Annotated in this window: 99 protein-coding genes and 8 pseudogenes (1 of these 107 running past the window's edge); 53 read left to right on the plus strand and 54 right to left on the minus strand. The window is 53.9% G+C overall.

Annotated elements, in window-relative coordinates; genetic code table 11:
• Positions 1–190 precede the first annotated feature (190 nt).
• Positions 191–991, plus strand: coding sequence for a ParA family protein (locus J1N60_RS19460; protein WP_312912746.1), 801 nt, complete (start codon positions 191–193; stop codon positions 989–991).
• Positions 988–1,401 (plus strand): DUF8160 family protein, encoded by a 414-nt coding sequence (locus tag J1N60_RS19465; RefSeq protein ID WP_312912747.1) that lies wholly within the window; start codon positions 988–990, stop codon positions 1,399–1,401. The genes J1N60_RS19460 and J1N60_RS19465 overlap by 4 nt, the downstream gene beginning before the upstream one ends.
• A gap of 247 nt (positions 1,402–1,648) precedes the next feature.
• Here the strand turns inward: J1N60_RS19465 and J1N60_RS19470 are convergent, their stop codons facing one another.
• From J1N60_RS19470 to J1N60_RS19480, 3 genes are all read right to left on the minus strand, one after another.
• On the minus strand, positions 1,649–1,828 hold the full coding sequence (locus J1N60_RS19470) for a hypothetical protein (RefSeq protein WP_312912748.1): 180 nt from the start codon (positions 1,826–1,828) through the stop codon (positions 1,649–1,651).
• Positions 1,829–2,047: 219 nt separating this feature from the next.
• Entirely contained in the window at positions 2,048–2,224 is a 177-nt protein-coding gene (locus J1N60_RS19475; RefSeq protein ID WP_312912749.1) for a hypothetical protein, read from the minus strand.
• A gap of 564 nt (positions 2,225–2,788) precedes the next feature.
• Positions 2,789–3,160 (minus strand): DUF7344 domain-containing protein, encoded by a 372-nt coding sequence (locus tag J1N60_RS19480; protein ID WP_312912750.1) that lies wholly within the window; start codon positions 3,158–3,160, stop codon positions 2,789–2,791.
• A gap of 129 nt (positions 3,161–3,289) precedes the next feature.
• Between J1N60_RS19480 and J1N60_RS19485 the strand changes: the two genes are divergently transcribed.
• Together J1N60_RS19485 and J1N60_RS19490 are read left to right on the plus strand one after the other, a co-directional pair.
• Entirely contained in the window at positions 3,290–4,504 is a 1,215-nt protein-coding gene (locus J1N60_RS19485) for a DUF7504 family protein (RefSeq protein ID WP_425499369.1), read from the plus strand.
• Entirely contained in the window at positions 4,501–6,573 is a 2,073-nt protein-coding gene (locus tag J1N60_RS19490) for a hypothetical protein (protein ID WP_312912752.1), read from the plus strand. The genes J1N60_RS19485 and J1N60_RS19490 overlap by 4 nt, the downstream gene beginning before the upstream one ends.
• On the opposite strand, the gene J1N60_RS20715 is transcribed toward J1N60_RS19490, so the two are convergent.
• Positions 6,570–6,701, minus strand: coding sequence for a DUF7503 family protein (locus tag J1N60_RS20715; protein ID WP_425499366.1), 132 nt, complete (start codon positions 6,699–6,701; stop codon positions 6,570–6,572). The genes J1N60_RS19490 and J1N60_RS20715 overlap by 4 nt on opposite strands.
• A gap of 172 nt (positions 6,702–6,873) precedes the next feature.
• On the opposite strand from J1N60_RS20715, the gene J1N60_RS19495 reads away from it, so the two are divergent.
• Entirely contained in the window at positions 6,874–7,998 is a 1,125-nt protein-coding gene (locus J1N60_RS19495) for a tyrosine-type recombinase/integrase (protein WP_312912753.1), read from the plus strand.
• Between the two features lie 353 nt (positions 7,999–8,351).
• Positions 8,352–8,663 carry a hypothetical protein gene (locus tag J1N60_RS19500; protein ID WP_254538597.1) on the plus strand — a complete coding sequence of 104 codons (312 nt, stop codon included), beginning with the start codon at positions 8,352–8,354 and terminating at the stop codon, positions 8,661–8,663.
• A gap of 459 nt (positions 8,664–9,122) precedes the next feature.
• Here J1N60_RS19500 and J1N60_RS19505 read toward each other — a convergent pair whose 3' ends face one another.
• Positions 9,123–9,599, minus strand: a complete 477-nt coding sequence (locus J1N60_RS19505; protein ID WP_312912754.1) for an ArsR family transcriptional regulator — start codon at positions 9,597–9,599, stop codon at positions 9,123–9,125.
• Between the two features lie 115 nt (positions 9,600–9,714).
• Here J1N60_RS19505 and J1N60_RS19510 point away from each other — a divergent pair, with 115 nt between their 5' ends.
• On the plus strand, positions 9,715–10,497 hold the full coding sequence (locus J1N60_RS19510) for a DUF8170 family protein (RefSeq protein WP_312912755.1): 783 nt from the start codon (positions 9,715–9,717) through the stop codon (positions 10,495–10,497).
• 276 nt (positions 10,498–10,773) lie between these two features.
• Here J1N60_RS19510 and J1N60_RS19515 read toward each other — a convergent pair whose 3' ends face one another.
• The 6 genes from J1N60_RS19515 to J1N60_RS19540 form a co-directional block, all read right to left on the minus strand.
• Positions 10,774–11,865, minus strand: coding sequence for an outer membrane protein assembly factor BamB family protein (locus J1N60_RS19515; protein WP_484551603.1), 1,092 nt, complete (start codon positions 11,863–11,865; stop codon positions 10,774–10,776).
• Positions 11,866–12,473: 608 nt separating this feature from the next.
• Positions 12,474–13,070, minus strand: a complete 597-nt coding sequence (locus J1N60_RS19520) for a hypothetical protein (RefSeq protein WP_312912757.1) — start codon at positions 13,068–13,070, stop codon at positions 12,474–12,476.
• Between the two features lie 251 nt (positions 13,071–13,321).
• Positions 13,322–13,957, minus strand: coding sequence for a hypothetical protein (locus tag J1N60_RS19525; protein ID WP_312912758.1), 636 nt, complete (start codon positions 13,955–13,957; stop codon positions 13,322–13,324).
• Between the two features lie 174 nt (positions 13,958–14,131).
• A complete protein-coding gene (locus tag J1N60_RS19530; protein ID WP_312912759.1) occupies positions 14,132–14,581 on the minus strand; it encodes a hypothetical protein in 450 nt (149 codons plus the stop codon).
• A gap of 240 nt (positions 14,582–14,821) precedes the next feature.
• A complete protein-coding gene (locus J1N60_RS19535; protein WP_312912760.1) occupies positions 14,822–15,259 on the minus strand; it encodes a hypothetical protein in 438 nt (145 codons plus the stop codon).
• Between the two features lie 175 nt (positions 15,260–15,434).
• Complete coding sequence (locus J1N60_RS19540; protein ID WP_312912761.1) at positions 15,435–16,208, minus strand: hypothetical protein; 774 nt, start codon at positions 16,206–16,208, stop codon at positions 15,435–15,437.
• A gap of 221 nt (positions 16,209–16,429) precedes the next feature.
• On the opposite strand from J1N60_RS19540, the gene J1N60_RS19545 reads away from it, so the two are divergent.
• The 4 genes from J1N60_RS19545 to J1N60_RS19560 all read left to right on the plus strand — a co-directional run bounded on the left by J1N60_RS19545 (position 16,430) and on the right by J1N60_RS19560 (position 19,640).
• Positions 16,430–16,852, plus strand: coding sequence for a hypothetical protein (locus tag J1N60_RS19545; RefSeq protein WP_312912762.1), 423 nt, complete (start codon positions 16,430–16,432; stop codon positions 16,850–16,852).
• Positions 16,853–17,074: 222 nt separating this feature from the next.
• Positions 17,075–17,551, plus strand: a complete 477-nt coding sequence (locus J1N60_RS19550; RefSeq protein WP_312912763.1) for a hypothetical protein — start codon at positions 17,075–17,077, stop codon at positions 17,549–17,551.
• 183 nt (positions 17,552–17,734) lie between these two features.
• Complete coding sequence (locus J1N60_RS19555) at positions 17,735–18,913, plus strand: PQQ-binding-like beta-propeller repeat protein (RefSeq protein WP_312912764.1); 1,179 nt, start codon at positions 17,735–17,737, stop codon at positions 18,911–18,913.
• 163 nt (positions 18,914–19,076) lie between these two features.
• The gene (locus tag J1N60_RS19560) at positions 19,077–19,640 is read left to right on the plus strand and encodes a hypothetical protein (protein ID WP_312912765.1); all 564 of its coding nucleotides are present in this window, start codon (positions 19,077–19,079) and stop codon (positions 19,638–19,640) included.
• 1,711 nt (positions 19,641–21,351) lie between these two features.
• On the opposite strand, the gene J1N60_RS19565 is transcribed toward J1N60_RS19560, so the two are convergent.
• Positions 21,352–21,867: a hypothetical protein gene (locus tag J1N60_RS19565; protein WP_312912766.1), complete on the minus strand. Its 516-nt coding sequence runs from the start codon at positions 21,865–21,867 to the stop codon at positions 21,352–21,354.
• A gap of 360 nt (positions 21,868–22,227) precedes the next feature.
• Here J1N60_RS19565 and J1N60_RS19570 point away from each other — a divergent pair, with 360 nt between their 5' ends.
• From J1N60_RS19570 to J1N60_RS19585, 4 genes are all read left to right on the plus strand, one after another.
• Positions 22,228–22,512, plus strand: coding sequence for a hypothetical protein (locus J1N60_RS19570; RefSeq protein ID WP_312912767.1), 285 nt, complete (start codon positions 22,228–22,230; stop codon positions 22,510–22,512).
• A 192-nt stretch (positions 22,513–22,704) separates the two neighbouring features.
• The gene (locus tag J1N60_RS19575) at positions 22,705–23,397 is read left to right on the plus strand and encodes a hypothetical protein (protein WP_312912768.1); all 693 of its coding nucleotides are present in this window, start codon (positions 22,705–22,707) and stop codon (positions 23,395–23,397) included.
• 308 nt (positions 23,398–23,705) lie between these two features.
• Entirely contained in the window at positions 23,706–24,932 is a 1,227-nt protein-coding gene (locus J1N60_RS19580; protein WP_312912769.1) for an outer membrane protein assembly factor BamB family protein, read from the plus strand.
• A gap of 155 nt (positions 24,933–25,087) precedes the next feature.
• On the plus strand, positions 25,088–25,876 hold the full coding sequence (locus J1N60_RS19585) for a hypothetical protein (RefSeq protein WP_312912770.1): 789 nt from the start codon (positions 25,088–25,090) through the stop codon (positions 25,874–25,876).
• A 406-nt stretch (positions 25,877–26,282) separates the two neighbouring features.
• Here J1N60_RS19585 and J1N60_RS19590 read toward each other — a convergent pair whose 3' ends face one another.
• Positions 26,283–29,165, minus strand: coding sequence for a UvrD-helicase domain-containing protein (locus J1N60_RS19590; RefSeq protein WP_312912771.1), 2,883 nt, complete (start codon positions 29,163–29,165; stop codon positions 26,283–26,285).
• Positions 29,158–31,740: a PD-(D/E)XK nuclease family protein gene (locus J1N60_RS19595; protein WP_312912772.1), complete on the minus strand. Its 2,583-nt coding sequence runs from the start codon at positions 31,738–31,740 to the stop codon at positions 29,158–29,160. Before J1N60_RS19595 ends, J1N60_RS19590 begins: the two co-directional genes overlap by 8 nt.
• A 216-nt stretch (positions 31,741–31,956) precedes the next feature.
• Here J1N60_RS19595 and J1N60_RS19600 point away from each other — a divergent pair, with 216 nt between their 5' ends.
• From J1N60_RS19600 to J1N60_RS19615, 4 genes are all read left to right on the plus strand, one after another.
• Positions 31,957–32,280 (plus strand): DUF6788 family protein, encoded by a 324-nt coding sequence (locus J1N60_RS19600; protein WP_312912773.1) that lies wholly within the window; start codon positions 31,957–31,959, stop codon positions 32,278–32,280.
• 228 nt (positions 32,281–32,508) lie between these two features.
• The gene (locus J1N60_RS19605; RefSeq protein WP_312912774.1) at positions 32,509–33,438 is read left to right on the plus strand and encodes a hypothetical protein; all 930 of its coding nucleotides are present in this window, start codon (positions 32,509–32,511) and stop codon (positions 33,436–33,438) included.
• A gap of 24 nt (positions 33,439–33,462) precedes the next feature.
• The gene (locus J1N60_RS19610) at positions 33,463–33,777 is read left to right on the plus strand and encodes a hypothetical protein (protein ID WP_312912775.1); all 315 of its coding nucleotides are present in this window, start codon (positions 33,463–33,465) and stop codon (positions 33,775–33,777) included.
• A 372-nt stretch (positions 33,778–34,149) separates the two neighbouring features.
• On the plus strand, positions 34,150–35,370 hold the full coding sequence (locus tag J1N60_RS19615) for an RNA-guided endonuclease InsQ/TnpB family protein (RefSeq protein WP_312912776.1): 1,221 nt from the start codon (positions 34,150–34,152) through the stop codon (positions 35,368–35,370).
• Positions 35,371–35,380: 10 nt separating this feature from the next.
• Here J1N60_RS19615 and J1N60_RS19620 read toward each other — a convergent pair whose 3' ends face one another.
• From J1N60_RS19620 to J1N60_RS19635, 4 genes are all read right to left on the minus strand, one after another.
• The gene (locus J1N60_RS19620; protein WP_312912777.1) at positions 35,381–36,652 is read right to left on the minus strand and encodes a Cdc6/Cdc18 family protein; all 1,272 of its coding nucleotides are present in this window, start codon (positions 36,650–36,652) and stop codon (positions 35,381–35,383) included.
• A gap of 503 nt (positions 36,653–37,155) precedes the next feature.
• Positions 37,156–39,321, minus strand: coding sequence for a type B DNA-directed DNA polymerase (locus J1N60_RS19625; protein WP_312912779.1), 2,166 nt, complete (start codon positions 39,319–39,321; stop codon positions 37,156–37,158).
• Positions 39,322–39,323: 2 nt separating this feature from the next.
• The gene (locus J1N60_RS19630) at positions 39,324–39,629 is read right to left on the minus strand and encodes a DUF8156 family protein (RefSeq protein WP_312912780.1); all 306 of its coding nucleotides are present in this window, start codon (positions 39,627–39,629) and stop codon (positions 39,324–39,326) included.
• Positions 39,630–39,631: 2 nt separating this feature from the next.
• Positions 39,632–40,600 (minus strand): hypothetical protein, encoded by a 969-nt coding sequence (locus tag J1N60_RS19635; protein WP_312912782.1) that lies wholly within the window; start codon positions 40,598–40,600, stop codon positions 39,632–39,634.
• Between the two features lie 302 nt (positions 40,601–40,902).
• Between J1N60_RS19635 and J1N60_RS19640 the strand changes: the two genes are divergently transcribed.
• Positions 40,903–41,592, plus strand: a complete 690-nt coding sequence (locus J1N60_RS19640) for an SOS response-associated peptidase (RefSeq protein ID WP_312912783.1) — start codon at positions 40,903–40,905, stop codon at positions 41,590–41,592.
• Here J1N60_RS19640 and J1N60_RS19645 read toward each other — a convergent pair.
• On the minus strand, positions 41,569–41,772 hold the full coding sequence (locus J1N60_RS19645) for a hypothetical protein (RefSeq protein ID WP_312912784.1): 204 nt from the start codon (positions 41,770–41,772) through the stop codon (positions 41,569–41,571). The two genes, J1N60_RS19640 and J1N60_RS19645, sit on opposite strands and share 24 nt — an antisense overlap.
• 36 nt (positions 41,773–41,808) lie before the next feature.
• The gene (locus J1N60_RS19650; RefSeq protein WP_312912785.1) at positions 41,809–42,837 is read right to left on the minus strand and encodes a Cdc6/Cdc18 family protein; all 1,029 of its coding nucleotides are present in this window, start codon (positions 42,835–42,837) and stop codon (positions 41,809–41,811) included.
• Between the two features lie 326 nt (positions 42,838–43,163).
• Between J1N60_RS19650 and J1N60_RS19655 the strand changes: the two genes are divergently transcribed.
• The 4 genes from J1N60_RS19655 to brxC are packed head-to-tail and all read left to right on the plus strand — an operon-like array spanning position 43,164 to position 48,732.
• On the plus strand, positions 43,164–43,769 hold the full coding sequence (locus J1N60_RS19655) for a BrxE family protein (RefSeq protein WP_312912786.1): 606 nt from the start codon (positions 43,164–43,166) through the stop codon (positions 43,767–43,769).
• Positions 43,766–44,560 (plus strand): BrxA family protein, encoded by a 795-nt coding sequence (locus J1N60_RS19660; RefSeq protein ID WP_312912787.1) that lies wholly within the window; start codon positions 43,766–43,768, stop codon positions 44,558–44,560. Before J1N60_RS19655 ends, J1N60_RS19660 begins: the two co-directional genes overlap by 4 nt.
• Positions 44,561–44,573: 13 nt before the next feature.
• Entirely contained in the window at positions 44,574–45,110 is a 537-nt protein-coding gene (locus J1N60_RS19665; protein WP_312912788.1) for a BREX protein BrxB domain-containing protein, read from the plus strand.
• Position 45,111: 1 nt separating this feature from the next.
• A complete protein-coding gene (brxC, locus tag J1N60_RS19670; protein ID WP_312912789.1) occupies positions 45,112–48,732 on the plus strand; it encodes a BREX system P-loop protein BrxC in 3,621 nt (1,206 codons plus the stop codon).
• A 4-nt stretch (positions 48,733–48,736) separates the two neighbouring features.
• On the opposite strand, the gene J1N60_RS19675 is transcribed toward brxC, so the two are convergent.
• Complete coding sequence (locus J1N60_RS19675; RefSeq protein ID WP_312912790.1) at positions 48,737–49,378, minus strand: hypothetical protein; 642 nt, start codon at positions 49,376–49,378, stop codon at positions 48,737–48,739.
• 161 nt (positions 49,379–49,539) lie between these two features.
• Between J1N60_RS19675 and pglX the strand changes: the two genes are divergently transcribed.
• Complete coding sequence (gene pglX / locus J1N60_RS19680; RefSeq protein WP_312912791.1) at positions 49,540–53,328, plus strand: BREX-1 system adenine-specific DNA-methyltransferase PglX; 3,789 nt, start codon at positions 49,540–49,542, stop codon at positions 53,326–53,328.
• Between the two features lie 40 nt (positions 53,329–53,368).
• On the opposite strand, the gene J1N60_RS19685 is transcribed toward pglX, so the two are convergent.
• Positions 53,369–55,264, minus strand: coding sequence for a hypothetical protein (locus J1N60_RS19685; protein WP_312912792.1), 1,896 nt, complete (start codon positions 55,262–55,264; stop codon positions 53,369–53,371).
• Positions 55,261–56,241, minus strand: coding sequence for a hypothetical protein (locus J1N60_RS19690; protein WP_312912793.1), 981 nt, complete (start codon positions 56,239–56,241; stop codon positions 55,261–55,263). The genes J1N60_RS19685 and J1N60_RS19690 overlap by 4 nt, the downstream gene beginning before the upstream one ends.
• Positions 56,242–56,824: 583 nt before the next feature.
• Between J1N60_RS19690 and J1N60_RS19695 the strand changes: the two genes are divergently transcribed.
• Both J1N60_RS19695 and brxL read left to right on the plus strand, forming a co-directional pair.
• On the plus strand, positions 56,825–59,263 hold the full coding sequence (locus J1N60_RS19695) for a PglZ domain-containing protein (RefSeq protein WP_312912795.1): 2,439 nt from the start codon (positions 56,825–56,827) through the stop codon (positions 59,261–59,263).
• Positions 59,260–61,287 carry a protease Lon-related BREX system protein BrxL gene (brxL, locus tag J1N60_RS19700; RefSeq protein ID WP_312912797.1) on the plus strand — a complete coding sequence of 676 codons (2,028 nt, stop codon included), beginning with the start codon at positions 59,260–59,262 and terminating at the stop codon, positions 61,285–61,287. Before J1N60_RS19695 ends, brxL begins: the two co-directional genes overlap by 4 nt.
• Positions 61,288–62,488: 1,201 nt before the next feature.
• Here brxL and J1N60_RS19705 read toward each other — a convergent pair.
• Positions 62,489–62,670: pseudogene (locus J1N60_RS19705) on the minus strand (orc1/cdc6 family replication initiation protein); the annotation flags it as partial.
• A 354-nt stretch (positions 62,671–63,024) separates the two neighbouring features.
• On the opposite strand from J1N60_RS19705, the gene J1N60_RS19710 reads away from it, so the two are divergent.
• Complete coding sequence (locus J1N60_RS19710) at positions 63,025–64,314, plus strand: orc1/cdc6 family replication initiation protein (RefSeq protein ID WP_312912868.1); 1,290 nt, start codon at positions 63,025–63,027, stop codon at positions 64,312–64,314.
• An 886-nt stretch (positions 64,315–65,200) separates the two neighbouring features.
• Here the strand turns inward: J1N60_RS19710 and J1N60_RS19715 are convergent.
• From J1N60_RS19715 to J1N60_RS19730, 4 genes and pseudogenes are all read right to left on the minus strand, one after another.
• Positions 65,201–65,392 (minus strand): annotated as a pseudogene (locus J1N60_RS19715) (DUF8172 family protein); the annotation flags it as partial.
• A gap of 975 nt (positions 65,393–66,367) precedes the next feature.
• Entirely contained in the window at positions 66,368–67,864 is a 1,497-nt protein-coding gene (locus tag J1N60_RS19720; RefSeq protein WP_312912798.1) for a TrkH family potassium uptake protein, read from the minus strand.
• Positions 67,861–69,198: a Trk system potassium transporter TrkA gene (gene trkA / locus J1N60_RS19725; protein ID WP_312912799.1), complete on the minus strand. Its 1,338-nt coding sequence runs from the start codon at positions 69,196–69,198 to the stop codon at positions 67,861–67,863. Before trkA ends, J1N60_RS19720 begins: the two co-directional genes overlap by 4 nt.
• Positions 69,199–69,685: 487 nt before the next feature.
• On the minus strand, positions 69,686–70,204 hold the full coding sequence (locus J1N60_RS19730; RefSeq protein WP_312912801.1) for a DUF21 domain-containing protein: 519 nt from the start codon (positions 70,202–70,204) through the stop codon (positions 69,686–69,688).
• Positions 70,205–70,408: 204 nt separating this feature from the next.
• On the opposite strand from J1N60_RS19730, the gene J1N60_RS19735 reads away from it, so the two are divergent.
• A complete protein-coding gene (locus J1N60_RS19735; RefSeq protein ID WP_312912803.1) occupies positions 70,409–70,969 on the plus strand; it encodes a hypothetical protein in 561 nt (186 codons plus the stop codon).
• Between the two features lie 23 nt (positions 70,970–70,992).
• Here J1N60_RS19735 and J1N60_RS19740 read toward each other — a convergent pair whose 3' ends face one another.
• Positions 70,993–72,144 carry a mechanosensitive ion channel family protein gene (locus J1N60_RS19740; protein WP_312912869.1) on the minus strand — a complete coding sequence of 384 codons (1,152 nt, stop codon included), beginning with the start codon at positions 72,142–72,144 and terminating at the stop codon, positions 70,993–70,995.
• 89 nt (positions 72,145–72,233) lie between these two features.
• Positions 72,234–73,118, minus strand: coding sequence for a universal stress protein (locus J1N60_RS19745; RefSeq protein WP_312912805.1), 885 nt, complete (start codon positions 73,116–73,118; stop codon positions 72,234–72,236).
• A 548-nt stretch (positions 73,119–73,666) separates the two neighbouring features.
• Between J1N60_RS19745 and J1N60_RS19750 the strand changes: the two genes are divergently transcribed.
• Positions 73,667–74,488: a TrmB family transcriptional regulator gene (locus J1N60_RS19750; RefSeq protein WP_312912807.1), complete on the plus strand. Its 822-nt coding sequence runs from the start codon at positions 73,667–73,669 to the stop codon at positions 74,486–74,488.
• A 73-nt stretch (positions 74,489–74,561) separates the two neighbouring features.
• On the opposite strand, the pseudogene J1N60_RS19755 reads toward J1N60_RS19750, so the two are convergent.
• The 3 genes and pseudogenes from J1N60_RS19755 to J1N60_RS19765 all read right to left on the minus strand — a co-directional run.
• Positions 74,562–74,792: pseudogene (locus J1N60_RS19755) on the minus strand (HalOD1 output domain-containing protein); the annotation flags it as partial.
• Between the two features lie 125 nt (positions 74,793–74,917).
• Positions 74,918–75,700, minus strand: a complete 783-nt coding sequence (locus tag J1N60_RS19760) for a TrmB family transcriptional regulator (RefSeq protein ID WP_312912808.1) — start codon at positions 75,698–75,700, stop codon at positions 74,918–74,920.
• Positions 75,701–75,783: 83 nt separating this feature from the next.
• Positions 75,784–76,116 (minus strand): DUF7344 domain-containing protein, encoded by a 333-nt coding sequence (locus J1N60_RS19765; protein ID WP_312912810.1) that lies wholly within the window; start codon positions 76,114–76,116, stop codon positions 75,784–75,786.
• Positions 76,117–76,571: 455 nt separating this feature from the next.
• Here J1N60_RS19765 and J1N60_RS19770 point away from each other — a divergent pair, with 455 nt between their 5' ends.
• Positions 76,572–76,982 (plus strand): response regulator, encoded by a 411-nt coding sequence (locus tag J1N60_RS19770; RefSeq protein ID WP_312912811.1) that lies wholly within the window; start codon positions 76,572–76,574, stop codon positions 76,980–76,982.
• 162 nt (positions 76,983–77,144) lie between these two features.
• Here the strand turns inward: J1N60_RS19770 and J1N60_RS19775 are convergent, their stop codons facing one another.
• Positions 77,145–77,243, minus strand: a complete 99-nt coding sequence (locus tag J1N60_RS19775; protein WP_312912812.1) for a YgjP-like metallopeptidase domain-containing protein — start codon at positions 77,241–77,243, stop codon at positions 77,145–77,147.
• A 491-nt stretch (positions 77,244–77,734) separates the two neighbouring features.
• Between J1N60_RS19775 and J1N60_RS19780 the strand changes: the two genes are divergently transcribed.
• The 5 genes from J1N60_RS19780 to J1N60_RS19800 all read left to right on the plus strand — a co-directional run bounded on the left by J1N60_RS19780 (position 77,735) and on the right by J1N60_RS19800 (position 81,037).
• On the plus strand, positions 77,735–78,145 hold the full coding sequence (locus tag J1N60_RS19780) for a hypothetical protein (protein ID WP_312912814.1): 411 nt from the start codon (positions 77,735–77,737) through the stop codon (positions 78,143–78,145).
• Between the two features lie 691 nt (positions 78,146–78,836).
• The gene (locus J1N60_RS19785) at positions 78,837–79,325 is read left to right on the plus strand and encodes an Lrp/AsnC family transcriptional regulator (RefSeq protein ID WP_312912816.1); all 489 of its coding nucleotides are present in this window, start codon (positions 78,837–78,839) and stop codon (positions 79,323–79,325) included.
• A 78-nt stretch (positions 79,326–79,403) separates the two neighbouring features.
• The gene (locus J1N60_RS19790) at positions 79,404–79,655 is read left to right on the plus strand and encodes a HalOD1 output domain-containing protein (RefSeq protein ID WP_312912818.1); all 252 of its coding nucleotides are present in this window, start codon (positions 79,404–79,406) and stop codon (positions 79,653–79,655) included.
• A 290-nt stretch (positions 79,656–79,945) separates the two neighbouring features.
• Complete coding sequence (locus J1N60_RS19795; protein WP_312912819.1) at positions 79,946–80,599, plus strand: right-handed parallel beta-helix repeat-containing protein; 654 nt, start codon at positions 79,946–79,948, stop codon at positions 80,597–80,599.
• Complete coding sequence (locus tag J1N60_RS19800; protein ID WP_312912821.1) at positions 80,600–81,037, plus strand: right-handed parallel beta-helix repeat-containing protein; 438 nt, start codon at positions 80,600–80,602, stop codon at positions 81,035–81,037.
• Between the two features lie 244 nt (positions 81,038–81,281).
• Here J1N60_RS19800 and J1N60_RS19805 read toward each other — a convergent pair whose 3' ends face one another.
• The 3 genes from J1N60_RS19805 to J1N60_RS19815 all read right to left on the minus strand — a co-directional run bounded on the left by J1N60_RS19805 (position 81,282) and on the right by J1N60_RS19815 (position 82,457).
• Positions 81,282–81,572 (minus strand): hypothetical protein, encoded by a 291-nt coding sequence (locus tag J1N60_RS19805; protein ID WP_312912822.1) that lies wholly within the window; start codon positions 81,570–81,572, stop codon positions 81,282–81,284.
• A gap of 446 nt (positions 81,573–82,018) precedes the next feature.
• On the minus strand, positions 82,019–82,186 hold the full coding sequence (locus J1N60_RS19810; RefSeq protein ID WP_312912823.1) for a hypothetical protein: 168 nt from the start codon (positions 82,184–82,186) through the stop codon (positions 82,019–82,021).
• 64 nt (positions 82,187–82,250) lie between these two features.
• Complete coding sequence (locus tag J1N60_RS19815) at positions 82,251–82,457, minus strand: hypothetical protein (RefSeq protein ID WP_312912824.1); 207 nt, start codon at positions 82,455–82,457, stop codon at positions 82,251–82,253.
• 385 nt (positions 82,458–82,842) lie between these two features.
• On the opposite strand from J1N60_RS19815, the gene J1N60_RS19820 reads away from it, so the two are divergent.
• Positions 82,843–83,289 (plus strand): DUF7522 family protein, encoded by a 447-nt coding sequence (locus J1N60_RS19820; protein ID WP_312912825.1) that lies wholly within the window; start codon positions 82,843–82,845, stop codon positions 83,287–83,289.
• A gap of 431 nt (positions 83,290–83,720) precedes the next feature.
• Here J1N60_RS19820 and J1N60_RS19825 read toward each other — a convergent pair whose 3' ends face one another.
• The 3 genes and pseudogenes from J1N60_RS19825 to J1N60_RS19835 all read right to left on the minus strand — a co-directional run bounded on the left by J1N60_RS19825 (position 83,721) and on the right by J1N60_RS19835 (position 87,129).
• The gene (locus J1N60_RS19825; protein ID WP_312912826.1) at positions 83,721–84,632 is read right to left on the minus strand and encodes a DUF7972 family membrane protein; all 912 of its coding nucleotides are present in this window, start codon (positions 84,630–84,632) and stop codon (positions 83,721–83,723) included.
• 548 nt (positions 84,633–85,180) lie between these two features.
• Positions 85,181–85,849 carry a helix-turn-helix domain-containing protein gene (locus tag J1N60_RS19830; protein WP_312912827.1) on the minus strand — a complete coding sequence of 223 codons (669 nt, stop codon included), beginning with the start codon at positions 85,847–85,849 and terminating at the stop codon, positions 85,181–85,183.
• A 702-nt stretch (positions 85,850–86,551) separates the two neighbouring features.
• Positions 86,552–87,129 (minus strand): annotated as a pseudogene (locus J1N60_RS19835) (DUF8170 family protein).
• Between the two features lie 120 nt (positions 87,130–87,249).
• On the opposite strand from J1N60_RS19835, the gene J1N60_RS19840 reads away from it, so the two are divergent.
• A complete protein-coding gene (locus J1N60_RS19840) occupies positions 87,250–87,660 on the plus strand; it encodes a helix-turn-helix domain-containing protein (RefSeq protein WP_312912829.1) in 411 nt (136 codons plus the stop codon).
• Between the two features lie 145 nt (positions 87,661–87,805).
• On the opposite strand, the pseudogene J1N60_RS19845 reads toward J1N60_RS19840, so the two are convergent.
• Positions 87,806–88,130: pseudogene (locus J1N60_RS19845) on the minus strand (DUF6788 family protein).
• A 695-nt stretch (positions 88,131–88,825) separates the two neighbouring features.
• Between J1N60_RS19845 and J1N60_RS19850 the strand changes: the two are divergent.
• Positions 88,826–89,011 (plus strand): annotated as a pseudogene (locus J1N60_RS19850) (hypothetical protein); the annotation flags it as partial.
• Between the two features lie 376 nt (positions 89,012–89,387).
• On the plus strand, positions 89,388–89,546 hold the full coding sequence (locus tag J1N60_RS19855; protein WP_312912833.1) for a hypothetical protein: 159 nt from the start codon (positions 89,388–89,390) through the stop codon (positions 89,544–89,546).
• Positions 89,547–89,581: 35 nt separating this feature from the next.
• Here the strand turns inward: J1N60_RS19855 and J1N60_RS19860 are convergent, their stop codons facing one another.
• A complete protein-coding gene (locus J1N60_RS19860) occupies positions 89,582–89,776 on the minus strand; it encodes a hypothetical protein (protein WP_312912834.1) in 195 nt (64 codons plus the stop codon).
• Positions 89,777–89,863: 87 nt separating this feature from the next.
• On the opposite strand from J1N60_RS19860, the gene J1N60_RS19865 reads away from it, so the two are divergent.
• Positions 89,864–90,022 carry a hypothetical protein gene (locus tag J1N60_RS19865; protein ID WP_312912836.1) on the plus strand — a complete coding sequence of 53 codons (159 nt, stop codon included), beginning with the start codon at positions 89,864–89,866 and terminating at the stop codon, positions 90,020–90,022.
• Positions 90,023–90,344: 322 nt separating this feature from the next.
• Here the strand turns inward: J1N60_RS19865 and J1N60_RS19870 are convergent, their stop codons facing one another.
• Together J1N60_RS19870 and J1N60_RS19875 are read right to left on the minus strand one after the other, a co-directional pair.
• A complete protein-coding gene (locus J1N60_RS19870; RefSeq protein WP_312912838.1) occupies positions 90,345–90,599 on the minus strand; it encodes a hypothetical protein in 255 nt (84 codons plus the stop codon).
• Positions 90,600–90,629: 30 nt separating this feature from the next.
• Positions 90,630–90,767: a hypothetical protein gene (locus J1N60_RS19875; RefSeq protein WP_312912839.1), complete on the minus strand. Its 138-nt coding sequence runs from the start codon at positions 90,765–90,767 to the stop codon at positions 90,630–90,632.
• A gap of 439 nt (positions 90,768–91,206) precedes the next feature.
• On the opposite strand from J1N60_RS19875, the gene J1N60_RS19880 reads away from it, so the two are divergent.
• The 4 genes and pseudogenes from J1N60_RS19880 to J1N60_RS19895 all read left to right on the plus strand — a co-directional run bounded on the left by J1N60_RS19880 (position 91,207) and on the right by J1N60_RS19895 (position 96,489).
• Positions 91,207–91,926: a DUF2270 domain-containing protein gene (locus J1N60_RS19880; protein WP_312912840.1), complete on the plus strand. Its 720-nt coding sequence runs from the start codon at positions 91,207–91,209 to the stop codon at positions 91,924–91,926.
• A 115-nt stretch (positions 91,927–92,041) separates the two neighbouring features.
• Positions 92,042–93,372 (plus strand): annotated as a pseudogene (locus tag J1N60_RS19885) (hemolysin family protein).
• Positions 93,373–94,547: 1,175 nt separating this feature from the next.
• Complete coding sequence (locus J1N60_RS19890; protein ID WP_312912841.1) at positions 94,548–94,991, plus strand: SPW repeat domain-containing protein; 444 nt, start codon at positions 94,548–94,550, stop codon at positions 94,989–94,991.
• 265 nt (positions 94,992–95,256) lie between these two features.
• Positions 95,257–96,489 carry a succinylglutamate desuccinylase/aspartoacylase family protein gene (locus J1N60_RS19895; RefSeq protein ID WP_312912842.1) on the plus strand — a complete coding sequence of 411 codons (1,233 nt, stop codon included), beginning with the start codon at positions 95,257–95,259 and terminating at the stop codon, positions 96,487–96,489.
• 277 nt (positions 96,490–96,766) lie between these two features.
• Here J1N60_RS19895 and J1N60_RS19900 read toward each other — a convergent pair whose 3' ends face one another.
• From J1N60_RS19900 to hisI, 4 genes are all read right to left on the minus strand, one after another.
• Entirely contained in the window at positions 96,767–97,123 is a 357-nt protein-coding gene (locus tag J1N60_RS19900) for a DUF7344 domain-containing protein (RefSeq protein WP_425499367.1), read from the minus strand.
• 190 nt (positions 97,124–97,313) lie between these two features.
• Positions 97,314–97,577, minus strand: coding sequence for a hypothetical protein (locus J1N60_RS19905; protein ID WP_312912844.1), 264 nt, complete (start codon positions 97,575–97,577; stop codon positions 97,314–97,316).
• A gap of 209 nt (positions 97,578–97,786) precedes the next feature.
• On the minus strand, positions 97,787–98,626 hold the full coding sequence (locus J1N60_RS19910) for an IS5 family transposase (protein WP_312912845.1): 840 nt from the start codon (positions 98,624–98,626) through the stop codon (positions 97,787–97,789).
• A 425-nt stretch (positions 98,627–99,051) separates the two neighbouring features.
• On the minus strand, positions 99,052–99,429 hold the full coding sequence (gene hisI, locus J1N60_RS19915) for a phosphoribosyl-AMP cyclohydrolase (RefSeq protein WP_312912846.1): 378 nt from the start codon (positions 99,427–99,429) through the stop codon (positions 99,052–99,054).
• 667 nt (positions 99,430–100,096) lie between these two features.
• Here hisI and J1N60_RS19920 point away from each other — a divergent pair.
• Entirely contained in the window at positions 100,097–102,430 is a 2,334-nt protein-coding gene (locus J1N60_RS19920) for a cation:proton antiporter domain-containing protein (RefSeq protein WP_312912848.1), read from the plus strand.
• 541 nt (positions 102,431–102,971) lie between these two features.
• Here the strand turns inward: J1N60_RS19920 and J1N60_RS19925 are convergent.
• Positions 102,972–104,282 (minus strand): RNA-guided endonuclease InsQ/TnpB family protein, encoded by a 1,311-nt coding sequence (locus tag J1N60_RS19925; protein ID WP_312912849.1) that lies wholly within the window; start codon positions 104,280–104,282, stop codon positions 102,972–102,974.
• A 758-nt stretch (positions 104,283–105,040) separates the two neighbouring features.
• Between J1N60_RS19925 and J1N60_RS20720 the strand changes: the two genes are divergently transcribed.
• Complete coding sequence (locus J1N60_RS20720; RefSeq protein ID WP_425499370.1) at positions 105,041–105,658, plus strand: DUF7504 family protein; 618 nt, start codon at positions 105,041–105,043, stop codon at positions 105,656–105,658.
• A gap of 201 nt (positions 105,659–105,859) precedes the next feature.
• Here the strand turns inward: J1N60_RS20720 and J1N60_RS19930 are convergent, their stop codons facing one another.
• From J1N60_RS19930 to J1N60_RS19945, 4 genes are all read right to left on the minus strand, one after another.
• A complete protein-coding gene (locus J1N60_RS19930) occupies positions 105,860–106,093 on the minus strand; it encodes a hypothetical protein (protein WP_312912851.1) in 234 nt (77 codons plus the stop codon).
• 50 nt (positions 106,094–106,143) lie between these two features.
• Positions 106,144–106,380 (minus strand): hypothetical protein, encoded by a 237-nt coding sequence (locus J1N60_RS19935; protein ID WP_312912853.1) that lies wholly within the window; start codon positions 106,378–106,380, stop codon positions 106,144–106,146.
• 127 nt (positions 106,381–106,507) lie between these two features.
• Entirely contained in the window at positions 106,508–106,873 is a 366-nt protein-coding gene (locus J1N60_RS19940) for a DUF421 domain-containing protein (RefSeq protein WP_312912855.1), read from the minus strand.
• A 122-nt stretch (positions 106,874–106,995) separates the two neighbouring features.
• Complete coding sequence (locus tag J1N60_RS19945; RefSeq protein ID WP_312912871.1) at positions 106,996–107,994, minus strand: ion channel; 999 nt, start codon at positions 107,992–107,994, stop codon at positions 106,996–106,998.
• A gap of 364 nt (positions 107,995–108,358) precedes the next feature.
• Between J1N60_RS19945 and J1N60_RS19950 the strand changes: the two genes are divergently transcribed.
• Together J1N60_RS19950 and J1N60_RS19955 are read left to right on the plus strand one after the other, a co-directional pair.
• On the plus strand, positions 108,359–108,643 hold the full coding sequence (locus tag J1N60_RS19950; RefSeq protein ID WP_312912857.1) for a hypothetical protein: 285 nt from the start codon (positions 108,359–108,361) through the stop codon (positions 108,641–108,643).
• Positions 108,644–108,677: 34 nt separating this feature from the next.
• On the plus strand, positions 108,678–109,910 hold the full coding sequence (locus J1N60_RS19955; protein ID WP_312912858.1) for a cation:proton antiporter: 1,233 nt from the start codon (positions 108,678–108,680) through the stop codon (positions 109,908–109,910).
• A 577-nt stretch (positions 109,911–110,487) separates the two neighbouring features.
• Here the strand turns inward: J1N60_RS19955 and J1N60_RS19960 are convergent.
• Complete coding sequence (locus tag J1N60_RS19960) at positions 110,488–110,718, minus strand: hypothetical protein (protein WP_312912860.1); 231 nt, start codon at positions 110,716–110,718, stop codon at positions 110,488–110,490.
• A gap of 200 nt (positions 110,719–110,918) precedes the next feature.
• On the opposite strand from J1N60_RS19960, the gene J1N60_RS19965 reads away from it, so the two are divergent.
• From J1N60_RS19965 to J1N60_RS19980, 4 genes and pseudogenes are all read left to right on the plus strand, one after another.
• Complete coding sequence (locus tag J1N60_RS19965; RefSeq protein WP_312912862.1) at positions 110,919–111,785, plus strand: hypothetical protein; 867 nt, start codon at positions 110,919–110,921, stop codon at positions 111,783–111,785.
• A gap of 831 nt (positions 111,786–112,616) precedes the next feature.
• Positions 112,617–113,042: a CBS domain-containing protein gene (locus J1N60_RS19970; RefSeq protein ID WP_312912864.1), complete on the plus strand. Its 426-nt coding sequence runs from the start codon at positions 112,617–112,619 to the stop codon at positions 113,040–113,042.
• A gap of 65 nt (positions 113,043–113,107) precedes the next feature.
• Positions 113,108–113,725 (plus strand): annotated as a pseudogene (locus tag J1N60_RS19975) (transposase domain-containing protein).
• A gap of 233 nt (positions 113,726–113,958) precedes the next feature.
• Positions 113,959–115,343 carry the 5' portion of a beta-CASP ribonuclease aCPSF1 gene (locus J1N60_RS19980; protein WP_312912866.1) on the plus strand. The gene runs 526 nt beyond the window's last position, so only the first 1,385 of its 1,911 coding nucleotides appear in the window; the start codon lies at positions 113,959–113,961; its stop codon lies off the right edge, out of view.

Genomic DNA, 115,343 nt, shown 5'->3' on the forward strand with positions numbered 1-115,343 from the left:
AACGAGAGGCACTCGTCGTGCAATTCTGGCTGAATATTGACTCAGAACGCGAGCGGGAATACTCGGCGTGCGCTTCGATCACGAGGAGGTCGTCCTGTGGATGTCTCGCTGCCGTTGGCCGCTCGATGGGATATAATCTACTGGAACTGTCTGACAAGCTTTTATATCTTGCCCGTACAAACCAGTTTGTATGACACAGACGGCAAAGATAGCAGTGACAAACCAAAAGGGTGGCGTCGGAAAGACGACCGTCGCGATCAACGTCGCCGGGGCACTCAACGCACGCGGGAGAAACGTACTGTTCGTCGACATCGATCCACAGGGTAACGCGACCGAGGATCTCGGAATGCCAGAGGCGTACGATAAGGAACCGCCGAGCCTGTTCGACTGTCTCACCGACGCGGAGAAGCGAGAATACGTCACCCAGATCATTCAAGAGCATCCCGAGATGGACGTCCTGCCGTCGAATATCGACATGACGGCTGCCGAACCCGAACTGACGCTCTCGAGGCGCGGTGGCGAACAACTCGATATCCTGCTCGAATACGTCGAGGACGACTACGATTACATCATTGTGGACTCGCCTCCAAACCTTGGGAATCTCACCGATAATGCGCTATACGCTACCCAGAATATTCTGATTCCGGCACTCGCCGAATCGACGAGTAAGCGCGCGTTCGAGCTCCTCTTCGATCACGTCGAGATGCTTGAGTTAGACTACGAGATCGAGATCAGCGAGGTCGGCGTCGTCGCGAACCGTATCGACGTGCGAAAGAACCAGGCACTAGAGATGGTCGAGTGGATCGATGCTGCGTTCGACGATGTTCCTGTGTGGCGCGTCCGTGAGCGAGCGGACGTCCAGTACGCGCTCGAGGAGGGCGTGTCCCTTCTCGAGTACAATCCAGAGAGCGATATGTGCGACGTCTTTTTGGATATCGCGGACGGTTTGGATAGCCAATTCGGTTTTGAAGAAACAGAGGTGCGAGCATGAGCGATCGAGCCAACCGGCTTCGAGAGCGCCGAAACAAATCCAAAGAGGCCGTCCAGTCCAAAGCGGACAAGACGGACGAACCGTCCGAAACGCCACGGCCGTCAAAACAATCAAAACCGTCCAAACCGTCACAGACAGACAAACCAGGCGAGATGGAAGAGACGGGCGAGACGGACAAACCGTCTATCAAAGACGAACAGGTTGGGACGTATCTGTACCTCCCGGAAGCGCAGAAAAAGGAGATGGGCCTCCAGTACAAGATTCTAAGCGCGGAGTACGAGCGCGAGTTCGGTAAAGAACTCGAGAAGAACCGTCACTTCTACCCGCTGGTCATCGAGCACGGTTTGGACGGTTTGGACGGTTTGGACGTACAAGAGGTACGTGACCTACTGGACGGTTTGGACTACTGATTTCGAGTTCGTTGTTTTGCGTCGATCTTTTCGAACTGGCCAGTAATATCCCAAGTTAACGCATTCGTGCTATTACGAACACAAGAACCGCTAAAAATACTATGATTAGCGCCATAGGGATGTAAGGAGTATAGCAACCGATTAGTGCCCAGATGTCCGTTCCAGCGGCTGTCCCACATTCATAGAATGACATTGATAATAGTATATTCGGATATCTAATGAAACTAGTCCGATAATTCCTGCCGAACTACCCCTCCTCTTCGTCCTGCTCTCGAGTCCGCGCTTTACTTCCCGCTTCGGTCGCAGGCCAGTCTTTCCGTCGGAACTCACCAGGATGTTCGGTGTTGACGTGCTCGGCCAGCTCGGCAGCGCCGCCAGTCGAGTGCGAGCAGTCCGTTGACGGGCAGACGAACGATCGTGGAGTCACGAATTAGCTACTGCTCGAGTAGTTCATCGACAAACTTCTCCGCGTCAATAAAGCCGTCTGCTTTCCCTTCGAAATAGTGCCATCTTTTCGAATCTGTCTCGAACTCGCTACTCGTTTTAGATGCCAATTCTCTCTCTCTTCCTGAAGCTTCTCCTTGAGTTGCTCGAGTTGTCGCTCATGCTTCGATCTACACATACTAACGTCAGAGAATAAGCTATCCTACCGCTTCGTCGACGACATAATCTCGAGCCACGGGTCTCGACTGGCCTCCTCGATCCGCTCGAGGGCGTGGCGCTCGCAGTAGTACTCGATGCCCTGGGTGACCCGACGTCGGTTTTTGACGTTGAACCGGTAGCCCGAGATCCGGTCGCAGTCACGCCACTCGCACGAGAGCATACGCGCTCGTTCACTGTACTGGATAGAAACAGTCCACCTCGGTGCGAAAGTGGAAGTAGCAGGCAACGGTGGGAAACCATACTGGCCCGAATTATGGCGGTGTGAAGGGTGTGATCAGATCTATGGCGGTAGGGTCGTTTCGGGCGGTTATGCACCTTCGGGTGTCGTCCCGTGCCGTCAGTCGTAGCCGGTGGTTGGCGCTGTTTGGCGATTCATCAGCTTGCGGCGAACTCATGGGTAAAACATCGCCCGATGAGAACTGCTTGGATCTGTTAATGGGACCAATAAGAAACAGCCGATCAAAACCGCCGAAAGGCAGATTGATTCGGATTAGTTGGATTCGAAATTGTCTCGAGCGAGGCTTGATCTCTCGGGAAGGCATTCAGATGCGACTTGAAACTCCTCTTTCCGAATGCGACCGTCCTCCTCAAGTTTATTCAATAGATACCGAGCCGAATTTCGATGAATATCGAGGTCCTCAGTGACCTCTCCGGTTTGAATTGCAAGCCAGCCATCTGGCATATTGGTAATAGTAGTGGGATGTTATTGTCTCGGCTCGGCCAATTAGCCATCTATTTCGATATTCTGACAAGTTTCCACGATCTGGTCGAGTAGTGGCGAAAAGTTTCGGCTGCGAATATCACCAGTCCGCCGATCAAACTCGATGGCGCCGATCTCAACTAGTTTCGGAAGATCAGTATGAACCAAGTTTATTTGCATCTGTTCTCGAATCTCGTTGGAGACTTCGGTGGTCGGGACGCTCTCAATTTCTGCTGACATTTCTATCGCAAGAGTCTCTACATCGGTAACTTCGACCGCGAGAAGATGATAAAGGAGATCTCGCCTACGTTGGTTGGAGAGAACGGCGAGGAGTTTGTCGAGCTGACGGCGGGTTTCATCACTCGCGGATGGTGAACCTCCTCTATCGTTATCCATTGGGGGTAAAACGCCGTCACCGACTATAAATCAGAGGACATCGGGCAGCCAATGAGCTTCGTGTGAACTGACCGAATGATACTCAACTCTTGATCGCGATTACTTTGCATGGATACCGAAAAGCGGGGGATGCGTTGGCCGTTTTTGACCGCTGGGCGGTCACTCCCGTCGCAGCCCTTTGACCCTGACGTAGAACGTGCAGCCACTGTGCTCGTCCCGCCAGCTGCGGCGGCAATGGGAGCTGATCCATTCACCATATCTACATTGAACGATCGGATCGACCCGGATAGTGTTGATCGTATTCTCGCAAACTTTCCAACCGATTCGCAGTCGGGTGTTCGAATAGCAATCGAGGTGTCGTGGGACGGTGCCTCCGTGTTAGTTCGTGATGATGGACACATAGAAGAATACCCGACCGATCAATCGTCGGACCACAGAGAAGCTGCGGTAACGCTCAAGCATGACTGGCAGGGGAGGAGTTCCCTCCTCTGGTCGGTTAGTCAGGCAATCGCGACCAAATCGGCTAAGTCCCCAGCTGAGATCAGTGAGCTGCTTCGGAAGTGGCTTGATCCGGACGCCCTCGATCGCCTTCTTCAACCACTTTTCGATGAAACAGAGCGTCACGACAGTCGTCTTTTCCTCTCGGTCGATGGACACGAGGCCGTGATCGGTCCTGATGGGAAGATCGTTGTCGAGCCATCACTCGCAGCCCTCAAGCGGGCAGGGGCGACACTCCTCGTTGTTGGTACCGTTCCTGAACAGGAGTTGGACCGAGCCGCTGCGACGTTGCTCGGCGACCCTGATGCTGCTCGCGCTCCCGTGTTCATCCACCATGGACAAGATCTCGAGACCGCCCGCCGTCGCCTGTCGATGACGGGTCTGGCTGCGTCAAATGCCACGGCCTTAGTTGATCAATCAACTGCGAGGGCAGGAACAGCAGCAGCCTCTGACGGGCCCAATACCGATGGCGGTCACGGGCTGACGATTGTCCCAGTTTCGGGCGGAATAAAAGCCTTTCCTGATATTGTTCACGAAACCATTTCGGCGATTAACCCAAGCGTGCCAGGAGAACTGAGAGTTAGCGTTGATTCCGTCCGCGCCATGCTCGGTTCAAGTGACCTCAAGCAAACCAGCGGGGTTCTCAAAGAGATCAGTCATATGGTTCATGATCACAACGGAGTAGGCCACTTCCTGCTCCCGATCGAGGCAGACAGCGACGAAGTTGAAGCGCTCGCACCGATATTCGATGCGGTCGTCGAACTTCGTATGGGTGACGTCGGCATTGAGCAGCAGTGGCGGCTCACAGCGACCGGGTATGAGACGCCCTGGTTCTCTCTTGGATGACAGTCGAGATTCGCGAGTGCGACGAGAAGTCTGGGATCAGCGTCATCGACCACATTGAAGGCCGACGGTTTTCGCTGTCGATTCAGCCGGCGGTCACGCTAGAAATGGGCTCGGAGAACCGGTTTCGGGCTCCAATTGACGATGCTGTTTCATGTCAGGTCGAGGAACTCGAGCTGCCGTATGTAGTAGCAGTCCTAGTTCGTGATGCGAGCGGGGAGATGGTGGCCGAGTGTCACGACTTCGCTTGGGAAGAACTGCCTGATGCCGAATATGAAATCGAGATCGCAGCCCCAATCAAGCTCTATCTGCGGGTGTCGGGGCAAGTGACCATACGCTCGTCGAGCGATACAATGTATCTCTCGTTCGGTGAAGTGACTTCGGTTGACCTGGCAGCCCGATCGTACCACGATCAGCCAGCGGCGACGGTCACAACAACAGCTGCTCCCGAAGATCTGATGGCGGCTATTTCGACGTTTGGATCGGCGCTCAAGACGACCAGTCCGGAGCGATCGTTTCCGTCCCTTCGGGGACATCCCCCCGCGATCGAGCTTGGTGAATCACTGTCAATTCCAGAGGCAGTCGCTCCACCCGAAACAGGCTTGCAAATCGAGGTACCCCCTACCCGCTCAGCCGTGTACTCCGTCGCGACATTGGCTCACTATCTCGGCGCTCGCGTCGTACCAGGTGAGACTGCCCGCCTGCTTGCCGATGACACTACCGTCCGATCTCTGGAGGGGCCAGACGGTCTCCAGGGAGCCGTCACTGAAACATTACAGCAGATGTTCTTGCTCGATTGTGTCGTCCGGACAGTAGGGCGGTATCCGTTAGACCTCCACGAACGTCGGGAACTCACAGAACGAGTGGATATCCCGCTTCGAGACCTCTATGACGCGCCGATCTCTGAGCGCGTCACTCGTTATCTGGACATCCCCTCTGAATCGGTACTGGATCTGGTTCCGACGTGGTACTTGTCGACGCATCTGTCGCCAGCACCGGCTTCGACGGAATTTCTCCCGTATGCGGCGAACGCATTGTCGACCATCAGCGTTGAGCAACGGGAACCGATCGACCCCCACCCAATCTCTCCACCAGGATATGAGGAATTCGTCAGGTCTACAATATCGCCGACTGACACAGCCAATTCGTCGCCGGAATTATCATATGTTCGGGTTTCAGCCACCGATACACTCGAACGCGCTTGGTTCGGCGAGGGGCGTTCTGTGAATGCGAACGATCTGCACTTAGGCGGTGTCCGGAACCGATTTGACTCTCAAGCAACCGGTGACCCCATCAATATCGGCGTTGTTTGTAATGATGATCAAATGGGTGCCGAGGTGGGCGATGGCGATCTCTACGGTGACCGCGAGGAACTTCCATTTACAGTGACCGTCCACAGGAGTCTCGCCCGCGATGATCTACGGGCCCTACTCGCAACAGATCTCGATTTCCTCCATTATATCGGCCACGTGGAGCATGGCGGATTCGTCTGTCGCGATGGGGTGCTCAACGCATCCGATCTTGCTACCGTGGGTGTCGATACGTTCTTCTTGAATGGGTGCCGGTCCTACAATCAGGGATTGGCTCTCATCGAAGGGGGAAGCATCGGTGGGATCGTAACCCACGGCGCAGTCGATAACACAAACGCGACTGCCATCGGCCAGCTCGTTGCGGGGCTACTCAATGCCGGCTATTCACTTAGATCGGCTCTTACAGTTGTGGGGCATCGCTATACCGTCGAAGGGCGCTATACCGTTATCGGTGATGGTGGCGTCCAGGTCGCGCAATCCGAGAACGGGACACCGAATCTCTTGCGGGTCGTCCGGCCACCGGACGACGAGGGATATGAGCTTCGGATAGCGACGTATCCAACGCTTGGGCCGGCAATGGGTGCCTGTTACACGCCCTATGTTCCCAGCGTTGACCAACATTTTCTCGTCGGTGGTGAACTTCCGCCAATCAGGCTATCGCTGCCAGAAATCGTCAATCTCCTCTCTCTTGAGAGAGTTCCAGCGATTGTGGACGACGAGTTTCACTGGTCAACTGATGTCACTTCTGCCGACCTTCCTTAGCCGATAGTGGACCCGTTGCCGGCGGCTACGGTGCCTGCCTGGGACAGGAGGAGGCATATCGTAAACAATACGCCCATTAGTCGTGGGTTATCGGCTAGAGTTGCGGTGAGAGAACTGTTTTCTGCCATTGCGTCCGTTCGTTGCGACCTGGATCTCATGGACTTTCGGGTGTACATTTGAACTCAAGTAATACCCCACTACTCCACCGGCTACCCGATCATAACAAATAATATACTATTTCTTAGACGAGTTTGACACAGTAACTTTACTAGGGTCGCCGCCGTCGGTCGAGCACGAACCATGGAACCCGACGAGGGCGACGCTACACCCGGGGAAACACCGGTCGAGACGGCGATCCAGCAGTACCTCGACAGCGTCGAGGCTGGCAACTCCCGGAAGAACTTCGCGTCGACCCTCGCGACGTGGCGCACCTGGCTGCGCGAGGAGCGCGGTGTGACGAACCTCGAGGATCTGAACGTCCTCGATTGCCGCCGATACGCACGGCACCTCAAGAAACGGGCCCGCGACGGCGATCTAAAAGCGAGTACCGCAACTACCTACTACGCGTACGTCCGCGCATTCCTCACGTTCTGTGTCGCCGACGAACTCCTCGATACGAATCCGGCGAAGGCCAAGCGCGCCACCGACGAGCTCCCCGAGGACCTCGGTGACGCCGACCGGCAGTTCTGGCGGGAAAAGGAGCGGCAGGCGATCATGCGCTACGTCGACGATCGTGTCGACCACGCTCTTGACGAAGAAGCGGACGTGAGTCGTGAGCGGGCCTTTCGCGACCGAGCAGTCGTCTATCTCCTGGGACTCTCTGGTGTTCGCGGCGCGGAGGTGTTCGCTGAACCCTCAGACGACAAGCGGAACGGCATCACCTGGGGAGACGTCCAACTCAACGCCGGCGCTGTCCGCGTCCTCGGGAAGTCACGAGAATACGAGTATGCCCAGCTTCCCGAGCGGGCCGCAACGACATTAGAGCGGTACAGGACTGTCCTAGATCCCCCAACCGATGAATGGCCGGTCTTTCCCAGTGGACACGCCCCGTCGAAATATCGCGCCGTTCGCGAGCAGCTGGCCCACGAGGGAATTTCGGACGGCGAGATCGAGACCATCCTCGAACGCAACGATATCGATACAGTGCTCCGAGAATATGAGGTCATTCCACCAGCGCTATCGACGAACAGTGCTCGCAACTTGATGAAGCGGCTGTGTGATAGTGCTGACCTCGATGTCGACGGTGACTACCTGAAGCCACACGGTGCCCGTCGAGGGCTTGGTCACGAGCTCTACGCGAGCGGCCACGCCGAACTCGCCCAATCAGCACTCCGACACGCGAGCATCGAGACGACCCACGAGTCGTACTCCGACATCCAAGCAGCTGAAACCGCGAAGCAAGTCGACGATCTCCTCAAGGACTGAATTAACCAACACTATTCCAATTGTATCGAGACTGTTGGTTAAAGCAGAAGGGGAGTCTCCTGACCATGTATTAATCCTAATATTAAGATTAATTCTAGAAACAACCGGTCAGCTGTAGTGACTCAGCTATCATTGGTTACGGATGGAAGCGTGAGAACTCCCAAGCTTTGTTGAACACTTGAGGTCTGAAAGGTTGCCGGAGTCGTGCTGAACGTAGAGCGCTATCGGGTACGAAGGCGGGACGATGTGCCTGGTGACTATATCGCTAAATACAGCGAAATATCTATTTCTCACACCAATGATACTCTGGCAAGATGCCAGGTATGGACCACGGTGTCAAACGAGGTTTCGGGATGATTGTCGAGACCGTCGTTGTTGCCCTCCTGATTAGTGAACTCGTTCCTTTGCTGGTTGAGCAAGGTATGCTCCCATCAGGTATCTTCTGGTGGGTGATTCCTGTTTCAATTGTGAGTGCGGTAATGACTGTAGATGCGTCCCGATACTGGTCGTTCGGCTACCTCGCAGGCGTCTGTATCGGAATCTATCTCGCTATCCCAATCTTCCTCGAAGCAGGGTTATTGAGTCCACTTGACATACTGATTTACGGAGGTCTCGCACTTGCGGCAGTTGGCCTCCGAGTCAAGATTCACAGTTCGGGATTCTGACCAGCTGCCTGTCCAGTAGTTACATAGAACCCGGTTAATTCTTCCCTCGTGATGAATCGGACTACGCTAATCGCTCTCCTTTCTCTTCTTGCGACAGCCTTGTATTTCGTGGAAAATTTGTGTTAGTCATTTATGGTATCAACAGAGCCAACCCCAGCACCATACTTGTTTCTATGAGCCCCTCAGAAATGTTTAATGTTAATATTAGAATTAAGGACAACACAGCCCATTCATAGTCTCACAGCAAGGCGTCGAGATAACGGTAGCTTAGAGCGACCATGGTAGCTCAGAGAGAACAGTCATCCGGGAAGACACCATGAATACCAACTTAGGTGAAAAGGCGCTCGCAGCCATTCACCATCGCTTCCAACAGTCGCAGTGACGGATGTGGCGCTCGAAGTGCCAGCCAACCTGAAGGCAGCGAAAAATCACTCTCTTCGAGACCCACCTAACAGACCGCTAGGGGACCTCAGCCTCTTCCATATCCGGTTCGTCGAATTCGAGTGCCTCTCTCACGGCTTTGGGAAGCGTGGGTCGCGGTGCGTCCTCGTGGCGCTGCACCCGCTCGGATTTTTTCGTTTCCTCGTAGACAGCGCGTGCAATAGGGACGCCCCGCAGGAAATTATGTTCGTAGAGGATCTCAACCCCGCGCTCGGTCGGTCCCCAGAACTTTGACGGGAGATCTCGCGTCGACACGTTGGGTTCGTGCACGAAGACGTCAAGGATTCCTGCCTCTTGGAGCGTCTCGAGTTGGTCGAGGATGGCCGCCTCGTTCTTCGGAATCATGTAGTCGAGTTCGGCCAACGACGCGAGGTGTGCTGGGTGACCGAGGATCAACTGCAAGATGAGGTGGCGCGTCTCCTGGGAGAGCAGCTCACGCATTCGCTGCTGCTCTGCGAAGGAATCCTCGAACCCTTCGGGGGCCGTATCGCTCATACTGTAGAGTAGTGGACTCGACTGCATAACGGTTTGGGTTGAACAAGTCAATTAAATCGCCAAAACACTGAGTCAGTTAGAAACGCCTTTTACCCAGCCAGTACTGTTCCCGCTTATGAGTGCTCCGTCAGTTCCCCCGAACTCGGGCGAGATTATGAGGGCTGTGCAGCAGGCCTTACGAGGGCTCGATGTCGGATCGGCGGAGGCTGTGCAAATCCTTTCGTGGGCAAACAAAGAGACGCCGGCAATCTACGACCGTGATCAAACCGCGTATCTCGTCCTCGGGAGCTACCGTGATCCGTATCTCCGACGCGTACGGGCAGTCAACGACCGGCTAAACCGCCGATACGGAACATATGCCTTCCTCATTGGAGACCTCTCAGACATCGACCTCCCTCGACTTCCGGAGTTCCGCGTGAAGTTCCATATCACGGCGACACTCTGTGATTACGTGGCTGCTGTGTTCGAGCAAGATGCGGGCGGTGAGATCAACGAACTCGGCAAACTGGGCGAAACCGAGTACTTCGAAAAGGCGTACGCCTTCCCACGCGCATACCAGTGGGAAACGGAAGATCACCTTACTGACGAACGTGATGTAGTCGCTGCTGCTGCGCAGATCAGAGCTGCCACCGACATCGATGGCGAGACAGAGACTGCAGAACTCGAGGCGCTCGTCGAACGAGCAAACCAAGCTGGAATCGACATCTCGGTCGATGCGGTGAGGACCAAGCTTGAGGAACACGATATCGAGGTTCCATCGTACAGCTGGGTGCATCTGAACGACTTCCGTCTCTTCGAACTCCACGGGCGATGTTGTCCCTGGACGACTGAGGAAGAGTTACTCGACGCTACAGATGATCTTCCAGGATCACCGAGACCAGGGTGGGAACAGCGGTGAGGTTGGTTTTAATATTAATTCTAATCTTAAGAGCAGGTTTCCGTTGTTGATCGGCAGTAGCGCCCCCAATCGAAAGTCATCCTGTCCGAGAGAGAATCCGGATTTCCCTCTGATAGATATTTTCGGTGCAAACCATAGTTTTGTGCGAAACCTCAACAGTGGTTGGTAGATGCAGCATGCTAAATACAGAACGCAAGTCTGTCACTAGCCGTTCGCTCTCAGGCAAGGAGCAAGCCTGATAGATCCTCAGTTCTGTTAATATCGATGAGAACCGCGCTATGTTGACTCTGCCGCGCTGAACGCTCGAAGCCGCCCATCGGAGGCACCGATGAAGACGTACCCATTAGCGACCGCTGGTGATGATTTCACGTAGGGGCCATCTCCACGATCGCTTTCAAACGTCACCCGCCACGCATTCTCGCCAGCAGTGGTAACAGCCGAGAGGCCATCCCGGCATCCCACATAGATGACTCCGTCCGCAACCGCTGGGGACGAACGGGTGTCGGTCTCGAGCTCAGCCGTCCACTGTCGCTCACCGCTTGCTGCGTCGAGCGCGTATAACTGTCCGCGGGTCACGCCAGAACACTCAGACTCACCACCTCCAACAGTAAGACAGGTCCGCACCGACGATGCTGCCACGTAGACCACCCCATCAGCAACGGCTGGCGACGTTCGAAGACTTACGTCGTCGATCCCAACGGACCACCGTGTCTCTCCAGTCGATCCATCAAGCGCCCAGACCTCTGCGGGCGGACCCGAATCACTGGTGGTGGGTGCGCCATAGTAGACGACGTCGTCGACGACGGCTGGCGAGGAGTCGGGGTGGGTCGGAATGTCTCGCGTCCAGACTTCCTCTCCCGTTTCACTATCCAACGCGTACACCCCGCTCTCCCCGCCAAAGTAGACCCGCCCATCGGCAACGGCGGGCGAAGAACTAATGTTCTCTTTCTCGCTGAATTCGCGGTACTGCCACTTTCGTTCGCCCGTCTCTGCATCCAACGCGAGAAACGCACAGGCTTCGAACGTCTCTTCGTCTTCGGGACCCCTCACGACCAACGGGCCGTCACCGATTGTCCCGACATAGATTGTGTCGTCAACGATAACTGGGGACGAAGAGCCGAACCGATGTCCTATCTCCTGGCTCCAGAGTTCATCACCGGATTCGGCGTCGAGTGCGTAGAACTGTTTGCCCCACGTGCCGACAAAGAGCATGCCGTCCCCAAGCGCAAGGGCGGATGACGCGTATCCAGCCGGCTCGAACTGCCAGACGTTGTCACCGGTTTCGATGTCGATCGCGTGAATCAACCCTGGGTTGCCGCTGCCGGGTACGTAGACCGTACCATCCCCGACGATTGGAGAGGTATTCATCGTGGGCGTCCCGGCAGTGTATCGCCACGCGAGTTCCGGCTCGTCTGTGCCTGGCCCGGCAACTGTCGAGACGTATCCGGTGTTCCGGGGATTGGCACCGAACTGAGGCCACGTATCATCGAGGGAGTTGGCGGCTTCAGGACTGTTCCCATCGGACTGTGGTGTGCCGGCACGAGACTGGGGGTCTTTCGACGGAGCGCTACCGAGACATCCAGCAATCGCAATCGCCGAGACTCCGGCAGTTGTTTTGAGGAACCCGCGTCGTGTGGAGGGAGGTTGTGAGGGGGACATCGCGTGCGAGTCAGTACACTGTTCACAAATAAATACATTTTCGAGAGACAAATAGCAGTTTCAGCTTTTAGATTGATAATTTGAGAAAGACAGCGTTGGTAGTGGTAGAACACTTAAGCGAGGATCGGTTCCGAGGGATATACTGGATGGAGGTCGCGACTGGTGCACGGGAGAGTCTATCATAGAAACACTCCCAGGATATTGCTTTCACCCTCAAGTCAGGATGAATCAGTCGCTCAGTGAATATGCTTAGTGAGCGACGAAGGGTCACGTGGGGATGGTTCTACAAGCGGAACACGGAGAGTTTGTTGAAATTTTTAATCGAGACTGGTGTGACGCTGTTCTATAATAACCTTCCGAGACCAATCGAACGAATCATCATCTGATTGGAGTATAATTGTGATTTTGCTCGGAAGGGAGGCCGCTACGTCTTCGTATTGATACTCAGTAGGGGGACACCTGACGAGAGTCCCACTTTGGTTTGTTTCGGATCGGATTATCAATGTTATACGTCCTTCAGACACACTGGATGAAAGCCAGTTCTTTTCGTCATTGACATCATCTAAATCCGTCTCTTCTTCCACTTGCGTGAATATAGTAACAAGAGCGATTTGCTCGCATTCCTGCTCTGCATCCTTAATTTCATCTACTTTAATAGTTTCCTCGATTGGATCGGCCTTTCCGTACCCTGATTTAGGCTCGAGCGAGCCGGCGCAATCATCATTCTCGTCTTGTGAATCGCTCTCTGACGCGTTCTCCTCAGTATTAGTCTGGTTATCTGTTTCCTCAGGGCCAGTCTGGTTATGAGAATCTTCTTCATCTGTGTTGGGAGTTTCGTTAGAGTCACTGAGACACCCAGCAAATGGGGCAACGAAACCACCACCGGACACCGCGAGAAGTCTACGTCGGTTCATATCAGATTATAAGTGGGAACGATATAAGTGCTTTCTCCAGACTCAAATACTGGTTTCAGTGGCTTTCTGAATATTTAGGCACGATCACTGCTTCCCCTGAACTAATCGATCATCGAGAACGGCAACGAGGGTTGTGAGCGTTTCTATGACACGCTGCGGGATGGAAACCGGTCATCGAGGGTAGGTGCTCCTCAGAGCAGGAAAGAGGGCCAGCTACCTGCTACGCCACATACACAAAGGTGAAAAGAGGGTCAGCGATAGGAGAGAAACAGAGAAAAACCCCAGTCGTTGCCTTGCTCGCCCATATCCTGAGTCTCAAACCGATATTCTCCTTCCTCAAGACACTCAGAATTGCCAAGCGAGGAATACACATCGTACTCTCTAGAGATTTCTTCGCACGGTTCTACCGTTACAACGTCTTCTACGTCTGAAATATCATATCCCCCCTCCACTTCCCAGCAGCCATTTTGTGGGTCGTCTGGAACGTCCATCCCGGAATACTCATCTGGATCAATAAACAGCATCGAGTCGATTTCGGTGTGGTGACCGGCTACTGGCGGAAACGGTTGCAGCATGAGGAAGGTCAGTGTCTGCTCTTCATCACTGTCGTTCATCACGGTGATCCGAAATCTCGCGGGCGCTTCGTCGCCGAAGTGTCGAAGGAGATCGACAGAGACCTTCACGTGATCTACACCCGACTCTTCGGCTTCGAGTGTCACGGTGGGGAAACTCTCTCCCGGCTCGTTTTCGACCTCAACATCATCCTCGATAGCGCCACATGGTTGATCAGAACGTCCATCGTCGTCTGTGGCACTACCCTCGCTTAGACACCCTGCGAAAGCCGAGAACGAGATACCCGCCCCGGCAAGCAACGCTCGTCGTTTCATACATAATTCAAATTTCAGAACAATATAAGTCTTCTAGAAGCTCAATCATGTCTTTCACCTTTGTGATCTACCCAATTCAAATCTACTCAATAGCTGGTTCACTGGCTTCCCATGTGGAAAACGAAACCGTTGAGCTGAACTCACCCTTTGAGTCGGTTACGCCAATAAAGAGAGTCAACTCAGAACCTGATCATACAGAATCAATTCATCTAGTTCAACGTAGCCGATGTTTGAGCTAATATATAGTCTTGAGTAGCGAGAGTCCGATCCATCGGAGTATGGATATCCACCAATATCTCTTAGATCGCGGAACATTTTACGGAAATGCTTCGTGTCTTCACAAGCGACTGCACTCCCTCTTGCATCATAAAAATCGAAAAGTGTTTTCGACAACTCATGAAGGGCAGAATAGTCAACCACTACTGAGTTAGGGCGAGTCTCAGTAACAGGCTCATGCAATTCCATAGATGCATCCGGATATTCGCACTCACCTTCTTCGCTTAGTGCTTCAGGTTCGGTTTCCAGGGTATGCCCGCTCGAATTGTCTTTGGCTCGTGAAAGGCAGCCAGAAATACTCCCAACAGAAGCAAGCCCGATCCCTCGTAACAACGAGCGTCGGTTCATACTGATGGTTTGCTAACCACTCACATATATCTTAGCTTAGCTAAAACATCTATTTGACTACTGTGTTCAATCGCCATGAATCTGGCACAAACTGAACGGTAACGGCTCCTGTGGACTCACTGGTCAACTAACCACTTCATCGGTCAGTTCAAAGGTAAGCAGAGAGATTGGTTTCATCAATTTTGTTCGTCGGAGGTACTGTCGATCTCGAACGATCAACTATCAGTACAGAGGGTGTCCTTAGCAGGCGTACCACGAATCGATCGAGTGATCTGATTGTAATGTAATTCCGATATCTTCGCCATCACAGTCAATGTCCAAATCAGGTGCATACTCCCACGTAGCGGAGTTACCTTCTGGAGTGAAAACCGCCACCGTTGACGGAGTCGTTTCGATAGCAGCAGTTGAATCAAGATGATCGGGGTCAAGTTCGTATACCCGACTAAACAACAGTTCTCCCTCATCATCTTCTACCCGAACACCTATCATTGCGAGTTCTCCCGTTTGATTCTCAACCATAATTTCAATTGAGTCGCCTTCTCCTCCCGTATCATTAGTTAAGACGAGATCGTTACATCCCGAAACTGAGGTCGAGGCTATGACTCCCGTCAAAGCAAGTATTTTTCGCCGAGAAACGCTTTCAGTATGAGTAGAGGGTGTTGCGGGCAGTTCGGCCATTAGTTATTTATTTATCAATACAGAGGTAAATAGTTTCGCTCACTATCTCTGCTCGTGTACTCAATAGACGGGTAAACTGAGAGATTGGTTTCATCGGATTCGTTCACCTGAGACCCTGTTGATCTCGAATGGTCAAATAATCAGCGCAGAATACGCACACATCACTCGCCGGGACCTACGCGTCTTGTAGTCGAAAATATTGAAAATCCACTTCGGATACATCACCGGGGTCGCATCGAAGATACGGGGAGTAGAAAGTATACGTCTCCATTGGCTCCAGTTCTCTCACAAAACCTTGGTCGGTGTGTACCAGTGTGTTATCGTCAATGTGTGATTTGACCCGCATGTAGATCTGTCTAACACTTTCAGCCTCCGTGTTTTGAATCGTCGCAGCGAAGCCATAGACCTCGTTATTACCGCTTGTGCCGAGAACTCCCCATCCCTTCTCGAGGAGTTCAAGCCCTTCTTTGGTCGAGGGGCCAGGGCCGCTATTAGCACCATCCGGTAAGGTCAATTGGTAGTTGTCTATCTCAGATGAGTCCCCCTCGGAGGTCACGATCATGAACTCGTAGGGCTCGCCAGAGAATCCATAGATGTTGTGCCGCGTCTCAGTGAGTACGCCTGTTCCAGAAAAGAACGTCGCATCTATCCACTGGAGATAGCCCCCTTCATACCGGCCACGAACACCGTATCGACCCGTGTCATCCTGGAAAAACTCGTGGTTCGTAATCGTTCCCAACTCGCTATCCCCTTCGATAGTCGAATCAATAGTTCCCCCCGAAGCGCAAATTGGTGTCTCGGACTCATCAAACGTAGCTGTCGCTACTTCGGTTCCAGTGAAGTTTTCAGGAGAACGAAGGTTGCCTTCACTAGTTGGAGCACTGAGACACCCAACGAGAGAGATAGAGAAGGTGGTTCCCGTTGTAGCAAGGAATTTCCGACGCTTCATGTCAATATCGATGCAGGCTATCGTTAAATGTGTTCTCTACGGTCAAACTAGCCTTTGACCTAACTCAATTGCACAGTCCGCAGGTAAGCGGAGATATTTGTATCATCGGATTCGTTCGGTCGAGACCCTGTCGATCTCGAACGGTCAAATGATCAGTAAAGGAACTGGACATAGTGCTTGTCCATAAAACATTTATCAATGCGATTACGATTGGATGGTATATGGATACACCTCATTTGTCTCGCCGGCATATCATCGGAACTGTGGCTCTTTCAGCTTTCGCGGGCTGTACAGCCTCCAGCTCCGAATCCGGAATCCAAATCGGGAACATTATGATCGGTAACTGGCGAGATGATCCGGTCACTATTACGCTCCGTCTTGATCGAGAGGGAAGTACAGTCTTTGAAGAGGCTATCGAGATCGATGATGATGGGGAAAACCTCATCGAGCAGTCATGGGATGCTGACCCCGGTGAGTATACTATTATGTATTCGACGGAGGCGGAAGGACGAATCTACAATTTGTCTCTTCCAGAAGATGTGGAAAGTGCAAATGGAGACTGTATCGACATTCAGATTCACTGCCGAGCAGACCTGACTGATATCGTTTTCAGAGACGATAGCCCACCGTGGGGCAAATGTTGAAGTGATCGTTCAATAAGCAGTTGTGTGTATCGGTTGATTCCACACTCGTGAGTGAAATGAACGACTTCGTTTTGCTGCGCCCAGGCGGAGTTACCAATTATAGCGCTCAGTTCGTTTTGGGTTTGATCAGTTCCCTTCGAAAATATTTTCATACACGTGCCGAAGGAGAAGGCTCGTACAGTCGAGCAGAAGATTTTTATTAACTTTCATACAGGTGGTTATATGGCTTCGCTGACGCGCCGGAAAATTCTCCAGTGGGGTGGTGTTCCCTTCGTTCTCGGGGCTAGTGGTTGTACATCGCTTGGGGTTGGATCGCCAAAGGAACCCCGCTTAACGAGGCTCACCGTTTCGAATCACGACTTCGAAGCACACACGGTTTACGCTTTAATAGTTGACGACGATGAGCCAGTGTTTTGGGGCGCAATGGACGTAGAAGCCGCCGATCCCGATTCAAATCATATCGGAGGAGGGGGTTTTGAAGGCTATTCGGCTGAATCGGGGGCCTATGTGCTCTATGCATGGCGAGACGACCAACCCCAATCGGACTGGAAACGGTCCGACTTCAGTGAGTATGATGGTTCCTGTTTTGCATTGAATATCCAAATTGGAACTGTCTCCGGTGACCGCACTGGAGAGGTTAGTCTGTGGTCGGGGAGTACCCTTTGTGGTGACGAACGTTCAGGTGAACACGGGAACTGATTATATAGAACTAGACGGGTTTGCCCATACCGAGAGGGTTTCGTGATAAGCTCACAGCGCGTATGTTGAGTGAGATTCTCCCCGATCTCCAAAGTAGCGATTGCTCAACACAGGGAGTCCAGTTACGATCCGATACTGGAAGCCTACCGAATATTTATTGGTCAAAAGATTAATCAGATATACATGTCGCCCTCTCCAGATGTTCGACCGACAGTCAGTAGGCGAGCGGTCCTCGTTGCAAGCGCACTCGGAACGTCGGCTCTCGCTGGCTGTCTCGGCCAACTTGAAGCGACTGAGGGTAATTCGACCGAGATGGCGGGCGAGTGGCCGACGTATCGGTTCGACTCGCGGAATAGTGGCTACAACCCCGACAGCAACGGGATTCGGGACGTAGAGCACGATTGGACGCACGATATACGCGGAACGCCGGGTCTTGCTGACGGAGAGATGTATCTCAACGGTAGCCGCCGCGACCCCGAAACAGGGACGGTCCAGTCGTCAGTCTCCCTGGAACTAGCTGTACAGGGACAGCCGACCGTCACCGACGACTACGTGTTCGTCACGGATATCAGATATCTATACTGCCTTACGGCTGACGCTGAAGAGGTCGTGTGGGAAAGCGAGAAGGTGGAGGGAATCTTCGGTGGGTCTCCGACCGTCGACGGAGAAACGGTGTTCGTAGTCCACGGTGGCGGGGCCAACGATTACGATGGAACTCGCGTTCGTGCGTTCGACGTCGCTTCGGGGGACGAACGCTGGCAGTACGATGCGGACGGTCGATCGACACCGGCAGTCGTCGACGGGACAGTGTACGTCAGCGGCCAGGACGGGTTGCATGCCATCGACGCCGAATCAGGGGACGAACGGTTCGTCGTCCCTGAGCCTATTTCGGACTGGTCGTCGCCAGCCGCCACGGCGGACCTCGTGTACGTAGTGACGGCGGATCACGACCACGAGGAGGAACTTATCGCAGTCGAGACGGCAGACGGAACGGTTCGCTGGCGGACGGCTGCCGCAGACGGAATGGCGCGTTCCGGAAGCGCACCAGTCGTGGCCGGAAAACTCGTTTACGCCACCACGGACGAGGAACTCGTGGCGCTTGATCACGCCGACGGCACGGTGGCGACGAGGTTCGGCAGCGGCGTCCCAGTCGCTCGCGCCGGAGACGTCCTCTACGCGACGAAAGATGGGCGAGTGTACGCCTACGACGCCGAGAGCGGAGACCGTCTCTGGACGTACACGACCGACGAGGTGCGGGGATCAGACACGGTCTCGCAGTTCGTTACCGGACTGACCCCGGGCGACGAAACCGTGTACGTACAAGCGGCTGACGGATTTCACAGACTGGTCTCCTCACCGTGACTGTTGGTTGTTGGTGAGCGCGTTATAGCACCGTCCTCACAGGATTGTTTTCGCCTTCCCTCTCAATGAACCAGCTGTTAGATAGGGGTGGCGATAGACCACATACAGATCATGCGTTTACTCGGGAGAACGTATATACACCAGTGCAGATGATCTCAGTGTAATGAACAGACGTTCCGTTCTCGCTGGCGTTGGACTGTCTGTCTCGAGTGCTCTCGTCGGGTGTCTCGTCCAATCTGACGAGGAAACTAACGCGGAGACCGATGGGGATATTCGCCGTCGAGCCTGCTCGCACGCACCCGACGAAACCGATCAGGTGAGTCACAACGTTACCAGAACCAGATTTCATTTCCTCCGAGAGCAATATGCACCGTTGACCCTCGTTACTGCACGTGACCAGCTAGAATCGAGGATTGATCCCGAACAGCGGGAAGACGGAGACGTTGACACCATTTTCGAGGACATTCGTTTCGACGAACATGTGGTTCTCATCTGGGAGACGAGCGAACGAATCACCACTGACCACGTCGAGTTTCTCGGCGTTGCCAGGCCCAACGACGAGGAATTTCGGGCGTATGGTTGCAACTACAGACTTGGAGGGGGTGGGCAGCAGGAAACCTATTATTCGTTCATCATCACAGTTAGTGTAGATGAGACTCTACAGCGAGCGGAGCTTCGCATTCAAAATGAGGATGGAAATACGAGGACACTAACCACAGAGCAATAAGGCGACTGACCAGCAACCGGGCTCCATTTGAATTCGTTCTGTTCTCAATTGTCGCTTTCTTCTAGCAAAGCTCGAACCCACTTAATAAGCATCTGTGGTGAGCACGCATGAGTCACGCTCGAACTCTTTGACGCTAGGGTTAGAATGGTAGCAAAAAGTCCGAAGGAATCCGGTGGAGGAGTCAGGGTTCTGCAACGGCTATCTCGAACCCCCAGTCAAACAACAAATCGGCGGCAGTTGAACTACTCTTTGTGTCGGGATCATTCCAGACGGAAACTTGTTGTTCCCATCGATAGGTGCCAGTCTCAAAGTAGCCCCCGACACGGTAATCATCCCACAGTTCGTACTGAGTTGTGAGTGATTCATCGGGCTCAAATGGCCGTGGTGGGCATCCCTGGTTGGAAAACCCACGGTACTCATCGGCGCTTCGATCTTCCGTCCATTTCCCTTCGTCCCGCTCAATTCGATCGGCGTGTCCAGGTGAATAGAGCCAGAGCCCTTCGGGGGTATCGCTTCCGCCTTTCGATCGATTAAAGAGACTACAACTACCGTCTCCAACGGAGAAGGCTCGCTCTGACCCTTCGTTCGTAATGTGAATTTGCAGCTGTACTGGTTGTGAATCTGTAGTTCTCTCCTCGAGAAGTTCAACATCGATCGAAACGTGAGAGTCAGCCGGAGTCGAATCCTGGTCGTGAATACTCACTTCCCGTTGAGAAGTTCCACTCCCGGAAGCAGCGGGTATCTGGCCAAGACACCCAGAAACGCTCACGACAGAGGCCGATCCAACTCCGTAAAGAAACGAACGTCGATTCATATTGATTATCAGTTGACCAGTCACATATAATTTGGGCTAACTGAAACGCTGATTTGGTCGATGTGCAGCAGAAATTGAGTAACTGACTAGCAGATATGGCGTATAGGACGTTGTCCGTAGGTTTCGGCGCCGATTTTAATCATGGTTCGTTCGGCCCACTTACTGTTACCGACTTCGCAGACGGGTCACCAGATTGATTGACAGTCACCGATTTTGGTAATCGCTCTCTCATTGTGACCACCAAACGATAAGCATCGACACTCTCGTCGAGTGAACAATTATTCTGAGAGCGAGCAGTGTCACTACTCCCAACGCTCACAGTAAGGCGCTCTGCGTCTACGTCGTAGGAGATATCTTTCAAACTGACTTGATTGCACTCACTTGACCCGACGTAGAGAGCCCCCCGGACAGTGATCTTCAATGAATCCAAGTCGAACGAAACAACTGGATGCTCAGTTGGACCGGGCATCCGCTCGAAGCCTTCACTTTCTGGTTCATAGATAGTAAACGTGTGATTTTTGATTCGTTGAGAACTGGTCTGTGGATCAATATTAAGGGCTAGACAGCCACCGGAGCACACGACGGAAGCTATCGAGAGGAGAGCACGGCGTTTCATAGTGCTAGTAAAGTGGTGGATATATAACTAGTTATTGGCGGTCTGGTATAGCGTAGCTGGGGGATGCGTTAACGGAGTTGAAAACAGAACTCTTGCCGTACCGATATCCGAACAGCCGTTGTAGAGTCACTGACAACCATTTAGCTTGAACCAACTTCTCCTTTTCATTAGTAGACAGCATAGAGCGACTCATAGACATCCGTACTGGCCATTAACATCATTATATTAATTTGCTTGAATAGGTGATGAATTTGGCTGATCAGACAATCATTACAGTGTATTCATGCATCGATCGGGTCTGAATCAATTGTTACGTTCAGTTCAGTAGGAACACCTTTTGGGTCAGTTACTCGAATCAAGAGTGAGTGAACGGTTGCATCATCGACATAGTCTTCATCTGGCGATTCGGTTACGACATCAACCTCAACGCTCTCTCCTCTCTGGTTAATCCGCTGGAGTTCTAACCACCGTGCACTCTGCATCATGTTCTGGACAACCAGAAGATACGATTGGTCAAAATCAGTTTTGTGAGTGAATTCCTCTACAGCATCATCATCTTCGACTATTTTCTTGCCGACCGCTTTCTTCTCAGTGATGATCGTATAGTAATTGGAGGGAGGTTCCTCACGTTCCCTATGCTGATACCATAGCCCCTTCTCAAGAATATCCTTTGGCCAATGTTCTGTTTCAACAGTCATACCCTCTGGAGCACTCGGCTCAGTTTCACTACTCAAACACCCACCTACTAGAGTGGACAGTACAACTGTGGACCGCCCGAGATATTCACGTCGATCCATAACAATAAGTATAGATGTTAAGTTATAGACCCTTCGTATGGTCAAAGAACTGTTTGACCTACTCCGTTCGCAGGTACGCTAAGAGATTGGTGTCATCGGTTTCGTTAATCCGAGACGCTGTCGATCTCGAACAGCCAAATGATCAGTACAGTCCCACAGATACCGTCAAGGAAGAATATATGTAACTCGGTAATGGTTATTTCTTGTATGAATTCGCTCTCAGTATCTCGGCGTCACGTGCTTGCCACGATTGGCGGAGTTTCTACGACGGGGTGTTTAGATTCGATCCCGTTCGCTTCAGAGACGGGGACTCGCATTGGGAGTCTCCTCGTTGATAACGTAACCGACGAATCCCAAACTGTGCTCCTCCAACTGCAACGCGAGAGCGAAATAGTCTATGATAGCGAGATACTGGTCGCTGAAGACGACCATGAGATCATCGACCCGTCCTGGTCAACGGAACCAGCCGAGTATACGCTTCTATATGCTGCTGATGGCGAATTGGGTATGATTTCAATTCCAGATGATGTTGAAGACACAATCGACAGACAGGGGTGTAACCATATCTGGGTTACTTTCGGTGGGCATTCTGACTTTCACATCCAGGTGTTCGATGGTGGAGGTCAGCCGGACTTGAAATGCTGAATGCCGTTCCACGCGTATCTCTTCAATTGTATCAATTGCTTCCACACGCATGAATGAAATGAACGACTCTGTTTTGCTGCATCCAGGGGGAGTCGTGAATCGCTCAGTATCGAGCAGGAAGGTTTTGAGAGGATAAGAATTCACAATTCTGCTGGGGGAAGATCTATAAATATGCTAATTAGAATCCAAATAATGAATCGCCGGAAAGTCCTGACCGGAATCAGCACAGGTGCTCTTCTCGGGGTTGGTGGCTGTCTCGAGACAGACACTTCGTTTCTTGATGAAACGTCTGATGACAGCGGAGACGGGAATAGCGTACCGGGCTGCACGCAAAAAGAGACGTGGAGTGACGGTGGAAATGCAACCCCAGAGGACCCTGACCCGGCATCGATCGCAGGCCGCCACGATTGTTCGAGTACCCGGCGTCCAGAGCCGACTGGAGAGGTATGTACGACCTTCACTCCCGTGATCAGCGGTGAAGAACGTACGATTCACAGTGCTGGCATCGAACCGTACCCGGAGCCGCCATCATCGTTTGACGAGGAAACGCTTGTATCGTACGTGTCCGAGTACGAGAACGCGTACTTCCACAATTCGATGGTGGAAAAGTACCGGGACGAGCTACGAGGTGCCGGAATCCGCGTCGAGGAGGACGAGACGCGAATCAAACAGACCGAGAACGCCATAACTCTCGTCTATATCCGGTTCTTTACCAGTACAAGCACTCTCAGCGATGGCACCACCCCTTCTGTTGGTGATGGTGCTGGCGCTGCCGGGTATGGCATCGACGAAACGGGCATCGTCCGTACAGAAGCCAGATACAGTGTTAGCGAAGAGGAGATGCCCGACCCCGTTGAAAGTGGTACGCTCCTCGAATGCTTTTGAACAATTCACATTCGTACGGATCAGTTGGTTCCGCACTGAGTGAGTAGAACGAGCGACTTTGTTGTGCTGCACACCGTTTCAGGATGTAGATTACGGTAAACCAATAGCCTACTAACAAGTCAAGAAGGAATAGTTCTTTCATTAGACTCCTCTCTTGTAGATACCCCCTCTGTGGAATTGCCGTTCACTACACGTGCGATTGATCGGTTTTGTCTGAACAGTGCTGGATCACAAACCATATCTCGGAGTTAAAGAAATCCGACATGTGCCACACAAGATATTCATATCTTAACTAGATAAACCCAATCATGGATCGACGGACGGCGCTCGGTGTGACGGGCGTGATCGGGAGTTCGGTGCTGGGTGGATGCCTCGGTGGGTTCACCGACAATGGTTCCGATACCGGGTACCAGTGGCGCTACGACACAGGCGGGGAACTCGATGCCGTATCGCAGGGCGTAGTATTCGCTCGGGAGCGTTCCAACGGGCAGATCGTCGCACTCGATGCCACGACTGGCGAGCGCCGGTGGGTCTACGGGGAAGCAGGAGGGATGGACGCCTACTCGGAACTCGCCGTTACGGAAACGGGCATCTACTTCGGCTACTGCACCGACGACGACTGTATCGGCCTGTATGGGCTCGATACGGATGGCGAAGAGCGGTGGCGTGCCGACACGGTGGGGACCGGGCGCACCAGCCCGTTCGTCGTCGACGGAACCGTCTACGTCGCCAGTGATGTCGGCGTCGTGCGAGCATTCGACGCGAAAACTGGTGAGGGCCTGTGGACCGACGGGATCGACGAATCGGACGAGACCACTAGTGGTTCCAGAATCGTCGACATCGCCGACGCCGTCTACGTCGAGAAAAACGCTGCTCTCGTCGTGATCGAGCGGGACGAGGGGAGTACGCGCTGGCGATACCAGCCCGATAATGGAGACGCGCAGATCATCGATGCGGCGGTTTCGAACGGCGTCGCGTACGTCGTGACCGGAGAGTATGTTGTCGCGGTCGTCGACGGCAACGAGGTGTGGCGTCAGCCTTTCGAAGCGGACGATGTGCAGACGGAAATTGCGGGAATCGCATCGAACCGGTTGTTCGTGCTCACTAACACCGATCGACACGAGTCGCGTCTGTATGCGTTCGACGTTGCGACCGGCGAGCGAGACCTGGTGTTGGAATCGCTCGAGCACCCGGACGAGGAGTCAGATCCGTTCGTGGACGTCCACGACGGAGTGGTGTACGTCGGCACGGACCGATTCCGTGCCCTCGAGGCGGCGACCGGCCACGAACACTGGAGTGTGACGGTCGATGGTGGCCCGATCCGAGCAATGACCATCGTCGAAGCGAAAGGTGCAGGAGATCACACTGTGTTCGTCCGTGCTGGGGCGAATCGACTAATCGGTGTTGATTCGGGCGGTGAGCGAACGTGGGAGGGGACCGTTGATGGGATGATTCGGAACTATCTAGTTGGCGAATCCGTGTTTGTGGCGACGGACGAAGGAATCTACGCACTCGAAGGGCAGGACGACTCCTGATAGACAACGGCGGTACTGCGCGCCGGTGGCTCTCCTCGAGCATTAGTATGAAAGTGCTTCGTTCAGTCAAGACTATGCATCTCACAGGTGTACCTACAACCCCTCTTTTAGTTCCCCAAATAACTATTTCCGACAGGGTTTCAATAACTTAACAAATGAGACGACGACGGTATCTACATGGATTGATCACGGTGCCAACTGCTGGCGTAGCGGGGTGTCTTTCACGTGATTCAATACCGGATGATGGATCTGATTTGACCCCCGAGGATGACCGGGACGTCAAGACGGTTGCCGCGGAGACGTTCGACGACGATTTCACCCCGATCTGTGCCGAAGGTGAATCGCTCGAATCGGATGTCGAGGGATTTTACGCGGAGCTTGTTACTGACCACGAATTTTTCAGAGATGTCGAGAGCGGTCGGTACGGTGTTCGGGGTCGAGTCTCGACTTGGGATAGTGGAAATATTCCGAAGGTTACAGCAGAGTTTTCCGACGGTTCGTTCGATTGGGATCGAGGTTACGGGCTCGACGAAGGAGAGACGTACCTGTTCACAGTGGTGAGTTCTGAGGGAGATCCTGACGCGATAGACGGGTACACGCTCACCGTCGAAGGAGGTGGGGTAGACGATATCGGGATCGCCTCCAAGGAGTACGTGACGATCGATGGGGAGTGGGGGCAGATTGGAACGTACGATGACGCTCCGGTGTATGGATACGCTGGGACAGTTACTAACGATCACACAGAGGACGTTAGACTGTTCCCCCGCATGAAGGCGTATCTCGACGAAACGACGGTGGCCTACGCTGGCCAAAGTACAGAAACAAGTGTCGATCTTGCTTTAGGAGACACACAAACAGTCTACTTCCCCTATCCACGATGCGATCCCGCGAAAATTGACCACGTTGAAGGATGGCTCGAGTGGGCGACGATGATTTACCCGTAGCTCGCTTCGCTGAAGAATCTCTCTCTCGAGGGCCGTCAACCCCCAATCAGTCTCCCGCAATAGTGTTGATCAACGGGCATAATTCACAACCCAGATTTGATTGGGTGACACAATCAGTAAGCATCTCTACTGAACGGCTGATTCATTAGACTAACCAGGCACCAAACTCGATCACCGCGCTGAACTCATCCTCTTTATGCAGCACGCCTATTTCAACATCTCAGTGACCAGCTACGTTGGAAAGTATGAGGATTTGCGCTAATACCAGGTCCCCATTGAAACGGCGCCGTCCGTTCAGAACAAAAGCGCGATTAATCTTAACTTTAAGATTAAACCAACACCGAACCCATTATCAATAGTCTTGAGTGACGATTTTCGTTCCACTATTCGACTTAACGGGTACTTCCTACTGAGAAGTGGCTTGGAGTGATTCCGCATCAGACACCGCCTTCACGACATCGACGAGGTCTCCCTGTGAGAGTGGATTGATCTCTTCGCGAACGCCATCGGCGGTGTAGAAGATCGACGCAGAAATCTCGTGCTCAGGATACAGCTCCCGGAGCACGTGATAGTAGATACTGAGTTGTTTCCGATACTCGGCTTCCGCGTGTCGACCACGATCAGTCTTGTAGTCGACTACTTCGACGCGGTCAGGCCGAACGTGGATGAGGTCGATGATCCCGGAGATCATCACGCGAGTCCCGTCGACATTGAGTGGAAGATAGGCGTCTTCCTCGACGAGCAGGTCACCCGATAGGCTATCGAGGAATGACATGACGTGCTGTTTGTCGTCCCAGCCAGGGTCGTCAGGTTCCAGTTCGACTTCCTCACCTCGCGCGTACGCTTCCGCGAAGTCGTGGACGTCGGTGCCGAACGCCTTCCCCATACCATCGTCGACGTCCTTGAAGACGTCTTCACGCATCAGTGAATGCGGTGAGTGTCCGACCGGTCCCTCCGGTGTCGGTACCGTAATCAGCAACTCTGTCTGCTCAGTTTCGTCGAGGGTGTCTGCATCGGGTTCAGTGTCCCACGCTTCGATGTCGACTGGGAGTTCTTCGAGGAACGTGTTCGGATCCTCCCCGGCCGAGAATATCACGTGGCTCTCAGCGCGCGTAATTGCCACGTATAGCAGTCGGCGTTCTTCGTCGTACTCTCGAGGCAGACACCGACGGAGGACGTCAGTCCGCCAGTCATCGTACACGTGGGGGAGGCCATCAGCCTCGGCGTAGCGTTTCCGCTGTCGGAGTCCGACCGGATCCTGAAACGTGATCGTTCCACTCCCTCCGCCCGATGGCGGGAATCGCCCGCTGTTCATGTTCGCGAGAACGACGATCGGATGTTCGAGCCCCTTCGCTGCGTGAATCGTCTGGACTGTGACCGAGTTCGCACCGGCGTTCGCGTGGACGTCGTGGGTGCTCCCGGCTTCGATGCCGCGCTCGATGAACCGGATAAGGTCTCCCCGGGTTAGCGTCGTCGCGGTGTGTACTGACTGAATCGTGTGGAGGACGACGTCGGCCGTGGCACCGTCGTACCCGTGCCGCGAGAAGACGCGTTCTGCCACCCCGCCGAGCGTTTCCAGTTCTGCCAGCTTCTTGCGGAACGAGCGCATGTTCTCGGGATATGCCTCGGTCTCCAGGACGTGTTTGATCTCGTCGAGTGTGTAGCCTGCTTCCTCGAGGACGACCGCCCAGCCACGGTCGGTGTCGGATTCGAGGATGCGGAGCCACGCCAGCAGTAGTTTCGCCTGAGGGGTTCGGAACAGCTCGATCCCACCCTCGTACGCCATCGGCAGTCCGTATTCCTCGGCGGTCTGCAGCAGGTCGCGGCCGAACTCTCGTGTTCGCGTAAGAACAGCGACGTCTCGAAACTCGGGTGTCCGGAGCGACCCGTCATCGGCCTCAACCTGGTAGGCGTCGTTGCTGACGATCTCCTGTATCTTTGCGACCACCGACTCGTGTTCCTCCGGGCTCGCGATCGCTTCGATCTGTGTGTTCTCGTGCTCGGCGTTCGTCGAGAGTGAGACGATTCGATCCTGGACGGCCTCGACATCGACGTCGTCCCGGTTCGCCGCCGGAACGAGTAGTCCGTGCTCCGAGAAGTCAAGGATCTCCTGGGTAGACCGATAATTCTCGATAAGCTCGATGGTGTGAATCGGCCGGGTGTCGAAGGTGACCCGTTCGTGGTCGGCGTTCAGTTCGTCGACGAACCGATTGAGCCGGTCCTCGAAGGCAGTGATGTTCTCAACTTCGGCGTACTGGAAGCCGTAGATACTTTGCTTCCAGTCGCCGACGACACAAAGGTTGTTCGTGCCCGCGAGCAGCAGTGTCAGTTTGAACTGGATCTCGCTGGAGTCCTGGAACTCGTCAACCATCGCGTAGTCGAACGCAATGGACTCACGAAGTGCGTGGTCCTCACAGAGCAGAACGAACGCGAACAGTTGGAGGAAGCCGAAGTTGAGGTAGTTCCGGCCGAGCGCGAATTCGAGGTACTCGTAGTAGACGTCGTGGACGAATGCCTTGAGACCCTCCCGGTCAGTATCGAACACCATCCGAGCAACAGGATCGGGGACGCTCTTCGTGCCCTGTCCGCGAATCTCGGTTTTCTCAGGGGCGTCTGGCAGGTAGCATTTGTTCTTCTCATAGCGGTTGAGCTTCGAGCGAAGCCGTGACTGCTTGCTCCCGCCATTCTGTGGCTCATTTACCTCGTCGAACAGCGATTTGAACGCCTCAAAGTCGCCGTCGAGATACCGTTCGCCGTTCCGATACCAGCCGTCGGCTGTCGGGAACACGCCCTTTGAGGCGAGTTGTGAGACGAGACCGAGGAGTTCAGTCGGATTCGAGACGATACGGAAGTAGTCATCGTACTCGGGATGGTCGTCGCTGAACCGGCCGATGAACTCCCCGAACAGGGCTTCCTCGACAAGGTCGTTCTCGACGATGCGCGTCGAGCCCGTGATGCGGTCGTCGAGCCCGAGGTGCGTCGGCGCGGCATAGCCGTGCTCCTGGAGGAGATCGTGGCAGAGCGCGTGGAACGTCTGGATCGGCGCGTCTGCGAGATCGCGCATCCCGTACTCGCAGTGGCCGACGATCCGGTCCTTCATCTCGGTTGCAGCGTTGTTCGTGAACGTCACCAGCAGCACGTCCTCAGGGGCGACGTCGTCCTCGTCGACGATGTTGGCATAGCGGCGCGTGATGGTGAACGTCTTGCCCGTTCCCGCGCCGGCGTCGACGAGGTATAAACCGTCGGTGCTGTCGATGAGGTCCTGCTGTTGTGGATTCGGTTCAGTCATGGTCAAGAAGGAGGTCGCGGTTGTCCACGCGACGGTAGTTCGGTTCACCGGCGAGCCCGTTCACAGGGAAGCGTTCTTCGCCAGCCCGTCGCTGATTCAGTTCCGTTATACGCTCGGTGACGAACGTCTCGAAGGCGTCGAGATCCTCTTCGAAGTAGTTTCGACTCCGAACTCGTGCCAGCTGGCGAAGTAGCTGTTTACAGCCCGACGAGACGTATTTGTACTCGCCGACACACTCCTGCAGTCGGGTTTGCATCGCCTGCCCGAACTCGGAGTCGATGAGTTCGTCACTGTCGCGTGTCGCCGGTAGCGGGGCCGTCTCGAACGCGGACTGGTAATCAGCGTACTCCATCTTCGAGAGCGTCTTCTGGCAGTTCTTCGCCCCATCATCGCGAAGCGCTTCGAACATGGCCCGCGACCGGGCGTGCTCCTCGAACGGGGTCGGGTGATATTCGATGGTGGTCAGCGTCTCATCTAAGTCCGCCTCGCCGGCGACGACGTCGTCGAGCGTCTCGAGAAAGTGGAAGAACGTGAACTGCAGGCGCTCTCCTGGGCGCTCGCTACGGCGGTGGGCGAGATAGAGAAGTGCCTGGAAGTTCGGCGTATCGCTTGGTGGATCGAGCGCGGAGTTCTTGACGACGCGGGACGCCCGTTTCCGACGCCCACTCTTGTAGTCGAGGAGGTGAGTCGGACCATGAACGAGGTCGATCTTGCCTTTCAGTCCGAGATTTTCGTTTTCGAACCAGCGCTCCGTGAACGGTGAATCGACTGCTCTGCCAAAATGGTCCGCGAAGAAATTCTGCCCCCACCCGCTATTCGGAGTGAGCAGGTCGTCGCCCTCCGGGGTGCGTTCGTCGAGTAGCTCGACGATGGTTTCGAGTCCGATCCGGTACCTGGTACGGCGCGTTGGACGGTCGACGCGCCGAACGAATGATCCCGCCTCCTCGAGAATCACGTCCACAAGGTCTTCGATGGTCTCCTCGTCGATCAAATCGGGATGGTTGACATAGAACTCGGCGAAGTCGTGGAAGAGATTCCCCTCCTTGAAGTAGTCTTTATCAGGGCCGTCGACAAGCCGGCTGAAGAGGTAATCACGGGGGCTGTTGACGTACGTACTCAGACTGGACTGGCTGACGGTATCGATCTGCGTCGTTGAGACGTCAAGCGATTCTTTCTCGAACCCGTTTCGTGCCGCACTGAAGGCCCGTCCGAGAGTCACTGAGGCGAGATCGCTGAAGCGTTCGAAGTCGTCCTCGATGAGATCCTCGAAGTAGAGACACGGCGTCGCGGGCGACCCACCGATGGTGTCCTGAACGAGATAATACTGTTCGGTGCCGTTCTGGAGGAGAAGCTGAAACTGCGTCAGGTTCCGAGTGAATTCGGCGTCACGGTCGACCCACGGGCGACGAGGTGGAGAGTGAGTCCACGTTTCGTCGAGGCCGAGATAGAATACGACGGGGCGGTCCACGTAGGCCGCGGATTTTGCGTCGGCCAGGAGAACCCCTTCGTGTTCGCGGTCGACAGGGACTTCGTAGCTCTGGAGGTAGAATTCAAGCCGATCGATGTCCTGTCTGGTGACCGCGTCAGTCGCGATCCCGAGCGCCTCGAGTTCATCTCGGAACGCATCGAGGCTGATTTCGGCCTGTCGTTCGTACACTGTAAGTGCTCCAGCGAACGTGGTCTCGCCGATCTTCGCGCTGAACTCCTGGAACCACCTGAGACTGTCGGCGTCGACATCCTGTAGCCGTTTGTCGTCGTGTTCGATGTCGACAGCGATCCCGAGCTGGGAGAGGACGGAACGAATTGTTCTCACGCGCGTCTCCGTCCCGCGAGTGACGGCGCGAAGGAACTGGACGAATCCGCGGTGGTGCTGTTCGTCGGCGAATCCAGGGCCACCGATAAACGGAATGTCGGCGGCTTCGAGCGCACTCTCGACGAGTGTTGGGTATTCACTGCCGCGATCCACGACGACGGCAACGTCTTCTGCGTTGTCAGAGGAAACGATGTCGAGTACAGCATCAACGATTGCTGTACTTGAGTCGAAAATGTGGAACGGCGGTCGGTCGAATGCGGCATCGGTGAACGGATCGAACGTATCGTACTGCGCGGGGAGAATCGATCGTTCGAGGGTCGTGAGTTGGTCGTGGCCGACGACAGCGACGTCTTTGCTGTCGTCGATCTGGTACTCGCCGAGTCGGCGGGAGGTCGTGTCGAGCGTTGAGAGCTGTTCGACGGTAGTCTCCGTCGCGGCGTCGGTGTAGGCGTCGTAGTCGAGAACAGCGTCAACGCTGCCCTGATGCTCCCAACATTGGAGCGTGTTGCCTATCGCGTATGCAGCCTGCTTCCACTCGAGGTCGGTAGTCGTTACGAGTTCGAGAAAGGCGCTCCGGTCCTCGGCGCGTTCGCGGCGGCCCGCTGCGAGTCGACGTGGCGTGATGGCAAATACACCGAGATGAGCCCGATCAAGACGTCGGTTCAACCCACTGGCAAGCGGTGCATCAGGAACGATGACGAGGTCATAGTCACGGACTTCGTCGTAGAGGGACTCAAATGATTTTGCCCGCGTAACTGGCACGGCAACAACAACTCAGCCAATAAGTCATATAACTATCGCCAAATGTGTAATTGTTGGTTATCACAGGGTTTCGAATAGGGACAGGTCGGTTGCTATACCACAATCTCCTATGTGTGGAAAGAAGAGCGTCGGGAAGTAGAAGTCAGTCTTAATCGAGAGTCTAGTTTAACCAACAAACCTAAGCCATTGAGCCCGTTTGTTGGTTAAGCCGATTCCATGTCGTACTCACAACCAACGATCCCACCCGAGATACCCGAAGAAGTAGCGTCCTCACTCGAGGAGTGTAATGCGGAAACGCTCCGGTCTATTGCCAAGTATGCTGATGCACTCGCAGAATATCGAGAGCGAGAGGCGCGATTGAACGAGGCTGATGATAAAGACGATTCTCAAGAACGTCCTGAGGGCCTGCCTGAAGACGTCCCTACGAAAGCCACACTGACGGAGAAGGAAATCAACGGGAATCGGTATTACTACTGGCAGTGGCGAGAGGGTGACAAAATCAAATCTCAGTACAAGGGTCCAGTGAACCCGAGTTCGTAAGGATTAACCACCAGTCAGGGGTTGCTGGCGTGACTGTTGGTTAACCACATCGTCTCCTTTCCACAGGTACCAGTATCCATTTCTTGCAGTATGATGGATGTCTTTCCCGTTTTCGAGCGAATCAGATCTCGAGAGATTCTCGATTTCGAGAGTGGCCGAACCACCGGATGTTAATCTTAAGATTAATATTCAAATTAGATTTAAGTTGGTTCAGTATGTGGAGCCACTATGAGCGACCAATTCACGGAGGCCCTCGATCAAACAGAGAAGACACAGGAAGACTATGCGAATCAACTCGGCATCAAGCCAGAGCGGATTCCATTCACGGCTGAAACACTTCCTGACGCGAGTATTGCGGTACGTGCGAATCAAGATCTACTCAATGAAGTCGCGAGCCACATCCTGAATCGAGCGGGTCATATCTCGATTATCGATGAACGGGGCGCTGGGAAATCTCACTTCCGTGACCTCGTGTACGATGCTCTTTCAGAGGGCCCGCGGAGTGAGGAGTTCCGAGTCGCTCGAATACGCGAGGTCGAGTCAATTACAACACGTCGCTTCTATACGCGTCTTCTCGACGAACTCAGTGAGTACGATGACCTCGAGATTCCAGAGTCATACCCCCACGCTACAGATGAAGTTCGACAGATCGTCGAGGAGGTTGCCGACCAGCTCGAGGCCCTCAATATCGCGTGTATTATTCAGGTCGACCAGCTCGAGGATGCAGCTCGGAATACGCGAACCTTCGAGCAGTTACTGGCTGCGTTGCAGAGCGTCGGTGACCTCGGAGAAAGTGAACCCGTATTCATTCTCTTCCTGTTCGGAACGGAACGTGCGGGTGGTCGAATCGACGAACTGCGTGAGACACTCAGTTCTCGGCTCGTCGCGAAGGATCGGACGCTGGAACGGTTTGGGTTTGCAGAAACTGAGGAACTCATCGCCAGGTGGCTTGCCTGGGCCCGTGAGGAAGAGTACGATTCTGGATACCCGTCCGACCCCTACACGGCGAGTGCCATCGACACGGTCGTCGAGGTCAGCGATGGAACCCCACGGGATACTCGACAGAAGTGCTATCACGCATTCCGGGCTGGTGCACAGCAGTTCGCAGCCGAACAAGGCGTCGAAATCACGAATGAGACGCTAGACGAATATCTTTAATATTAAGCTTAAGAATAAGGGCATATGAGCAACGATAATCCGTTCGGCGAGGCGATGGATGACGCAGCGGAGGAAAAGAATCGAGTGGACCAACAAGGTTCGTCGGATTTCGATACCGAACCCTACTATGACGCCCTCAACACTGGGGTAAAGGATCACACAATAGGTGTTTCCGTGAGCGAAGAGATGCATCAGTTCTGGCGTGAACTCCAGGATACGGATGATATCGACGTCGACCCGGCGCAGTCTATTCGGAATCATCTCGAGAATCTCGCGCATCGACATCCCGACGTGTTCGAACGAGCCATGCGGAAGCTCGAGATCGATCGGGAGATGTGACCACCTGAAGTAACCAACAGAGAATCAATACCAGCCGGTTGTTGGTTAACGAGTTCATCTGACCGATTACAGTACTGAGTTGAGAAAACGGCGATATTACCTGAATTGAGGCGCTAAGGCTCCTTCCTCAACGAGTGAGCGAAGCGAGCGAGTAGGGAGGGGATACAGCGCCGCACGGTTCTCAAACACGTTCAGCCCACAGACCCACACAATCGAAACAACTATACGCATAATGCACATAATGCGCATGTAGTGAGACGGAAGAACATCACCATCCGCGAAGACCAAGCCGAGTGGGTCGAGGAGAACCACCTCAACCTTTCGTCGTTCGTTCGCGGGGCACTCGACGAACTCATCGAAGAACGCTCGTAGATGAACTACAACTACAGGTATCGACTCCGACCGTCCGACGCTCTCGAAGAGCGGTTAGCGTGGACTGTCGATACCTGTAGACAGGTCTACAACCACTTCCTTCACCGACTCAACCGCACTGACGACACCTCGGCGTACTCCGAGCAGAAGCTCCTACCGAGTCTCAAGAAGTGGTGGGATGACCTGAAACAAGTTCACTCGAAAGTCCTACAGAAAGTTGTGCAGCGGTTGTATGACAACCTTTCGACGCTCCGAGGACGCAAGGAGAACGGCTACCGCGTCGGGACGCTCAAGTGGAAAGCACCAGGCGAGTACCGCAGTTTCACCTACAGTCAATCCGGCTTCAAGCTCAAGAACACGAGCGGTCGGACAAAACTGTGGCTCTCGAAACTCGGAGACATACCCACCACCTTCCACCGCGACCTACCCGACGCCGCCGACATCAAGACCGTCACCGTCAAACGCGAACCCACCGGTACGTGGTACGCCATCCTCGGCGTCGAAACCCCCGACGACCCGCCGGAGAAGCCCGAGAATCCTGAGCGATGCGTCGGTATTGACGTAGGGATTATCAAGTACGCTCACGACACTGACGGGACTACTGTTGAATCGCTCGACTTGAGCAATGAACGCGAGCGGTTGGAACGTGCACAGCGCAACCTCTCACGGAAGGAACACGGGTCTGCGAATTGGGAGCAACAACGTCACGTCGTGGCCGAACGCCACACCGAGTTGAAGAACAAGCGCCGCGACTTCTTGCACAAGTTGTCGAACTACTACGCCCACGAATACGACCTCGTGGCCGTAGAGGACTTGGACGCAAAGGGGTTGGTGGAACTACCGGGCAACTCGCGGAACCGCGCAGGTGCGGCGTGGGGGACGTTCCTACAGATGCTTGAATACAAGTGCGAGCGCGAAGGAACGTACTTCGTTGCCGTGAATCCACGCGGGACGACCAAGGAGTGCGCGTCCTGTGGCGTTTCGACTGAGAAACCGCTATGGGTCCGCGAACACTCCTGTCCCGCTTGCGGGTTCGAGGCAGATAGAGACGCGAACGCAGCGTGGAACATTCTTTCTCGCGGCATCAAGCAGTTAGGAGCGGGACGCTCCGAATCACCGCCTGTGGAGACTGCGCTCCCTGTGGATACGTCCGTATCTGCAAAGCGCGTCGTCGAAACAGGAAGCCCCACCCTCAAGCGCGAGCCGTCAGGTGAGCGGTAGGTGGGGTAGTTCACATCAGTCGCTTCGCAGACGCAATTTCAACTAGGTCCTCAACGACATCATCAATGCGGTCGTCTTCACCGAGGATATCGAGAGTAGCTTCGAGATCTGTTTTCAGCTCGAACCGGTAGTGAGACCCACCCTGAATACCCGTGTTTCGAGTTTCAGCGAGGAGGAATCCCTGCATTCCGAGACTTTGGAGATGGTCACGGACGCGACGCTCAACGAGTTGATTCCCATCTAGCCGGTCGACGATTGATTTGTACTTCTGGAATACTTGGCGCGTCCGGGCCGGCGTCTCTTCGTCAATCTCGAGTGCCACGACAGAGAGAAGGGCGAACTGATCCTGTGTCGTCAGACTTCGCATCCCTTCCTCAATTCGTTTCCGTTCGAGGATATCGCGAGCTTCGCGTACGTGTTGTTCAACTACGCCCTCATCATCACGGTTGAGCGCTAATTCGCCCGCTTTATACAAGAGACGAATTGCCTGTCGAGCGCTGCCTTCGTCTTGGGCAGCGAATGCTGAACACAACGGAATAACCTCGCCATCGAGAACACCATCAACGAAAGCACGTTCCGCACGCCGCTCCAGAATTGTCGTCAACTGATTGGCGTTGTACGGAGCAAATTCGATTTCAGAATCGTAGAGGGAGTCTTTGACCTTCGGCGAAAGATTATCACGGAATTGGAGATTGTTGCTAATCCCGATCACACTCACCCATTGATCCTCGATGTGGCCGTTTTTCCGCGCTCTCGGGAGCTCATACAGGAGTTCGTCGTTACTTCCGATTGCATCGATCTCGTCGATGACGATGATGACGGTGTCTTCGAGATTGCTGATTTCTTGATAGAGGAGGTCGAACATCGATTGTTGGTCGATACCACTCGGCTTCTTCGTCCCCCCACGGATCTCCTTGATGAGATGCGCACAGAGTTGATAGCTCGTTGTTTGATTGTTCGCGCTCGTCTTGATGACACTTAGATTGAGTTCATCACTACTGTCGGCGTACTCTTGGAGCAACTCGATTTCGTGGTCGATAGCAACGGTTTTTCCTTGGCCGGTTTTCCCGTAGAGAAATAGATTGTGTGCGTTCACCCCTCTTGTTGCGGGGGCGAGTGCGTTCCTAATCTCCTCGAGCTCAGGTTCTCTCTCGGGGAGCTTCTCAGGTTGCCAATCTTCTTTCAAGACACTTTCATCGGCGAAGATCTCAATCGACGTGCCGTAGGGATTGCTGTCAAGTGTCTTGTAGGGATTCTCTGAGTTCGTTTCATCACCGGCCATGTTATGCGACACCAATAGTATGGAAGTCTAATAAAACCCCCTTGTCCGGAGCGTCCAGTGTGTCCGCATAGCCGGATTGGTTTATACCCCCTCCCCCCACTGCGTCCGCATAATGGCGGACCAAGAAACCGCTCCCTCGCAGAGATCCGGCAAAAGACTTAGACTAAGGAAAGAACTAAATGCTCCGGGGGATACTTGGACCGTAGTAGTTAGTTTCTTGTGAATGGATGAGTCACATCTAGTGAGAAACCGACGCAAGACAGAGCGTCTGACGCTCTTGCGGCCTAATTATGCGGACGTGGTGGGGGGTGATGAAACGTCGTCTCAAACATCTCCGAGTGATTTATGCGGACATGGTGGGGGGCGAGGGCTCTTTTTCTTCTATATCTGTAACTGCTCTTCGGGGAATTATGCGGACATAGGGGGGTGTCCCCCTGTATCGATATGTCGGTACAAATCCTCCAGCTTGTTTGGAAGAGAGTGGAACCCCTTCCGATGACTGGTCATTTAGACTTAGCACCTGCGAACTCTGTCAGATCCAACTCCTGTGTCTCGGCGAGTTCCCGCCGAATATCTGTTCGATCCCACCCGAGCGGGGAGAGAATGCTTTCAACAGCACGGATGAGCTGGGTTTCGTAGTACGACGAGTCGTACGCATCGAACTCTTCGTGGGCGAGGGCGACACGCTCCCGCGAGGTTTTCTCGTCGTTGACGACTACATACTTGATATCTTGGCCAGGATAAACTGCGAGATCCTGGTCGCGAGCACGCTTCAGGGCCGCGACGTTCTGGGTGTTCTGTGTATAGCCCTCAAGGGGTTTGGAGACTCGGTTCCGCTCGACGAGCTGCTCCATCGGCACCCCACCCCCATGGAGTGTTTTGATTGCCCGTTTGAGGCAACCAAGGACGGCTCTTGGGGATCGAGTTGCGTCGAGCCGTTCGAGACACTCCCGCTGGACCTTCTCGATGAACGACGGTGTCGACCGCTGTCGGGATTCAATGCCACGGATTTTGAACTCGTCTTCGCCAGCGACCTTTCCGAAATACTTCGTCAACGCACCGGCGTCACTCTCGCGTTGGGGCACGAACGCCACCCAATCGTAGTGGGCTTCGTACTCGAGACGAATGTCGACTGCTTCGGTGATCTCGGTCGCAAGCGCGTCTATATTCTCTCGCTGATCGTCGTCGACGTCCGGATCCGGTGTCACCCAAATCGAATCGACAATGCCGTGGACGACACGCCAGCCACCAGCTTCGAGGCGTTGCTTCGCCGTCAACAGAATTTCGCGAGCGAATGCGTTGATCGCCTCATGACACTCAATTCTCCCATATTTCGCATTGTTAAATCCTTGGTACCCGAAGCAGGCGACGAGTATCCATTTCAGGGCTCCCGACCGCCCTTCGAGTTCTTCGAGGCGTTCCTCGCCAGGGTCGTCCCGTTCTTGTTCGCGACGGATCGCGGCCTTGATCTCCTCACGCGCATCGATAATCGGCTGGAGGACATCGACGAGGTAGCTGCGTTCGTCACAGATCGAATAGCCGAGGCCGGGAACATCGTCGCGGCCGCGATGGCACTCACACCGGATCACGTCGGGTGACACGTTCCGCGTGCAGATGATATTCGGGTACAAGGATGAGAAGTCGAGTTCATGGACATCCTCGTGGAGTCCGACCTCCGGCGCGAAGATGAACCCACCACGGTCAGCGTCGTGGAGCATCCCCATCGATTTGTACGCCTCGTGCCGCCAGGAGTTCCACGGAACGAGGACTTTTCGCTCGTGGGCTTCGCAGACCTGGATAGCTGTGAGAACGTTGCCAATTGACGCCCAGGCTGCCTCCTGAATCGGTTTGCGTGACCGCGAGACGAGGTCGAGGACGCCATCAATATTGGTCTCGCCGAAAAAGAAGGTGTTACTCTCGTCGATGATTGCTCGCCCAGGCACGTTGTATCGCGCCGGGGAGTGCCCGACCCGTCCGTAGCTTGCGTAGGTCGATCGACTCGCGAGTTGCTGGTAATCGACGCCACCCCATCGACTCAGCGAGAAGTCGTCGACGCCGGCGCTGGTAGCCATCCCGTACAGGGTCGGAATGATCTGGCTCGTCGAGCAGACGAGGACATCCGGGTCGTGTTGCTCGAGCGCCGCCTGGACTGCCGTCAGGATGTCTGCTGGCGGGCCTGTAACCGTATCGCCGCCGACGGACAGTTCAGTGTACACGTCGCCACTCGTCTCCGTTATCGGGACGCTGAGTCGGAGTGTGGAGAGGTCGCTCGCCGGCAACGGGTTTACCTCGTTCTCGAGACAGTACCTGAACTCTCGTGAAAGGTCGACGTTGAAGCAGGCGAGATCCCCAACCGGATAGTCGGACAACTGGCGTGCCTGCCGGGCGAGGGTCGTCACGCGGTCAATGTGACCGACGTCGACGGCGAGAACGTCCTCCTCGTCGCGACGGAAGCCGGTCCGCCGGGAGACTACCTCGGTCGCGACAACATCCGGGTGACGCTCGTAGACCGTTCGAAGGTTCGTGAGGTCGATATCTACATCGGGTGAGCGTGGGGCTACATAGAAACGCGGTGTGTAGTCGTCACGTTCGGTTACGACGGCACCGTTGGCTACTGATTCCCATTCAAGGATGCGGCCGTCATCGAGGTAGTCGATTGTGAACGGCATGGCTACTCGTTTCCATCGCGCGGGTCGACCTCCGGGTCGTATTCGGCTTCGCGCGCTTCCTCGAGATCGTCGAGGCGATCTTCGAGGCTGTCGAGTCGCGCTTCCTGTTCGAGATCGATGCTGAGGAGCGCCGGCATGAACGGGTTCTGGTGGTTCAAAAGCCCACTCGCGTCGGCGTGCTCGCGGGCGTAGGTGAACAGCTGATCGAACCGTGGTTGGTCGCGACGACGAAGCGCGCGACGGAAGTCCGACCAACGGTCCTCGATGACTCGTAGTGCGTCCCGGTACGTCGGATTGGTCCGCCCCATCGCTATCGCCCTCCAGCACCGACAGTACCAGTCCACGCATCGAGGAGTGGGTTTGCGGTGAGCGATGCGATCGATCCGTCGGCAATCACACCCAGCCCGATGTCATCAGTGGCATCAGTCGGGGACGGGGGTGCAGCTGGTTCCAGCCCGACCTGTTTCGCACGAGCACCGAGCAGCTGCCGCCAGTAGGCAAACGTCGTCTGGTAGTACGCACCGCCGTCGACGGGATAGATGAGCGTTTCGAACTCGTCACCGACGAACCGTGGCCCCATCTGCGTTTGCTCACACTCTAAGTGGTGCTCAGCTGCCGTTGCGACAGATGCCGTGAACTCATCGGGCTTGGTTCGGGTAACGAGAATAGGGACGTCGTATCCCTCGGCGTAGGTAGCGAGTCGTGCGAGCGTACGCGCTTGGAGTGTCGCTGCATGGGTTTCTCCAAGCGTATCGTCGGCACGGTACTGCGCGTCGACGGCTGGAGCGACGATGAGTGAAGGGGTGTACCGAGTTGGTTCATCGTCGCGTCCAGGTGACCGGGAATTCGTCGCGCCGGCGTCTGTGGTCGTGGTCTGTCGGACGTACTGATTTACTGCCTTTGGGAGATCGCAGACCGCTCCATAATGCTGATAGGCAGTGAAGCCCCGCGCAACGTGGATACGGTCGAGCAGTCGTTGGCTGGGCGATATCTGCGCGAGGGCGGTTGTCGTTGCGTGACCGTTAGCATCAACCCAGAATGCGGGTCCGTCGTGCATGAGCAAGTGATCGAGGACGAGGGACTGGAGTATCGGGACCCCACGGCCACCGTCGATATCCAGGAGTGTGATGCCGTCGTCGAGCGAGGGAAGCAGGATGTTCTCGTCCCCTGGATCAGCTTTGTCGACGAGATTCTGATTCCGATCTGCCCCCCGTGATGGCCGATTTACCGCCAACTGCTTCGACGACGTGTTCGACGTCGGCGTGGAATCTTCGAACATGCTCAACTATATGCTAACCAACCCGATAAGCCGCGGCGTGTCGCTTCCGCGTTTCAGGAAAGAGTGTGGGCTCGGGAACTACAGCGGCGCAGTCATACGGTTTTACCGATTTGAATCACCATTTCCAGGAACGCTTCCGGAATCGTCAGATCCTATCCACATGGTTAACCAACGCCAGCGGGTTCTGGGATCATCTGTTGGTTAATCATGTCGTGTCACGATCCTCGAGAGTCACAAAGTGGTCATACTTTCTCTGCTGACCGTGACATACGTTCAAGACTGTCCCCCGCGAATCTCTGTGTATGTGTGGACGAAATTCCCTTTTCGTCTCTCAGGACGACCTAGAGACCCGGTTCAATGCTGAGGTTGTCGCCGACGGCGGATACACACCACGCTACAATATCGCTCCGGGCGATGATTTGGAAGTCATCACGAACGAGGCAGACGACGAGATCGACCGATATCACTGGGGATTGATTCCCTTCTGGTCGAATGAACCGCAAGAGGGAATCATCAACGCTCGCTCGGAGACAGCGGACGAGAAGCGTGTCTTCAAACGTGCTTGGGAATCCCGGCCCTGTCTTGTCCTTTCATCGGGGTTCTATGAGTGGAAATCGGCAAATGGTGGCCCGAAGCAGCCGTATCGGATTCATCGAGAAAACGGCCCAGTGTTTGCAATGGCCGGTCTCTGGGACGTGTGGGAGGGCGAAGCGGACACGATTACGTGTGTGACAATTCTAACGACCGAACCAAACGACCTGATGGAACCGATCCACGACCGGATGCCGGTCGTTCTGCCGGAAAGCGCTGAGACCGAATGGCTCTCTGCTGGCCCAGACGCCCGCAAGGAACTCTGTCAGCCCTATCCAGAAAATGACTTGGCGGCGTACGAGATCTCGACACGGGTCAATAATCCCGGAAACAACGACCCCACCGTCATAGAAGCGCTCGAACACGAGCAATCCGGACTAGGAGAGTTTAGCTCCGGATAATCTCATATGCATCTCGTGCCCAAACTCAACTATTCCAGTCGGATGGACATCCCATTCACCGACCGAGCCTGATCCACCGCTTTCGTGGACGTCATATCCTTCTCCTCGTAGAAACGCCATCGAGAGATCCTCGAAAGTATGGCCGTCAATTTTGTCGAGAGCGAACTCCAGTTGGTCCATACACAATTGGTTGATTCTAGCTTACGAAGGCATTCGTCATTGAGTGGCTGATGCGGTCGTCGAATCGACGAGGGAGTATTCTCGATCTCGACTCGTACCCTCCGCCTTGAGGAGATTGTACTGCGCCATCTTCGAGAGATACGTTCGGACGGTCCGTTTCGTCCGGGGATCATCAACCTCCTCAGTGTAGCGGTCGTGGATGTCGCTTGGCCCAAGCGGGCCGTGCTCACGGACGATATCGTAGACGATTCGCTGGTGGGGTGTGAGCGAATCGAGGCTCTTCTGCTTAATCTGGGCCCGAGCATCGGTCGCAGCATCGAGGAGAATGTCGTCGGTAATCCGCCCGGTGTTCTCGCGATCCGCCTTACTGGCCGCCGAGCGGAGGATTCCGATGGCGAGACGGGCATCACCAGCGGCTGCGTCCGCAATCCGGTAGAGCTGATCGTTGGTGATGACATCCTGGTCGAGGCCCCACTTCGCGCGAGCCTGCAGGATGTCGTACAGCTGCTCGTCGTGGTAGCTGTCCATTCGGACGTGCTCGCTGGAGCGGAGCCGACTCACAAGGCGATCGTCGACGCGGCTGAACAGCTCTTGTTCCTGATTGGCGATACAGATAATCGCAAACTGGGGGAGACTGTGCAAGTCGTAGATGACGCTTGCATCCTCGAGTTGGTCGGCCTCGTCGAGGATGACGACTCTCCGAGGGCCGTCGTACTGCTGGAGTCGGTCGACCAGTTCGTCGTGGGGTGTCGACTGGCGATGAATGTCGATGGTTTCTCCGAGCCCATCGAGAATCTGGTAGAGAGTGCGGAATCTGGTGTAGTTGCGCCAGCAGTTGACGTAGGTGGCCTCGACGTCGAGCACCTCTTCTCGGAGGCGTTCTGTGACAAACTGGGAGATACAGGTTTTCCCGACGCCGCTGGGGCCGGTGACGATAGCAGTTTCGGCGGGTTCCCCGTTCGTGATCGGTTCGAGAACGGTGGAGAGGTGGTTGACCTCCTGGTCGCGATGCTCGACTTCTCTGGGAACAAACCCGGCACGAAGGACGCGAGCATCGCGAATCATGCGGTAGTGACAGACTGATTTCTCGTCAAGACTTATAAGCATGACCGGGTCGTTTCCGGAAAGTAGTTAGTGTGGCTTCTGAGAGTCGTGACGACCGTACGCAGTCGAGCGGTTTCTGTCTATGAACTCGCCTGTTTCCGGAAACTTCCAGAATTATCTTCTATTCCGACGGCTGAGAAATCGAAAACGGCTGTGAACTCACGTAGTGTGGCCTGAAGACCGCTTCTCTCGATTATTTATTCTAGCCGAATCCGTGAAACACCTTGGTACTAGTCGTGGAACCAAGACACGTGAATACTATAGGGCCGGTCACTAATCGGTACGGTATGTCAACCGGATCACTCAAGGAGACTCTCACAGCTGTTCAAGACGAGTTGGGATCACTCGGTGTAGAGGATGCGTTAGCGCGTGAAGTGCTCTCGTATCGACTCCTCATCGAACGATTGGGGGAAGACGGCAACAATGATTGGTGGGACTCTATTGTATTGACCGAAACCGGACGTGACCGGCTCGAAGAGGTAACGCCCAAGACGGCAACGAGGTCTCGTATTGAACTTGCACAGCGCATCGGTCGAAAGGTGGAGCAAGAGCACGTTCCCGAAGATTCACTTTCTCTCTTCTATCTCGGGCCGACAGCCGAGTCACAGATCGACGCCGAACTCGAGAGCGTAGTAGATGAAGAGGGTTCCTTCCAGGTACTCGAATCACTCTCGAAGACGATTAAAGAGCCAGGCTGGTCTGAACGTCTCGTCAGTGACGCTGAACCCGTTTCGTCGGCGACAGACTCGACGATACTGCTCGGCGAGGTTAACGATGAAACAGACCTGAAATCACGAAACACACTCCGTGACGTTGCTCGTCGGTGTGTACTCGCGTATGGTCAGTCGACTGCAGCCACTCTCCGAGTGCCCTACTACGCCATCGACCGATGATGAAACAACCAGTAGATCCGGACGACGTTGAGTACGATTCGTGGATAGCGCACAACACGACGTACATTGAGGAAACAAAGCGCGTTCTCGAGAAATACGTCGAGCACGAATCGTTCGACGCTGTCAAAGAGCGTGTGATCGAAGAGAATATTCTGAACAAGGATACCCACAAGTATCGGAGAGATGTCTTTCGTGAGATTGCCCGTCGATATATCCCCCGCGAAGACGAGTACGTCGAAACGCCGTTGATGCATGTACTTGCTTCAGATGTCGACGATTCCGTCAAAGAGTGGGTTCTCTATTACGAATTTTCCCAGAATAGTCTCATACATCGTTTGACAATCGACTTCCTGTACGAGAAATATACGTCGGGAGCGCTTCTTATTCAGGCACCCGAAATCCGGGCGTACATCACCAAGTTAGGGGAGGATCACCCCGAGATACAGGACTGGTCGCAGAGTACACTCGAAGAAGCGAGTACGAAGTATCTGAGCTCGCTCAAGAACTTCGGGCTGTTAAAAGGGAGACAGGAAAAAGAGTTTGCAGTGTTCTACGTGCCAGACGAAGCGATTGCGTACGTTTGCTACCGACTGTACGGGGACGATGCTGAAACCGTCGATGAGCTCGTTTCACATCCCGATTGGCGACTCTTTCTCTTTGACGAAGACGAGGTGCGACGGAGACTACAAGGAATTAGTCCACGATACGTCCGTTACGAAAAACGAGGCAGCACCGAACGGATCGAACCGGTATTCGACGACATTAACGAGGTTATCGATGACTTCGAGTAACGTACAATCGCGAATGGAGGAACTCGAGTCGCTTACGATAGACAACCGTGAACGGATTGGCCGACGGACAGGTGTGCCGTTCATAGTCTTCACCTACGAGCCAAAAGATGAGCTCTCCGTCGAAGAGACGGTGGAAGCGTACGTGAAAAAACTCCGGAACCGGGGACAATCAGTCGAGCTCATCGATATGCGTGATCTCGTCTTTTCTCTCCTCGAAGAGGAACGGATCCTCGATGCTGTGATCGAGAAAGAGCAGGCTGACGAAGGTGAGTTAAGCGAGGGACTCTCTTCCGTTCTTCTTGGTGGGCGAACTGATGAACAGGGACTCATTGCCGAAACGATCAAAAGCCGAATCGGTGATGTCGACACCGCTGTCGTGTACCGAACCGGTATCTTGTATCCCTTTGCAGGGATTTCCTCGATTCTCATGCAGCTGGAGAACGAGATCGAGACGCCGTTCGTGGTATTCTATCCGGCGGTCAAGGATGACAAGAGTTTAAAATTCCTCGACAAAACAGAGGGAGCATACTACCGCGCCCGGGTGATCTAATATGAGTTCAAACACCATTACGACGATTGAGGACATCTTCTATCGGAAGATCGATAGGCACATCAACCGCGTCGTCAAGGTCGAGCAAGACGATACGGAGACAGTTAAACAGGAACTCGACGAGTACGTGCTGACCGGATCTCTCGAACAACACTATCTGAAGATTCTGGAAGCGATTCGGGAGACGGAACACAATCCAACTGACGAGACGGGTGTTTGGATCTCTGGTTTCTTTGGATCAGGGAAAAGCCACTTCATGAAGATCCTCGGCTACGTACTGGAGGATAAGACCCTTCCCGACGGCCGATCGGCGTCAGATGCGTTCAAACCGCGAGCGCAAGACGAGACGCTAAAGGCGACCGTCGATGCCGTGAGTCGAACGTTCGATTCTGAAGTGCTGATGTTCCAAATCGGGTCGCGAACAAGCCGGGCGGGGGAAGATTCGATCACCGACGTCATCAACCGCGAGTTCAATCGGAAACGCGGCTACGCAGAACTGCCGTGGGTCGCTCGACTCGAGGAGGATCTTGAAAATGAAGGGCGATACGAAGCGTTCAAGGAAGCAGTAGAGGCTGAGGATGGTCGGGTGTGGGAGGACGTTCGCCAAACTGCGGCGTTCGTCGAGCCGAAGATCGAACAGGGACTTATCGATGCCGTCCCCGACTTCGACGAACAGGACGCGAAAAACGCGATAACGAACGTCAAAGAGGAGCCTGAGATCACTCCTGCCTCGCTGGCGGAACGAATCCTCAATTACGTCGACCAGAAAGAACGGAAGACCGACCAGGACGTTCGCTACTTCGTCTTTCTCGACGAAATCTCGCAGTTCATCGGTGACGACGAACAGATGCTCCTCGAGCTACAGAGCATCGCCGAAGAGTTCGGCCAGCAGGGCATGGGTAAACTGTGGCTCGGCGTCACGTCACAGGAGAAACTCGAGGAGTTGGTCCCAGGTGTTCTCGCAAAGAACCTCGAGGAATCAAAGGTCGGTGACCGATTCCCGCATCAAACTGATCTGATCTCCGACAACCTTGAGGACGTCGTCCGCGATCGAATTCTGCAGAAGAAGGGGGAGGCGATCCCGTCGATTGAGTCGTTGTACGACGAGAATGAGGGGCGATTGAGTGCCAGGTACAAACTCCATTCGTCCCGTCAGATGGAATCCATCGAAGAGGAGTCCTTCGTCGAGTGCTACCCGTTTCTGCCCTACCAGCTGGAGATCCTCCCTCAGATCTTCGCCGCCCTACGGGGTCGAGGATCAGACGATCGGTTAACGGGGCGAGAACGAACACTCATCGACGTTACACAGAGCGTTTTCAACGAACCACACAACCTACGAAATCGAGAACTGGGATCGCTCGCTACGCTCGACCTGGTGTACGAAGAGATCGTCGAGGACATCGACGATGACGATCAGCGGACGATCGCTAATGCGGCCCCACAGGAAGTCGACGAGGAGTTAGCACGTCGAGTACTGAAATCACTCTACTTGCTCCAGCGACTCGACTGGATACCGAATACGGCAGCGAACGTCGCGACGACACTGTACGACGAGATAGGCGACATGAGTGCCCTCGAGAGTCAGATCGAGGAGGTACTCGAGCAGTTAGTCGAGGAGGGCTACGTCGGCCGAAGCGAGGAAGGATACCGGTTCCTGCAAGAATCGGAACGGAAACTCGAGGACGAAATCGCCTCGGTCAACGTCAACGAAGGAGAAATCCGGCGTCGATCGAAAGAGTTCGTCCGCGAGAGCCTGGACAACGCCGATACGGTCCGGTACCGAGAACAGGCGTTTTCCCTCTCGATCGAGGCCGATGGTGAGCAACTTTCGGACAAAGGGTACATTCATCTGCACGCGTACTCTCCCGTTCATCAGCAGTACGAGGAGGTCGATCCGCGGACGCTGAAAACTCAGAGTTTCGACCAGGGAGACACGATTTACTGGATCGCCGACGACACCGATGCAGACGACATCAAGAGTCGGATCAAACGCATTACCCAGATCGAGCAGATCGTCTCCGAGAAGCGAGGCCAGCAAACCAGTTCCGAAGAGCAGGAAGCACTCGACCAGAAGAAGGAAGATCTCACGCGGATGCGTCGAAGCGTCGAGCGAGATATCGACGCCGGCTTCCAGACGGGGACACTGATCTACCACGGCACCGAGACAAAACTCGAGGAGTCTGGCACGCGACTCGATCGAATCGTCCAGGATCCGGCTCGAGACGCAGTTGAACGCGTCTTCACCAAACTCGATGATGGGTTAGGAAGCGTAAGCAACCGAAACATCGAAGCCCTGTTCGGCGATCTCGAAGGGCGGTCGAACCCGGCAGTGTTCAAAGAGTTGAACGTCGTTATCAACGGCGAATTGAATTCGGAAGCTCGGATCGCGAGTGAGGTGGCCGACGAGATTGATTCCCGTGAGAAAACCGGCGAAGTGCCAACTGGGAAGGCACTGATCGAGCATTTCGAGGAACCACCGTACGGATGGAGCCGCGACGTGGTCAGGCTCGCGGCTGCTGTGTTGTTCCGAAACGGGTCGATCATGGCGATATACAAGGAACAAACGTTCGACAGTTACGTCGACGACGGTGCACAGGAGGTGTTCACGCAGATTTCGAAGTTTCGGGATGCCTCCTTCAAGGAACGTGAGACGGTCGATCCCGAAGTTCGAAACGAAGCGAAACAGACCCTGGACATCCTGTTCGATAAAAAGGTCAAACAGACCGATCAAGAAGTCGCACAGGGGATTTCGGAGGTCTCGAGTGAGTGGATTGAGAAGTGCAAAGAGCGGCAGACGAAGCTCGAGGACGCCTTCTTCCCGCTCCGTGATGAGGCAAAGCGACTCGTTACCTTACTTGAAGGGATCCGCAGCAAGGGCACGTCTGCTGCAAAGATCAACGCGTTCCTCGAACACAAGGACGAACTGGAAGACCTGGTCGATACGGTGAAGAAAATCGTCCAGTTCGATCAGTCTGGCAAACTCGAGAAGTACGCAATCTATCGTGAGTTCCTCGAAAACGAGTGGGAAGAGTTCAAAACGCTCGAACAGACGTCGTCGTTTGTCGAGATTAGCGACGACGTCCACGAGGCAGCTAGGCAACTCGAGGGTGAGATCGATTCGACGGCGATCATGGAGAACTGGTCGAACGTCGAGACGGACTATCACACGATCGCTAACGCCTACGCTCGGACGTACGAGGATCTCTACACGAAACGGTACGAGTTGTACTCCCGTGCAGCCGACGACGTCCGTGCCCTGGGTGCTGACCTCGACAACGACGACCTGGAGACGGCGGTCGAGCCGTTGACGAGCCGGATGGGGGATGCATCGATTTCCGTCGACGTTGACGGGCGTTCGCACCTGAATCTCAACCCGAGTCTCAAGCAGTTGAGTGAGTACCTCCAGACCGTCGACTCCTATCGACGGACGGCTCGGGATCTCGTCGACAAGCTTCGTCCGAAAGACGAGGACGTCACTCACCACCGCGTCGAACTCGAGGAGTTCTTCGGTGGGGTCGTCGTGAGTGAGGAATCCGACCTCGATGCGCCGATTGATCGGCTTCGGACGGAAGTGCTCGAGTTACTCGAGGAGGAAGGAGAGGTCGAGGTACACTTCGAGTGATCCGTTAGAGGTGTTGGCTGGCGTCCTTCTCGACGGCAGATTTGCGTAGCACGTCGACGTCACCCATGAGCTGGCGAGTCTGGAACGCATTGTAATTCTCCTGTTCTTTGTGTCGTCTCGGGAGGAGGGCAAATGCGTCGGCGAGATCGAGGGTGGCAATTTCCCGTGCTTTAGCGTTGGGTGGACGAGCAACGATCCGCCAGAACACGCCATCAGTGGCGAAGGCGATTGCCGGTTCGGCACAATCACTGTTGAGGTATTTGGTGACGTTCTCTTGCGCCTCGTCGACGTTGTTCGGTGTCTTGACCTCGCCGAAAACGGTGCAGTCAACCCTACAGTCAAAATTTTGAATACCGAAATCCGGCGTGAGTCGATCCCACCGTGGGTAGTAGTACGGCTGGGGCCAGTATTCGTATCCGAACGCCTCGAGGGTCGGCCAGATCAGGTGTTCCTCGACGAATCGTTCCGGCTCTTGGCCGATTTTCGTGCCGTCGATGATTGTATCGTTGGTGGCAACCTGTTCGAAGTGAGCGGGAGCATTTCGTCGGGAGAACTCATCGGCGAAATTCTCGAGGATTCTGAGCAATCGTTGAGCGAACCACGAATGATCGGTGATACTCGTCGCCTGACTACGTTCCTTCGGCATGCTGTGGTCGGCAGTCCTCACGGAGATTGCAAATACGTTGTTATCATCTATGGCACCAGTGATCTGTTCGAGATCACGGATTCACGTAGCCTCTTTCCGGTCTGTGACCGTAGATGATGAGTCGACGAAACACTAGTTTCATACGGATGCTGTTTGTGGTAGTGACTATACAGCGCGGGGATGGCTTCGCCGTTCCCGACCTAACGTACAATCAATCTATTATGGCAGCTACGACCCACCAAAACGGACTCAGCGCAGACGATCGATCGGACATCCGAAGCACCATTCTAAGTGCGCGGTCGACACTCGAGGAGGAATTCGAACGCCAGCTCGAGCGCTACGGGATCTACGACGATGATCGTGTCCCGGTGAGTTCGCTCTCGCATCTCTCCGTGGAAGACATCGCAACTCGAAAGGAGATTGATGCGGCCCTCGAACGGGAACTCGAGGCGACCGACGGACTCTACGGCCGAGCCTACCAGAACTACATCCGCGAGGCGACCAAGGAGTATCTCAATCGCTTCGTAGGGATGAAGACGATCGAGGCGAGGGAATTAGTGACCGAAACTCTCCGCACGCGGCCGGAGTACGGCGGACGGTCGTACATGCACTACACGGTCGATGAGATCGCAGGGGAGTTGACCGATACACCGGACGATGGACTCGGAGTAGCGCTGGATCTTGCCTACCAAGAGATCGGTTCGGAGATTCGAGTGTTGTTCGACGGCTCGGACTACACCGCCCTTGAGCCGGACTTTGCGATTCGACGGGAGGTACTTGAGGAACTCGACGAACTCGGTGACGACGTATGGCAGTCGGACGAGGCAATGGGTTGGGTCTACCAGTATTTCGGGGAGAACGAGCGTAAGGAGATCGACGAACGGATCGATTCGGAGAACTACAAGGTACAGGATACGGACGTGGCGACGAAGACCCAGCTGTTCACGCCGCGCTACATCGTCGAGTGGATGGTCGACAATTCGCTGGGGCGACTGTGGCTCGAGATGCACGGCAACGAGACGAATATCGACGACGAGGACAAGTGCTTCTACCTCGCGCCGCTCGAGGAGTCGTTGATCGATCGCGAGCCGAAGGACGTCCGCGAGATCAAGGTGCTCGATCCGGCGTGTGGCAGTGGCCACATGCTGTTCTACGCGTTCGACGTATTGTACGAGATGTACCTCGAGCAGGGTGACGTCCCAGAAAAGCATATCCCGCGCGAGATCCTCAAGAACAACCTCTACGGGATCGACATCGACGAAGGAGCGGCCCAGATTGCGGCGCTAGCGCTGTATGTGAAAGCCAAGAGCCACGCCCCGGAGGTGGCCATCGAGGGGATGAATATCGTCTCGGCGAACGCCGTGTTAGTCAATGGTGAGAAGAAACAGGAGGTGCTCGAGCGGGCAGATACCGAGCTGGAACGGCGAGTGCTCGAGCAGGTGTGGACGAGTTTCGAGCATATTAGGGAATGGGGGAGTCTTGTTCGAATTGAGGAGCAGATTGAGGAGATCATCGAGGAGGAACTCGAGGAGATTGGCTCGACGGGCCAGGCACAGTTTACCAGTGATGGAAAGTTGGCGACGCAGTCCTCGGTGATGTCGTACTCGGGTGAGGAAGAATCGTGGGAACAGGTGAAAGAGGGGTTGCTCGAGCAGGTTACGGAGTTGGCTGTGGAGGCGCTCGAGCAGAACGATCCTGTCGAAGAAATGTTTGCAGGAGAAGTCGAGAAATCTGTTCGACTCTTGGACGTCTTTCTCGAGGATTACGAAGTCGTCGTTTCGAACCCGCCGTATCTCGGAAGCGGGAAAATGGGCGAGACGCTCAAGCAGTACGTGAAAGACAACTATCAAGGAAGCAGAGACCTCTATACAGCGTTTATCGAACGGTGTACGGAGTTTTCGGCTGGCAATCAGTACATCACAATGGTTACGCCGGAGAGTTTCATGTTCCTCTATAGCTATCGTGGCCTTCGAAAAGAACTGGTTTCAAACGTTCAGATTATCGAGGGCGCACATCTGTCACGATACGGCTTCGATCAAGCCAAAGATTCGTACACTATTCCTTTCGTACTGCGAAATAGTGATCCCTCAGAATTTGATAGCTCGAGATTCTATCGAATGACTCACGAGCAAGAGGAATACGCTCATTATGAGGATAAGATCCGCGGGTTAAAAACGATCACCGAGACGCATCGGAGTGGTCAGGAGCATGACGATATCTATGTGTTAAACCAGAACTCCTTTGATGAAATACCTCAGACAATCCTTGCCTATTGGTTTGGAAAAAATATACTATTATTATTTGAGAAGCATGAGTTCTTGAATCATTATTCAGATGTTTATAGCGGCCTTTCGACCGGAGATAATAAGGTTCACTTGAGGAAGATGTGGGAAGTTCCAACTGATGAAATTGGAGATAAATATCAATGGTATGTAAGTAATGGAAGAGATGTAGACTATTATGATTACTTAGATACTGTTGTAAGATGGATAGATGAGGGCCGAAACATAAAAGAGCATGCTGACAAGCATGGCAAACACTATCAGGGACTCTCAAAAATAGGACACTATTTTGACGTTGGCGTAGTGTTCAGAGACTTCAGTAGCGAATTCACAGCAAAGTATCTGCCGAAAAATTGTATCCACAGCAAGAAAGCTTACTATATTGATTCTGTTGAGGTGTCTGATCACTACCTTTTGGCATATCTAAATTCAAGCTTAGCTAGATATATTATAAAGGGATTAAATCCGAGTATGAATTTTAATCCAAGTGATGCTGAGAATGTCCCTATGAAAAGTAGGATCGCTAATCAGGAAAGAGTGGAGGAATTAGCAAAGAAGTGCGTTGAAAGACGGAAAAAACAGTTTAGACTTAATGAGGCCTCTTCAGAATTCTCCCCGAATGAATTAGTCAACCATGTATTTAACCTACGATATTACGAAGAGAAGAGTAGTGATGTGCAGATCATCAGTGGAATAATTGACAAGATGATTTTCGATGGATACGAAATTGTACCATCGTACAGAGATGAGATACACAAGAGTGTTCATCAAAACCTTGCCTCCTACCCCCACATAGTCAACGTAGGCCGTCTCGAAATCAACGAACACGAGTTCCGCGACGAAGTCCCGACGAAGAAACTTCCCGACGACGAGTATGAGGATCTAATCGTCGAGATAGCCGATCTAAAGGACAACGACGTCCGCGAAATCTCCGAAGAGCTCGAAGTCTCCCCCTACACCGTCACCATGGTGCGGCACGAACACGACCTATACACCCGAGACGAAAAACGCGAAGCAGCTGGCCGTCTCCTCTCCTACTACTTCGGCGTCCTTTTCGGCCGTTGGGACAATCTCGAGAACCAAATCCAACCCTCTAAAGATGGCATCCTCGTCTTCGACGATCAGTTCGACGAAAACGTCACCGATCGTATCCGCGAATGCATCGAGGCCACCTTCGACGACGTCTACGAAAAGGAAGCCGAGATCGAGGAGTTGCTCAACAAGGATATGACCGACTGGCTCCGCGAGAATTTCTTCCGCTATTACCACACGAAGGAGTACCGCCGTCGTGGTCAGCGCATCCCCATCTACTGGCACCTCGAGAGCGACGACGGGGCGTTCAGCTGCTTCCTCTACTACCACGAGATGGATGCCGACACCCTTCCCAAGCTACGAGGGCAGTACGTCGACGCGAAGATTGAAACGCTCGAGAACCGCCTCGAGAGTATCGAGAGCCGGCTCGACGGCGCCGACGACGATGGACAGCGGGAACTCAATGCCGAACTCGAAGAGGTACAGGAGCAACTCGACGATATACGGGACTTTGGGGAACGACTTGACGAACTAATCGACGATGGGTTCGAGCCGGACTTCGAAGCTGGGATCTGGGAGAATATTCAGAAGGTGGATGAGTACGATCTACTGCAGACCGAACTGGACAAGCTTTGAGCGAATAACCGCTCCAATTAGAAATTGGGTGGTGCTTTTGTTAGGCAACCATGAGAAGATGGGCACCGATTATGAAGGCAGATAATACTGTAACCATCAGCGGATACGGATTCCATCTCCGTTTTTGATCGACTGTCTCACCCGGCTCATTATTTTCGCCAGTATCGACTTGTTTTTCCCATGGGAGGGCGACTCGATGATAGCTGTAGGTGTCCGGATCGTAGTACGTTCGCCAACTGAGGTAGACGGTCGTCAGCACAAAGAGTCCGGAGAACCCTACTTGAACCGAGACGAATTCGTACTCTAGATTCGCAAAGCCCACGAAGAAGAGCCCTGCGAACAGCAATAGCGTATGAAAGAGTCTAATCATACGCCGAGACCAGCCAAGGCGTTCGTTCGCATAGCTCAGATACTCATCCGTCCGCCCCTCTAAGTCCTCGAAATCGAAGGCTTGGCCAGAAAAATCCGACATCAACTCTTTGTACGTCTCGTAGTCCTTCTTTCCCTTCGACTTCATCTCATCCAGCTCGTCGATTCGCTGATCGACTAAGGGGAAGTAAAAGAGGAGAATAGCACTGATGACGAACAGCGAAAACGGGATTACGGTGTCAAAGTTACTCCACCGGAGTATGAGAAACAGGTTAGCAACAATTGCACCAAAGAGTGCGAATACTAATCGCTGGATTTCGTCCGACAGAGCCGTCGTGGTGTCTGATACTCGTGAGTTTATTTCCGTCATGAACACGTTAGTGTCACGAACGGCATCACTCAGCTCGGCGAAATTTTTCTCGATTACCTCATTCTCGATAAACTGGTAGCTCTGTTTCACGTCGTCAATATGGTAGGGGAGTTCCGTTATGGTATCACAGTTTTGAACCATGCTTTGACGCCAAAACTCGACGAACTTGGTTCGATTTTCCCGTCTACTGAATTCCTGATAGAGTTCAGCTAGTTGTGACCCCGCCGTTTCTGCTATATCATCAGCCAAACAATCGATATCGACTGGATCATCGTCGAGGGCGTTCGGGCCGTATTCTGCATAGAATCGAAACTCCGACGAGGCTGTTACCACCTTGTCCGAAAAAACTGCAAACATTGAGTAGAGGAAGGCATCGTTGAATAAGATTCGTAGCGACTCTGACGAGGCGAAGAGCGATGGGGTGATAATTGGGGCATTGTGAAAATACGATGTGTTGTCCTTAGTAACGGACATCTTGCTTCGGTACGAGTCGAACTGGCTCGAGAGAAGATCCGGTGTCGCTGAAAGTTGAAACACAGGGAAATGTATGGTTCCATGGATTTTCCGATCGGACCTGTTCTCGTAGTAGACCAGAACAGGCATCTTTTCTGGATCAAACAATCCAGCTGGCCCCTCGGTGAAGGAATGCTCTGCTAACCACTCGCTGAGATTGGAAATGTCGTACCAGAACAGCTGGTTTAGTCGATCTGGAACAACTGTCCAGTTCTCCTTGTTTGAAACCCAAACGTCCAATATTTCGTTCTTATTGATTAAGACCGAGAAATCTATTTCGTACTCTCTTGAGTCATGAACTTTCCAGAGTAAACTGACCAGATTGAAGACTAGTTCACCGACTCGATTATTGCGATCGTGAGCCGCTATTTCTGTCTTGTAGGATGAAGCTTGAATACTGGAATGCTTTGCTAACTCTTCGAAGCCGTCATCACTGAGATCGATACCACGGCGCCCAGTATGAAACAATGGCTTGCTGTACCCGTCAGCGTTAACGTCAATGCTACAGTCCGTCACTAGATCTGGATAGGCGAGTATATTTGAGAGGAGACTTCCGACCTGTCCACGCCGCAACAAGCCAATCTTTACCGTCGCGGTAATGTCACCTGGTTCTTCCTCGATAGCGCCGTTCCGATGAAGGGGGTCAAACGAGTCGAGAAACTCCTCAACGTCCTCTATATTCATAGATACTCAGATAACGCATTTTCGAGGTCCTCGTACTCGTCGAGTTCCGGGAGTTCTTGGTTGCGGTTTCCATCACTTGCTTCCACATCGATTCGTCCACCGACGAAGATTACGAAATAGGTGCCGTCCTTTTTCGCTAACCGAACGTTCCTTTCGACGAGATCCTCGACGTCTACGGAGAGTGAATCTCCACCAATTTCGATACTAATCCGTCCGTCCATTGCGATATCGCCTTCGACTCTGCTCGTCAAATCCGAAAATTCGGATGTGGATTGCACGCTAGCTATTGGACTCCTTCCCTCTGATATATCCTGGACCAACTCCTCGTCCTCCGTCTTGCTATCGGCTAATCGAACGAAATTGGTCCAATACGACGCTGGATCGGATCCAGCAGCTCTCTGGTAGACTTTTGCTTCGTCAAGATGTAACTGTTCGACAGAAAGGTCGTATCTAGGATGAATTATCCCCTTGTGAGTGTTTTCTTGGATAACACTTCGCGCTTCCCTGAGAATTTCAGAAGGGTCCGTCTGATAAGCGTCATCGAGATAGGGTGTTTTGATAATCCCAGCGAAGTTCTCTCCATCGTAAGTATAGGAAATGATGAGGAGCAAGTCTGACCGAGATTGGGACTCTTCCAGGTACCATTCCGCCAGTGCTTCCGAATTTGCATCAAAATTCGCACTGTGGCGAAGTTCCTCGAGAACTGTTCTCGTTACAAAGCCATTGCTCCGTTCTACATCCACCTCCTCGGTGTATTCGTGAATCCTTGCAGATTTACTATTACCATATTCAGGTGTTTTTGATCTTTCTCCTATGGTCGGGTCTTCGATTAAATTCTCTATGAGGTTCTGAGTCACCTCTCGGACTGTCTCATTATCTTCGGTTCGAATATCCTCCGAGTCAAGTATCGCCAATTGGTCTAGTAAGTCATCTTGCTTGACACACCGATATATTGCAACCCCGTTGATATCCACCATGCCAATCAACTCGTAGAATGTTGTTAAATATCCTACGGATACGATCTAATTGATTGTATATGAGAACCCCTTTTACCAAACACGCGCTCTATCCCTCGCTAGCTGGACGGGGTGGTCAGTGAACAACTACAGGAACGTATTTGAAACTACTTCTAACTTGATCGAGCTGAACCTCAAGGTCGTCAATGGTTGACGGAACATCTATATACTCTGAGAGCGGTCGAGATTTTCGGTGCCCACTGTATGTCGCCGGCGTCATGTCCTCACCTACGACACAGAGGAAAGTTCGCTCTCGAGTTCTCCTGAGTCCTGTCCTTCGTAAACCCGCGAAGGACTGCAGATGAGGACTACCTCGTGCTATCTGTACTCGTCGGTACTGCGGCATCTTTACTGGTGGCAAAATACGCAGAATTGAGACGTTTGATTCAATAGTCGGACCAATAGACCCATCAAAACCCTATTCTCAAAACGCCGCATGCGTCCTCGACCGAACTACCCGACTATTATAGTAGCAGTCACTCAATGACGGGTAAGTGAGAGTCATGGGAAGACGACAACCGGTACGTGTCCGGGTGATCTTGTAATGGCCGATACGGTCACGCAGATCATCACCGAACTCGAGGAGAAGTTCGAGCGCCATCCCGTCTGGGTCTGGTACGACTCGAGCGAAAAGTACGGGAACGTCATCGACGAGATCGAAGCCGCGATGGAAGATCGTGGCGTCAACGTCGCCCGATACGATGGGAGCTTCCTCGATCTTAAACGCCGGCTCTGGGAGGAAGACAACGACATCGACGAGCAGTGGCTGTTCTACGTTCCGAAGTGGCGTGACGACGCCGACTGGTTCATGGACGTTCACCGGCTTGGCCGTCAATACCGACCTGGTGCGACCGTTGGCGACCGACCCGCCTCAAAATACCTCGTTGGCAAAGAGGCTCGAATCCCGGAGGAGTACGCCAACTGGGGGCAAAATGAAACCCAACTGAGCCGGGCGTTCTTCTGCGTCCTGTTCGACACACCCAATCATTCCCCGCGAGACTACCTCGTCGAGTATCTTGCCGATCCGGACGCATACCGTGACACGATCGAAGAACACGGCCAGGCACACGAGTGGACGCACCTCCTCGAGGAAACCTACGGGATTGCAGCCGGTCTGGACGCCGAGGAAATCGCAACCGAATTGCTCTTCGGCGAACTCGAACACACCTCCCCCACCGACCGCTACTCGCGGCTTGCAGCCGACGAGACGAGAGAAGCAGCTCGTTTCTGTGAGTACTGGCAGAAGATCGATACCGCGACCTACCTCGAGTACGCGGCCGTGGTGAGCGACGATCGAAACCTCACCGAGGAAGTCATCGCTTCGGATGCACTCGAGTGGGAATCCAACGCATTTCGGCAGATCGACGATGGACTCGTCCGGCTCTGTCTGAATCGCCTCCTAGACGCCGACTACGACGAACTTCCAGCGCTCGCAACTGACCTCGAACCCGTCGTCGAACGCCGACAGAACGGCTTCTGGTACGATGAGGGCCACGCAGGCTACTGGGATATTCTCGAGCACGGTCTCGAAGTACTCCATGAGGCTGGTTCGGCGATCGAAGAAATCGAAGCCGAAGGTTACGATCCACAGGCCCTTGCTGACCGGTACACCGAGGAGTGGTGGACGATCGACGCTGCCTATCGTCGATACGTTCGGAGCGTTCAGAATAGCCGCCGTGCGGTCGACGAACTCCACGGCGTCCGTGACCGAATTACGGCGTCGTACGTCTCCTTCCTTCGAACGCTCAACCGGCCGGTCGCCGAAGGGTTGGCCACCGACCCCGTGCTCGGCACACCACAGACCGACTTCTTTGACGCGCACGTCGAACGAGAGGAGGGAACCGCCGTTCTCATTTGTGACGGGCTTCGCTACGAATTAGCTCGAGAACTCGAGCAGCGGTTCGAAGCCGACGAGGAGACTGACCAACAGACGACGTTCACCTCGGCAGCCCTCCCCTCGATCACGGAAGTCGGAATGGCGACACACCTCCCTGGAGAGCTGTCGCTTGAACTCGATTCGGATGACGACCTGGTCGTCTCGGTCGATGACACTGAAATGTCGGATAAAGGCGATCGAAAAGCGCGCTTCGCCGATGCTGGTTTTACCGTCGCCGATATCGATGATATCCTCGACGACCCCCAGTCGGCTCTGAAAGATGCGGGAACGCCACCGAGAATCGTCTACTCCGGAACAATCGACAAGCTCGGGGAAAGTTTCGACGACGACAAAGCATTTGGGCAGGTCGCCGATCACGTTCGCGACGTCGAAGACGTTATTCAGCGCCTCCGTGCGGTCGGGTATACCCGATTCGTCGTTACTGCAGACCACGGCTTCCTCTACACCGAAGAACTCCCGGATAGGGACAAAGTCGACTCACTCAACGGTGTTGCGTTCACGAAGCGACGGTTTGCTGTCGCTGACGCAGATGCGCCGGTTATTCCCGGTGACGAAATCATCGAGTTCGATGACGAACAGCTACAACAGCTCGGCATCGATGCGGCCGATCTTCGGCTGTTTTTCCCCCGAAGCGTGGCCTGTTTCTATGCTGCCGGTGGAAACATGCGCTACTTCCATGGTGGGATCTCGATGCAAGAGCTTGTCGTCCCCTGTCTGACGGTGACAACCGTTGAACGCGAGGATGAAGACGCGCCGATCGAATACGAGGTCACGTTCCCAGAGAGCGTCTCGAATACGATTGTCGACGTGACGATTACGGCCCGCAGCGGCCAACTGTCGTTCAGCCGAACGCCCACCCTCCGGCTCACTGCGACGGTTGATGGCCGAGAAGTGGCTGAGCCAAAACGCGTTGAGATAAATCAAGGCGAAAACGAGACCACCATCCGTCTGAAGAGCGGTGAACTTGATGAGGACGCAACCATTTTGTTCGAAGCAATCGATGAGGAAACCCGAGAGACGGTGGCCACAGGTGAAGCAACGAATAACATCATTATGCGGGAAGACTTCGACTTCGATATTGAATGACTCGTCGTGAACTCGATCAAAAGGCGCTCGAGCACTTTTCTGGGCGTGTCGTCCGGAAAGACCTCGTCCAGGACATCAAATCCGGGGCGAACGTTCCGACGTACGTTCTCGAATACCTCGTTGGACAGTACTGTGCGACGGACAGCGAAGCCGCGATCGAAGAGGGGGTCGAAACAGTCAAACAGATCCTGAAAAAGCACTACGTCAGACCTGATGAGGCGGAGTTCATCAAGTCAGAAGTCCGCGAACGGGGTCGGTACCGTGTCATCGACAAAGTAACCGTCCACCTGGACGAGCGCCAGGATGCATACGTCGGCTCATTCGTCAATCTGAATCTCACGGACGTGGAGATTAACGAGCACCTCGTCAGCAAACACCCGAAGCTGCTTGGTGGGGGTGTCTGGGCGATAATCGATCTGGAATACATTCCAGACAACGTCGGCTCCGAACACAGCCTCTTCGGGATCGACTCGTTCAAACCAATCCAGGTATCGAGCCTCGATCTCGACGAAATCAAAGAGCAACGCAAGAGATTCACGCGCGATGAGTGGCGAGATCTGTTGCTTCACAGCATGGGGTATGACCCATCGAGTTTCACCGATCGCGAGAAGATGCTGTTTCTCACCCGTTGTCTCCCCCTCTGTGAGAACAATTACAATTATGTCGAACTCGGGCCGCGTGGAACTGGGAAGAGCTTCCTGTATCGCGAGATCAGCCCACACTCGATTCTCATCTCTGGTGGAAAAACGACGGTTGCGAAGTTGTTCTTGAACCTCAATACAGGCCAGATTGGGCTTGTCGGACGGTGGGATGTTGTCGCCTTCGACGAAGTAGGCGGATTGCGATTCTCCGATGCAGAAGCCGTCCAGATGCTCAAAGATTACATGGAGTCAGGAAGTTTCTCTCGCGGAACAGAGGAACTCACAGCACGTGCGTCGATGGTCTATGTTGGGAATATCGACCTCGATGTAGAGGGGGTATTGAAAAGTTCACACCTCTTCAAACCCTTCCCGGACGAGATGCAGGATCTCGCACTGATCGATCGCTTCCACTACTACCTTCCCGGCTGGGAAATCCCGAAAATGCGATCGGAATTCTTCGATGACCAATTTGGCTTCATCGTTGATTACTACTCCGAGTTTATGCGCGAGCTCCGGAAAGAATCGCAAGGGGACGCGATCAACGAATACTTCGCATTCGAAGACCACCTGAATCAGCGTGACGAGAAAGCCGTCCGAAAGACTGTATCAGGTTTTCTCAAGATGCTTCATCCAGACGGGGGATACACAAAGGAAGAACTCCAGGAGTACCTCGAGTTTGCGATGGAAGGCCGACGACGGGTGAAAGAGCAACTCAAGCGAATGGGCGGGATGGAGTACAGAGCAGTCAACTTCTCCTACACCGATTTAGATACTCGCGAGGAGATCTTCGTCACCGTCCCAGAGGAAGCAGAGGAGACACTCATCCCCCAGGGATCCCAACAACCAGGCTCGATATACACAATCGGGAATTCGGAGTCCAGTAATGCGGTCTTCCGGATTGAAACGCAGGCGCTGCCGGGGAAAGGGAAGAAAAGCATCTCAGGCACCCCTGGCTCTGCAATGAAAGAAGAGTTCCAGACGGCCTACGACTACCTCAAAGCAAATATGCGGGAGCTCTCTCGAGACGAAACTCTCGACGATCACGATATTAAAATTCAGGTGTTGAACCCTTCAGAGGCATCTGAAGGGACGGCTACCAGCGTCGGGTTCTTAGTAGGGATAATCTCCAGTATCCTCGATCGTCCAGTACGGCCTCGGCTTGTCGTACTTGGAAGCATGAGCCTCATGGGTGAACTCGTCGAAGCGAGTTCGCTCGTCGATAAGCTTCAGCTAGCAGTCGATTCAGGAGCAGGAACCGTACTACTTCCTGCGAAAAATAAAGACAGCTTTAGCAAGATTCCAGATGAAATTCTGGATGAGTTAGAACTGGTCTTCTATACTGATCCTATTGAAGCGGCGAGTAAGGCACTCCAGTTGGAATAGCTCTATGAGAGCTGTGCGATTAATAAAACTGGATGAAAGCTCGGTATGATATTTGAAATATACGGAATTAATACTCTTCGTAAACTGTTGCTGACAGTGCATGCCCATTACATTTTGAGAGGACTCACATCACTATTGGCGCAACTCCATACTCGTGTTCGCGTTGTGTTTTGCGCGCCTGAACAGGGTGCAGGCGCGTCAGAGAAAATGCCTGCGTGAAAACCCAATGACACAGCGAACGACACGGACTCCCGAACACGGAAAGACGGCATGTTTGAATTCGGCCTGGAAAACCCAACGTCAACAGTATACTGCTCGCCGGCGTGCGCCATTTCGCACCAGGACCAGGTCCGACTCGAGATCGAGAGGGCACAGTCATGATTCTCGAGGTTCAGCAGACTCGAGGACACCACGTTGTACTCGGCGTCGACGAAGAGTTCTGCGAGACAGTCGTTACGGCCTGCGAGCTGCGAAGTGAGTGGTTCGAATCACATGGTGACGAAGAAGTCGGAAAGCGACTGGACGTGATCGCGACGATCTGGATGGTTGGATGTCGACATGGGCGTGTCCACACCCGAGTAGCGTGGCTGGCACTCGCGGCTGATGCCAGTGAGTGGTACGCTCAGTCGCTTCAGAGAACTCGAGAGAATGAACTTACTCGTCGAGCGAAAGTCGCGCACCGACAGTTGAGGAGTGTACTCCAAGAGCATCGACGAATGATTGGATACGAACTCTGAAGGAGATAAAGGTAGGGCCACTGTCTCGAGGCGCTAACATCGAGATTCTGGAAACAGTGGTGTCTTGTTGAGAATCGAGTTACCCCCACAGAATGAGTCATCGTACTTCGTGGGCTAACCAATACCATGACTGCCACCAGTGAAATCCTATCGCTTGTCTGTACTGGCTTCGTCCGCTAACTGGAGACGAAATCGTAGAACCACCAGCTATTGTTAACCAACAAAGGATGGTTATCCCGGCGTCTGTTGGTTAAATACGTGGGGTGAATACACCTCATGTGCGATCTGAATTACTGAGAGAAGTCTACAAGGAGCACCTCTATCGATTTGTTCTGGAATAATCCGTTAGAGAACGCACCCCCTATCGATTTGTTCAGGGAAGCCAAGTCGGCAGGGACACACCCCTATCGACTTGTTTTTCGCACTCACTGAGAATCGTTGCGAGGTTGAGCCTGTACTACCGCTCAGAGTTCATCACCATGAACGTCGTTAAACCGAGAGTCTTCACGAAAGGTGTCCATGATCGTTACAGGGCTCTCAGCAAACAAGAACTCGAGATAACTGCCTGAGTGTGGGCCCTGCTTTTGCATTCGGATTCGACGAACGAGTATGTCGATAGCTCCTTCATCTTGTTGACGTACGTTTTTGGTGATACAGTCGACTTTTACACATCGATGACGGGGGGTGGGCCGCAGCGATATACTTCGCCACCGGCTCAAGCCAAGAGCTGAAAGAAGGGCGAATATGAGGGGTAGAACAAATGACATGGGGAGATATACATCGACGGAGGTCAAGTTTTTTAGTACCCCCGCCATATAGCAGAGGTATGGACGGCAGCAATCAAGGTGGCACTGATCAACCTACGATAGAAGGGGAAACGACACAATCAGAGACAGAGGAAAAGCCCGACGTCACCCAGGACAATTTCGCTGCCGACAACGCGCCTCTCGGCCTTCCCGAAGGCGCCTCTGACGAGAGTACGCAGCAGTCGATCCGGGATATGCTCAACGAGGACGGGAGTGGGTCAGTATTCGTCAACCGTGATCTCGTCGAGCCCGACACCATCATCGATGAAGAGCGGATCGTCGGTCGCGACGATCAACTTGAATCAGTCGTGTCATTCCTGAGGCCGACACTGCAAGGAAACCGGCCGCCGAATATGCTCCTCTACGGCCCTGCTGGAACTGGGAAGTCACTCATCATCGGTGCTGTGACACAGCAGATCGTCGAACTCTGCAAGTCGAAGGGTGAGAACTTCGGTGTCGTCGATATCAACTGCCAGCCGATCAACACTCTTGACCAGGCTGTCTACGAACTCGTCCAGACAGTTGCAAAAGACATTGACGCAAAAGTGGGCGTGCCCGAAACTGGCGTGTCGACTAAGCGCAAGTACCGACGTCTCTACGAACTTATCAACGAACACTACGACTCGGTCATCTTCATCCTCGACGAGATCGACCTTCTGGTGGGACGCCGCGCCAACGACGAACCCGCTTACTCGAAATTGCTCTATCAGCTCTCGCGAGCCAGCAACACAAACGAGATCGAGGGACGAGTTTCCGTCGCAGTGCTGACGAACGATCCGAAGTTCATGGAGGACATCGACGGGCGTGCCGAGAGTTCGTTCAATCCTCGAGACGTCTACTTCCCAGATTACGATGCAAATCAGCTGCGCGAGATTCTCCGGAATCGTCGCGATGCCTTCCGACCGGATGCACTCTCCGATGACGTAATCCCACTCGTTGCTGCCTTCGCAGCGCAGAGCCACGGGGATGCTCGGAAAGCCATCGACCTGTTTCGTGGCGCCGGCGACCTTGCCGACGAACGCGGAGACGACAGTGTCGAAGAACACCACGTCCGCGAGTCTCAGGAGGAAATCGACAAGGATCGGTCGCTGAAGCTCGTTGAGGGACTCACAACTCAAAAGAAGATCTCGTTGTATGCTACCGCCGCAGTGGCCCATTACTCGAAGCGCTCGGGAAACTCTGTTCCGAGCCCAGTTGGTTTCAAAGTGTATCAGTGGGTGACCGACGAACTCGACACAGATCAGATGACTCGGGAGACATACGTCAAGTACGTCAAGGAGCTTTCTACGTACGGACTGATTTCGACGTCGAGGAAGAGTCGGGGTCGCGGTGGTGGGATGTATATGGAGTTCACCTTCACGGGTGATCCCACAGGGATCATGAACCGGCTCACTGAGGATACTCGATTAGAGAGTATTGCTGACCAGGAAGAATTCCTTCGAACGGTGGTCAACGCACAACTGAATGAGTTCCACCAGGACTAAGATAGGCGATCTTCGTGAAGCTAGAGTGTAGACACCCCCCCCGTCGTCGATGTGTAATTCTTGACCTCTCCCCCCGTCATCGAAGTGTAAATGTTCTCGATGCGATGGCTGGATTCTCGAAACCGAGCAAGGATGATTCGATATTAGTGAACGTAAATTCCAGGCCACTCCAAAGAGGGTGTGCTCTCATGAGGATTTACTGGTTTTGAGAGATGCGTTCGTCCAAATGAGGCGAAGTGGGTCACAGACGAATCTTGACTCGTGATTCAACCCTCCCTCTCCGTCATCGATGTGTAAACCACCGATGTAAGAAGGGTAGAGACGATGAAACGAACGGTCTCAACCATGGGAAAGGATCCAACTGCAGCGATATCAGGAAAAGAAAGTATAGAATAACGGTCGACGATAGCAATCTACCTTGTTCGGTCAGCTGGAGTGATACTCCACATAACACTCACTCTAGGTCCATTGCGGCTCTGGTTTATTCGGAGGTTACTTAAAACTTTGCCAGATCAAAGGTATAAGTTTCATATATGGTATTTCTGGGTGTTAAGACCTCTCGCCCGTGTTTACGACGGCTCCGCCTATTTTCGACGGTCTCGTTTACTAACCCCGGCCTCTTCTCACGCTTTTACACATCGATGACGGGGGGAGAGGGTCATCCTTACCAGTCTCGCCAAATATCCAAGGTCACTACCCCACCCTACTTCGCTCGGCCTGACGGCCTCGTTTGTGGAGGAGCACTAGGTTTATACAGCTCGCAGCGCTTCCTTCATGTATGAGCCTCGAAGAGACAGTCGATCACCTCGCTGAGGAACTCGACCTCGAGCGAAGTGACCACGTCCGAGAGGTCGGTCAGTCGGTCGCAGAGCTTCGCGACTGATCGAAACAGTTCTCTGAAATCTCGTTCGACGAGCCCAGATTCCAGATAATCGATGAACTCCGGCTTTGTCGGCCCCGCTTCCTTCAGGAGATCGCCTCGCTCTGTGCGTTCCAAGACTGCACAAGCAAACTCCGTACAGTGGTCTTCGTGCCGAGTGGCGTACGTCGACAGTGCATCACGCCAGTGCATATCAACTCCTGGATAGAAACAGTCCGTCTCGGAACGAAAGTGAAGGTAACGAGCAACGGTAGGAGACTATACTGGCCCAAATTATGCGGTGTGAAGGGCGTGATCAGATCTATAGCGGTATAGGATCGTTTCGGGCGGACTGTACCTCCGGACGTCGTTCTGTGACGTCAGTTGTGGTGTGGGCGGCGCTGTTTGGCGATTCAGCAGACTCCATCAGATGGAGACTCTCTCTGTGGCGTCATCAATGCCCATCTTCGTCGACCGAGTGGCAGAGCTTACTCCCACGTGAAATCCTTCGCTGTTTTCTTGTGTACCTGCTTCGCTGGTGTGTATTCGGTCCTTTTTTCGTGATATCCGTATTCAGGAACGACGACCGCAGCCTTTCCGACGGGTCGATCAGTCGTGTAAAGGCTGGTCTTGATCGTCTCGTTGGTCTCGAACAAACGTCCATTTCTTCGGCAATATTGGGTGTGATTGTGTGTCACTATCAACCTCCGCACGGTAAGAGAAAACGCCCCTGAAGCTTCAATGACGATTCTTCGGGGCTAAGCACCCACCTACCACCGGAAAGGAATCCCCACCCTTTCCTTTTCGTGTCAGCACAAACTCGTATTACTCAGCCCCGCTCATGGACGGGTCGTGGAGTTCGAATGGATAGGAATAGCGCGGGGTGACAATGATGTGGTAGCTGGTTGGCTATGAGGGCGACGTTGGCAACGACTAACCCCCTCCCCCGCGCTGTTAGAGAATTGGTCCCAGTGAACGTAACCGAATTGGCCGCGTCGGCCCGCCCTACCCAAACTCACCAGTCTGTGTTATCACGGTTCCACTGCCATCAACAGGAGGGTAGAGGTACGAAACGTCCGCTTTCAATCGATCAACCAGGTCCTGAGCGTGGTGCGCGTTCTTTGCACCATGAGATTACCATGCCCCTTAACGGCGCTTGCTGGAGGGAGGATTAGTGTCACTGCTCCTCGCTTTTCACGTCCGCCAGTAGGACGGAGTCAATAGCACCAACACCGGAATGATCTCGATCCGCCCGACCCACATAAGGAAGATCATGACAAGCTTCGTTGACTGGGGGAACGGATCATAGCTTTCGAGTGGGCCTGCGATACCGAACGCTGGTCCGATATTAAAGAACGTTGCTGCTGCAGCACTCATCGCCTCAAACTCCGAGACTGTTAATTGTACCCGGGAAGCGTCGATCACGACGAAAATCGTCGCCAGAATGAAAAACACGAGGCTCACGAGGGTGTACGCATAGATATCCCGAATCGTCTCTTCGTCGATGACGGATCCACTCAGTCGGACTGGGCGAATCGCGCTTGGACTAGCTGCCGTAAACAGGTCGCGTCGAAACGCCTTCACGACGACCAACCAGCGCAGAGTTTTAATCGAACAGGTCGTACTGCCGGCCATTCCACCGATGAACATACAGACGAACAGGAGGTGTTTGGGCCCCGCCGACCAGAGGTTGAAGTCTGTGCTCGCGTAGCCAGTGGTTGTTACGATTGAGACAACTTGAAAGATAGCGTGTCGAGCGATCTCTTCGAGGTTCGTGTATGGCCCGCCATTCGCGAACAACATCCCACCAACACCGAGGGAAAAGAATCCGAGGATCGCGACGTAGAACCGAAACTCGTCGCTGTTCCGGAGCCGGTCAAAGTTTCCTTGGAAGACGAAGTAGAGTAAAACGAAACTGGTTGCACCGATCGCCATAAACGGAATAATCACCCACTGCACAGCAGGAGAGAAAGCAGCGATACTGTCCCCCCGCGGTGAAAAGCCACTCGTCGAAATCGTCGTGAACGCGTGCGCAATAGCATCGTACAACGTCATCTCCGGGGCATATCCGACTAGGTGAAGCCCGTAGAGAACCGCCACCTGAAGCCCGGTCAGACCGATATAGAGCTTCCAGAGAAGGGCGGCTGTTTCCGAAATTTGGGGGGTGAGTTTGTTGACGTCCTGTGTCTGGGTTTCGGTCTCCATGAGCTGTGCCCCACCGACGGATAGCTGGGAGAGGACCGCCGTCGCTAGCACAAGAATTCCGAGCCCACCGAGCCACTGAAGGACCGCTCGCCACATGAGGATGGCCCGTGAGTGGCGTTCGAAATTTACGACGACCGTCGCCCCGGTCGTCGTGACGCCGCTCATACTCTCGAAGAGCGCGTTCACAGGTTCTGCGAGTGTGCCTTCCCCAGCCAGCAGAAATGGAACGGCACCGACGAGAGCGATGCTCAGCCACGTCAGGGAGACCATCAGAAACGCCTCTCGTGCACGGAGGTCACGCTCGTCGGTCAGCTGTTCGAGACCGAGTCCGAGAAGTGCTGTGCCAAATATCGGGAGGACGAACGGGAGCAGTGCCGTTCCGTCGTAGAGAGCGATTCCGAGTGGGAGTAGTAACGGCACCCACAACCATTTGAGAATCGTTCCAACTAACCGGCAGCTTACCCGCCAGTCGACGCGAACACTCATACGACAGCCATTACGTCAGAAAGTGCATCTGCAGCAACGAAGAGGACGACGTGGTCGCCGGGTTCAACCACGGTATCGCCACGAGGAACGACGAACTCTTTGTTGCGAGTAATCGCGCCAATAACGACTTCAGCAGGGAGTTCCGGAACACTTTCGTGGATGGACCGACCCGCCAGGACGCTCTCCTTGTCGACCTCGATTTCCAAAACCTCGGCTTGTCTATCTTCGATGAGCGAGAGGTTTTCGATCTTGCCTTCCTGTGTGAAACGGACGATTTCCTCAGCAGTTGATTCACGTGGGCTGATGGCGACATCAATCCCAACAGCCTCGAACAGTTCGGCGTTGTCGCCTGCTTCAACGACTGCGACTGTTCGCGGCACACCGATATTCTTTGCAAGTAATGATACGAGGAGATTCTTTTCGTCGCTTTCAGCTGTCGCGATCACCGCATCTGCATCGTCGATGTTCTCACCGATGAGGTAGTCTATATCCGTGGCGTTGTGCTCCATCACGACAGTGTCTGGGAGAATCTCGGCAAGTTGATGGGCACGGTCGCTTGACTGCTCGATTAGCCGCGGATTGAGCCCACGTTCCTCGAGGAGTTTTGCCGTGTGGTATCCTATATCGCTCCCACCAATTACAACAATATCCTGTGCTTCGTTCGAAGCTTCAGCGGGGACAACCGTCTTCGAAAACACTTGGACGCTGTCTGGTCGGCCAATAACGATCACCCGGTTGTCGGCTTCGATCCGCGTCTGCCCACGGGGAATCACTACATCCCCATTACGGACCAATGCAGCAAACGTGAGCGCCTCGAACTGGTCCGCCTCTTCGACAATCTGCCCAACAATCTCACTCTCTGCCGAGACTTCGAACTCGGACATCTGGACAAGACCCCCAGCGAAGGGGTCGACATCGACTGCTGCCGGGAGACTGACCACCCGAACGATGTCGTTGGCAGTTAAGAGATCAGTCGAAACCATGAAATCGACATCGAAAGCCCCCTCTGACTGGGTCCACGTCTCGAGGAAATTCGCGTTCCGGACTCGGGCGATCGTAAAGGCGTCGGCTACGGTCTTTGCTGTCATACACGTAACTAGGTTGATTTCATCATCATCCGTACTAGCGATGAGCATATCCGCCTTCTCAACACCGGCTTCCTGAAGAACCTCGAGCGATGTACCATCACCTTCTATCGCCAAGATACCGCGGGAATACGTGAGCTCCTCGACCTTATCGGGGTCGACATCGATGACGATGACGTCATGACTTTCAGTAAGGCTGGCAGCAATATTCGACCCAACCTCACCGGCCCCGACAACGATCACTCGCATTGGCTCATCCTCGGAGGACTCATTACCGCTATCTAACGGTGGAACCATACTAAAATGTCTTTTTCTCATTCGATCAACACTCGATAATGGTGACGTCGTCGATGGTCACGCTGATGAGGGTGTCGATTACGATCTCACAGTTATGAGGCGACCCGGGAGAGTGTTGTTCAGCAGCTGCTGTTTGACGTGATTCCGAAAGCTATCGGAAAACGTTCTTCCACTATCGGAATCATAACTTAATGTCATCTCAACCGTGCCATCGTGGCTAAACAAATGGACGGAGAAGCTCCGTTATTGGGTAGCTGGTACCGTTTTTCCCTATGGAGCTCGGGAGTGATCGGTTTGTAATGGACGGCTCTGTTGGAATCCTTGGCCAATGATAGATATATGTGACCGTGCTGAATACAGAGCGCGAATCGGTCACTCCTCGTTCAGTGAGAAGCGGCGATACAGATTGGTCGATACAACCTGTGGAGAGTATGGCCGCTCAGTCGTCAAGATATGGTTTCTCAACATGTGGGTCGCCCCCAATAAGCGTCGTCAGCCACCGAGTGACGGTATCGAACAACGCAACGAGTGGACCCAGTGCGCGTTCGACGTACGAAATCGGGCGGGCGACGCGGAGACTCCAGGACTCTGCATGGCCGAGCCCGTAGGATTTCGGCACGATTTCTCCGAAGACGAGGATTAGAACGCTGACGCTGAGTGTTGCTATTACGACGGCGAACCCAGGGGGAACGAACCGTGCAACAAGAAGTGTGATGATGCTGGTGATGGCGATGTTAACGAGGTTGTTCCCGACCAGCAGTGTGACGAGGAGTCGATGCGGGTTCGCACGGAGTTGTTGGAGCGTACGACTATCTCGTGTACTATTTTCGGGAGTAGTCTCCACCCATTCATCCGGGAGCGAAAAGATCGCTGACTCACTGCTGGAAAAGAACGCACTCAATGACAATAGAATCACGACTGCGAGAAGGGACGGTACCAAGAACAAGTATGTACTCATGTTTGACTCCTACAAAGGGAGGTGTATGAATACCGGTGGTTGATTCGCAAGCGTAGTGAGCGGGTGGTCCAACTTTCTCAACGTGAAACAAACACAGCAATCGTGCTGTACCCTCTGTATTCAGCACGCGCCTTCTATCCATTTCCAAGGACTTCAACAGAGCCTAATGGACGGTCTTTACCGACGGCCCATCGAATGGAGGGTATGAGAACGGAAGACCCGTTGGATATCGAGTACCGATCTCACGACCGGGTACAAAAGCTCACAGACGTTGTCCGATTCTGTGTCGAGGATATCAGCTTGTCGTTCGATCGCTGGGATGAACCCTACATTACTGGCCCAGGACTATACTTTGCCATTATCTCTGGATACACGGTACGGGATCACGCTGATCCGATGGGAGATAATCGATGGCCAATCTCCAAGTGCCGTGATGTCCTCAACGACGTCGATAGCTTCTACGAAGCGACATCAGACGTTGCTCGCTTACGGGATGGGGCAGTCGTAATAAGTGTGGACGGGATCGTTCAGGAGCAGATGGTTCGGTTTCGGGATTATGCATCCACATCTGATGAAGACAATGGACACACAGTCGAGTATGCCGACTGGATGGGTTCACGCCATATGAGTGCCGCCGACACGTCAGCACGACCTGAAGTCATAACGGCCATCACGCTTAGTGCTGAAAACGGGCGTGTCACCCTTTTTGAGGATGGAGACTATACCACCATGCCTCGGAATGACCTCTACCAAGCGTGGCTATAGTCATTTAATCCCTTAGACCTCCGTCATCTCCCTCTCTTATCAGCCCCTTCAGCCGGATACTGATATTCCTTTTCGGTTTCTGATTGATCCGTAAGAGTTTCATTTGGTGATTCGTCTTCAGCTTCGAGAAAACTGATTTCACGTTGTGGGAAGGGGATAACAATGTCTGCGTCATCGAATTCGTCGTAGACCAGTCGATTAATCTGGTCAATTGCTCGCTGTTCGCTAAATGGATGGGCAACGAAGGCCCAGAGTTCGAAGACGAGCGCAGAATCACCAAATTCGCGGAACATCACTCGTGGTGAGGGTGAGTCGAGGATGAGTGGGATTCTGTCGCAAACGCCAAGGAGAATCTCTTCGACATCTCGGTAGTCTGTTCCATATGCGACTGTAATTGGTACACGGATTCGCTTTCGCCGTTGTGGAGCTGACTCGTTAACGACCGATGCGGAGTTCAACACCGCGTTCGGGACTGTAATTAGGATATTGTCGCGTGTGAGAACCGTCGTACTCCGGATTCCGATGTCAGTGACTGTCCCTCGCTGACCGTCCTCCAAGATAATCACGTCTCCGGTTTTATAGGTGTCGTCGAAATACAGTGAAACACCACCGATCAAATTACCGATAGCTTCCTGTGCAGCCAACCCGAGGATAATTCCGATGATCCCTGCCGAAGCGAGAAACGGGGTGACATCAATCTCCCAAATGACGAGGAGGCTGATCCCAGTCCCGAGTACGATGAGGAGCGTCCAGAAGTTCTTGAAGATTGGCGAGAATTCATAGTCATTCTCAGTCGCATTCACGGCCTCGATCCATAGTCCTCCGAAGCGTTTTGCTGTTCGCATCCACAGTACGACGAGTATCGATAGGATAGCGCCGACGAGGAAGTAACTCGATTCGACGACCCCAAGAACGCTTAGACTGAGGTAAATCCCACCGAGAGCCACCGAAACGTACAGAGGCATGTGGATCTCCTGGAAAAAAGCACGGTTGATCGAGTCGTCGGGCCACTGGTCGGATTGGTCCAGGAGTTTATGCCCACTCCACTCGATAAGCCGTGAAAAAAGGTACGAGATGACGAGGATAGCAATGACGAGTACCCACGGCCGATCGCTAAGGGGAATATTGTCGGCGCTTTGGAGTAGAAATTCCGGGCTGTGAGAGATATCGATCATCGCCAATGTCCTGTCCATAGTTGATTCCGGGTATAAGTGTGTAGTGAGTGGTTCTCGAACTCATTTCGGGCTTCCGATTTCCACCAACGTTAGAGACGAGGTATTTCGCGTCGGAGGCGTGTGGTGAGCCGTAACAGTCGAGAGGGGAGATTTCGGTATTCTTGGACCATCAGCACCGAGCTAGCTGATCGTCGCCCTACCTGTTCTGGAAGCGACCCGATAACAGAACGACGGAAGAGGTCTTCGGATGTCGCTCCGAGAACGACGAGATCAGCGTTCTGCGATTGGTCCACTATCGTATCTCCAACAGAGTCACTCTCCACAATTTCTTGAGTGATTACTGGAACGCCCGTGAAGCCGGCGATAACACTGGCTAACATTGTTTCTTTTTCGTCATGTGTTGTTGCCGTCTCGTTAGGTGAGTTGACGATGATAACATGGATCTCTGCATCGTGAACGCGAGCGAGGGAGCCTGCTACGGTTGCTGCTAGGTCGGTGTTCGGACCTCCAGCGATGGGAAGCAGAATACGCTGTAGTTCCTCGTTGTCGTCCATCCGTTTAACGAGTACATCACACGGTGCTTTTCGGAGTACCTGATCAAGATGTGATCCTAGGATGATGTCTCGACGACGTGGGCGCCCTCGCCATCCCATGAGAGTCGTCTCAATGTCTTGTTCCTCTGCTCTGCTGAGGATTCCGCTCGCTATCGAACGAGCAAATCGAATGCGGCTCGTTACCTCGATAGCCTGATCGTTGACGATATCAGCAGCATAGTCGAGAACCTCACGCTCATCATCGATGAGCCGGTTGCCTTCAGAAAGCGGCAACTGCTGGGGAACTCGGACCACCGTCAGCAGTTCAAGTGGACGCCTGGTGTCGGCCGCGATATCTGCAGCTGTCGAAACAAGTTGGTCTGCCGTCTCTGGATTCGAGATCGGAACGAGAATTGAGCCCTGTGTGGTCGTAGTAGTCATTACGTATTGAATGTTCCACACCAGATTTAGGAGTTCGGTCTGAACAATATGTGAGAAAAATAAATTGATTTACAACGATACCGGAGGAGTTCAGCTTTGAATTACTGCTCCTCGCTATCGAAATTCCAAGTCCTCGTGTAACCGGCGTTTGTTCCGTAAGCGCAACTCTTTAAGGGACACGTCTTCGGTGAGTATCGTTCGAATCTTGTCCAGGAGCTGTTCCGAGGCGAGGAAGTCGGGAACGATAGCTCGGCCAGCTCGGCAGCGCCGCCAGTCGAGTGCAAACAGTCCGGTGGCGGACAGATCAGTAGAACGACCGTTGATAAGCATACCAGCGTGCCCCGTAGTGGTTGGGCCATAACAGGGCACGCCAGTACCCCATAGCCGGTAGGGCCTCAAGTAGCTTGTGTGATTATCTGAGTGAACGTTTATCCTCTCTCAATCCATCTGAAATGGAATTCAGCTTTGACAGGAACCGGCTACACGAATCCTTTTCCGTCCCCATCTCTTATCGGGCACGTTCGAAGAATCGGACTTGGGGTTGGGCCATGACTCAGGAAGAACGTATCTCGGAGGCGATTAATCTGCTACAGGAACTCGGGCTCAAGGAGTACGAAGCGCGCTGTTTTCTGGCGCTCACACAGCTGTCCACCGGCACGGCGAAAGAGATTAACGAAATCTCCGAGGTGCCTCGGACGCGAGTGTACGATGCAATCGGTGTACTCGAGTCAGAAGGGTTAGTCGAAGTACAGCACGCGAACCCGCAGCGGTTTCGAGCCGTGGGGATCGACGAGGCGACGCGGACGCTTCGCCGAAAATACGACACCCGTATCGAATCGCTCGAATCGAATCTTCAGACTATTGAGCGGCGAAAACTCGAGGAGGATGACACCCAGCTCCAGGAGGTGTGGTCGCTGATGGGCAACGAAGCGATCGAGTCCCGGACGCTCGACCTCATCGACGAAGCGGAGTCGGAAATCGCCCTGCTCGTCGTCGACGAGGAACTGCTGTCGGACGCGCTGTTCGAGCGCCTCGACGCGGCCCGAGAACGAGACCTCTCGATTTTGCTCGGCGGACGAACGGCGTCGATCACCGAGCAACTCGGAACGGGACTTCCCAACATACGCACGTTCGAAACCGGGTTGGACTGGCTCACCGGACCGACGATCGCCCACGAGGTCGCGATCAGTCGAATCTTGCTCGTCGACCGCGAGACGTTGCTGATCGGCTCCTATTATCCAGACGCCGACGACGGGAAGGCGAAAGAGCAGGCGGTGTTCGCACGCGGTCTCGAAAACGGAATCGTGGTGCTTTTGCGCCGGCTGGTGTCAGCTGGGTTGACCACGTCGAAGGATCCGGGAAAGGCGTAGACAGCTCCGTGAGTAGTCGGTTGTGGGTCCGGGTTACGCGATTGGAGATCGGTCTCCTGACCGATGTGCAGCTCTACGGAGAAGAGGGATCGATCGCTTCAGAGACGACCAGCTCGCCACTGTCGAATCGGGCCTGATAGCGATCGATCGAAATGGTGACAGCGATCGATTCCGATTTCCGCTCTCGGACGAGGATATCGAGCGCCTCCGGGTCGACGTGTTCGTAAAGGCTTGTCTCGAGCACGGTCAGCAACTCGGTTGGGTCGACGCTCTCCATGGTCGCGAGGGCGTCGATCACCGCGAGACTTGGTGCCGTGGCCGACCAGTCGTACCTTCTCGATCACTTGCGACCATTGCTCGTCTAATGCGGCCGAGCGGTATTAAGTTGGTGTGATAATGTGAGTGAATTTTTGGACAGTATCACGCCGATCAAGTGCCGTCGAGTCGCCACGCGAAGATGGATCGCAGGACGACGACGAGGCTGTTGCGGTCGCCAGCGCCCCAGATCGCCGTCTCCTCGATATCGTCGGCGTCGGCGGCCTCGTCCTCGAGCACACTGACGAGCGCCGTCTCTTCGTCGGTGATCAACAGGCTCCCGGCGGGTGTATCCCGCCACCCCCAGAGGGTTTCGAACAACTCGATCGACGATACCTCTTCCCGAACGCGATCTTCGACCGCTTCCGAGATGCCCGCCAGATAGATCTCGACCCCGCGGTCGGCGGCGTCCCGTAGCGCCTCGAGGTGGTCGTCTGTGAGCAACTCATCGACGGTCATGTAGACGATTTGCTCGTCGGCCTCGGCGATGAACTCGTCGATGCGGGACGAAACTGCTTCCCGACCGGTGACCGTCCAGACGCCGTACTGCTCGCGCTGTGGCTGGGCGGGGCCGATCGTCTCCAAATACTCCGAGAGTTCGGTAATCGTGGCTTCGCGTTTGGTATTGAGCATACGGACGATGGTCTCCTTCGAGATCACCGTAAATTTCCGCGGCGTCGTGTGCTGGATATCGATGAATCCCATCTCGTGAAGTCGATCAGCCGCTTCGTACACCCGAGTCCGGGGAACGTTGTTGATGCGGGTGATGTCTTGGGCGGTACCCGTCCCGAGTCGAAGGAGATTGATGAGCGTCTGGGCTTCGTATTGTGATAAGCCGAGATCCTGTAATCGGTCGAGCGCCTCGGCTTCAGCCTGCTCTTCGTCAAACGATACCATAGTGGGTCAGACGAGGGTGAGTGCAAAAAAGCCCCCCTCAAAGCGGCACGCTCGAATCCGCCTCGAGCCAGTCGGTGAGCAGACTACTCGAGTTCAGTAGTGACGAACTGGTGCAGTTTTTCGACACGGTCGTTCGGATGATAGTGAACCGTTTCCGTTCGATTGTCGTACTCGACGAGGCCGGCGTCTTCCAGTTTCGGGAGATGGTTGTGATACAGATCGAGACGGAGTCGGTCGGAGGGGATCGCTTCAGTTGACTCTGGGAGAATTTCGGGCGACATGTGTTCGATGAGTGCGTCAATTGCCACGGAATTCCGCTCGCTTTCGATTAGCTTATCGAGAACCGACCGGCGGTGTTGATTGGCGACGAGGTGCAGTGCTGTTTCGGTCGAAACAGTGTGGGTGATGTGACTCATCGTTGTTCTCCTGTAACTGAATAATGGTTGCTATAGGGATTAACTCCGTACTTCACTCAGATTCTCACATCTCAGATGTCGAAAGACTACAAATGGGCGGAAGAATCTTCTAAGCAACGATGGTTGGGAACACTGATAGACCGGGTCTGAGAGACACACTCCACAGAACCTGTCGATTAGCGACTCCATGGTCAAGGTCAGAGCACGCTGAATATGTGCCGTGTCTGCAGCACGACTCGACGAACAGTAGCTGACCTCGAAAAAATCCGACGATCAGTCCGTACGTTGTTGTAAGCGTGCGATTCATGTAAAGTATGTCTGAAAATGAAGATTCCAACAAAGTCCGCCAAAACATTTGGGAAGAATCGGTATCCCGTTAATATTCATTGGTAGACGTAGTGACTGGGAGTGCGTATACTACTCGACGAGACGATCGTGCCTATGATATTCTAGTGGTGGAACCAGATTCCGAGAGTGTCTCGCGATTCACTGAGTCACTCGAGGCGGCAGCGAATACGAACACGATAACGATTGTCTCCACCAGCGCTGACGCGTTGGATTTCGTCAATCAACGCGGCGACTATACCGAGGCGCCACGACCCGATCTCATCCTGCTTGATCTCCACCTCCTCGATGCGAGTGGAACCGAGCTGCTCGCCGAAGTCAAAAATCTTCCTCACGTTCGCCAGATTCCGATCCTCGTACTGACTTCCTCGGATGCGCCGGAAGATATCTACCAGTCGTACGAACTCCATGCGAACGCCTATCTGCAAAAGCCAGCGTCGGCAGACGAGTCCGATCAGCTCGTCCGGGCGATCGAGGACTTCTGGCTCACCTCCGCTCACCTGCCGCCGAAGGGACAATAAGCGCTCTTCTCCGGGAAACGAGCATAATGTCGAGAGAGATAGGGCCGGTTCAAGTCGATTATGAGCAGCAGTGGTACCTCCCAACTCTTCTGATGAGTGAACGGGTAATCGAGCGTGTATGGCACTCAAACCACGAGCGTGTTGCCGTTCACGCGAAGCCACTCACAACGATCTTTGTAATCCGGGAAACGGGTCCACCGTATTCCAGAACGCGTCTGAGTGATCGTCATGGACGCTGTGAGCCAGCTCGTGAACGATCACGTAGTCTTGAATCCGAATGGACGCGAGGATCAACCGCCAGTTCAGCTGGATCGTGCTGTCGAGATACTCGCCCTAGCTCCCCTCGAGTTCTCCGACCTCGATCGGGATGGCTGAGGGGCCGAGTTTCGCCTCGTAGCGCTCACTTTGTTCGGGGAGATCAGCCTCGGCTTGTCGAAGGTACCAGTCGACGATCGCTTGGCGCTTGCGGCAGATACTGACGTGGCCGCTCGGCGCGTCGAACCGATGGGTGCGGAGGGTGACTCGTTCTCGTCGAGCGAGAGCCGCGGCCCGGGATCTCGGCCTTATTTCGTCAAGGTAGTACTGGCGGCCCTGGTAGGAGGGTATTCTCCTATTTGGACTGCACTTTTGAGTCCGAGAACTCCCGATTCTTTGACGTCAAGAATAGATGAACCCAATGTCTCAGTACACGTGCGAATTGAGCATACCCAACCCAACAGAAAGACTATACATTTTCGTAATATGGTAGCCATATGAAACGACGCTCTTTGCTCACCGGTGGGCTACTACTTGGAATAAGCGGTTGTCTGGGAAGCATCGGCAGTACCTCAGACCCTGAAATCGATTGGGAGACGAAACAGGGTACGGGTACTGGTGAGGGAGGCGATATGGTTGGTTTCTACCATAGAGGTGGTGACACTTTGGATTTGACCGAAGGAACACTCGAACCCGGGTATACCGGAGATGTAGACGTTCGTTTTGTCGGATTTGACCACTCAACCGAGAAAATCAGCAACGGCGATGATATCGCAGTTGGGACTGCTGCAACCACACCGCGATCAGAGTTTGTGAAGGGCGAAATAGTCCAGTTACGATGGACTGCCGGAGACGAGAGTGAAAGCATTGTTCTCGCCGAACACGAATGGACTCCACCATCTCCGTAACGTTATCCTATATGTAGGAGACTGTTTCGACAGCAATCGGAAAGGTCGAATGGTTCTTCGATACCTGCACTACCTGTACTGAGCGTTCGACCTTCACGTTGATCCCTCCTCAGTCCGTGCAACATTCGCGCTATGGATTCAGCACAGCCTTGACGAACTATCGGAGTGCGGTCAGTAGCGGTGTATGAGATACAGAGGATGGATGCAGCACAGTGGCGCCGTTTATTTCGCGCGCTCAGATCGGAACCAACCGCTACACACGAATGCGAACTGAACGGTCCCTCCCACGGTAGCAGAGAAGTGTGCGATATCAGTTCGACATGGTCTCGACTTGGGAGTCAAGGTCCACGTGTAGTCTCTCTAAACTGCTCTCGCCACACGGACACTGGTTTAGTAATCCAATGCCGATAAGAAATACCGATCCGTCGCTCTTGATTTTGACGGTGTGGATTTCACCACAACTACTGCACCGTGCAACGGTCTTCTCAGCCTTAGTATAGGACATACCACATACGTCATCACGGCCCAGGATAAAGGCGTTTCAAAAAAATATTGGAATAAACTAAGATAAATCAGAGAACGTAACCATAATGAATGTACACATATCTGCTAATCGGTAATTGTGTTTTCTCACTGTGTAGCTTTTCGAGTGAACGAATAGCTTTTCCCTATAAATATGTACTATAGCCCAGTGACCAGTGACGAAATTGATAACGTCGATAAGGGAATCCTCTATCTGCTCCAACAGGATGCCCGAGGAAACACGGTTACCGAGATTGGCGAGAAAGTCGGTGTTTCCTCCAGTACAGTCGCCAACCGGATCAATCGCCTCGAAGAACATGGTGTCATCCTCGGCTACCATCCCATCGTCAAGTACAGAGAAACCGGGCTGGGCCATCACCTGCTCGTGACTGCGACGATCCCGCTTACAGATCGAGAGGAACTGTTAGATGACATTATGGAAGTCTCCGGGGTCGTAAGCATCCGTGAGTTATTGACAAATTCCGAGAACTTGTCATTAGAATTGGTCGGTCACACCCAAGAAGACCTTGAGGAGAGCATCGAAGACTTGGACAAGCTCGGTGTACATATCGAACAGATGGAGATTATGAAACAAGAACGATCCAATCCATACAATCACTTTGGAAAAGAGTTCGCAGACGAGGAACCCGATGGTTGATTTCCAGACTGGTTTAAGCCCCTCTGGAAATTGTTTAACTTCCGACAGGTTCAAGAAGGGCGCTGGCCTACAGGGGTTGTGAACAAAATCCAGACCGAAATAGCCGAGGAGAGGTGTGTTAGTCAGGCTGTGGTTGAAGCAGTTGCCGAAGCGGAAGGCGTTCGCCCTATAGAACTCACTCCCCCATTGTACGAGGTCATTGATCTCGATGCCTTAGACCACATTTTTGACGATACCCTGACCATTGGGAAGGTGACATTCAACTATAACAGTTGCAAGATCAATGTGTTCTCTGACGAGTATGTGGCCGTCGAGAAGCACGACGGATAGTCTCTTCTGTTATCCGATCAAAACGTCCCCTATACGAGCGTTCGACCTTCCGCGTTGATCCTTCCTCAGCCCGTGCAACATTCGCGCTGTGAATTCAGCAGACACTGGACGAGCTACCGAATCGTTGTCAAGAGAAGCATGCAATATACAGGTGAGCTAATTGGCGTCCAAGTTATCGAGCTCAGTGACGATCTCGATGCTGCATTGGATAACGTCTCAGCCGGTGATGCATTTATCCTCGAGCCCGGAATCCACGAAACTCCACAAATGTCGGCGCAACCGTCGATAACTTGCACATCACTGGTTTCGGTCGTGGTGTCACCGTCATCAAGTGGGGAGACGGCGAATCAACCGACGCCACTCCCCTGATGTCCGTTACCGGGAACGGGTGCACGATTGAGAATCTGACCTTTGACGGGAATCGGGCAAATAACAGTCCCTCGAGCCCCGGGCAAGTTCACAACCTCAGAATCCTCTCCGTAAACGAGGTGACGGTTAGAAACGTCGAAGCCCGGTCCCATAACGGCGACGGGATATGCCACACTGGCGACACTGTGAACGGCGCGAGCGGGGACGTGGGCGGCCACAACTGCACCTACGAATCCATCTACTGTTGGGACAACAACCGGCACGGAATGGCGATCTCAGGGGGGCGGTCGATCACCGTGGCCAACTCACATTTCTTCGCCAATAACGGTACAGATGTGAACGACGGCGTTGACGTTGAGACGGCTTCGGGACGCCATGCCGAGGACTTGGCTTTCGACGGCTGTCACTTCTACAACAACGACTGGAACGGGATTAAGATCGACAAAGGGATAGACGAGGTCGTCACCAATAGCACCTCAAGAGGGAACGGGCAGAACGGCGTGATGATGGATAACGCCGTCGAGTGTAAATTCACATCCGGGATTGTCAAAAACAATTCCAACGACGGGGTTTGATTGTCGAATGTCACCGGGTGTGCAGTCTCGGATAGTGTGATCCAGAACAATGGACAGGACGGTGTCGCCCTCTATTCAGGCCCCGACGATGTCGAGATTGCAGACTGCGATATTCGGTCTAACGGGGGCAACGGGGTCGAGCTTGGTGGAGATGACATCCACATTAACGGTTGCGATGTTGTCGGCAACGATGTGTATGGGGTCGAAGGGGCTGCGACCCGCCTCCGAGTCACCGATACGCTTTGCCAGGGGATGAGTCGCGGGTTTGCGTTATACAGCGCAACGACCGGCACTATCGGCAATTCTGTTGCGGAAGGAAACGGCGGCGTTGGCCTTCGGGTCGACTCTGACGACGTGACGGTGACCGGGTTCTTTAGTCGCAACAACGCGGTGAATTACGACCTTTCCAGCGGCGTCACAGAAGCCGGGAATATCTGATCAACGCTGAGATGCATACACACAATACGTTCGGCGTAGTATAGTGCGAAAACAATCTCGACTATCTTGACAACTTCCGAGTGACCATGCTACTCAGAATCGTACTTGAAGCGGTGCAGACAGCCATCGACGAATTGCTTGACAACCTTTCCGACGACAGTGACGCTCGCGGCGATCGAGGCGATCGCGACGTCGTCGACGAACCAGAACCGGAGCCAGACGGGGGCGGCGGCTTCCCGTCGGTCTACGAACTCAACGACGTCAGCCCGACTTCCAGAGTGCAGCGCTCGGCGAGCTCAGCCTTGAGGAGCACGGCCACCTGGTCCACGATCCAGCCGACGGCATCGGCACTGTGGTCCGGATCGATTACGCCGAGGATGCATTCCTCGGCATGAACGCGCGGCACAAACTCGAGGACGTCGTCGGCTACCAGCCGCACGTCGCCCACGCCAGGTGCCAGATCTACGTCCCGGAGGACTTCGCTACCGTGAGCAAAGAAGCCAACGGCGGCACGAAGTTCTCGGGCTTCGTCCATCACAACGACGACTGTGGCGCCGGCGGCGATCCATGTCGCGGCGAGGGGTTCAGCGGGCGGATTTCCTGCCCCGCAGCGGCGGCGCGTACGACGAGACGGGCGGGGACGACTATCCGCTCGCCATCCAAATCTACGACGGCACGCACGACGTCGACGAGCAGGAGTATGGGTGGCACGACGCCTGGTTCCGAGGCGGCGCAAAGGGCAAGTGGATCACCATCGACTACAGGATTGAGCCCAACTCACCTGGCGAGGCCGACGGCGTGATGGAGGGCTGGGTCAACGGCAACCCGGCCTACCACTGCGACGACCTGCTCTTTTTGATGAGGATCACAGTGACCTCAGCATCGACGAGTGGCACTGGCACTTCTATTTTGGCGGCAGCTGGGGATCGCCGGAGGAAAATAGTCTGTATGTACGGAACTTCTCGCTCTGGACGCCGGACACTACCAAGCGCCGAGAAGCTTGAGGATTACCGCCATCATTACGAAGCCGAGAGCGATGTCCGCGTAGAGCGACGATTCTTCAGAGCGCGATGCACCCATCAGCTTTGCTACCCATCCCTTCCTTGCCTTCTTCCAGACAATATTCCACCCTCTGTCGTTTCCTGACATACACTCGATATGGAGTGGCATGCACTTAATTGTTTCAATTAGTTATACAATATGTCTATCTGATCTATATCCGGCCTATCCTCAGAACCTTCAACGTGACCTCGAGTTTTGCAGCGGCCCCCGTCGGAGTGAGTCCGTACGCCTCACCTATGCCGACCGCGAGCCAGTGCGCTCGCCGAGCGATCGTCTCGTCGACGTCGTCGCTGCCCGCAAACTCCTCGAGGGCGACGATCGTCATCCAGTCCTCTTCCGGTGTGGTCTCGAAGTCCATCGGTGGTACTGGCCGCGTGACCGTATAAAAACTACAGCACAGTCTGCGGAAACGCCAATATTTCCCAATTCACTCGAGTGAGAGGCTCTCTGGCATGGTTTGTTGACATTTCATTGGCGAGTGGCCACAGGGTTCTATAGTGTAGCGTTTGATCCTCGGATATGAAACGTCGCCTCTTGCCAATCTTCATTGTACTCGGGATTGGATTCGGTATTCTGTTCTACTTCATCGGCCGGCATATCGTTCGAGAGATACTGGCGGATGCTGAGGTAACGTTTGGTCCACTCTTGGGAACGTCACTCTCGATCGTGGTTCCTCTTCTGGTCCTAATTTTGATTTCAGGGCTCTCTATCAGTTTGGTCTCGAAGCTCGAGATCCACAAGATGTGACGGGAGACTGCTCGAGTCGGCCTATAATATTATCATTAGCGACAGTCAATCTATCTGTAATGGTTCAAGAGACGGCAGCCCAGTTGACCGATTATCTGGATGAGGAGTTCGGCGACGAACTCCGCAGTGTTGGCTATTACACGCCGGAGAACAGCGAGTTTATCTATGCCCGTGAAGACGTCGAGTCAGCCTACGACTGCGGCCAACTCCAACGTGTGTTTCGCGATAACCGATTGGAAGCACTCGATACGCCCCACCAGGAGTCGCTGTATAATCACGGGGATTTGATTGCGACCGCTCGGTTTTTCGAACACGCGACAGAGCTCCACTTCGTCATCGACGAGACTGAAGGGATCGTCGCCTCGATCGATGCAGGCACCGCTGACGATGTTCGCGAGCTGGTGTGTGAGTGTGCCAACGTCGTCGAGCCCAGTAGTGCGTAAATCAGAGTGCTGGCGCCACACCTACTAACAGTAGAATCGGACTCAAGGACCGAAGACGTTGGTGATGTCAGTGTGTCAAACGCGGGGAAATGATGGTGGTGGTTGGAGGATGAGCTACACCTGGGTTGGTGATCTCCCCCGCCCCGCGCAGTTGACCGTCTTGGCTAGACCTATGTTATTCTATCAGTCAAAACGTACTCGAGAGCCCTTCTTCATACATTTTTATAGGAAATTTTGCCGTTGCTGAGTGAAAGGTTCTGTTTAAATCCTATTCTTTATATGTGTTTTATATTGAAACAAATGCTCACTACACATGCTTACTGATCGAAATCTATGCTATTAGCTAACTGATGTCTTCTCTCTTGGTAAGCGTGATACACCTAACTCGTCCTCCCGTACGGCGACGAAATCGATCCCAATCGCGGTTATTGCTACGTCATGAATGGGGTGATTGACGCAATATGCTGGGCCACTGTTGCTACCCGGAGGATAAACGCTATCAGGAGCGCAAGAGGGATGAGACCAACCACAATCGTCAGGAGAGTGAAAACGAATACCGTTGGCATAGGGGTAGCCGCCGTGGGAAAGGTAGCAAGCTCGATGAGTAACGCGACTGGGAGAGAAATAGCCAGCACTCCGACATACAGGAGCGAGCGAGAGAGCTTCGCGAGTTCTTCCTTCATGAACGCGGTCGTAAAGTACTGTCGAGCAATGTCGAGATTCTTCAAATCCGCGCTCAAGGCATCGAGCGTGGAGAGTAACTGTTCATGCTCACCCCCCTCGTAAGCCGATTCAAGCTGATGACATTCATGAATGTGGGTCGCGTATTCGATACCGAGGAGGGGAACGATCACCGAAGAGAGCTTATCCGATCCTGTCCCGAGTTGCTCGCTAATCTGGGCACATTCCTCCGGTAGCTCATCGGTAAGGTGGGTATCCGGTTCACTGGTCGAGTCGGGGAGAAATTCCGCGAGCGAACCGGCGCGTTCTTGAGTCTGCTGAAGGAGCTGTTGCAGGAAGTCGGCTGGATCGGTCGGTGGTGCCGGCTGGTCAAGTGCTGCCTGCCGATAGTCGGCTGATTGGTCAATCTCGTCTCGGAGCGACCCCGGTGACTCCAGTTCCTGGGAGAGAATCACCTGGTTGATCGCGACCACAAGGGTGATGAGCGTAATATTCCCCCCGATCAACGCGCTCGCGAGATAGATCAACGGCGTGAGATTGCGGATGGCGAATTGGGAGAAGAGAGGGATAAGCACCACCACAGCCATGGTGAAGAGTATCCCAGTCGCGACGTTGAATCGATCCCCTGAGAGGAGCAGCCATTGACTGAATCGGTCGTCCATTCGTTGATTGGTATTTCGTCGGTCAGCCAGAAAAGGTGTGGTGTCTCTCTTCACCTTCTCTCTGTATCAGGATTTGATTCTCCGATTACGGACGATCCTTGTGTCCCCTGTATTGATCGATCACTACCCCTCATTGATTGACTCTCACCTCGTGCCCCATTCGCGCCCTGAGTTCAGCATACACTAAATGAGCTACCCAGTACTTGTCAGAAACGACGTGACCGACTCAGAGGTTAAATTCACCACAACAGGTTCGCGTCTTTCCTCGGACTGCTCAGTAACCTAGCGTATCCCACTCGTCGGTCAACTCAGTCGTCACTAACACCCGTAGTACTCGTCTTTTTGACGGCCTGAAATTCGGTTGATCCGCATTGACACCCGTTTCTCGCCCCGATCGGTTGTGCCGTGCCGTCAGGCCATTGCCTCGCTGCATAGGCAGTTCCGCAATCGAGACATGTGACGGCTATCCGTGTGCTCTCTCCACTTGGCATAACTATCCCTCCAACGGGTACTTCTGTTAACGCTATTTTTGGGTATCCAACGGGTTTTTACGTACTTTCTTGATTCGACTCCACTGTTTCGGGAAGGGTGCCCTCGAGGGTGTGTTTGATCCCCCGGCGGAGTCGAGACGCGATGGCCTGCTGAGAGATGCCGAGTTCGTCGCCAAGTTCTTCCATCGTCACTTCGCGCGGGGATTCGAAGTACCCACGCTCGTGGGCGAACACCAGTGTGTCTTGTTGCTTGTCAGTGAGTGCTGCCTCGGTTTCCGTCTCGACCGGCGTCAGGGCGTGCAGTTTCGTCAGTGTGACCGGGATCTCTAACTCTCGGCAGCGAGATTGAAAGATTGCAAGATCGCTTCGCGTGTCCCCGCGGATGTCGAACGTCCACTGCTGGTTCGTGCCGGTTACTTTGATGAGCGGAACGCCGGTCTCGGTCAGCACGCTCAGCACGTCGTCGTACTCGAGTGACCACTCGACGCGCAGGAGATATTCGTTCTCAATGGAATCGACGAGCTGGATGTCCCTCACGCCCGGGTGGGCAGCAAACGCCTCCTCAATGTCGTCAACTTCCGTTCCTCGAACCCAGAAGTAGGGGATCACCACGTCCTGTGACGGGATCAATCGCTCCAGTTCGACCGTCACGTCCGGGAGTTGTGCGAAGATGGTGCCGAGGGGGAACTGATCGGATGGGACGGTAAAGGTCGCCTCAGTTGCCATGACTCGAACGATGTCGTGCTGATTGTAAAACCCTTCCATGGAACAATATGGTGGGGACGACGGACTCCGTCAATCCGCTTTGATCGCTCTCGCCGTGCTAACTACGCGCCCTAAGCTCTGACATACCAAATGAATTGCCCGGCTCCTTTCAAAAACGACATGAGCGACACAGAGGGTGTATGCAGTACGGCCAGCCCATTTATTTCACCGTTTCAGGAAGAGACCAATTGCTACATACGAACGCTTACAGACCAGATCTCACGATAGCCGTACACGGTCGATTTCAGCAATATTCGAATCCATAACGTACTCTCTGATACAGTCCTCGCAAACGAATGCCCAATAGATCTTCCCACTCTCATATGTTACTTTAGTCACTTTCCCATCCTCACTTTGACAGTCGGTACATTCGATAGTTGATTGAGGGGATAGAAACGGATACTCATGTTCTACAGAATAGTTCATGGTTTCACTACAGGCTACAGTGACTTATCCTTGGTGTGATTATCTGGGTTACAAGTCAGACTCTCTATTCTTCTGAACTGGCGTTATGTCTATTATCTATACTGAGCGTTCGACCTTCCGCGTTAATCCTTCCTCAGCCCGTGCAACATTCGCGCTTTGTATTCAGCACGGTCACAGATACCTATCATCGGCCAAGGATTTCAACAGAGCCCTCTATCTATCGTTTTTCCGGATCACTCACGAGAGGTCCTCGGCACACTCGACGAGATCATCCTCAATCGTCCACCGACAGAGACGCCCACCATCATCGAGCATCTCGAAGATTGCCGTCTGCATCCCGCTATACGGGTTGCTGGTATCGATGCCCGTGTCGAGCGTGTTCACATCTATTGTGTCGTACTCTCGTTTGAACACGTGTGTCTTCGCGAATTACCCCTCGAGGGCAGTGAAGTGCCCTGTTCGACGAGAAAGCCGCCCTGAGCGTGTTCGGCGACGTCAACGATGACGTCCGTGTAATCGGCGAGCAGCCGGAATTTGAGGTAGGTGTTCGTCCACTCGCTTCGGATATCGACCATCAGGAACGCGTACGCACCGGGCTGACGGTTGAGACGGTCCTTCACAATCTGGAGACGACGGATTTCGGGTTTCCCGTAGCTGCCGAGGACAAAGTACGAATTTTCAGCTGAGAATATCGGCGTGAGCTCTGTAACACTCTGTTTGAGCGCTTCGTACTCCTCCGGCGTGAGTGAGGCCTCGTGAAGATACTCGTCCGCTTTCTCGGCAAGTCCGTCGACAGTGACCGGTTCCTCACTCATATAGTCGGGAATTCTCCCGTACCCTGCTTTAATGCAGCGAACGCATCGGCGACCGTATCGCTTCAGACCAATTCGCATTTAAGCGAACGCTTTTGCACGCACCACTCGAACAACGAGGTAATGAGTACGTCCGATCACCCGCCAAGTGACCTGGAGTCCGTACGGGAGCGGCTCAACGTCGTCACTCAGGAGACGCGATTCGCGCTTCTCCAGGACATCTTCGGTCATCCGTCGGAACTGACGACACTGAAGGAACTCGACTACGTTAACCCGAGCAAGAGCCAGACGACGATTCGTCAGCACCTCCAGCACCTCTTCGACGCCGGCATCGTCGAGGAAGTACTCCTGCCAGGGGACCGTCGGCAGAACGACCTCCCGTACAAGTTCTACGGGATCAGTGAGAGTGGTCGGCAGTTCCTCGAGGAGCACAAGTTCCTCCGAGCGCAGGAGACCCTCCGAGAGATCTACGATCGAGTGGAGAAGACCGACGCCATCAAACGCTACGAAACCGCTCCCCGTCCCGAGCACTGATTGACTCTCCTTTTATTTCGCAAACGAGGGGTCCCGTTCATCCTATCAGTCAATTCATCTCTCACGTGGGGGTGTTCCTCTACTGAGTGCAAAATCATCTCGCATACAGGGTGTGTTAATCCTACGATCAGGACAGTTATCCGCTCTACTTGTCGGAGTTGACCGGTCCCTTGTATTTGGACTTGATCTGATTCCCCTCTCGCCACTGTCAGTAGTAGTAGCGGTTGTCGTTGATTTCCTTGATCGTGATCGTCGCCTTTGCGGGGACATCGTCCGGAAGATCGTCGGGCCGCCCCCTTGATGTCGTCCTCGTCCGATTTTTCCTCGAGACGAGCCTTGCGCTCCTTGTGTTCGGCCAGCTCTTCGGCGTAGCGGGCAATGTTCCGGAGGCGCTCCGGAGTAGACTCGTTGAGGGTGTTGACTATCTCCGTCGGGAGGTTTGCCGGTGGGGCCGGTGGTTCGTAGGACATCGGCAACTCTCGTGTTAACCAACATAGAACGACTATCCAATAGTTTTGTTGGTTAAGACAAGCCTGATCCATCTGCCCCGCTGGCTGTAACACTACTTGAAATATCCTTATAATGAAGTTACGTACTATATTACATTGCACCCCGGCGTACCGAACTCGAGATTCCCGCTACCGTCGAACGTGGGGACACGATCTCCGAGCTCGCCTCACGTGATCCACGTCCCCCATAAAGCGGAGATTTGTGTCATGAACACTCGCAGCCTCCCGCTTCAACTCCTTTATTTACTAACCTATCTCGACACCACCTAGTGATTCAACACAGCCGGTCAAACCGGCCGGTCACCTACATATTCGGTTGGCTTCCCGCCATTTTCGTGATGGGGGTACCGTGTATCTCCTCGGGAAACTGTACGAGTAAGCCGGTGGCTCGAGGGTTCCGGTACGTGGATCAGTGACAGAGGACGGCCACCTGGGGGAGTGGCCGGGTTATGGTGGTGCGATTTTCGTCCGCTTCGATGCCTAACGGTCTGTACCTCTGGCACGGGAGGGTATCAGACCGGGCTGACCTCCACCAGTGAGTAACAAGGTTGTTGGCCCGTCGTATTCAGGGGAAGTCGAGACAACCGTCAGAGTCAACGAACACTCAAGTACATTGACTCAAGTCTCCTCCTATGGCGCTATAAGACGTCCTCCCGGACCGACCGCTTTCCTTCGACGAGTTTCAAGACCTACAATCGAAAGACGCGTTTGATAGCGTAATGACGCTGGATACACCTGGTGTCGGGAAGGAGTACCTCATTTTGAAGAAGGCCGAAACCGAGTACCTCCTCCACCATATCGACGAGAAAGGCTGGCACCGGTGCGAAGAACCACACAAGTAAATACAGGCGTTTCGTGGCGTAGCTCGAAGGTTCAGGTACGTGAATCGGTAGGGAAGACGGCCACCCGGGTGAAGGTGGCCGCCATGGGGTTGCGACGCCTAAGCGGCGCCATGCAAACTGGCCTGCGTACCCTGGGCCTTAGGGGTCAAGCCACCACTAGACATGCTACCAGAGGTCAATATAGTTCGCCCGTCGTATTCAAGGGCCGCTCGCTCGCACTTTCACACCTCGATTTCAGCACGTAGAAGCAGGTTCAGCCACGAGTCGACGCTTGTCACACGTCGGGCACTCGAATCAGCTGTGAGATACCCGAGGGCCAGACCGACATACCGGCTTCCAGCGAGGGCCTTTTCCCTCGTTATCGTGTTATTACGATATGGCATCACAATCCGACGCATTTTGCCATCTGTGTAATGACACGATGGACTCCGGCGAAGACGTTCAACAACACCTACTGAACGAACACCAGCCGCCTGAATTGGCCGAAGAACTCGCCACTCTGTGGGAATCGGAGGAACATGGCAACCCTGAATAACCTCGCTCGAGGCCCCGTTACTCGCCATCACCACCTCACATCTGTTCGGCCTCGTTGGCGAGCTGGCGCTCGAGCGACGTCGCCCCGTCGACGAGGTCAGTGGCCGTCTCGTGTTTCGGCTGGTCCAGGCCGGCGGCCGGCACCTTCTGGGGTGACGCCAGCACGTCGCGGACGTGTGCGAGTGACTGTTCCCGGATCTCGAGGTCTGAGAGCGGGTCCTGTTCAGACATCGCGTTCACCCCAAAGAGTCCGTGAGACGATCTCGAATCGACGTATCTCGGCGAGATCCTTTTGCCCTGACGAGGCGTATCTACTGCATGGCAGTCATCTCCGAGCCGCTCTGCTTGCTGTGTAACCAATCGGTCGACGACGACGAAGAGCTCGAACACCACCTGTTATTCGATCACCGGCCGACTGAATTGGCCGAAGAACTCGCGTCCCGGTGGGAGCCCGAGGAACTCGGCGATTTCCAGTAACCCTGTTTTCGACCACCGCTGCATGACCCACGCGCCCGCACTGTGATTACTCGCCATCGTCACCGCCCAGTTCAGATCCCGCACCTACTGTTCGCTGAATACAGAACTTTGGGTGAGGGTGTGGTAATAATTGGCACAGTGGTGTGAGTTTATACGGATTCGGGCTGGTATCATCACCTGTCCTGGAGACCTGCCGTGGCATCCTGCATACGATCCAACGGCTCTCCAGTGACGTACTGAGGCATCGCCGAAAAACCCTCTCCCACCCCATGGTTTCTCGATCGGCTGGAAATATCCAGAGTGATCAATAACGTTCGAGGCGTTACTCGCCATCGTCCACCTCCTGCATCAGCCGCTCAAGGACGCCGCTCGAGAGCGTCAGGCTGTCGTAGATATTCTGTGCTTCGACGCGCTGGACGAGATGCACGCCGCCGTCTTCGAGAATTTCGAGGCGCGTCTCGCGTCCGACCTGCTCACCGCAGAATTCGTAGTTCTCCGTGGCCTTGAGCGCGGTCTCGATGCCGTTACCCAGCGGCCCGTCGACGGTCTTGAACTCGATGTCGATCAACTCACTCATCGTCATTCATCACTCGTTCTGGACGCTCGATCAGCCTGTTCGCCACGGCCGCCTCACGATCCTTGAGGCACTCGACGGGCCAATCCCATCCGCTTGCTGGAGTGCCACTGGATCCTCAAGCGGGATGTCGCCGGCGTCGTCCCACTCGTCGACGAGCGCCTGAATCATCGTTTGGCCGGCTCTGTTGAAACCCTTTGAAGGTGATAGAAATAGCGTGCTGAATACAGTGCTCTGTAGGATCCTAGACGAGGCTGTGATTAGCCTAATACCATCGGAGAGCAGTCAACCACTTGGCTAGTATCTGGAATCCACTGCAGTCTCTTGATTTTACAGGAATCTGTTCATCCAGCCATTAGCATCCGGGAAATTTCACCCATATCACATCGCAACTAACCACCTCCAATTGATCCAAAACCGGCGCAGCCTAGTGATCCTACAGAGCAGAATACAGAGAATGGAGGCAGCACAGCAGATTCGTTTGTTTCACAATCTCTGGCCGGAACAACCGATACATACAGATGCGTACTGTCCGATGTTCTCCAGTACATGACACTCAGATTACGCAGTCACCATAACTGCTTATGGAGCGAGGAGATGTCTCTCCTCTATGACCGATTCGAATAGCGACGAGTTCGACCCAACAGCACCCGACCAACGGGAGATCGGCCGCGAAATGGTTGACGACAGCACGGGACTCGGTTCGGTGATGGCCCACGCCTACCGCGGAGAGATCGACCGAGTGGGGACGTGGCGCCAGCGCCTCGACGAGACGACGACGTGGGCGGTGACGCTGATGGCAGCAATTTTGACGTGGGCGTTTTCGAGTACCGATAACCCACACTATATCGTGCTGATCGGGATCGTCGTCGTCACCGTCTTTCTGGGCATCGAAGCACGGCGGTACCGGGACTACGACGTCTTTCGCTCTCGCGCTCGAGTCATCCAGGAGAACCTGTTCGCAAACGCCCTCGATCCGTCCCAAGGCACTGAAAGCCACGACTGGCGAGCGGAACTGAGCAGGGACTATCGCCGGCCGACGCTGAAAGTCTCGTTCTACGAAGCACTCACAAACCGGCTCCGGCGTGTGTACCTTGCTCTGCTCAGTGTCCTACTGGTCGCGTGGGTCTTCAGGATTACAGCGTTCGCGCCGCGCCAGGACTGGCTGACAACCGCTGGAATCGCCCGTCTCCCCGGGATTGCTGTGGTTGCCGTTGTGGGCGTGTTCTACGTTGTACTGCTGGGCGTCACCTTCTGGCCCCGTGAACGCCATGCCAAGGGTGAATTCCGTGAAGGGGACCCGGACGATTGGAAAGAGACAGACCGATAACTACATTGACAGCAGTCGGTCACCCGCGAACCACTTAGAGGATTTTAGTCATTGGGGAGAGATGTATAGCTATGGACACACCACAATTGAACGGCAGTACTTTCTGGGAGTATCGATGGTAGACGTTGCGCTCTCGGCGGCACAACTCGTCTTAGCGCTGATTCTCGTGGTATTAAACGGCTTTTTTGTCGCTGCAGAGTTCGCCTTCGTTCGAATTCGGGGGACATCGGTCGACCAGCTCGTCGAGGAGGGGCGGCCCGGCTCGGGGACGCTCCAGGAGGTGATGACGAATCTCGACAACTACCTCGCCACGACACAACTCGGCATCACCATCGCCTCGCTCGGGTTGGGATGGGTCGGCGAACCCGCAGTGGCGGCGCTCATCGAGCCCATTCTAGAATCGGTTCTCCCGGCGGCTCTCATCCATCTCGTCGCGTTCGCAATCGGCTTTAGCATCATCACATTTCTCCACGTCGTCTTCGGTGAACTCGCCCCGAAGACACTCGCAATCGCCCAGACCGAGCGACTCTCGCTGTTCCTCGCCCCGCCAATGAAGGCCTTCTATTACCTACTCTATCCGGGCATTGTCGTCTTCAACGGGGCGGCCAACGCGTTCACGCGGTCGCTCGGTGTGCCGCCCGCTTCCGAAACCGATGAGACACTCGGTGAGCGGGAGCTCCTTCGAGTACTAACACAATCCGGTGAGGGAGGGGGCATTGACGTGGCAGAAGTGACGATGATCGAGCGCGTCTTCGACCTTGACGATATCGTGGTGCGGGAGGTCATGGTCCCACGACCGGACGTGGTGAGCGTTCCGGCGGATGCCACACTATCCGAACTGCATTCGATCGTCTTAGAGGCCGGACACACGCGCTATCCGGTTCTCGAGGCCAACGACGGTAATCAAGTAGTTGGATTCGTCGATGTCAAGGACGTGCTGCGAGCAGAGGTGACCGGTGGGGATGCCGAGAGAGTTGGTGACCTCGTCCGCGAGATTCGCATCGTCCCGGAGACGATGGCAATTAGCGATCTCCTGTTACAGTTCAGGGAGGATCGACAGCAGATGGCCGCAGTCATCGACGAGTGGGGAGCATTCGAGGGGATTGCAACGGTTGAAGACGTCGTTGAGGCCCTCGTTGGAGACCTTCGAGACGGGTTTGATCTCGATAAGCGCGAACCGTCGATACGGCGGCGCGACGATGAGGGGTACGACATTGACGGCGGAGTCCAATTGTCGAAAGTGAATGAGACCCTCGCTGGGGACTTCGAAAGCGAGGCGGTCGAAACGATCGGTGGACTGGTACTCGAACAACTCAACCGCGCACCAGAACCTGGCGACCGCGTCGAGGTCGCCGGTCACGTCGTTGAGGTAACGAGCATCGAGGGGCCCGAATTTCGACGGTACGGGTCCACGAAAGAGATATCGATGATCCAGCGGTGGACTAAATGGGTATGGACTCGCTCGTTTAGGTCCGTTCGGCTTCGCGCCGTCGTCTAATTGGTGTTTTGTTCTCTACCGGTCTGACTCGTAGTCGTTCATCAATCGGATCAACAATTGATGAGTCTTGGATTCCAGCGATGGAATCAGATCTACGGTTTGACATCCTCTCTGCCCTGAAGGACGAGGATTCCCGAGTCAAGCGAATCGATACGGGAGGTCGATGGTGCCACTGACGGCAGTGTGTCTTGTTCGGACGAAACCGTCTGAGCGTTCGTAGTTTTGGCTAATGAATTGACTGGTTCGCCACGAAATTCGCGTTCGTGAGTTTCGAGCGCCTTCGTGATTTGGCGTTTCGGCGGATCGAGGATCGACTAAGATTGACTAACTGACTGCGCTCGTTGATACAGCCACACAAACTATCCTCAATGTCCACTGTACGGCCTAAAATATCATGTCTTGCCCGAACGCAAAAGATTGCGACCTCCGAGAATGAGCACGAATAATTCTCAATTCTCGATTGGAAAGACAGGCGTGGGTGGCTTCGCGTGAATGACAACACGCTCTAAGTCTAAGCTATAGTGCTCACTGTATGGGCGGTACTGATCAATCCATTATTTTAAAATTCTGGCTGCCGCAGGGACAGTCGTCTGTACCGATCGGTCGAATTCTATTGTTTGCACAGACTACTGCTGCGTGGGCTGTTCCGCACTCAGTACAGATAGCGACCACACGGTTCTCACCACCTATCTCTCGAGACATAGGAGTACCACTCGACCATGCATATTCAAGCCTGTTCCTGCATACCGCGAAAGTCCTTTAGAAGGAAATGTCCCTATTTGTTAGACACTATTCCCAAGAGGTGAGTGCAATGCCGAGTACCGATTTGGATCAGTCACGATTGGGTTCGAAATTCTTTAATTCGAACCAGACCTCGATTAGAAGGGCTACGAATACGACGAAAAGGCTAGCCATCCCAACGCTTTGTCCCCGCCTAATGATCTCCAGAAACAGGAATCCGTGGCTCTGTTGAAATCCTTTGAACATGATCGGTTTGGTACCGTCTGCGGTAAGTACAGTGATATGGTGACCACCAAACGAACAAAGCTGCATCCGACCTTCCCGACGGGTGCAGGCACCATCGTTTTCCGCATATGAGGGGTACGAGCGGCGAGGAAAAATCATGAGCAATACACCGACCGACACCGGAATGGACTCCGACGCTGGGTCAGCCCGGAACAGAGAGACGCTGAATACGGACGTGATGCAGTGGTTGAGCGCCCTTGTCGCCCTGATCGGGTTATACCTCGTCGCCTCGCCGTTTATCTTTGAGTCGACAGACGCAGCGACCTGGAACGATACGCTCGTCGGAACAGGTATCTTTCTGCTTGCCGGGTACAACTTCTACCGACTGTCGAAGGACCGATTGGCAAGTGTCGCCGTTGCATCGCTGACTGTCTTGCTCGGCCTTTGGACAGCGATCGTCCCATACGTCATGGAGATGGGGAGCAACGAACTTGCAACCGGGACCACACTCTCCGGCCTGGCTGTCGCTGCCCTTTCGGCCTACAACGCATACGCGAACGGGAAAGCCGACGCACCAGACCACGTCCGCACTCGCGCCTAGCTCACCTATTGATGGCTCTTTTCGAGTTCTTGGAACGCAACGTAGCCCGAATACGGTCCGACTGACAGTTCTCCTTCTGACAGGGATACCTAAGTAATCCATACACAACTGTAGTGAGCAATAGCTCCACAAAAATTATGTATGATGGAACGGGTTTGAACAGAAACTCCCGAGAAGTTGCTGATGATCTGAGCCTTCACGACTATCCGTAGTCCACGTGGACATCCTTCAATCGCGAATCTATCTGAAGTGTTAGCCGACCGTGTTGTCATCTAGATCTAGTTTCTCGTGTAATCGCAGGGCGAACGTACTTCTGGCTGTCTCAGATCGTTTAGGTATAACAGTGCCGTCCAGTAACACCGATCAGGGCGCGTTCATCTTCGACTCAGCTGACGGATCGAAAGAGACGCGTCGATGTCGAGCGGGAGAGAAACAACATTTTGAGTACGCCGTAGGGGAGAACTATCTGGGCCAGCCCATCAAAATGCCGGTAACGATCATCAACGGCGAACGGTCTGGACCGCGGCTCTTACTCACTGCCGCGGTCCATGGCGACGAAATAAACGGTGTGAAGGTCCTCCAGCGGATGGCGAACCGGTATGAGCCAACTGAGCTCCATGGCACGCTCGTCTGCATCCACGTGGTAAATGTGCCGGGCTACCAGGCCGAAGAACGGTACCTGCCGATATATGATCGAGATTTGAACCGTTCGTTTCCGGGCCTCTCCGACGGGTCAGAGGCGTCACGGATGGCGAAGATAATCTACGATCAATTCGTCAGTCGGTGCGACATCGGACTCGACTTCCACGCGTCGACGCGGAACAAACTGGCACTAATGCACGCTCGAGCGGACATGGACGACGACGGCGTCGAGCGTCTCGTCAACGCATTCGGCATCGAATTGGTGTTGTCCGGCGCGGGCAATGAGGGCGCGTTACGACGAGAAGCAACCGAAGACGGCATCTCGATGGCCACGATCGAGATGGGGGAGGCGAATCGATTCCAGCCCGTATTGATCGAACGGGCGATTGACGGTGTCGAGAATGTCATGGCAGAGTACGACCTTTTGCCGGAGACCGACCCAGACGCACCTGAGTTCGGGAAGGTGCTCCAGAGCGACGGTGAGAAGGAATGGCTTCGCGCGGATACCGGCGGCCTGGTGGATATGAAGTGGGGGCCACACCCGATCGTGAGCGAAGGCGAGACAATTTGCGTTATCTCAGATCACTTTGCGCAGGAGGAGCACGCTGTTGAGGCACCATTTATGGGCCTGCTGATCGGCATTCTGGCGAACCCGCGAGTGCTACCCGGTCGTCCGTTGATCCACCTGGTCGAAATATCTGAGGACGAATACGATGAGGCTGAGGCGACGTTTGAGGAGCTCGGATTTCAGGCCCAACGAACGTTCCACTGGATGGGTGAGATGAGCGAGGTCATCGTCGACACGACCCTCGATGACGCCAAAGAGGCAACTGAGGGAACACTCGACGAGGGGTGAAATAACGAAGACGACGATGCACTCACGGCGACTGATGTTACGCCGAACACCGGGCTCTCCCAACGTTTGATAGATCAATCTTCTGTATTCAGCAGGCTCTCTCTGACAGATTCTCGGCAGATGATTCGGATGATGCAAGATACAAAGCGCGAATGTCGCATGATATCTGGTTCAATTTGTGAAGGTGGTCGCTCAGTATAGGCGTTGTAGTGAACGAATTTGCATTCTACTATCGTCACCACACCGGAACGTCTCGCGAAAACCCTTGGACAGTCGTCTATGCGTTAGCGTGACCGCTGAGTTCCAGATACGGCGCAACTACCGTTCGCCCGACCGCTAATTCCACCTGTTCCTCGTCCGTGCTGTATCGAACGAGTCCCGCATCATGGAGGTGCGGCAGGTGACAGTGCGCCAAGTCGGTGAGAACACGCTCGTACCGTTCGTTCGTCGGCTCGCCTTCTTGAATCGCGATGTACTCGGCCAGATCGCCGATCGGGATGGCCGCCGGTTTTTGCGCTAGATATGCCACTACGTGCTGTCGACGGTCGTGGGAAAAGGCCGTAAACAGCTGCGTCGGGGTGATATCGCGGCGCTCATCGTCGGGCTGGTTCGGGTCTCTGGTTAGTGCTGTCATGGTTATCTGCTGGTACTGTACCTACACGGCGTTTTATCCAACACATCATCGTGCGCCAACTTCAGCAGAGTACGTCTGGCACTACGTGCATTAGGAACCCTCATATATCTTCTTGTTCTCTTAAAGTGCTAGAAAACTAATATACTGTATATGCTGTCGATCGGCTCGGGTTATCTATTCAATTTCCTGATCACTCTTCGAGCAGTGATGGATCGTATGTCCGCTCAGCGGGCGGTACTTTTTCGATCGTGACTCGCCAATTCGGGGCATCGGAAACAGGTCCGGGAAACTCCCACGTATCTTCAACGGCGGCTCCACGGCCATACGCCGAGATGATCAGGTCCTTGAGTTCGTGTTCGAATGTGGCCGATGCGTCAGTGGAGGATGTTGAGGGGTGATTGGCTTCCATGATGGATAGAGGCGTCAGGGCGGTGATCACGCTCGGAACGCTCACAGTATCCAAGCATGGGGCATAGATAACGATGTCGTTCAGCGATTACGTTCACAAGACTCTGATGAAACCTTCTTTCTTAGACAGCAGTCCTAGTGAAGCTATTGCTCACTACGCACCTCTACGCAATGACTGATTCGCCGTAATGAAGATGAAAGAAAGAATCTCTCCTTGATGAATACAGCCTCTGGGCCCTGTTTAGACGCCTGAATTCATCGGGTTGAATCCTCGATGGCGCGTTCGATGTTTCGAACCGCGGATTTCATGACCAGTTCGCGGAATTTACCGAACCGGGTTCGCGACCAGGGCGTCTCGCCGTAGCGACGACGCAGCTCGAAAAACACCGATTCAGAGTTCGAACGTAGGTGATACACCCGATCATAGATGAGTACATCTCTCGCCCATCCCCGCATCCCGGGAGCTCGCTGCGGAATCAACGGTGTGACACCTTCCGAACGCAACTTCGTGCGAAGATTCTCCCAGTCGTAGCCTTTATCAGCAGCGACAGCCGTTAACTCGTCGAGATTCCGCACCAGCACTTGCCACCCGATCTGTGTATCGTGCGGTTGTTTCATCGAGCAGTGTCTATCGAGAATCGCACTGGTCTCACAATCAATGAGCACCGACGTTTTCACCGCTTCAAACGTATACTCCGTCCGCTTGGCGTAATGCTGGCTGGCCTGGACGTGATCAACATCGGTTGCGTCGATCGCCTGGACATCACCAAGATCATACAATTCAATAGAAGAATCAAGAATTGCTCGCCACCGCTTCATCGGGATCTCTTGTTTTCGCGTACACACCGTCGAGAAGTGTGGGACCGTTTCAGGCGTCAAACCCAATGATTTCGTCACTCTCGGCATCTCTTTGAGCACATCCAGCAGCTTCCTATAGACCTGTCCGAGATACTCTTTCAGCCCCTGAACGGCCAGAACTACCCAGTCAGCGTACCCGTCCTTGCCCGATCGATAGGCTGGGCCGGGATCGCCAGCGACGGCTTTTTGAGCAAGCGATACGACTGTCTCCGTGAAGCGAGCTATCTTGGTTTGCACACCGAATACATCCCGCTTTACTTCCTAGTAGATTTGGTATTTCCTTGGAGCTACTAGCACGCCGATACTAGATCCAGAGGCGCCACGCTTCCTGAAGCCGACCGTCTAAACAAGGCCGAGTGACAGTGTCTAGTTTGGCCAATTTGAGCCATGAGCAAGTCATGAAGTTAGCGTGGATAGGCATAGCGCGGAGGAAACAATGATGTGGTAGCTGGTTGGCTATGAGGGCGACGTTGGCAACGACAAACCCCCTCCCCCGCGCTATGAGAGAATTGTTCTCAGTGAACGTAACCGTATTGGCCGTGTCGGATCACTCAAAACAAACTCGCCAAGATATGTTATCGAGGCCTCACTAGTATCAAATTAGCCAACAGGGTATCAGTGGTTCAATCCCGCCTCCCGCTATTGTTTAGACACTATTTCCGCTACTCGTAGACCTCGTCCGGATCAAATACCTTTTCACTGACGGTCTCGCCTTCGATCGTCCGATAGAAACAGGACCGATAGCCTGTGTGACACGCCCCGCCTTCCTGATTGATTCGGTAGAGCAGTGCATCACCATCACAGTCGACGCGGATCTCTTTGACCTCTTGGACGTGCCCGCTGGAGCCGCCCTTCTGCCAGAGTTCGTCACGACTTCGAGAGTAATAGTGAGCGAGCCCCGTGCTCTGGGTTGCGGCGAGCGCTTTCGGGGAAACGTACGCGAGCATCAAGACGTCGCCTGTTTCGATGTCCTGTGCAATCGCGGGAATCAGTTCGTCCTCACCGAAATCAAGCTCGACATCTAGACGGTCTTCTTCCATATTTATCTGATACCGCAGACCCGAGATACCAGTTGTTATTTCGGAATCCCCTGGCGTGCGTATCGTGTGCGGATCGACTTGGTGACCTGTTACGATTGGCGGATTTTCGATGGCCGTATCTCCCTACAATATTAGAGAACATCGCAGCACCGATGCGCTCAATATTGACTTCTGAGTGACCAGCTCCCGTTGTCCGTAGCTTTACTCCGTCCGCGATGACCAGTTGCTCACCACTCAGCACCTTGTTTAACGCATTCCTGAAGGTTATTTCGTGACGAACGGCCGTGGAGGTACTTACCCAACAACAATTTAGACCACTGAGACGACGAAATGTCCGGACTATTGACTCTTATTAGAGCTACACACCGTACACGAGGTTAGATACCATCTAAAATTGACACGAACTGGTGAATGTGAAATTTTTACTTATGTCCAATATTACTCTGATACACGTATGGGTATTTCCTTTAATGGCCATATTATTGAACACGATTATCTATGTAGGGGCAAACACAACCACAGCCTTTATTTTTGCCTGCACAACAGGCTCCAATACCGTGACTACACAAGGAGAGACATTTCGTCTTCGAGGTGAAACGGCCGCGGATTCGGTCCAGTTGACTACGCGGGTCGAGACTTACTGGATTTCCAAGGCGCAGACTGATTCATGATCCTCATTCAAAATACGGAAGCCGAGGTCATTGAGCCAATCGCTCACGAGCAGCTGCTTTGGCTATTTCTCATGCTCACTGTGCTTCTCGTTGTTGCTCGGGGATTGGGCGAAGTTGCGAAATATTTTGATTTGCCTGCTGTCGTTGGTGAACTCTCTGCCGGCATCTTGCTCGGTCCATCGGTAATTGACGCCACCTCAATCGTCTTCCGTTCCGTCTTCTCTCCCGAGACGCCGATCGATCCGCAGTTTCATCTCATAGAAGTCGTTTCGTGGCTGGGGCTCCTTATGCTCATCATCCTTACTGGATTGGAAACCGATCTCGATCTCATTATCAGTCGAGGCGTGGATGCGACGATCATCTCGGTTGCGAGCATTGTCGTTCCGTTCGTGATGGGATTCGCCTTCGCCTGGTATCTTCCTGATCGGTTCATCGCCGGACCCGGTCAGCGACTTGTCTTCAGTCTCTTTGTCGGCACAGCACTCAGCATCTCTGCGATTCCAGTCATTGCGAAGATTCTGATGGATATGGGTGCAATCCGTCGTGACTTCGGCCAGATCTCACTCGCTGTGGGGATGATCAACGACACCGTTGGATGGATTCTACTCGCACTCGTTGCGGGACTCGCTAGAACAGGACAAATTGAACTCGGTGAAACCGCACTGACGATCCTCTACCTCGCAGTCTTTCTCGGGGTCGGGCTAACGCTCGGCCAGCGGGCTGTTGCGTGGATTATTCGCGTCGTGGACGATACGATCGGAGGTCAAGTGGCGAAGCTCACAACGTTGATGGCGCTTTCACTCGGGGTTGGATCGTTCACGCACTACCTCCATCTCGAAGCGGTACTCGGAGCATTCGTCGTGGGCATTCTCGTTGGACAAGTCAAACGGTTTGACTACGAGACGGAACACACGTTCGAAATGATCACGATTGGCGTGTTCGCACCGATTTTCTTCGCCACTGCGGGGCTTCGCGTCGATTTAAGAACGCTCGCAGATCCGACCGTACTAGCCGTCGCTACAGCTGCATTAGGAATCGCAGTTGCGGGTAAATTCGTCGGGTCGTACGTTGGGGCGAAAGTCGCGGGGTTGTCCCACTGGGAAGGGGTAACGCTGGGTGCCGGACTGAACGCTCGAGGAGCCATGGAAATCATCGTTGCGATGATCGGCCTCGGGCTTGGTGTTCTGACGATCGAGATGTATAGTATTATTGTAGTGATAGCCGTCGTCACCTCACTCATGGCTCCGCCGTTGTTGCGGTGGAGTCTCCCGCACGTCCCGATGTCGGAAGAAGAACGAACACGCCTCGAGCGTGAAGAACAGGAAGCTGAGAGCTTCCTCGGTCGGATGACCACAGTCCTTCTTCCAACTCGCTGCGGGATTGACTCGCAATACGCCGCACAGATGCTCGGTTCACTTACGCACGAACACGAGATTGACGTCACTCATATGTACATTGATCAGCCGAGTGGACCACCATCAACTCAGTCACAATCGCTTGGTTCCCGTACTCGCCAATTGTTGCTCTCGAAGATATCTTCGACAGGAGAGAGAGGACAAGATACAGAAAATCCGTCAAGTAGGTCAGTACAGACCGATGATCCAGGGCTTCTCAACGAGGGCACCCAGTGTCTTAACGTAATGCAAGAACAGTTCGATCCATCTGGCGATCGAACTGCTCGAACGATGCTGCGACAGGAAACGGACAGTCTCAAAGAGACGGTTCTTTCAGAAGCTCGTGAAGACTACGATATGCTCGTTCTGGGAAGCGCAGAACGAGGTGCACGGCCTAACGATCCTCCATTCGGAGACCTCATCGACAGCATCATTCGAGACAGTCCATGCCCGGTCACGGTTGTCCATGCAAATGCCAAACCTGACGGTGTCGTCCTCCAACGAGAGGGGATCTCACGAATCTTGCTCCCAACGGTCGGGGCCGAATACAATCGTCACGCAGCCGAGGTCGCATTTTCGATTGCCCAGACTGAAAATGCGCTCGTGGAGATCATCCACGTTGTCAATAAATCACAAGTCAGTGATCGGTTTATCGAAGAGCCCGACATTGAACAGGCTCGACAACTCGGCGAGGAGATCGTCGATGGCGAGGCTGACCTCGGACGACAACTCGGTGCCGAAGTTACGACAAGCGTCATTGTCTCAGAACAGGAGCCGGAAGACGAGATCGTCGAGCTCGCCCGTGAGAACGAGGATGATCTAATCATCATGGGAGCGAGCCTTCGTCCGGTCTCTCAACGAGCATTCTTCGGGCACCGGGCCGAGTACGTAATTCGCAACGCTGATTGTGCTGTTGCTATCGTGTGTTCGGTCTAAGCTTTCATCTAGAATCGACTCCTCGAACCGTCAATTTCTCGTTGAAAAAAGGCGAAACAACAAAGTTAGTCCGCCTCGGGCATGGCGAACCCGAGTCCACTAGGAAGACGTATGCGTCTGACGCCGCGGACTATTCCCTCAGCCGAATGGCCTCATCGGGCCGATTCCTGTGAGGATAGAGAGTGAACCTCCCACGCCCATATCCTGATCTCATGTACAAGTAACCAGCCGATGGGCTTAACAATTTGGATTTGTCCAGTACATTATGAAATAGAGTATAAGTCGTTACGCTCAGATTCATTTATATAGGATGATCTATTTTTAGCGAACGGTTTCATCTGTTTACCATCCGCTGAGTAAACCATACCCAGTATGACCTCTCAAAATCGGCTTTCAGGGCTTCAGCAGGGTCTGGTGTGATCGAGACTCTACCAACAATTCAATTTTCGAACGTATGCACTGTGCAATCTAGAAACGTCTGACTAGCGTGACATCCTCCTCGCCGTAAACGGCGAGGCTTCCCATACATGGGGAATACCAGTCAGTCGTCGTCTCCAGAACCTTCGGTTCTGGCGGGCTGCACGAGACTCTTAGTCTCGTGAACGCTGGCAGAGGGTTTCGACTCTTCGTAGGCCGTGAGCGTCATCTGCGCTGATACGCTCTGCTCACAGTGAGTCGTGGCGGTGTCACAACCGCTCCCGTCCCGTGGTGAGTCATCGCGCTCCGCCTTGTCAAGCGGGACGCTCTCTCCCCACGGGTCAACCCGGCGCGCGATATTCGCGGAAGCGTTGATGTCGGCCTGAAACGCCGAAACGTGGCAGTCGTCGTGCGGACACTGGAACTCGGCTTGGGAGTCCCGCCGCCCGATACGGTGGCACGAGTGGCATGTTTGCGAGGTGTACGCCGGGTTCACGTACTCGACTGAGATGCCTGCTTCTGTCGCCTTGTCCTCGATGCGCCCTTGCAGTCGGGCGAACGCCCACGAGTGAAGGCGACGGTTCATGTACTTCCCGTAGTCGAGACGCTCACGGATGTACGTCAAGTCCTCCATCACCAACATCGGGTTCTCGAACTGTTTGGCGTACTCGACGGTCTGTCGAGACGCTTTTTCCACGATGTCGGTGAGCGCGTTCTGGTAGTGCGAGAAGCGGTCTTCAATCCGCCACTCGGATACGTTACGCTCTTGGAGGCGTTTCAGGGTCGTGTGCATCTCTTTGCGGAGATGCTTCGCTCTGCTTCCGCTACACACGAACGGGTCAGTCGGAGACCCGTCCTTGAGGGCACAGCCCGTAATGAGGGCGGTTTCTCCGATGTCTAAGCCGATGTGCGTGGCGTCACCGTCCGTCGCTGGTTCTTCGACCAGGTACTCAACGGTGACGTGCAGCACCCAGTTCTTCCGGTGGTTCTGAAGTCGTATCTCACCTGCTTTCGCGTCCTCCGTTACGAGGGCGTGCCAGAGGTCCTCCTGTTCGGGATTGATGCGGAGCGGAATCCAAAAGTTCGTTCCCCGACCGGGACGCGGGACCCACCACGTGAACTCGTAGTCACGTTCGTCGGAGTGGTCGAACTCCGCAGCTTGATTCGTGAGCCGTATCGGGTGGCCGTCGTCCAACTCCTTGGCGTTGTACGTCTTCCGCAGTTTCGGAACGTAGTTGCAGAGTGCTGCTTTGGCCTGATACGGCAGGTCGTAGGGCGTCACGATATCGCTCACCGCCGACATGGTACTCGCTCCGGCGTCGAACGCCTCTTGCAGACCGTCACGGTAGGTCTCGAGTAGGTCGTTCAGTTTCGACTGCTTGTGGGCTGTCGGTGGAGCGAACGTCGCTTGAAGCGTCTTAGTTATCGTTGTCACTGGCGTCTAATCCTTTCTCGATTAGTTCAGCGTAGGCACGAGGATGTCGGATGCCATTGTCGCGAGCGTACTCTTTCACCCGCTCGTGTAGGCCGCTCCCTCGTTCCATATCGATTTCAGTTCGCACAATACTTTGTACGTTATTTTGGTACTAATAACTTCTGTTTGGCATTCGGGCTGCTGTAGACGGTGGGTTGCGTAATCGAGTGACGCGATTCACGCCCGCCGTGAACGGCGGGATTCTCTCGCTGTTCAAGGATAGGGAGAAGCTGTTTACACTCAGTGTCCATATCAAGATATACTCTTCTGGTAGTTCACTGAGCGAAACTTATTTGTGAATGCACCTCCAAATTTTGCCGGATATAGGGCTTTGTCCCGTGTTTTCTCTATTCGCCACGGTTCACCACTGCAACAAGTGGTGATAGGGCATTGCTCATAGCATGCCCAGCCACGCACCCTTCACATGGTGCTTCCTGCGGGACCAAGCCGTTCTCCTGATCATGATTCACGAAACAGATCTCCCATGTTCGGACTGCGACACGAGGCTTGTTGAGCAAACCGCACACGTAACAGAGTTAGAGATACCAACAAATTGGCAAGGAACTGTTGTGGTTGCTGAGTGCCCGAAGTGTGGTGCTCGGTACTACCCAGAAGAAACGCTCTCAAAACTGAGGGACGTGATGAGCGATTCACACTCTTGGAGCGATAATTGAGTAACCATGAATGATTTCTCACATGCAGCGGCAGACCTCAGTTCAATGTCTCTTCCTTCGTTTCCAGAGACTCTAGGAAGTGGATCAACAGTTCTCGTTGCAGGGACTGTTGATCCATCTCACTATGCGCTTGGACTTCGGGCTCTTTGTCAGTATGGCCACGATAGTGAGTCTGCTCTCGTTGTGACTACTATCGAAAGTGCCGATCAAACATGCAGTGCTTATGAGAGAGTCTGTTCGACGGACCGCCCCCTGATCGGCCTTGTTGATACGACCTCCGAAAGACAGTACGTGTCTTCGTTTTATAGAGACTCACCTACGGTCTATACGCCATCATCAGCTGATCTCGAACGAATCGTGATTGCACTTTCAGATTTAACCGAAAGTAAGCTTCCTACTACAGAGACTCGCCATCTTGTTATTCGCTCACTCACGCCGTTGCTTCGCAGTTCACCGTCAAAACGAGTCTGTCGAGTTCTACAACGAATTACAGGATTGCGAACCGGAACCGGAATCGGATTCTTCGGTCTCAATTATACGGAACACGATAAGCAAACGATCGCAGAGTTATCGCATCACGTCGATGGGATTCTTTGGGTTACACAGGGATCTGACCACGACCTTGAGTTTGAATATCAAGCAGCAAGGAATTATTCTCGCTAAACAACATCGATTCCTCCATGCACTGGGAAACTTATCAAAAAGAGGATCTTAGTTTCAACGGTTCGTACGCTCTGTAGAAGTGAATAGTGATTGAATCAGACCTGCACTCGTCGCTCGCCTGGGCGTCTTCACTCATAGCCAGCCTATGCTAATGGCTCTCATAAACTTACTATGATTTTTCGAGTGAATATCGTTGTGGGTTCAGGCTGCTTGCTCTTCGTCGAGTCGCCACGAAAAGATTGCTCGGAGGACGACGACGAGGCTATTTCGATCGCCTGCGCCCCAGATTGCCGTTTCTTTGATCTCATCACCGCCGTCGGAACCGTTCATAAGCGCACTCACGAGTGCCGTCTCTTCATCAGTGATCAACAGGTTCCCGGCCGATGTATCTTGCCACTCCCACAAGGTTTCGAACAGCTCGGCTGACGGAACCATTTCCTGAATCTGATCTTGGACCTCGTCTGAAATTCCCGCGAGATAGATGTCTACCCCCCCCGGTCATTGGCGGCCTGAAGCTGATCGAGATGGTCGTCGGTGAGTAGTTCATCGATGGTCATGTAGACGATTTGCTCGTCTGCCTCGGCGATGAACTCGTCGACACGAGATGCGACCGCTTCCCGTCCGGTCACCGTCCAGACGCCGAACTGTTCGCGTTGTGGTTGGGCCGGCCCGATCCCCTCCAGACACTCCGCAAGTTCGGTAATCGTATTTTCGCGTCTCATCTTGAGCATACGGATGATCGTCTCCTCGGATATCACGGTGAATTTTCGCGGCGTCGTGTGCTGGATGTCGATGGAGCCCAGCTCGTGGAGCCGATCAGCCGCTTCGTGTCGAGTGTTTCGCCAAACACTATCCCATTCTCGACAGACCCGATGACAGAGAATCTCCACCCGATTCGAGCACGACCGTCTCGACCTCATCGAGCGAGCCGAACTTTTTCTTGCGAACAGTCGTCTGCACTTCGGACTTTGTCACTCGCTGGCGGCGCATCGACTCGTCGATGAACTTTCCGCGGAAATACAGCAACGATGGCGGGCTCGTAACGACGCGGCTGAAAAACGGCCACCGGATCTGTATCCACGTCACCATATACTGAATCGCGACGAGCAGCCCGAATGCGACAAGTGCCTCGGCAAGCGCGACGCTCTTGGCCGTCAACGCCTGCCCGAATACTGAGCCGATGGCGACGGTCACGATGAAGTCGAACGCGTTCATACTCGACAGCGTTCGACTCCTCGAGATACGCAGAAAGAAGATCAGCGCGACGTACATGGCAATCCCGACGACGACGGTTCGAACGATCGGTGCCCAGCCAGCGAAGAAGAAATTGATACTCGTCATTGGTCAGTCGGTGGCCAGTGCCAGGCATCTGCTTCCACGACGCCGAGGAGTTTCCGACGCCGTTCCGCCAGGTCGTCGAGGGCGTCCGCAAACTCCTCATCGGAGACGGTGGGGATTCCCTCGCCACCGAGCCGATCGAGATCAGGTGGTGGCGGTACATCGTCGGCAGGGTCGATGAACGCCTTGTCGAGCGTTTTCAGGTAGTTATCGCTGGCTGATCGAGCGTTCTTTAGCAACACCGAGTACGGCTGCGCGTCGTCCGTGACACCGAACCGGAACAGCGTGAGCGCCTCGTCGAAGACGGCGACAGCCATTGCCGAGGCGTCCTGGGACTGTTCGCTGTGATAGTAATGGAGGATCGGGTAGGCCTTGTGTTGGTTCGAGAGTAGATCAAGCTGGGAGGTGAGCGAGTTCAACGGCAGATCAAATCCCTCGAAGTCCTCACCGTTCCAGCTGCTCTCGACGATCTCTTCGCCCCGCGTGCCGAGTCCGTTCACACTGCTGGCGAACGACCGCTTCTCGGCGACAGCACCGAGGACCGAGAGGACGTACGAGACACCCATCGTGACGAAGAGCATTCCGCTGGCGGTCGTGAGTGAGGTGGCGATCTGCCAGATGCCAGCTGGCGGGTAGAAGTCGCCGTTCCCCATCGTGAACATCGTGTATGCGACGAAGTAGATCCGCCCTGTCCATGTTACGGGGACATCCGAACGGGCGGCGATGAGCGCGTTTTCGCCGCCGGCGAAGAGGAGCGTCCAGCCTGCCCAGATGAACCCCACCCACATCACGAGCGTCAATGTGAGAATGATCGGGCCGGCGAGACCCAGCAGTCGCGACCGTTCGCTCCCGGAGCGACGGAGGCCTCGCCACACCCAGGACGTCAATCGCGCGGAGAGCGGGCCAGACCCACCGTCGACCCACAGGGTGGTCCACAGAATGTCGATGATCGCGGCGACGAGCAACGCCGCCCCGAGAACCAAGTATACCAGCCGCATCGACGCCGATAATTGCAGGGGTATATCGGTCAGCCAATTCCCGATAGAGAGCGCACCCATAGTGAATATGAAGCTCTCACACATCTTAGCTAGTCGTACAACGCGGACGCGGAAAATGGTGGTGACCCGAACAGAACTAGCAGTCGTCGATACCTTCACTTCAGGTTCTGTTCTAAACCTAGGGACAGATTTTTCTCTGTCTCCTGACTCTATTACTGGTGTGAGAAAGACGAGCCGGAAATCTCAACCAGTGGAGCAGTATCGGTCTGCCGTCGATGGAGTCACACTTTTGCTCGTTCTCGCCCTCGTAGTAGTACAATTGTATCGCGGCCTGACGGCAGGGGTCATTCAAGATCCGACCTCGATGCACAACTTTGGGATCGCATTCACCCTCCTCGCCGGGCTGGGCCTCTATTTCACGCCGTACTGGCGCCCCGTCCTGTACTTCGTCGGCGCCATCTTCATGGGAACGCTCACCGTCTTCTGGGGGTTGCGAGAGCCCGTCACCGACATCCTCGAGGTAAGCCGACTTGCCCTTGGCAGCACCCTTGTTCTTCTGTTCAGCTATCTCTTCTATCGAGCACGCACTCGGTACGTACAAGCAGAGAATCGAGCGACAACTGACGCACCACCCGACGACGGCCAGTAACGCAACACGCTAACACCGCCTTCCAGTAATTTCAATGTCCGACGTTGCCGCGCTGGTCATCCGGGTGTTAGCGGTCTTCTGTCTCGGGTTGGCCGTCCGGATCTTCGCGGTGCGGAGCGAACAGGTCGTCTATCCCGTCGCGCTCGTTCTCGTCGGTCTCATCGTTGCCATCACGCCGTTCGAACTCGGTATCCGGCTCTCCCGAGACATCATCATGATCGGGCTGTTACCAATCATCCTGTTCCAAGGTGCCGCCGAACTCGACCTCGACCAGCTCCGTGAGACGGCGCTGCCACCGCTTCTGTTGGTGATTCCGGGGTTACCCTTGACCGCCGCCATCCTTGGCGGCTCAGTCGCATATTTGCTCGAGCTACCGCTGCTCGTTGGCCTGCTCTTCGGGGCGATTATCGTCCCGACTGACCCAGCCGCTGTCCTAGCAATCTTTCAACAACTCGACGCGCCCGAAGACCTTGAATCAATCATCAAAGGCGAGAGCGTCTTCAACGACTTCGTCGCCATCGTCCTCTTCACCGTTCTCGTAGATCTCGTGGAAACACAGGAAGGGACAGGCCAGACGGTCACGGAGCTCACGGGACTGGCGACGATTCGACGACTCCTCGTCGAGATGCTCGTCGTTGGTGGCGGTGGCCTCTTTGTCGGTCTCCTCGTTGGGTTTGTGGGGAATGCCGCGATTCGCTGGGTGCGTGACCGGCAAGCGACGCTGTTGATTACGGTCATCGCTGCCTACGGCAGCTACCTCATCGCCTCCCAGGTGATCGGGATCAGTGGCGTCCTTGCAGCCGTGACGGCAGGCCTGGTTATCGGTCATACGGGTGGCTGGGACGAGGAGCCGACGCGGACGGTCGAGTTCATGAAGGAAGTCTGGCAGACGGCAGTCTTCCTAGTCAACACTCTCCTCTACATCTTGATCGGTGAACTCGTCGCGCCTGGTCTCCTGCTGGATAACGCTGTACTCGTGAGCGGTGCAGTCATACTCGTTCTCGTAGCGCGGGGGGTCGTGGTGTATCCCCTGATGAGCGCTGCGAACCGAGTGCTCACGAGGCCAGTACCGAGGAAGTATCAGCACGTCATCGTCTGGGGGAGTCTCCATACGGTCATCCCTGTTGCACTCGCGTTGAGCCTCTCCGACGCCATGCAGTTCAGCGAGGAGATTCGAGCGATGGTGTTCGGTGTCGCCGTCCTGAGCGTCGGGATTCAGGGATTATTGATGCCAACGGTTCTGAAATACACTGGAACAGCGTCGTAGCCACCAAGAGAACCGTTCTATCGATTCCCTGTTTGAGCCGAGAGAGCAGAGGACTGGTATGAGAACCGTTGTATGACATCCGATACGCCTATTAGAATCGAGTTCACTGGAGCCACCCTTTCTCAACGTAGTAGACTACCACCTCAGCACGTTGGGATTCGATGAGTGGTCCGGTCGGTAGCTGAATCGCTGAGTACATCAGTCGGTAAGTATGCATCCGTATGTACCGGTTGGTTCTACCCGGTGTGATTGAAATAAACGAGGTCAATGTACTGCATCCATACTCTGCAGTCAGCACACCTGATAAGAATCAATCATTGATAAAAGATTTCAACGGACCGTTTATTATAATTTGGCCAGTAATTAGGAGACAATCAGCGATAACCTGAATATCAGGATGAATGATTAACAGAGGGAAAGAACTATAGAAATCCTATAAATGGCCTTTTTGACCAAGGATATAGAGGAAAAGAATACAATATTCGGAAGGCCTTATAGGTCTCCTACATAGAGGATACTGCTTGAGAAGTACGTAGGAACCTGTTTTCTTCCCTGCTGACTGATTTAAATAGGCCTCTCACTCGATTTGTTGAATAGTCGGTTCATTTTCATCGACTTCCCCCTCATATACCAACTCGTAGCTCGCTTCCTCTGGCCCTCCAACCTGGAATAGCGTTGTCTTGGTTTCTCCATTAAATGAATAAGAAATCGAAATATCGGATGGATGGTCGAGCATTTGAACGATTGTATCAACAGCTTCCTGAAGCGTTGCGGCATTGAGTGTACTAGTCGCCATTTCGTCATTCATCGAGTTTGTATTGAATATCCTGCTATAAGGATTCATTCCCATAGTATGCTACTGAAGAAGTGCGATCAGAAGGCCACATCGGGGACTTAGTCGCACACACATCAAGATTGGCCACTCAAGCGAATTGTGATTTCTCAGGAACATATATTGAATCGCATTATGCAGACTACTTTTATCGAGTGGGAAAAGTAGTCTCTCACATGGCTCAGGAATTCATTTCTGAATATGGACTCGATCCAGACGAGTTCATTAAACGTCTCGCTGATCGTTTCCAGAATCGTTTCTCCAAAATAGAGCGACGATCTATTGAAGAAGCAATTTTCGTTGACGGTGGGCCTGTCGACTATCTCGTGTGGATTTCGCTTGAGGGGTATGAGAATCACACGTTTTTCTACCATGACGAGGAACCCAATGTAGAGTTTGTTCAACGGCTACTTCTCACATCGCCTGCGAAAGAAGAAATGCCACTATTCAAATCATTTCTTCAACAGAATTACGAGACATACACCGACCTCAACAATACAGTTCTACTCGAAATTCGTGACACGTATCTTCCTCAAATGGGTGAACGACCGCGGGCCAACATCGGAATCTGCCACAATCCTCTTGACGATCGAATTGTCTCTGGCGTGAGTGGAATCCCACGACGGCAAGAGCAAGAGATTTTCGATGATATGGATAAAATCGTGCCAGACAGGACATTTGAAAAGTTCATCACTTCTACCGTACAGACCCTCCAGACAGAAATCGAAGAGGAAGCAGATCGGCATACGATTTCTGGGGAGATCCGCGATATTCTTCAACAGGACAGAGGATTTACGTTGGAAACAACGAAAGAGCTTCCCAAAGGTATCCATCCGCAATACACGGGCGAAGAGGCTGACCTCTGGCAGAAACCTGCCTCACGAGTTGACTATATGGACGGGGCTCAGGGATTCCTCCAGATTTGGATCCCTATTGATGAAGAAGAAATCGCGTTAGTGAGCGCAACTGCCGGTGAATATGACCGAGAGGCGATTGTTGACGCCATCCGCGAGGAGTTTGAAGTTGTTCTCGGGACGTGTTGATACGTAACGCGGTCACAACGATCTAGCCGCGTTTCTGTTGTCTACGACCGACGAAACAATCCTTTGATACGGATGAGTATACTACTATAGAACGGCGGCGATGACGAATGGTTACCCCACTGAGCCCCTTGTGATGACGCGGGAAGCCGAGTCGCCACTTCTGGAAAACGGCTTCATTGCCTTGAGACCTTCTATACCATCAATTCCACACCAATCAGCCCAATCGAGTGCGGACGATAGCTTTGAGACTGTATTAGTAACGTCTCAGTTGAGATTGACCTGCCATTCATGGCCACATTCTTTGCACTTGAACCGAAGGATTTGATTTCCGTTCTTATCTCGACCTCTGCCAACTGATCTTGATACGAAATTCTCGCATTTGGGACACGTGGTTGGCACAGGAATCTCTTATCTATCCATTGTAAAGAGGGCATCGCTGCTTCAGCAGATTACTTATATTCCGTCACCGCCGAAATGGAGGACGTCGAGCCGCGTAGAGTCTCCTCGTCAAGTTCAATTTGGGCATTATACGCATGCTCGCCAGTGAATGGCATATCCTCTGCGAATGAGATACACACTCATTCATACCCCACTCATCATAATTGCTCTCCGTTAGCTAAGAAATCAAATTATGAACCGGTCTCGTTCCGAATGCTGTCTATACAGCAATAGAGCGGCTAATAGTGCTTTAGCTAAAAACCTCAGTTGGTCATATTACTTCTATATAACATCAATTGATAATATACTAACAGACTACGAAAAAGACGATGTTTTTGAACATATTGAAAGCCTCATCTTGAAGAGTTCTCGTGTGGTACGCTACCTTGAATCATGACCGTTGGCAACCTCGGACCAAGCGATGTCGTAACGGCAAGTCCAGAAAGTACGCTTGGAGAAATCACTGAGCTGCTGGACTCCGAAAACGTGGGCGCGATTGTACTCACAGAAGATGAGTCGCCGGCCGGAATCGTAACTGACCGTGATGCTGCTCTGGCAATCCACCAGCACGACGATGTTGCAGACATCTCAGTACAGGAAGTGATGTCAGAAGATCCAGCGACGCTACGAGAGGATGAAGAGGCAATGGAAATCTCCCGGGCGATCAAGGAAAACAATGTTCGTCGCTTCCCGGTTGTTGATGAGAATGGGAGTCTCACAGGAATTGTCACTCTTGATGACCTCGTCGCGACAATAGGTGAGCAATTGGATAATGTCGCAGATACAATCGAGTCCCAATCGCCAGAGTACACCCCGTAAACAGGACTCTCGTACGATGGCCGACGTTTAGTCATGCGTAAGACGGGAGAAATTCTTGCTGATTGATAGCAGAGACCTCCCACTTCAGCGGCAATGTAGACCGGATTGAGTTAGCATTTGTGGAGTGCAAGCGGACACCTGGGCTAGCAATGGAGCTGGATATTTAACCCTATGTTTCAGGTTGCCACTACCGAATATCGTCGGATTGCTCGGTTGCTAGGGTATCAACCGCAGTCGGAAAGCAGCCTACAATTGGGTGCAACAAGCCGATCTACAGATAGAATCTGGGCGAGCACGCATCAGATTGCTCTTGACGAACCAGTGATTCGGATCAACGACCAGCCTCCGACTGTACGTCGCTGCTGCCCCTAAACAAACGACCAGCTCCGTGCCCGGCTGTTTTCGACGACAACCGCCGCACTCACCAAGATGCCTCTCACTGGACTTCAGCAGAAGCACCACATCGAAACTACCGTGTTTCTCGTTCATGAGGTGATGCCCCTCCAAACCACGCTTCAACGAGCCAGCCTCCGATTCTGATGCATCGTCACGGAAATCGAAACGCTGTCGAACGAACTTTCTGAGAACTCAAACGCTGAACCTCGTCGCCCTCGAACTGCTTCAGTCACGTTGAACCAGAAACCGATGAATCATTGCTACAAACCTTCACACCGGCGCAATGAGGCAAACTAAACATAACCTGCTGCACAGTGGGAAGGTTTTTAACCCTCGTTGCGAAGATACTGGTACCAGTTCATCGCGTCTCTCGACAGCTTTGACCGAGCGCTCGGTACTCGATTGACCGATTCTTCCGAGAGATTCTGGCCAGTCGGTCTCTCGATACCGAGTACGCCACCGACGTAGACCACAACAACCGATCTCGGTCAGATTGTAACGAGACAGCGATCCCCTCTCTATGAGCGACGATACGACCCACTCAGACTTACACGAACGCATTGTCACGCAGGTGCCCTCACATCTGGACGTTACCGAAGTCCAGTACGAGGGACCAGACCTCGTCATCTACACCGAGACCCCTCGCAAGTTCGCTGAAAACAGCGATCTCATCGGGGACCTCGCACGGTCACTCCAAAAACGGGTGACGATACGGCCAGCGCCGGGGGCACAGTCGAGTCCGTCGGACGCAGAAACGAAAATTCGCGACATTGCTCCTGATGAGGCCCACATTCAGGATCTCGAGTTCTATCCGACGATCGGAGAAGTGATTGTCGAAGCTGAGAAGCCGGGGCTTGTCATCGGACAGCGAGGGAGTACGCTCCGCGAGATCACCCGAGAGATCGGCTGGAACCTGGAAGTGGTTCGAACGCCGCCGATGGAGTCCTCGACCGTCGACAGCGTCAGGAACTTCCTGACCCAGGAACGCGGAGAACGACGCGACTTCCTCGCAAAGGTCGGCGAGAAGATACACGGCGAACCCGCAAAGGACCTCGAGTGGGTGCGGATCACGACGCTGGGTTGTTGTCGCGAAGTCGGTCGCGCGAGTTTCGTGCTTCACACCCCAAATACGAGGATTCTCATTGACTGCGGCGACAAACCGGGTGCCGAGGGGGAAGTTCCCTACCTTCATGCGCCCGAGGCGATGCCATTGACGGGTATCGACGCCGTGGTGCTGACCCACGCTCACCTCGACCACAGTGCGTTGCTTCCGCTGTTGTTCAAGTACGGATACGACGGACCGGTTTACACGACTGAACCGACGCGTGATCTGATGGGGCTGTTGCAGTTGGACTATCTGACCGTGGCCTCGAAGGAGGGTCGAACGCCGCCGTACTCAAGCGAGCAGGTCCGACAGGCGATCAAGCACACGATTCCAGTCGAGTATGGTAACGTCACCGACATCGCACCTGACGTCAAACTGACGATGCACAATGCGGGGCACATCCTGGGAAGTGCGTCCGCTCACTTTCACATCGGAAGCGGGTTCTACAACATCCTCTTCTCGGGCGACGTTCACTACGAGCCGACGCGGCTGTTCAACGGCGCCGTGAACGATTTCCCTCGCGCGGAGGCGATGGTCATGGAGTCGACGTACGGTCGCCGTGGCGACTATCAGACGGACACCGAGGAGAGCGAAGCGAAGGTCCACGAAATCATCAGGGAGACGTACGAGGAGGACGGGATCGTCGTCATCCCCGCGTTCGCAGTCGGTCGCTCCCAGGAACTGATGTTGGTCCTGGAGGAGGCGATGCGAGAGGGAACGATTCCGACGATGCCGGTCTATCTGGACGGCATGATTCGGGAAGCGACCGCGATTCACACGGCGTACCCCGATTACCTCAG

Source organism: Natronosalvus caseinilyticus (assembly GCF_017357105.1).
Taxonomy (GTDB): Archaea; Halobacteriota; Halobacteria; order Halobacteriales; family Natrialbaceae; genus Natronosalvus; species Natronosalvus caseinilyticus.

Coding starts and splice junctions, on each gene's coding strand:
- J1N60_RS19475 (WP_312912749.1), bottom strand. CDS start 2,224: ATGCTCTCGTGCGAGTGGCGTGACTGCGACCGGATCTCGGGCTACCGG.
- J1N60_RS19460 (WP_312912746.1), top strand. CDS start 191: ATGACACAGACGGCAAAGATAGCAGTGACAAACCAAAAGGGTGGCGTC.
- J1N60_RS19650 (WP_312912785.1), bottom strand. CDS start 42,837: ATGATTCGCGATGCTCGCGTCCTTCGTGCCGGGTTTGTTCCCAGAGAA.
- J1N60_RS19740 (WP_312912869.1), bottom strand. CDS start 72,144: ATGATCGATATCTCTCACAGCCCGGAATTTCTACTCCAAAGCGCCGAC.
- J1N60_RS19500 (WP_254538597.1), top strand. CDS start 8,352: ATGATTGTCGAGACCGTCGTTGTTGCCCTCCTGATTAGTGAACTCGTT.
- J1N60_RS19565 (WP_312912766.1), bottom strand. CDS start 21,867: ATGGATCGACGTGAATATCTCGGGCGGTCCACAGTTGTACTGTCCACT.
- J1N60_RS19825 (WP_312912826.1), bottom strand. CDS start 84,632: ATGGACGACCGATTCAGTCAATGGCTGCTCCTCTCAGGGGATCGATTC.
- J1N60_RS19635 (WP_312912782.1), bottom strand. CDS start 40,600: ATGTTCGAAGATTCCACGCCGACGTCGAACACGTCGTCGAAGCAGTTG.
- J1N60_RS19495 (WP_312912753.1), top strand. CDS start 6,874: ATGGAACCCGACGAGGGCGACGCTACACCCGGGGAAACACCGGTCGAG.
- J1N60_RS19560 (WP_312912765.1), top strand. CDS start 19,077: ATGAACAGACGTTCCGTTCTCGCTGGCGTTGGACTGTCTGTCTCGAGT.
- J1N60_RS19945 (WP_312912871.1), bottom strand. CDS start 107,994: ATGCGGCTGGTATACTTGGTTCTCGGGGCGGCGTTGCTCGTCGCCGCG.
- J1N60_RS19710 (WP_312912868.1), top strand. CDS start 63,025: ATGCTCAACGAGGACGGGAGTGGGTCAGTATTCGTCAACCGTGATCTC.
- J1N60_RS19730 (WP_312912801.1), bottom strand. CDS start 70,204: ATGAGTACATACTTGTTCTTGGTACCGTCCCTTCTCGCAGTCGTGATT.
- J1N60_RS19515 (WP_484551603.1), bottom strand. CDS start 11,865: ATGAATACCTCTCCAATCGTCGGGGATGGTACGGTCTACGTACCCGGC.
- J1N60_RS19935 (WP_312912853.1), bottom strand. CDS start 106,380: ATGAGACGCGAAAATACGATTACCGAACTTGCGGAGTGTCTGGAGGGG.
- J1N60_RS19625 (WP_312912779.1), bottom strand. CDS start 39,321: ATGCCGTTCACAATCGACTACCTCGATGACGGCCGCATCCTTGAATGG.
- J1N60_RS19600 (WP_312912773.1), top strand. CDS start 31,957: ATGTCGTACTCACAACCAACGATCCCACCCGAGATACCCGAAGAAGTA.
- J1N60_RS19660 (WP_312912787.1), top strand. CDS start 43,766: ATGATGAAACAACCAGTAGATCCGGACGACGTTGAGTACGATTCGTGG.
- J1N60_RS19610 (WP_312912775.1), top strand. CDS start 33,463: ATGAGCAACGATAATCCGTTCGGCGAGGCGATGGATGACGCAGCGGAG.
- J1N60_RS19760 (WP_312912808.1), bottom strand. CDS start 75,700: ATGGTATCGTTTGACGAAGAGCAGGCTGAAGCCGAGGCGCTCGACCGA.
- J1N60_RS19630 (WP_312912780.1), bottom strand. CDS start 39,629: ATGGGGCGGACCAATCCGACGTACCGGGACGCACTACGAGTCATCGAG.
- J1N60_RS19665 (WP_312912788.1), top strand. CDS start 44,574: ATGGAGGAACTCGAGTCGCTTACGATAGACAACCGTGAACGGATTGGC.
- J1N60_RS20715 (WP_425499366.1), bottom strand. CDS start 6,701: ATGGCAGAAAACAGTTCTCTCACCGCAACTCTAGCCGATAACCCACGA.
- J1N60_RS19955 (WP_312912858.1), top strand. CDS start 108,678: ATGTCCGACGTTGCCGCGCTGGTCATCCGGGTGTTAGCGGTCTTCTGT.
- J1N60_RS20720 (WP_425499370.1), top strand. CDS start 105,041: ATGTCTCTTCCTTCGTTTCCAGAGACTCTAGGAAGTGGATCAACAGTT.
- J1N60_RS19860 (WP_312912834.1), bottom strand. CDS start 89,776: ATGTCTGAACAGGACCCGCTCTCAGACCTCGAGATCCGGGAACAGTCA.
- J1N60_RS19930 (WP_312912851.1), bottom strand. CDS start 106,093: ATGGTTCCGTCAGCCGAGCTGTTCGAAACCTTGTGGGAGTGGCAAGAT.
- J1N60_RS19465 (WP_312912747.1), top strand. CDS start 988: ATGAGCGATCGAGCCAACCGGCTTCGAGAGCGCCGAAACAAATCCAAA.
- J1N60_RS19580 (WP_312912769.1), top strand. CDS start 23,706: ATGGATCGACGGACGGCGCTCGGTGTGACGGGCGTGATCGGGAGTTCG.
- J1N60_RS19875 (WP_312912839.1), bottom strand. CDS start 90,767: ATGATTCAGGCGCTCGTCGACGAGTGGGACGACGCCGGCGACATCCCG.
- J1N60_RS19750 (WP_312912807.1), top strand. CDS start 73,667: ATGACTCAGGAAGAACGTATCTCGGAGGCGATTAATCTGCTACAGGAA.
- J1N60_RS19640 (WP_312912783.1), top strand. CDS start 40,903: ATGTGTGGACGAAATTCCCTTTTCGTCTCTCAGGACGACCTAGAGACC.
- J1N60_RS19690 (WP_312912793.1), bottom strand. CDS start 56,241: ATGGTGGATATCAACGGGGTTGCAATATATCGGTGTGTCAAGCAAGAT.
- J1N60_RS19505 (WP_312912754.1), bottom strand. CDS start 9,599: ATGAGCGATACGGCCCCCGAAGGGTTCGAGGATTCCTTCGCAGAGCAG.
- J1N60_RS19550 (WP_312912763.1), top strand. CDS start 17,075: ATGGCTTCGCTGACGCGCCGGAAAATTCTCCAGTGGGGTGGTGTTCCC.
- J1N60_RS19655 (WP_312912786.1), top strand. CDS start 43,164: ATGTCAACCGGATCACTCAAGGAGACTCTCACAGCTGTTCAAGACGAG.
- J1N60_RS19675 (WP_312912790.1), bottom strand. CDS start 49,378: ATGCCGAAGGAACGTAGTCAGGCGACGAGTATCACCGATCATTCGTGG.
- brxC (WP_312912789.1), top strand. CDS start 45,112: ATGAGTTCAAACACCATTACGACGATTGAGGACATCTTCTATCGGAAG.
- J1N60_RS19920 (WP_312912848.1), top strand. CDS start 100,097: ATGATCCTCATTCAAAATACGGAAGCCGAGGTCATTGAGCCAATCGCT.
- J1N60_RS19810 (WP_312912823.1), bottom strand. CDS start 82,186: ATGTCAGGAAACGACAGAGGGTGGAATATTGTCTGGAAGAAGGCAAGG.
- J1N60_RS19510 (WP_312912755.1), top strand. CDS start 9,715: ATGAGTGCTCCGTCAGTTCCCCCGAACTCGGGCGAGATTATGAGGGCT.
- J1N60_RS19805 (WP_312912822.1), bottom strand. CDS start 81,572: ATGGACGAAGCCCGAGAACTTCGTGCCGCCGTTGGCTTCTTTGCTCAC.
- J1N60_RS19590 (WP_312912771.1), bottom strand. CDS start 29,165: ATGACTGAACCGAATCCACAACAGCAGGACCTCATCGACAGCACCGAC.
- J1N60_RS19890 (WP_312912841.1), top strand. CDS start 94,548: ATGAGCAATACACCGACCGACACCGGAATGGACTCCGACGCTGGGTCA.
- trkA (WP_312912799.1), bottom strand. CDS start 69,198: ATGCGAGTGATCGTTGTCGGGGCCGGTGAGGTTGGGTCGAATATTGCT.
- J1N60_RS19535 (WP_312912760.1), bottom strand. CDS start 15,259: ATGGCCGAACTGCCCGCAACACCCTCTACTCATACTGAAAGCGTTTCT.
- J1N60_RS19840 (WP_312912829.1), top strand. CDS start 87,250: ATGAGTACGTCCGATCACCCGCCAAGTGACCTGGAGTCCGTACGGGAG.
- J1N60_RS19745 (WP_312912805.1), bottom strand. CDS start 73,118: ATGACTACTACGACCACACAGGGCTCAATTCTCGTTCCGATCTCGAAT.
- J1N60_RS19940 (WP_312912855.1), bottom strand. CDS start 106,873: ATGAACGCGTTCGACTTCATCGTGACCGTCGCCATCGGCTCAGTATTC.
- J1N60_RS19950 (WP_312912857.1), top strand. CDS start 108,359: ATGCACAACTTTGGGATCGCATTCACCCTCCTCGCCGGGCTGGGCCTC.
- J1N60_RS19685 (WP_312912792.1), bottom strand. CDS start 55,264: ATGAATATAGAGGACGTTGAGGAGTTTCTCGACTCGTTTGACCCCCTT.
- J1N60_RS19735 (WP_312912803.1), top strand. CDS start 70,409: ATGAGAACGGAAGACCCGTTGGATATCGAGTACCGATCTCACGACCGG.
- J1N60_RS19540 (WP_312912761.1), bottom strand. CDS start 16,208: ATGAAGCGTCGGAAATTCCTTGCTACAACGGGAACCACCTTCTCTATC.
- J1N60_RS19520 (WP_312912757.1), bottom strand. CDS start 13,070: ATGAACCGACGTAGACTTCTCGCGGTGTCCGGTGGTGGTTTCGTTGCC.
- J1N60_RS19965 (WP_312912862.1), top strand. CDS start 110,919: ATGGCTCAGGAATTCATTTCTGAATATGGACTCGATCCAGACGAGTTC.
- J1N60_RS19530 (WP_312912759.1), bottom strand. CDS start 14,581: ATGAACCGACGCTCGTTGTTACGAGGGATCGGGCTTGCTTCTGTTGGG.
- J1N60_RS19645 (WP_312912784.1), bottom strand. CDS start 41,772: ATGGACCAACTGGAGTTCGCTCTCGACAAAATTGACGGCCATACTTTC.
- J1N60_RS19855 (WP_312912833.1), top strand. CDS start 89,388: ATGGCATCACAATCCGACGCATTTTGCCATCTGTGTAATGACACGATG.
- J1N60_RS19695 (WP_312912795.1), top strand. CDS start 56,825: ATGGCCGATACGGTCACGCAGATCATCACCGAACTCGAGGAGAAGTTC.
- J1N60_RS19620 (WP_312912777.1), bottom strand. CDS start 36,652: ATGGCCGGTGATGAAACGAACTCAGAGAATCCCTACAAGACACTTGAC.
- J1N60_RS19485 (WP_425499369.1), top strand. CDS start 3,290: ATGCGTTGGCCGTTTTTGACCGCTGGGCGGTCACTCCCGTCGCAGCCC.
- J1N60_RS19615 (WP_312912776.1), top strand. CDS start 34,150: ATGAACTACAACTACAGGTATCGACTCCGACCGTCCGACGCTCTCGAA.
- J1N60_RS19870 (WP_312912838.1), bottom strand. CDS start 90,599: ATGAGTGAGTTGATCGACATCGAGTTCAAGACCGTCGACGGGCCGCTG.
- J1N60_RS19605 (WP_312912774.1), top strand. CDS start 32,509: ATGAGCGACCAATTCACGGAGGCCCTCGATCAAACAGAGAAGACACAG.
- hisI (WP_312912846.1), bottom strand. CDS start 99,429: ATGGAAGAAGACCGTCTAGATGTCGAGCTTGATTTCGGTGAGGACGAA.
- brxL (WP_312912797.1), top strand. CDS start 59,260: ATGACTCGTCGTGAACTCGATCAAAAGGCGCTCGAGCACTTTTCTGGG.
- J1N60_RS19815 (WP_312912824.1), bottom strand. CDS start 82,457: ATGGACTTCGAGACCACACCGGAAGAGGACTGGATGACGATCGTCGCC.
- J1N60_RS19575 (WP_312912768.1), top strand. CDS start 22,705: ATGAATCGCCGGAAAGTCCTGACCGGAATCAGCACAGGTGCTCTTCTC.
- J1N60_RS19970 (WP_312912864.1), top strand. CDS start 112,617: ATGACCGTTGGCAACCTCGGACCAAGCGATGTCGTAACGGCAAGTCCA.
- J1N60_RS19545 (WP_312912762.1), top strand. CDS start 16,430: ATGGATACACCTCATTTGTCTCGCCGGCATATCATCGGAACTGTGGCT.
- J1N60_RS19480 (WP_312912750.1), bottom strand. CDS start 3,160: ATGGATAACGATAGAGGAGGTTCACCATCCGCGAGTGATGAAACCCGC.
- J1N60_RS19765 (WP_312912810.1), bottom strand. CDS start 76,116: ATGAGTCACATCACCCACACTGTTTCGACCGAAACAGCACTGCACCTC.
- J1N60_RS19585 (WP_312912770.1), top strand. CDS start 25,088: ATGAGACGACGACGGTATCTACATGGATTGATCACGGTGCCAACTGCT.
- J1N60_RS19555 (WP_312912764.1), top strand. CDS start 17,735: ATGTCGCCCTCTCCAGATGTTCGACCGACAGTCAGTAGGCGAGCGGTC.
- J1N60_RS19830 (WP_312912827.1), bottom strand. CDS start 85,849: ATGGCAACTGAGGCGACCTTTACCGTCCCATCCGATCAGTTCCCCCTC.
- J1N60_RS19490 (WP_312912752.1), top strand. CDS start 4,501: ATGACAGTCGAGATTCGCGAGTGCGACGAGAAGTCTGGGATCAGCGTC.
- J1N60_RS19525 (WP_312912758.1), bottom strand. CDS start 13,957: ATGAAACGACGAGCGTTGCTTGCCGGGGCGGGTATCTCGTTCTCGGCT.
- J1N60_RS19900 (WP_425499367.1), bottom strand. CDS start 97,123: ATGACAGCACTAACCAGAGACCCGAACCAGCCCGACGATGAGCGCCGC.
- J1N60_RS19865 (WP_312912836.1), top strand. CDS start 89,864: ATGGCAGTCATCTCCGAGCCGCTCTGCTTGCTGTGTAACCAATCGGTC.
- J1N60_RS19780 (WP_312912814.1), top strand. CDS start 77,735: ATGAAACGACGCTCTTTGCTCACCGGTGGGCTACTACTTGGAATAAGC.
- J1N60_RS19880 (WP_312912840.1), top strand. CDS start 91,207: ATGACCGATTCGAATAGCGACGAGTTCGACCCAACAGCACCCGACCAA.
- J1N60_RS19960 (WP_312912860.1), bottom strand. CDS start 110,718: ATGAATGACGAAATGGCGACTAGTACACTCAATGCCGCAACGCTTCAG.
- J1N60_RS19720 (WP_312912798.1), bottom strand. CDS start 67,864: ATGAGTGTTCGCGTCGACTGGCGGGTAAGCTGCCGGTTAGTTGGAACG.